This is a genomic window from Streptomyces sp. NPDC021096 (assembly GCF_040641275.1).
Taxonomy (GTDB): domain Bacteria; phylum Actinomycetota; class Actinomycetes; order Streptomycetales; family Streptomycetaceae; genus Streptomyces.
In genome coordinates, this window is sequence record NZ_JBFADG010000006.1 from 1 (window position 1) to 115,343 (window position 115,343).

Annotated in this window: 67 protein-coding genes and 3 pseudogenes (1 of these 70 running past the window's edge); 24 read left to right on the plus strand and 46 right to left on the minus strand. The window is 72.3% G+C overall.

Translation table 11 applies throughout. From position 1 onward, the window contains the following. On the minus strand, nt 1–1,148 hold a 1,148-nt coding region (locus AB0G59_RS11765; RefSeq protein WP_360910505.1), incomplete at its 3' end, for a hypothetical protein. Between the two features lie 214 nt (nt 1,149–1,362). Between AB0G59_RS11765 and AB0G59_RS11770 the strand changes: the two genes are divergently transcribed. The 4 genes and pseudogenes from AB0G59_RS11770 to AB0G59_RS11785 all read left to right on the plus strand — a co-directional run bounded on the left by AB0G59_RS11770 (nt 1,363) and on the right by AB0G59_RS11785 (nt 6,472). After that, a complete protein-coding gene (locus tag AB0G59_RS11770; protein WP_360910507.1) occupies nt 1,363–3,588 on the plus strand; it encodes a HAMP domain-containing protein in 2,226 nt (741 codons plus the stop codon). 5 nt (nt 3,589–3,593) lie between these two features. Continuing rightward, nucleotides 3,594–4,775, plus strand: a pseudogene (gene pgsB / locus AB0G59_RS11775) (poly-gamma-glutamate synthase PgsB); the annotation flags it as partial. 74 nt (nt 4,776–4,849) lie between these two features. Beyond that, on the plus strand, nt 4,850–5,332 hold the full coding sequence (locus tag AB0G59_RS11780) for a poly-gamma-glutamate biosynthesis protein PgsC/CapC (protein ID WP_071963471.1): 483 nt from the start codon (nt 4,850–4,852) through the stop codon (nt 5,330–5,332). Nucleotides 5,333–5,362: 30 nt separating this feature from the next. Further along, nucleotides 5,363–6,472, plus strand: a complete 1,110-nt coding sequence (locus AB0G59_RS11785; protein ID WP_360910509.1) for an NlpC/P60 family protein — start codon at nt 5,363–5,365, stop codon at nt 6,470–6,472. Between the two features lie 22 nt (nt 6,473–6,494). Here the strand turns inward: AB0G59_RS11785 and AB0G59_RS11790 are convergent, their stop codons facing one another. Beyond that, on the minus strand, nt 6,495–7,586 hold the full coding sequence (locus AB0G59_RS11790; RefSeq protein ID WP_360910511.1) for a hypothetical protein: 1,092 nt from the start codon (nt 7,584–7,586) through the stop codon (nt 6,495–6,497). A gap of 111 nt (nt 7,587–7,697) precedes the next feature. Between AB0G59_RS11790 and AB0G59_RS11795 the strand changes: the two genes are divergently transcribed. Further along, a complete protein-coding gene (locus AB0G59_RS11795; protein ID WP_360910513.1) occupies nt 7,698–8,090 on the plus strand; it encodes an NTP pyrophosphohydrolase in 393 nt (130 codons plus the stop codon). A 70-nt stretch (nt 8,091–8,160) separates the two neighbouring features. On the opposite strand, the gene AB0G59_RS11800 is transcribed toward AB0G59_RS11795, so the two are convergent. The 6 genes and pseudogenes from AB0G59_RS11800 to AB0G59_RS11825 form a co-directional block, all read right to left on the minus strand. Continuing rightward, nucleotides 8,161–9,690: an amino acid permease gene (locus AB0G59_RS11800; protein WP_360910515.1), complete on the minus strand. Its 1,530-nt coding sequence runs from the start codon at nt 9,688–9,690 to the stop codon at nt 8,161–8,163. A 221-nt stretch (nt 9,691–9,911) separates the two neighbouring features. Next, nucleotides 9,912–11,876 (minus strand): 1-deoxy-D-xylulose-5-phosphate synthase, encoded by a 1,965-nt coding sequence (dxs, locus tag AB0G59_RS11805; RefSeq protein ID WP_360910846.1) that lies wholly within the window; start codon nt 11,874–11,876, stop codon nt 9,912–9,914. 217 nt (nt 11,877–12,093) lie between these two features. Next, a complete protein-coding gene (locus tag AB0G59_RS11810) occupies nt 12,094–13,392 on the minus strand; it encodes a sugar ABC transporter permease (protein ID WP_360910517.1) in 1,299 nt (432 codons plus the stop codon). A 74-nt stretch (nt 13,393–13,466) separates the two neighbouring features. Further along, nucleotides 13,467–14,252: pseudogene (locus tag AB0G59_RS11815) on the minus strand (ATP-binding cassette domain-containing protein); the annotation flags it as partial. 37 nt (nt 14,253–14,289) lie between these two features. Further along, complete coding sequence (locus tag AB0G59_RS11820) at nt 14,290–15,399, minus strand: substrate-binding domain-containing protein (RefSeq protein WP_360910519.1); 1,110 nt, start codon at nt 15,397–15,399, stop codon at nt 14,290–14,292. 166 nt (nt 15,400–15,565) lie between these two features. Then, nucleotides 15,566–16,768, minus strand: coding sequence for an ROK family transcriptional regulator (locus tag AB0G59_RS11825; protein WP_360910521.1), 1,203 nt, complete (start codon nt 16,766–16,768; stop codon nt 15,566–15,568). Between the two features lie 485 nt (nt 16,769–17,253). On the opposite strand from AB0G59_RS11825, the gene AB0G59_RS11830 reads away from it, so the two are divergent. Continuing rightward, a complete protein-coding gene (locus AB0G59_RS11830) occupies nt 17,254–17,655 on the plus strand; it encodes an ATP-binding protein (protein WP_360910523.1) in 402 nt (133 codons plus the stop codon). A gap of 22 nt (nt 17,656–17,677) precedes the next feature. Here AB0G59_RS11830 and AB0G59_RS11835 read toward each other — a convergent pair whose 3' ends face one another. Genes AB0G59_RS11835 through ngcE form a run of 3 tightly spaced genes read right to left on the minus strand, consistent with a single transcriptional unit; the run spans nt 17,678 to nt 20,967 of the window. After that, nucleotides 17,678–18,601 carry a carbohydrate ABC transporter permease gene (locus AB0G59_RS11835; protein ID WP_360910525.1) on the minus strand — a complete coding sequence of 308 codons (924 nt, stop codon included), beginning with the start codon at nt 18,599–18,601 and terminating at the stop codon, nt 17,678–17,680. Then, nucleotides 18,601–19,518, minus strand: coding sequence for a sugar ABC transporter permease (locus AB0G59_RS11840; RefSeq protein WP_360910527.1), 918 nt, complete (start codon nt 19,516–19,518; stop codon nt 18,601–18,603). Before AB0G59_RS11840 ends, AB0G59_RS11835 begins: the two co-directional genes overlap by 1 nt. Before the next feature lie 12 nt (nt 19,519–19,530). Next, the gene (gene ngcE, locus AB0G59_RS11845) at nt 19,531–20,967 is read right to left on the minus strand and encodes an N-acetylglucosamine/diacetylchitobiose ABC transporter substrate-binding protein (protein ID WP_360910529.1); all 1,437 of its coding nucleotides are present in this window, start codon (nt 20,965–20,967) and stop codon (nt 19,531–19,533) included. A 576-nt stretch (nt 20,968–21,543) separates the two neighbouring features. Here ngcE and AB0G59_RS11850 point away from each other — a divergent pair. From AB0G59_RS11850 to AB0G59_RS11870, 5 genes are all read left to right on the plus strand, one after another. After that, nucleotides 21,544–25,383, plus strand: coding sequence for a GH92 family glycosyl hydrolase (locus AB0G59_RS11850; RefSeq protein ID WP_360910532.1), 3,840 nt, complete (start codon nt 21,544–21,546; stop codon nt 25,381–25,383). Between the two features lie 18 nt (nt 25,384–25,401). Continuing rightward, nucleotides 25,402–25,734 (plus strand): hypothetical protein, encoded by a 333-nt coding sequence (locus AB0G59_RS11855; protein WP_360910534.1) that lies wholly within the window; start codon nt 25,402–25,404, stop codon nt 25,732–25,734. 57 nt (nt 25,735–25,791) lie between these two features. After that, a complete protein-coding gene (locus AB0G59_RS11860; RefSeq protein ID WP_360910536.1) occupies nt 25,792–26,295 on the plus strand; it encodes a VCBS repeat-containing protein in 504 nt (167 codons plus the stop codon). A gap of 141 nt (nt 26,296–26,436) precedes the next feature. Next, nucleotides 26,437–27,300 (plus strand): VCBS repeat-containing protein, encoded by an 864-nt coding sequence (locus tag AB0G59_RS11865; protein ID WP_360910538.1) that lies wholly within the window; start codon nt 26,437–26,439, stop codon nt 27,298–27,300. A gap of 129 nt (nt 27,301–27,429) precedes the next feature. Next, a complete protein-coding gene (locus AB0G59_RS11870) occupies nt 27,430–28,371 on the plus strand; it encodes a VCBS repeat-containing protein (RefSeq protein ID WP_360910540.1) in 942 nt (313 codons plus the stop codon). Between the two features lie 81 nt (nt 28,372–28,452). Here the strand turns inward: AB0G59_RS11870 and AB0G59_RS11875 are convergent, their stop codons facing one another. The 5 genes from AB0G59_RS11875 to AB0G59_RS11895 form a co-directional block, all read right to left on the minus strand. Continuing rightward, nucleotides 28,453–29,766, minus strand: coding sequence for a hypothetical protein (locus tag AB0G59_RS11875; RefSeq protein WP_360910542.1), 1,314 nt, complete (start codon nt 29,764–29,766; stop codon nt 28,453–28,455). 104 nt (nt 29,767–29,870) lie between these two features. Beyond that, the gene (locus AB0G59_RS11880; protein WP_071963377.1) at nt 29,871–30,209 is read right to left on the minus strand and encodes a hypothetical protein; all 339 of its coding nucleotides are present in this window, start codon (nt 30,207–30,209) and stop codon (nt 29,871–29,873) included. A 28-nt stretch (nt 30,210–30,237) separates the two neighbouring features. Beyond that, nucleotides 30,238–30,519, minus strand: a complete 282-nt coding sequence (locus AB0G59_RS11885; RefSeq protein WP_143170255.1) for a hypothetical protein — start codon at nt 30,517–30,519, stop codon at nt 30,238–30,240. A 286-nt stretch (nt 30,520–30,805) separates the two neighbouring features. Next, nucleotides 30,806–33,520: an aconitate hydratase AcnA gene (gene acnA / locus AB0G59_RS11890; RefSeq protein ID WP_360910544.1), complete on the minus strand. Its 2,715-nt coding sequence runs from the start codon at nt 33,518–33,520 to the stop codon at nt 30,806–30,808. Nucleotides 33,521–33,727: 207 nt separating this feature from the next. Next, on the minus strand, nt 33,728–34,624 hold the full coding sequence (locus AB0G59_RS11895; protein ID WP_360910546.1) for an alpha/beta fold hydrolase: 897 nt from the start codon (nt 34,622–34,624) through the stop codon (nt 33,728–33,730). Nucleotides 34,625–34,824: 200 nt separating this feature from the next. Between AB0G59_RS11895 and AB0G59_RS11900 the strand changes: the two genes are divergently transcribed. After that, nucleotides 34,825–35,379, plus strand: coding sequence for a Uma2 family endonuclease (locus tag AB0G59_RS11900; RefSeq protein ID WP_360910548.1), 555 nt, complete (start codon nt 34,825–34,827; stop codon nt 35,377–35,379). Between the two features lie 14 nt (nt 35,380–35,393). Here the strand turns inward: AB0G59_RS11900 and AB0G59_RS11905 are convergent, their stop codons facing one another. Continuing rightward, nucleotides 35,394–35,756 carry a GntR family transcriptional regulator gene (locus AB0G59_RS11905; protein WP_360910550.1) on the minus strand — a complete coding sequence of 121 codons (363 nt, stop codon included), beginning with the start codon at nt 35,754–35,756 and terminating at the stop codon, nt 35,394–35,396. A 1-nt stretch (nt 35,757) separates the two neighbouring features. Further along, nucleotides 35,758–36,759 (minus strand): DUF1648 domain-containing protein, encoded by a 1,002-nt coding sequence (locus AB0G59_RS11910; RefSeq protein ID WP_360910552.1) that lies wholly within the window; start codon nt 36,757–36,759, stop codon nt 35,758–35,760. A 97-nt stretch (nt 36,760–36,856) separates the two neighbouring features. Between AB0G59_RS11910 and AB0G59_RS11915 the strand changes: the two genes are divergently transcribed. Beyond that, nucleotides 36,857–38,386, plus strand: a complete 1,530-nt coding sequence (locus AB0G59_RS11915) for a UDP-N-acetylglucosamine 1-carboxyvinyltransferase (protein WP_360910554.1) — start codon at nt 36,857–36,859, stop codon at nt 38,384–38,386. Nucleotides 38,387–38,500: 114 nt separating this feature from the next. Here the strand turns inward: AB0G59_RS11915 and AB0G59_RS11920 are convergent, their stop codons facing one another. The 6 genes from AB0G59_RS11920 to AB0G59_RS11945 form a co-directional block, all read right to left on the minus strand. After that, nucleotides 38,501–39,136 (minus strand): hypothetical protein, encoded by a 636-nt coding sequence (locus AB0G59_RS11920; RefSeq protein WP_360910556.1) that lies wholly within the window; start codon nt 39,134–39,136, stop codon nt 38,501–38,503. A 29-nt stretch (nt 39,137–39,165) separates the two neighbouring features. Further along, on the minus strand, nt 39,166–43,503 hold the full coding sequence (locus AB0G59_RS11925) for a polymorphic toxin-type HINT domain-containing protein (RefSeq protein WP_360910558.1): 4,338 nt from the start codon (nt 43,501–43,503) through the stop codon (nt 39,166–39,168). Nucleotides 43,504–43,691: 188 nt separating this feature from the next. Beyond that, nucleotides 43,692–44,795, minus strand: a complete 1,104-nt coding sequence (locus AB0G59_RS11930; protein WP_360910560.1) for an ALF repeat-containing protein — start codon at nt 44,793–44,795, stop codon at nt 43,692–43,694. Between the two features lie 99 nt (nt 44,796–44,894). Then, nucleotides 44,895–45,524 carry an RICIN domain-containing protein gene (locus AB0G59_RS11935; RefSeq protein WP_360910562.1) on the minus strand — a complete coding sequence of 210 codons (630 nt, stop codon included), beginning with the start codon at nt 45,522–45,524 and terminating at the stop codon, nt 44,895–44,897. A 118-nt stretch (nt 45,525–45,642) separates the two neighbouring features. After that, complete coding sequence (locus AB0G59_RS11940; RefSeq protein ID WP_360910564.1) at nt 45,643–46,185, minus strand: RICIN domain-containing protein; 543 nt, start codon at nt 46,183–46,185, stop codon at nt 45,643–45,645. A 46-nt stretch (nt 46,186–46,231) separates the two neighbouring features. Beyond that, a complete protein-coding gene (locus AB0G59_RS11945; protein WP_360910566.1) occupies nt 46,232–47,815 on the minus strand; it encodes an AbfB domain-containing protein in 1,584 nt (527 codons plus the stop codon). 609 nt (nt 47,816–48,424) lie between these two features. On the opposite strand from AB0G59_RS11945, the gene AB0G59_RS11950 reads away from it, so the two are divergent. Next, complete coding sequence (locus AB0G59_RS11950; protein WP_360910568.1) at nt 48,425–49,651, plus strand: FAD-dependent oxidoreductase; 1,227 nt, start codon at nt 48,425–48,427, stop codon at nt 49,649–49,651. 9 nt (nt 49,652–49,660) lie between these two features. Here the strand turns inward: AB0G59_RS11950 and AB0G59_RS11955 are convergent, their stop codons facing one another. From AB0G59_RS11955 to AB0G59_RS11965, 3 genes are all read right to left on the minus strand, one after another. Beyond that, nucleotides 49,661–50,284, minus strand: a complete 624-nt coding sequence (locus AB0G59_RS11955) for a TetR/AcrR family transcriptional regulator (RefSeq protein ID WP_360910570.1) — start codon at nt 50,282–50,284, stop codon at nt 49,661–49,663. Nucleotides 50,285–50,362: 78 nt separating this feature from the next. After that, nucleotides 50,363–50,761 (minus strand): RidA family protein, encoded by a 399-nt coding sequence (locus AB0G59_RS11960; protein ID WP_360910572.1) that lies wholly within the window; start codon nt 50,759–50,761, stop codon nt 50,363–50,365. Beyond that, complete coding sequence (locus AB0G59_RS11965; protein WP_360910574.1) at nt 50,758–51,963, minus strand: acyl-CoA dehydrogenase family protein; 1,206 nt, start codon at nt 51,961–51,963, stop codon at nt 50,758–50,760. The genes AB0G59_RS11960 and AB0G59_RS11965 overlap by 4 nt, the downstream gene beginning before the upstream one ends. A 139-nt stretch (nt 51,964–52,102) precedes the next feature. On the opposite strand from AB0G59_RS11965, the gene AB0G59_RS11970 reads away from it, so the two are divergent. Beyond that, nucleotides 52,103–53,743 (plus strand): AMP-binding protein, encoded by a 1,641-nt coding sequence (locus tag AB0G59_RS11970; protein WP_360910576.1) that lies wholly within the window; start codon nt 52,103–52,105, stop codon nt 53,741–53,743. Continuing rightward, on the plus strand, nt 53,736–54,572 hold the full coding sequence (locus AB0G59_RS11975) for a PaaX family transcriptional regulator C-terminal domain-containing protein (protein WP_071963392.1): 837 nt from the start codon (nt 53,736–53,738) through the stop codon (nt 54,570–54,572). The genes AB0G59_RS11970 and AB0G59_RS11975 overlap by 8 nt, the downstream gene beginning before the upstream one ends. 30 nt (nt 54,573–54,602) lie before the next feature. Here AB0G59_RS11975 and AB0G59_RS11980 read toward each other — a convergent pair whose 3' ends face one another. The 7 genes from AB0G59_RS11980 to mmuM all read right to left on the minus strand — a co-directional run bounded on the left by AB0G59_RS11980 (nt 54,603) and on the right by mmuM (nt 65,261). Further along, nucleotides 54,603–56,855 (minus strand): bifunctional salicylyl-CoA 5-hydroxylase/oxidoreductase, encoded by a 2,253-nt coding sequence (locus tag AB0G59_RS11980; RefSeq protein WP_360910848.1) that lies wholly within the window; start codon nt 56,853–56,855, stop codon nt 54,603–54,605. Beyond that, entirely contained in the window at nt 56,852–57,679 is an 828-nt protein-coding gene (locus AB0G59_RS11985; RefSeq protein WP_360910578.1) for an enoyl-CoA hydratase family protein, read from the minus strand. The genes AB0G59_RS11980 and AB0G59_RS11985 overlap by 4 nt, the downstream gene beginning before the upstream one ends. 151 nt (nt 57,680–57,830) lie before the next feature. Next, complete coding sequence (gene argF / locus AB0G59_RS11990) at nt 57,831–58,832, minus strand: ornithine carbamoyltransferase (protein WP_360910580.1); 1,002 nt, start codon at nt 58,830–58,832, stop codon at nt 57,831–57,833. Between the two features lie 86 nt (nt 58,833–58,918). Continuing rightward, the gene (locus AB0G59_RS11995; RefSeq protein ID WP_360910582.1) at nt 58,919–60,151 is read right to left on the minus strand and encodes an arginine deiminase; all 1,233 of its coding nucleotides are present in this window, start codon (nt 60,149–60,151) and stop codon (nt 58,919–58,921) included. Between the two features lie 91 nt (nt 60,152–60,242). Beyond that, on the minus strand, nt 60,243–62,849 hold the full coding sequence (locus AB0G59_RS12000; protein ID WP_360910584.1) for a polynucleotide kinase-phosphatase: 2,607 nt from the start codon (nt 62,847–62,849) through the stop codon (nt 60,243–60,245). Continuing rightward, nucleotides 62,846–64,312, minus strand: coding sequence for a 3' terminal RNA ribose 2'-O-methyltransferase Hen1 (locus tag AB0G59_RS12005; protein WP_360910586.1), 1,467 nt, complete (start codon nt 64,310–64,312; stop codon nt 62,846–62,848). Before AB0G59_RS12005 ends, AB0G59_RS12000 begins: the two co-directional genes overlap by 4 nt. A 34-nt stretch (nt 64,313–64,346) precedes the next feature. After that, a complete protein-coding gene (gene mmuM / locus AB0G59_RS12010) occupies nt 64,347–65,261 on the minus strand; it encodes a homocysteine S-methyltransferase (protein WP_360910588.1) in 915 nt (304 codons plus the stop codon). A gap of 317 nt (nt 65,262–65,578) precedes the next feature. On the opposite strand from mmuM, the gene AB0G59_RS12015 reads away from it, so the two are divergent. After that, complete coding sequence (locus AB0G59_RS12015; protein WP_360910590.1) at nt 65,579–65,797, plus strand: hypothetical protein; 219 nt, start codon at nt 65,579–65,581, stop codon at nt 65,795–65,797. A gap of 44 nt (nt 65,798–65,841) precedes the next feature. Here AB0G59_RS12015 and AB0G59_RS12020 read toward each other — a convergent pair whose 3' ends face one another. From AB0G59_RS12020 to AB0G59_RS12045, 6 genes are all read right to left on the minus strand, one after another. Continuing rightward, nucleotides 65,842–66,300, minus strand: a complete 459-nt coding sequence (locus AB0G59_RS12020) for a DUF6099 family protein (protein WP_360910592.1) — start codon at nt 66,298–66,300, stop codon at nt 65,842–65,844. A gap of 118 nt (nt 66,301–66,418) precedes the next feature. Beyond that, nucleotides 66,419–66,823, minus strand: a complete 405-nt coding sequence (locus tag AB0G59_RS12025; protein WP_360910594.1) for a nucleotide pyrophosphohydrolase — start codon at nt 66,821–66,823, stop codon at nt 66,419–66,421. Further along, nucleotides 66,820–67,968: an ATP-binding protein gene (locus tag AB0G59_RS12030; RefSeq protein WP_360910596.1), complete on the minus strand. Its 1,149-nt coding sequence runs from the start codon at nt 67,966–67,968 to the stop codon at nt 66,820–66,822. The genes AB0G59_RS12025 and AB0G59_RS12030 overlap by 4 nt, the downstream gene beginning before the upstream one ends. 24 nt (nt 67,969–67,992) lie before the next feature. After that, entirely contained in the window at nt 67,993–68,400 is a 408-nt protein-coding gene (locus AB0G59_RS12035; protein ID WP_360910598.1) for a cell division protein SepF, read from the minus strand. Nucleotides 68,401–68,529: 129 nt separating this feature from the next. Then, on the minus strand, nt 68,530–69,723 hold the full coding sequence (locus AB0G59_RS12040) for a DUF6545 domain-containing protein (RefSeq protein WP_360910850.1): 1,194 nt from the start codon (nt 69,721–69,723) through the stop codon (nt 68,530–68,532). A 1-nt stretch (nt 69,724) separates the two neighbouring features. Beyond that, nucleotides 69,725–70,216 carry a hypothetical protein gene (locus tag AB0G59_RS12045; RefSeq protein WP_360910600.1) on the minus strand — a complete coding sequence of 164 codons (492 nt, stop codon included), beginning with the start codon at nt 70,214–70,216 and terminating at the stop codon, nt 69,725–69,727. A gap of 291 nt (nt 70,217–70,507) precedes the next feature. On the opposite strand from AB0G59_RS12045, the gene AB0G59_RS12050 reads away from it, so the two are divergent. The 4 genes from AB0G59_RS12050 to AB0G59_RS12065 all read left to right on the plus strand — a co-directional run bounded on the left by AB0G59_RS12050 (nt 70,508) and on the right by AB0G59_RS12065 (nt 74,086). Continuing rightward, nucleotides 70,508–71,689, plus strand: a complete 1,182-nt coding sequence (locus AB0G59_RS12050; RefSeq protein ID WP_360910602.1) for an amidohydrolase family protein — start codon at nt 70,508–70,510, stop codon at nt 71,687–71,689. A 175-nt stretch (nt 71,690–71,864) separates the two neighbouring features. After that, on the plus strand, nt 71,865–72,344 hold the full coding sequence (locus AB0G59_RS12055) for a hypothetical protein (RefSeq protein ID WP_071963402.1): 480 nt from the start codon (nt 71,865–71,867) through the stop codon (nt 72,342–72,344). Between the two features lie 81 nt (nt 72,345–72,425). Next, the gene (locus tag AB0G59_RS12060) at nt 72,426–72,959 is read left to right on the plus strand and encodes a hypothetical protein (protein WP_360910604.1); all 534 of its coding nucleotides are present in this window, start codon (nt 72,426–72,428) and stop codon (nt 72,957–72,959) included. Next, nucleotides 72,944–74,086, plus strand: a complete 1,143-nt coding sequence (locus AB0G59_RS12065; RefSeq protein WP_360910606.1) for an MAB_1171c family putative transporter — start codon at nt 72,944–72,946, stop codon at nt 74,084–74,086. Before AB0G59_RS12060 ends, AB0G59_RS12065 begins: the two co-directional genes overlap by 16 nt. Nucleotides 74,087–74,120: 34 nt before the next feature. Here AB0G59_RS12065 and AB0G59_RS12070 read toward each other — a convergent pair whose 3' ends face one another. The 3 genes from AB0G59_RS12070 to lspA all read right to left on the minus strand — a co-directional run bounded on the left by AB0G59_RS12070 (nt 74,121) and on the right by lspA (nt 76,380). After that, complete coding sequence (locus AB0G59_RS12070) at nt 74,121–74,492, minus strand: nuclear transport factor 2 family protein (RefSeq protein ID WP_360910608.1); 372 nt, start codon at nt 74,490–74,492, stop codon at nt 74,121–74,123. Between the two features lie 48 nt (nt 74,493–74,540). Next, nucleotides 74,541–75,767 (minus strand): PLP-dependent aminotransferase family protein, encoded by a 1,227-nt coding sequence (locus tag AB0G59_RS12075; RefSeq protein WP_360910610.1) that lies wholly within the window; start codon nt 75,765–75,767, stop codon nt 74,541–74,543. 73 nt (nt 75,768–75,840) lie between these two features. Next, nucleotides 75,841–76,380: a signal peptidase II gene (lspA, locus tag AB0G59_RS12080; RefSeq protein ID WP_360910612.1), complete on the minus strand. Its 540-nt coding sequence runs from the start codon at nt 76,378–76,380 to the stop codon at nt 75,841–75,843. Between the two features lie 755 nt (nt 76,381–77,135). Here lspA and AB0G59_RS12085 point away from each other — a divergent pair. Together AB0G59_RS12085 and AB0G59_RS12090 are read left to right on the plus strand one after the other, a co-directional pair. Beyond that, nucleotides 77,136–86,801: an SDR family NAD(P)-dependent oxidoreductase gene (locus AB0G59_RS12085; RefSeq protein WP_360910614.1), complete on the plus strand. Its 9,666-nt coding sequence runs from the start codon at nt 77,136–77,138 to the stop codon at nt 86,799–86,801. Nucleotides 86,802–86,819: 18 nt separating this feature from the next. After that, nucleotides 86,820–110,240: a non-ribosomal peptide synthase/polyketide synthase gene (locus tag AB0G59_RS12090; RefSeq protein ID WP_360910616.1), complete on the plus strand. Its 23,421-nt coding sequence runs from the start codon at nt 86,820–86,822 to the stop codon at nt 110,238–110,240. A gap of 84 nt (nt 110,241–110,324) precedes the next feature. On the opposite strand, the gene AB0G59_RS12095 is transcribed toward AB0G59_RS12090, so the two are convergent. From AB0G59_RS12095 to AB0G59_RS12105, 3 genes are read right to left on the minus strand one after another with little or no spacing between them, the layout of a single operon-like run. After that, nucleotides 110,325–113,219, minus strand: coding sequence for an amino acid adenylation domain-containing protein (locus AB0G59_RS12095; protein ID WP_360910618.1), 2,895 nt, complete (start codon nt 113,217–113,219; stop codon nt 110,325–110,327). 60 nt (nt 113,220–113,279) lie between these two features. Then, a complete protein-coding gene (locus AB0G59_RS12100) occupies nt 113,280–114,104 on the minus strand; it encodes an SDR family oxidoreductase (RefSeq protein ID WP_360910620.1) in 825 nt (274 codons plus the stop codon). Nucleotides 114,105–114,113: 9 nt separating this feature from the next. After that, on the minus strand, nt 114,114–114,836 hold the full coding sequence (locus AB0G59_RS12105) for an alpha/beta fold hydrolase (RefSeq protein WP_360910622.1): 723 nt from the start codon (nt 114,834–114,836) through the stop codon (nt 114,114–114,116). Nucleotides 114,837–115,216: 380 nt separating this feature from the next. Between AB0G59_RS12105 and AB0G59_RS12110 the strand changes: the two are divergent. After that, nucleotides 115,217–115,343: pseudogene (locus tag AB0G59_RS12110) on the plus strand (DNA helicase UvrD) (its annotated part continues 177 nt past the right edge of the window); the annotation flags it as partial.

A 115,343-nucleotide genomic window follows, 5' to 3' on the forward strand; every position in this document is an offset into this window, starting at 1 on the left:
GAGCATGTCGCAGCCGATCTCCTGGACGTCGACGGGGAACTGGCCGACCGACTGCGTGGCGTCCAGCAGGAACGGCACCCCCGCCCGGCGGGTGTTCCAGCCCGTCCGGCGTTTGTGCTCCACCCCCGGGCCACCTCCACCAGCGCCCGCACCGCCTTCACGACGAGCCCGTCGTCGAGCCGCACCCGCCGACTGTGCTCCACATGCAAGAACGGCACCCCCACCGCATCCGCATGGTCCCCCTCCACATTCGTGCGGCCCTCCAGCCGGCCGCAGTACCGCTGCCACACCTCGCACACCCGCAGCCCCTCCTTGCGCAGCCCGCCCGCCAGGCGCCGTGCGGAGGGCAGCCCCGCGTCGCCCTTGCCGGGTGAGACGACCACGTCCTGGTCGGGGAGGCTGCTGTCGGCGAAGCCGTGCACCTGAACCGCCGGGAGCCGGCGGTCGGCGAGGGAGTCGGCGACCGCGGCGAAGACCGAGTCCGACCGGTGGGCGACATCGGCCGCGGCGTCACCCTCCGAGCCGACACCGGCGCCGCCACCGTCGGCGTCGCCGTCACTGAGCGTGCGGTAGGCGCCCGCCAGGATCAGCACCCCGCCCGGGACCCCGCGCAGCAGCCCGAGTCCGAGCTGCTCGGTGCGCAGGTCGGCCGTGGGGTGCGGCACCTGGACCGTCCACCGGGCGGGGCCGCGCAGGTCGACGTAGACCCGTCCCCAGCCCCGGGTGGCGTCCCCGTCCGCGGTGGCGTCGGCGATCTCCGCGTACCGCCGTCCGCCGTCGGCCCGGTCGACGAGGGTGCGTACGGTGTAGCCCGCCGTGTCCAGGGCCTGCTCGGCGGCCGCGCGGTCGCCGTCCAGCAGCAGGCGGACGCCGTCGGCGACGGCCTTGCGGTCGTGGACGGCGGGGACGCGGTACCGCCCGTTCTGGTCGATGCGGTCGGTGAAGGCCGTGATCCGCCGGCCGAGGTCGACGGGCGTGCCCTCCTCCCCCGGCCCGCCCTGCCGGCCGTCGGCCGCCCCGCCCTGAGGGCCCGTGTGCGGCCGGGCGGTCGGCTGCGCGCAGCCGACGAGGCCGCCGAGCAGCGCCAGTGTCACCGCGCCGAGCAGCGCGGGCCTGACGATGGCCGCCAGGGCCGGCTTGAGCTTCATGCCGGCAAAAATACCGGCACAGTAATTGATCTTGGTATAGGCATGGCAAAGCAAGGAGTGCGATCAAGACCGATCGGACTCTTTTGGTGATTCGTTCGAATTTCCCTAGACTTCGAGCGCTTTACCTTACGCATACGCATACGCAGTGCGGCAGACAGTTCAGGCACCCCGTGGTCCCGGCATGCCCCGCGTGCCGCGACCGAGAGGAAGACTGTTGCCCGCTTCGCGCGGCCCCCGCCGGCGCAAGGCCCGCCGCCGCGCCGACATGCCTCTGCTGGGCGGCGCCCGACCCCCGATAGCCGCCCTGCTGGCGCTGCTGCTGGCGGTCGCGGGCACGACGGCGATGGTGCTCGGGGACCGGGACCGCTCCGCGATCGACACGGCCGTCCTCACCTCGCAGCAGCACGTCGCCGAGGACGGCGCCCTGTCGCTGCGGGCCTCCCTCGACGAGAGCATCACCGACCTCGAGCGCGCCGCGGCCCAGTTCGGCGGCGCCACGGCGCCCGACACCGTGCTGGACACCCTCGGCAAGGTCTACAACAAGTGGCGCGGCACCGCCGTCGTCGACCCGGCGGGCGGCACCCTGCTCGCCGCGCGCGGCGAGAACATCCCGCTCGCGACCGTCCTGAAAGGCCGGCCCGGCGATGGCGACAAGGGCGGCAAGGACCTCGACGACGTCCTCGGCCCGCGGCTGGTGAAACTGCCCTCCGGCGAGACCCGGATGCTCGTCGTGGCCGCCCTGCGCGGCGACGCCGGGACCCGGCTGCTGGTCGCCTCCGGCACCCTCAACGTCCCGGGCATCTCCTCCGGCGAGAACCGCTCCCTGCTGGTCGTGGACTCCGCCGGCACCGTCCTGGCCAGCGACGGCCCGTCCGTGACCCGCAAGTCCTGGGCGAAGAAGGCCCGCAAGACGGCCGCCGCCGACTCCGCGAAGACCCCCGAGCCCGGCGGCCACCCCGGCGCCAGCGGCCACCTCATGGGCGACGTGCGCGGCGACGTCCGTACGGCCGTGGGCTACGCCGCCGCGGGCCGCGCGCCCGGCGAGAAGAGCTCGGCCGGCACCCTGGGCCTGTCGGTGATCACCTCGGTCAAGGTCACCGACGACTCCCGGACCGTGCGCACCCAGGCCTTCGGACTCGTCGCCGCCGGCATCCTGCTCGTCCTGGCCCTGCTGGTGGGCTGGATCCTGCTGCGTACGGTCCAGCGGCCGCTGCTGCGCCTGTACCTGGAGAGCCGCAGGCTGGCCCGGGGCGAACTGGACCGCCCCCTGCCGCGTTTCCGGGGCCGGGAGGCGGCCCGTGTCGGCGCCGCCCTGGAGAGCCTGCGCGGCCAGCTGCTGGGCGGCCGCCCCACCCGTACGGGCCGGGCGCGCGGCGGCTTCGGCACCCGCTCCACGGTCGTGGTGTGCGCGCTCGTCCTGCTCGCCTGGGCGGCTCCGCTGCTGCTGCTCGTCAACCGCGCCGGCAGCGGCGTGGCCGTGCCCCAGCAGCTCGTCGACGACCAGCGCCGGCGCACCGACACCGCCTCCGACCGCGTCCGCCGGGCGCTCAACGAGGGCTGGGCCGACGTGGCCGCCGTGGCGCGGACCGTCTCGGCCGGCGCCGGCAAGGACGACTCCGGCAAGGACTCCGGGAGCGCCGACAAGGCCGTCCTGGAGCGGACGCTGCGCGAGCACGGCCGCTACCGCGCGGTCTATGTGATCGACGGCGAGGGCAAGGTCCTCTCCCGGGCCGGGGACTCCCCGCGCCACCCGGACGGCAAGCCGCCCCGCGCGGACGGCGTCGCCCAGCTCAACACCTCCGGCAAGGAACCCGTCATCGCCGCCTACGCGGCCGTGCCCGGTGCCAAGGGCCGCGCGGTGGTCGGCGAGTACGACCCGCAGTTCCTGATCTCGCTGGTCACCCGGCCGGGCCTCGGCCGGGTCTGGCTCGTCGACAAGGGCCACCGCGTGATCGCCGCCGACCGGGGCCACGGCTTCCGGGCCTTCTCCGAGCTGCCGTCCAGCCATCTCGGCGTCCTCGCGGACGCCGCCGGGGAGAAGCGCGGAAAGGGCAACGGCACCGCCTTCCTGCACCGCTCCGGCGGCTCCTCCGACATCGCGGCGGCCTCGCCCTTCACCGGCGGCGGCGCCGTCCGGGACCTGGACTGGCAGGTCATCAGCTCCCAGCCGACCGCCTGGCTCGAGCTGCCCGAGCACACCGCCCAGCGGCGCACCATGCTCGCCGGGCTGCTGGGCGTGAGCGCCGCCGTGGCCTGCCTGGGCTGGCTGCACATCATCGTCGTCCGCCCGCTGCGCGCCCTCGCCGACCGGGCCGAGGCCCTGGCCGGCGGCGACCGCAAGACGGTGCTCTTCCCCCAGCACCACGACGAGGTCGGCGCGGTCGTGCGGAATCTGGAGCTGATCCGGCAGCGCCTGGCACGACCCTCCGGAAGGACCTGACCACCGTGCTCTTCCTCTACACCGTGCTCGTGATCTGCTGCGTCGTCCTCCTGGTCGCCGGCATCGTCGAGCAGCGCCGCCACTTCGTGAACCTGGACCTCATCCCCACCCGGGTGCTCATCAACGGCATCCGCGGCAAGAGCTCCATCACCCGCCTGTGCGCGGGGGCGCTGCGCGGCGGCGGGCTCGTCACAGTCGCCAAGACCACCGGCACCGCGGCCCGCTTCATCCACCCGGACGCCACCGAGGAGCCCGTCTACCGCAAGTTCGGGATCGCCAACGTCGTCGAGCAGATCGGCATCGTGCGGCGCGCCGCCGCGTACCGCCCGCACGCCCTGGTGATCGAGTGCATGGCCGTCATGCCGGCCCTGCAGGAGGTCAACCAGACCAAGCTGATCCGCTCCACCATCGGCGTGCTGTGCAACGTCCGCGAGGACCACCTGGCCGAGATGGGCCCGACCCTGGACGACGTGGCGCGCTCCCTGAGCCGGTCCATGCCGCACGGCGGGATCTGTGTGACGGCCGAGCGCGACCGGCTGCACATCCTGCGGGAGGAGGCCGACAAGCGCGACTGCCGGCTCATCGCCGTGGACCCGGAGACGGTCAGCGACGCGGAGCTGCGCGGCTTCAGCTGGTTCACGTTCAAGGAGAACGTCGCCATCGCGCTGGCCGTCGCCGAGCTCCTGGGCGTCGACCGGGCCACCGCGCTGCGGGGGATGTACGACGCGCCGCCGGACCCGGGCGTGCTGTCCGTGGAGCGCTACCGCACCCCCGAGGGCATGCCGTTCCGCTTCGCCAACATCTTCGCGGCCAACGACCCCGAGTCGACGCTGATGAACGTCGAGCAGCTGCTGAGCCTGGGCGCCATCGAGCGGCCGCTGCACGTCCTCATCAACTGCCGTCCCGACCGCGTCGAGCGCAACGGGCAGATGGGCGAGATCGTCCCCCGGCTGGCCCCGGACTCGGTCTTCCTCATCGGCCACCCCACCAAGAGCGCCCACGACGCGATCCCCGCCGAGTGGCGCGACCGCGTCGTCGACCTCGGCGGCGACCGGCGCGACGCGGTCGAGCTGGAGCGGGAGATCCTCGACCGCCTCGGCCCCGGCGCCTCGCTGGTGGCCATCGGCAACATCCACGGCCAGGGCGAGCTGCTGCTGGAGCGGCTGGCCGAACTGCCGGCGGACGAGCCGGCGCAGGAGCCGGAGCCGGAGCAGCCGCCGGTGTATGTCCCGACGTACATAGATCCCTCAGGAGACTTCCGTTGATCCCCGCCGTCCTCACCCCGGAGATCGCCGCCATCGGGATCGCGCTGGGCCTGCTGTTCTCCCTGGTCTGCTATCTGACGACCAACCTCTCCCCCGGTGGCATGATCACCCCCGGCTGGCTGGCCCTGACCCTGGTCGAGGACCTCCAGCGCGCGGCCATGGTCGTCGGCATCACCGTCCTGACCTACCTGGGCACGCTGCTGCTGCAGCGGCACGTCATCCTCTACGGCAAGCGGCTGTTCGCCGCCGTCGTGCTGACCGGCGTGGTGCTGCAGGCGACGCTGCACCTGATCCTCCAGCAGCAGTTCCCGCTGATGTACGCCAACCAGACCCTCGGCTTCATCGTCCCCGGTCTGATCGCCTATCAGCTGGTGCGCCAGCCCCGCGGTGCGACCCTGCTGGCCACCGGCACGGTCTCGCTCGCCAACTACGTCGTCCTGACCGCCGGGATCCTGCTCGGCTTCATGCCCACCGCCTGATCCCCCCGATTCCCGACGGAGCACAGACCCATGTCCCGGAAGTCAACGGAACGCAAGAAGCCGAAGGCCCGGAAGAAGGCCCGGGGCCAGGGCGGCCGCCGCGCGCTGCAGACGCTCGTGGTGCTCGGCCTGCTCGGCACCAGCGCCTATCTGACCGTCGAGCTGCGCGAGCGGCAGCAGGGGACGGCCCCGCCGGTCGAGTCCGTGGGCGCCGGCTCGGGCGGCTCCTCCGGCGGCAAGGCCGTCCCCGCCGGTGAGCGCCGCTACGAGCGGCTGGCGAATCCGGCCCGTACGGTCGTACGCGCCGCCGACGGCAGCGTCCTGGCGACCTTCACCGACAACGCCCGCACCGCCGTACTCACCGGCCCCAGCCGTACCTTCGCCGAGGCGAAGTTCACCTCCGCCAAGGTGGTCACCGACAGCTGGGTGCGGCTGCTGCCGGAGGCCTGGAAGGAGGGGGCGGAGAAGGACTCCTGGTTCAAGGAGTGGTTCGACAGGAGCCTGGGCGCCAAGGACCCGGACATCTTCGCCATCTCCATGGAGTACCTGGACGGCGCTCCCCAGAAGAAGGACGCGCGCGGCATCGTCTACGCCGGCGACGCCCAGTTCGGCCCGCTCAACCCGGGCGGCTCCGAGGCGGGCGACATGCGCCTGGAGCAGTCGGACTTCTACGACTACCTGGGCATCCCCTACACCTTCCGCGACGGCACCGTCGAGCGGCCCGAGGCCCAGCGGCTGCGCGCCATGGACTGCTCGGGCTTCGTCCGCACGGTCTTCGGCTACCGCGCCCGCTACCCCCTGCTGGGCAAGGACGCCAAGGGCGACGGCCTGGCCCGCACCGCCAACGGCATGGCCCGCCTCTCCCCCGGCGTCCCGGTCCTGGAGCTGAGCGGCAGGCGGCCGGAGGCCACCGACAAGCTGCAGCCGGGCGACCTGGTCTTCTTCGACATCGACAAGCGCACCGGCGACCGCCTCGACCACGTCGGGATCTACATGGGCCTCGACACGGACGGCAAGCCGCGCTTCATCTCCAGCCGCGAGGAGGCCAACGGCCCCACGTTCGGCGACAAGGGCGGCACCGCCCGCCTCGACGGCAACGGCTTCTACGCGACGGGGCTGCGCAGCGCCAAGCGGCTGTGAGCCACGGGGCCCGGGCCGGGTGCTAGACCCGTACCCAGTCCCCCAGCGCCAGCCCGCGCGCGTCGGGGCGCTGGCGCGCCACGCGCAGCGTGCCGTCCGCGGCGATGGCGGCGGCCACCACACGGCCGGCGGCGTCGAGGGCCAGGGCGGGGGCGCCCACGCACTCCTCGCCGGTCTCGGACCAGGCGGCGTCGGTGGCGGCCTCGTCCCGCGTGGCGTAGGCGGCGACGGCCGGCAGGCCCGAGGCGGAACGCTGGGCCAGCACCGTGCAGTCCTGGCCGTCGAGGGTGGTGCGCAGGACGGCGACCGGGCCGGTGCCGCCGGTGCCCAGGGAGGTCAGCGCGAGGGGGGCCGGGGTCTCGGCGCTCTCCTCGCCCGCGGGGGCGGGGGCGTGCTGGACGTGCAGGACGGAGTCCGCGTCGGCGCGCCAGAAGTGGCCGATGCGGTCGTCGTCCGCCGGGGCGGAGGTGAACGAGCCGGTCAGGGACTTGGCGGCGGTGTCCTTCACGCGCTTGAGCGGGCCGCCCGGCTCCTCCTGGCGCCAGCGCAGCACGGCGTCCGCGGTGGAGGCGAGCAGCTCGACGCGGCCGTCGGCGCTCACGCAGGCGGACCCCGCGTCGAGGACGCGGCTGCCGTGCAGGTCCAGCCACGGCCCCCAGATGCCGCGGGCGTCCTGGCGGCGCCCGCTCACGCCGCGGCCGGCGTTGCGGAAGTACAGGTGCAGGCCCACGCCGTCCACGACGGCGACGGGGGTGCCGATCTGGTCGGCGCGCTCCCAGTCCTGGCCGTAGGGGGTGCCGATGGTGCGCCAGGGGGTCAGGGCGCGGCCCGACTGGAACTGGGTGGTGTAGACGACGTCGGTCTCGGCGCGGCCGTCCTCGTGGGCGCGGCGGCGCACTCCGGCGAGGAAGACGTAGCCCTGGGCGCTCCGGGTTATGGAGACGTAGGGCTCGAGGCCCGGCATCTCGAACCGCTGGGGCCCGCTCCACTCGGGGCCGCCGGGGCGGGTCTCGGTCCAGCGGACGATGCCGCCCGGGACCGGCGCGTAGGCCGTCAGCCGGCCGTCCTCGCCTCGCAGCAACCAGCCGGTGGTGGTGGCCGTCCGCACTGCCATGACTCGCTGACCAGCCTCTCTTTGACCCTGGACCCCGTTTGCGGGCCCTCGACGATAACACTGTGACCGGCGGCGGAATCCGGTCGCGGGGCGGCATGCGAGGCTGTCGCCATGACAGCTGCTCTTCTTGTCGTGGATGCCGCGAATGTCGTCGGCAGCGTGCCCGACGGCTGGTGGCGCGACCGGCTGGGCGCGGCCGGAAGGCTGCGTGACCGCCTGGTGGAGTACGCGGCGCACGGGCTGCCGGAGGGGGCGGTGAACCCCGCGCTGCCGGGCCCGCTCGAGGTGGTGCTGGTGGTGGAGGGCGCGGCGCGCGCCCTGGCCGGCGTGCCGGGGGTGCGGGTGGAGGCGGCCGACGGCAGCGGGGACGACCGGATCGTGGCGGTGGTGGCCGACCGCGAGCCCGGCCGGCGCTGTGTGGTGGTCACCGCCGACCGCGAGCTGCGGGAGCGGGTCCGGGCGCTGGGGGCCGGGGTGGCCGGTCCGCGCACGGTACGGCCGTAAGGACGTCCCCCGGGGCCGTCCGCGCCCCGGGCGGGACGCGGACGGCGGTACGGACGGGACGGGGACGGGGTCAGACGGTGGGCCGCTGGACCCGCTCGTAATCGCTGACCCGGCTCTTGCGGCGCCCGTAGATGAAGTAGACGACGACGCCGAGGACCATCCACACGGCGAACCGCAGCCAGGTCTCGGCCGGGAGGTTCAGCATCAGCCACAGCGAACCCAGGATGGAGAGCACGGGGACGACGGGCACGAACGGGGTGCGGAAGGCGCGCGGCAGGTCGGGGCGGGTGCGGCGCAGGATGATGACGCCGAGCGCGACCACGACGAAGGCGAACAGCGTGCCGATGTTGACCAGTTCGGCCAGCACGTCGATCGAGGTGAAGCCCGCGACCACGGCGACGACGACGCCCAGGAGGATCGTCGAGCGGTAGGGCGTGCCGTAGCGGGGGTGGACGGTGGAGAAGAAGCGCGGCAGCAGCCCGTCGCGGCTCATGGCGAAGAAGACGCGGCTCTGGCCGAGCAGCAGGATCATGCAGACGGAGGTGAGGCCGACGGCCGCGCCGAAGCTGATCAGCCCGGCCCAGAAGGGGTGGCCGACGGCCTTGAAGGCGTCGGCGAGCGGCGCCTTGGTGGAGAGCGTGTCGTACTTCTGCATGCCGGTGACGACGATGGACACGACCACGTAGAGCACCGTGCAGATGGCGAGCGAGCCGAGGATGCCGCGCGGGAGGTCCCGCTGGGGGTTGCGGGTCTCCTCGGCGGCGGTGGCGACGATGTCGAAGCCGATGAAGGCGAAGAAGACCACGGCGGCCGCGGCGAAGATGCCCATGACGCCGAAGTTGGACGGGGTGAAGCCGAACATCACCTGGATCAGCGGGGCGGTGAGTCCGCTGCCCCCCTCGGCGGTCTTGGAGGGCGGGACGAACGGCTCGTAGTTGGCGCCGCTGATGAAGAAGGCGCCGACGACGATGACGATGAGGACGACGGTGAGCTTCACGCCGACGACGACCGCCGTCACCCGTGAGGACAGCTTCATGCCGGCGACCAGGATGCCGGTCAGGGCCAGGACCAGGAGGGCGGCGAGGATGTCGAAGCCGAAACTGCCCTCGTGCACCCCGGCCAGCGCCGTGGGCAGGTGCCAGCCGGCGTTGTCCATCAGCGACTGGATGTAGCCGGACCAGCCGACGGCCACCACCGCGCAGCCCAGCGCCAGCTCCAGGACGAGGTCCCAGCCGATGATCCAGGCGGGCAGTTCGCCGAGCGAGGCGTACGAGAAGGTGTACGCGGACCCGGCCACCGGGACGGTGGAGGCGAACTCGGCGTAGCAGAGCGCCGCGAGGCCGCACGCCACGCCGGCCACGACGAAGGCCAGCGCCACGGAGGGCCCGGCGTTCTCCTTGGCCACCTTTCCGGTGAGGACGAAGATGCCGGTGCCGATGACGACGCCGACACCGAAGACGGTGAGATCGAGGGCGGAGAGGTCTTTCCGTAGCGCGTGCTCCGGTTCCTCGGTGTCCTGGATGGACTGCTCCACGCTCTTGGTCCGGAACATTCCGCTCCGGCCGCGGCCGCTGCCTCGGACGGGTTGCTCTGTGCTCATCGGCTCACCTCCATTGCTCGGCGTCACTCGTCCTTGCTGAACCGATCGAGTGTCCGCGATGTTCGGGGCCGTACGGGTGCGGCCACAGCCGCCCCGTCCAGGATTCACCCGATGGAGGACAGACGCATCCATGCCGAAGGGCCGACCGGACCACCCGCACAGGGGGTGACCGGCCGGCCCTGGGGCACGGCGGAGGGTGCGACGACGGGGGTGAGCCGCCGTCAGTCGCGTACGGCCTCGACGGCCTCGGAGGCACCGGAGGTCCCGGCCGCATCGGCGGCCTCGACTGCCTCGTCTTCGAATCGGCCGTCGAGCTTGGCGACCAGCCCGGTGACCTGGCGGGCGATGTCGGGGGCGGTGAGCCCGATCTCCGCCATGATCTCCTTGCGGGAGGCGTGGTCGAGGAAGCGCGGCGGGATGCCGAAGTCGCGCAGCGGCAGGTCGACGCCCGCGTCGCGCAGCGCCTGCGCGATCGCCGCGCCGACACCGCCCACGCGGCCGTTGTCCTCGACGGTGACGACGACGCGGTGCTTCTCGGCCAGGCCCGGCAGGGCCTCGTCGACGGGCTTGACCCAGCGCGGGTCGACGACGGTGCAGGAGATGCCCTGCTTGTCGAGCAGGTCGGCGATCTCCAGGCACATCGGGGCGAGCGCGCCGACGGAGACGAGGAGGACGTCCGGCTTGACCGTGCCCTCGGCGGGCCGGCGCAGCACGTCCATGCCGCCGACGCGGCCGACGGCCTCGACGGCCGGGCCGACGGTGCCCTTGGAGTAGCGCACGACGGTCGGCGCGTCCTTGACCTGGACGGCCTCGCGCAGCTGGGCGCGGACCTGGTCGGCGTCGCGCGGTGCGGCGATGCGCAGGCCCGGGACGACCTGGAGGATCGACATGTCCCACATGCCGTTGTGCGAGGCGCCGTCGTCGCCGGTGACGCCCGCCCGGTCCAGGACGAAGGTCACGCCGCACTTGTGCAGGGCCACGTCCATGAGGACCTGGTCGAAGGCGCGGTTGAGGAAGGTGGCGTAGACGGCGAAGACCGGGTGCAGACCGCCCGTGGCCAGACCCGCGGCCGAGGTCGCGGCGTGCTGCTCGGCGATGCCGACGTCGTAGACCCGCTCGGGGAACTCCTTGGCGAACTTGCCGAGGCCCACCGGCTGCATCATGGCGGCCGTGATGGCCACGATGTCCTCGCGCTCGCGGCCGAGCTTCACCATCTCGTCGGCGAAGACGGAGGTCCAGCTGGCGCCGCCGGAGGCGACGGGCAGGCCGGTGTCGGGGTGGATGGCGCCGATGCCGTGGAAGCGGTCGGCCTCGTTCTGCTCGGCGTGCTTGTAGCCGCGGCCCTTCTGGGTGAGGCAGTGCACGAGGACGGGGCCGCCGAAGCGCTTGGCGCGCTGCAGGGCGGACTCCAGGGCCTCGATGTCGTGGCCGTCGATGGGGCCGACGTACTTCAGGCCCAGGTCCTCGAACATGCCCTGCGGGGCGATGAAGTCCTTCAGGCCCTTCTTGGCGCCGTGCAGCGTCTCGTAGAGGGGCTTGCCGAGGACGGGGGTGCGCTCGAGGAGGTCCTTGCCGCGGGCCAGGAAGCGCTCGTAGCCGTCGGTGGTGCGCAGGGTCGCCAGGTGGTTGGCGAGGCCGCCGATGGTCGGCTCGTAGGAGCGCTCGTTGTCGTTGACGACGATCACGAGCGGACGGTCCTTGGCGACGGCGATGTTGTTCAGCGCCTCCCAGGCCATGCCGCCGGTCAGGGCGCCGTCACCGATGACGGCGACGACATGGTCGTCCTTGCCCAGGACCTGGTTGGCCTTGGCGAGGCCGTCGGCCCAGCCCAGCACCGTGGAGGCGTGGCTGTTCTCGATGACGTCGTGCTCGGACTCCTCGCGCGAGGGGTAGCCGGACAGGCCGCCCTTGGCACGCAGCTTCGAGAAGTCCTGGCGGCCGGTGAGGACCTTGTGGACGTAGGCCTGGTGGCCGGTGTCGAAGAGGATCTTGTCCTTGGGCGAGTCGAAGACCCGGTGCAGCGCGATGGTCAGCTCGACCACGCCGAGGTTGGGTCCGAGGTGCCCGCCCGTCTTGGAGACGGCGTCGACGAGGAAGGTGCGGATCTCCGCGGCCAGCCGGTCGAGCTGCTCCGGGGTCAGCCGGTCCAGATCGCGCGGTTCCCTGATGCGGGTCAGCAGGGCCACCCGTGCCTCCTTCATCGAGCTGTCGGCTTGTAGAAGCTTGCAGAAGCTCATAGAAGCTTCTAGATCCGTCGAGTCTAATGTTCCGCCTGCAGTGGCGATGAACGGGTGATGCTACCTATGTCACGCGATCGGCTCAGCGGGCATCTAAACCCGCCGAAAGTCACACGGAAGGCCCGGACCGCCGCCGGTCCGGGCCACCCGTTCGTCCGTACGGGCGCTACGCCCGTCCGGCCGTCTTCTGGGTCTTGCGGGAGACCGAGTCGATCACCACGGCGGCCAGCAGCACCGCGCCGGTGATCATGTACTGGACGGCCGAGGCGATGCCCAGCAGGGCCATGCCGGAGGCGATGGACTGGATCACCAGCACGCCCAGCAGCGCCGACCAGGTCTTGCCGCGGCCGCCGAAGAGGCTGGTGCCGCCGATGACGGCCGCCGCGATGGCGTTCATCAGCAGGCTGCCGGCGCCCGAGGACTGGTTCGCGGCGTTGATCTGCGAGGCCAGGAACATGCCGCCGAGCGCCGCCATCGTCCCCGAGAGGGCGAAGACGGAGATCCGGATCATGGCGACGTCGATGCCGGCCCGGCGGGCCGCCTCGACGCTGCCGCCCAGGGCGAAGACCTTCCGCCCGTAGGAGGTGCGGCGCAGCACGAAGTCGAGCGCGACCACGACCCCGAGGAAGATCACCACGGCCAGCGGCAGGCCCTTGTACTGGTTGAACAGCCACGCCACCAGATAGGCGGGCACCGCCAGGGCGGCCGTGCGCAGGGCGACCTCGCTCAGCGGGCGGCTGGGGACGCCGGCCGCCTCGCGCCGCCTGCTGTCGCGCAGGGAGACCAGGAAGAACGCCACGACGCTCAGGGTGGCCAGTCCGTAGGCGGCGGCCACGTCGGCGAAGTAGTGGTTGGTCAGCCCCGCGACCAGCCCGGAGTCGTCGAGGTTGATGGTGCCGTTGGAGCCGAGCACCTGCAGCATCAGGCCGTTCCAGCCGAGCAGGCCGGCCAGGGTGACCACGAAGGCGGGCACGCCGATGCGGGCGAAGAAGAACCCGTGCAGCGCGCCGACCAGGGTGCCCGAGAGGATGGCCAGGACGAAGGCCAGCCACTCCGCCATGCCGTGGCTGACGTTGAGGACGGCGAAGATGGCGGCGGCCAGGCCGCTGACCGAGCCGACGGACAGGTCGATCTCGCCGAGGATCAGCACGAAGACGATGCCGACCGCGATCAGGCCGGTGCCGGCGGCGGTGACGAAGAGGTTGGAGAGGTTCTCGGCGCCCAGGAAGGCGGAGTCCTGCATCTGGAAGACCAGGCCGATGACGAGGAGCCCCACGACCACGGGCAGCGAGCCCAGCTCACCGCTGCGCAGCTTGCGCCGGAACTCGCTCCAGTAGCCGGCGAAGCCTTCCTCGCGGACCAGCAGGCGCGGGTCGACGGCGGGGACGGCCTCGTGGGCGGGGGCCTGGCCGTTGCCGTTGGCTGCGGCCGGCTCGGGGGACGACGTGGGCAGCTCGGTGCTCATGCGCCCGCCTCCTTCTCGGGCTCTTCGGCCTGGCCGGCCTGGGTGCTCTTGTCCGCCTCGCCTGCCGTGTCGGCCTCTGCGGCCTCCGCGGAGCGGGCGCGGCGGCGGGTGACGGCGTTGTCCGTGGCGCCCGTGATGGCGGAGATGATCTCTTCCTGGGAGGTCGTCCGGACATCGAAGGTGCCGTTGTTGCGGCCGAGGCGCAGCACCGCGACCCGGTCGGCGACGGCCTTCACGTCGGCCATGTTGTGGCTGATGAGGATGACGCCCAGGCCCCGCTCGCGCAGCCGCTCGACCAGGTCGAGGACCTGCGCGGTCTGCTCGACGCCGAGGGCCGCGGTGGGCTCGTCGAGGATGACGACCTTGGGCTCGCCGAGCAGCGAGCGGGCGATGGCGACGGTCTGCCGCTGCCCGCCGGAGAGCGAGGCGATCGGGATCCGGACGCTGGGGATGCGGATGGAGAGGGTGGACAGCAGCTCGCGGGAGCGGCGTTCCATCTCGACCTCGTCCAGCACCCCGGCGCGGACGATCTCGCGGCCGAGGAAGAGGTTGCCGACGACGTCGAGGTTGTCGCACAGCGCGAGGTCCTGGTAGACGGTCGCGATGCCCAGTTCCTGGGCGGCGTGCGGCCGGTCGACGGTGACGGGCCGGCCCTCCCACTCGATGACGCCGTCGTCGGCGGGGCCCACTCCGGCGATGGTCTTGACGAGGGTGGACTTGCCGGCGCCGTTGTCGCCGACCAGGGCGACCACCTCGCCGGGGTGGATCTCCAGCTCTACGTCGGTGAGCGCCTGGACGGCACCGAACCGCTTGGAGATTCCGCGCAACGCCAGCACGGGCGTAGCGGACACGTGAATCATCTCCTTCACCGCCCCGAGGGGGCGGCAGCCTGGGGGCCTACTTCAGTCCGGCCTGGTCGCACTGCGCCTTGTACTTCTCGGTGCAGATCTCGTTCAGGGTGAAGAAGCCCTCCTTGCCGACGTACTGGCCGATGTCCGCCTTGGTCAGCGCGAAGGGGGTGACGATGATGGCGGGGATCTTCTTCTGGGTGCCGCTGTCGACGGTGGTCTTGGCGACCGCGTCGGTGCCCTTGCCCTTGGCCAGGGCGACGGCCAGCTCGGCGGCAGCGTCGGCCTCGGGCTTGTACGGCTTGTAGACGCTCATGAACTGCTCGTCGGAGAGGATCCGCTGCACGGCGGAGAGCTCGGCGTCCTGGCCGGTGACGGGCGGGAGCTTGTCGAAGCCGGCGCTCTTGAGGGCGGTGATGATGCCGCCGGCCATGCCGTCGTTGGCGGAGTAGACGCCGACGATGTTGTCCTTGCCCAGCGAGGAGATGGCGCCCTTCATGTTCTCGTTGGCGTTCTCCGGCTTCCACTCCTTGGTGTCGTACTCCTTGCCGACCTCGACCTTGCCGTCGAGCACGGAGTGGGCGCCGTCCTTGTACATCTTGGCGTTGGGGTCGGTGACCGCGCCGTTCATCATCACGATCTTGCCCTTGGAGGCGTTGTCGCCGAGCTCCTTGAGCAGGGACTCGCCCTGGATCTTGCCGACGCGCTCGTTGTCGACGGAGGTGTAGGCCTTGACCGGGCCCTCGGCCAGGCGGTCGTAGGCGACGACGGGAATGCCCTTGTCGTTGGCCTTCTTGACCGAGCTGGCGATCGACTTCGCGTCCACCGCGTCGACGATCAGCGCGTCGACCTTCTTGGTGATCATGGTGTCGACCTGCTGCTGCTGGACGGAGGCGTCCTGCTTGGCGTTCTCGTAGAGGACGACGGCGTCCGCCCCCGCCAATTCCTTGATCTTCTTCTCGATCAGCGGCTTGTCGAACCGCTCGTACCGCGCGGTCTGGTTCTCGGGGAGCAGAAGGCCGATGGTCAGCGGGCCCTTCTTGTCCTTTTTCTGCTCCCCGTTGTCGCCGGCTTCCTTGGCGCTGCCACAGGCGGCGAGAGCGGTGGCCATGGAAACGGCGGCCATGGCCACACCGGCACGACGCAGATGCGAATTCATGATGCAGATACCTCCCTGACGAGGCCGCGTCGTTGCGGCCGAGGTGGCTGGAAGTCAACTCGGCCGCCAAGGAAGCGTCAAGAAGTAAATTCTTAACGAGATGGCAACGATGCCATTCGTTATCTGCGTGAACTCAAGAGCGCCACACGGGAAACGGGCGAATGCCCTATCGGTTCACCGTCGGGGCAGGTGCGGGCAGTGTCTCGTCCAGCAATGACGAATCGCCCATTTCGCTGAGGACGAGCGCCAGGGCGCCCAGCACCTCGGCCCGGCCGCCCAGCGCTCCGGGGACGACCTCCAACTGGCGGGCGGCGCTCGGGATCGCGTACCGCGAGACGGACTCGCGGATGGGCGCGAGCACCAGCTCGCCGGAGTCGGCGAGGTCGCCGCCGAGCACGACGCGGCTGGGGTTCAGCAGGTTGCACAGGTTGGCCACGCCGCTGCCGATGTACCGGCCGACGTCCGAGATGACCCGCCGGCAGCCCGGGTCCCCCTCCCGCGCGAGCCGCACCATCCGCGCCACGGTCAGGTCGGTGCCGTGGGCCGAGTGGAGCAGCGGCAGGACGTAGCGGGCCGCGGTGAAGGTCTCCAGGCAGCCGCGGTTGCCGCACCGGCAGACGGGGCCGGACTCGTCCAGGGTGATGTGGCCGATCTCGCCGGCGGTGCCGCCGGGGCCGCGGTAGATCTGCCCGTTGATCACCAGGCCGGCGCCCACGCCGCTGGCGACCTTGATGTACGCCAGGTCCCTGGCCCCCCGGCCGGCGCCCCAGACCAGCTCGCCGAGGGCGCCGAGGTTGGCGTCGTTGTCGACGTGGACCGGCACGTTCAAGCGGCCGGCGAGCTCGTCGCGGGGGTTGGTGCCCGCCCAGCCCGGCAGGATCGCGGTGGAGCCGAGCACCCCGGACTCCACGTCGATCGGGCCCGGGACGCCCAGCCCCACTCCGACGATCTTGTCCGGGCTGATCCCCGTCGCCTTGACCAGGCTGGTGACCAGGTGTTCCGCGCGCGCCAGGCCCTGGGTGGCGGAGGCGTCCACGTCCAGCGGCTCGGCCTCCTCGGCCAGCACCCGGTGGGCGAGGTTGCCGATGGCGACCCGCAGGTGGGTGTGGCCGAAGTCCACCCCCACGACGATGCCCGCGTCGCCGGAGAGCGAGACGCTGCGCGCCCGCCGGCCGCCGGAGGAGGTGGGGGTGACCTCGACCGTTCCGCCGTCCTTGAGCTCCCGGACGATATTGGAGACCGTGGCGGCCGACAGCCCGGTGGTCCGGGCGATCTCGGCCTGGGTGAGCGACCCCGCCATGCGCACCGCGCGCACGACCCGCTCCAGGTTGGCCCGGTGCAGCGACGACTGCGACCCCGGAGTCTCCACGCCCATCCACTCCCGCCTCACCGGGACGGCACGACGGCCGCCCCGAGGGCCGGGCTGCAGCTCTGGAGCCCGGCCATCCATACAACATGTGAACTCTTAAGCTCGCCTCACGGCTTGCACCACGTCAAGGGCTTGACGCCGATCCCGGCCACGGCACCGTTGCCTCAGCGAGACCTTCCGGGCCCCTCCAGGGGCTCCCGGCGACCTTGCGCCGACCCCATATCGTACGGAGCGGACCATTGCCCCGTACGCCGAGGGTGGGCGCGCACCGGCCGGGCGCGGTAGCTCGAACGGGCGAATCCGACCCCCGCCGCTCCACCGCCCGACGGATCTGGTCATGTCCGCACTCAAGCCGTTGTGCGGCATGTTCATCCGACATAACCACCGGCGGCGCCGGCCGCCCGGCCCCCGGCCGGCGCGCCGCGCCCCGGCGCACTGCCCGATAGTTGGGGGCTTCCGCGGCAAGAACGAACGGAGAGCGGAGCATGTGCGAGGACCCTCAACTGGCCACCGCCGACTGGTGGTACACACTCCGGATCCCGGCGCAGCCCTGGATGATCGGCATCGTCCGCAACGCGCTGCGCCTCGCGCTGGGCCGGCACGGCCGCCACGACCTGGCCGACACCGCCTGCCTGCTCGCCACGGAGCTGGTCACCAACGGCGTGGTGCACGCCAAGTCCCCGGTGACGGTCCACCTCAGCTGCCGCTCCCGGACCCTGCACGTGGCCGTCCACGACACGGGCTCGAAGGCCCCGGCCCGGCGCAGCGCGGGCGCGGGCGACGAGTCGGGGCGGGGGCTGGCCCTGATCGACAGCTGCGCCACGGCCTGGGGGGTGGCCCCCGCCGCGCACGGCGGGGGCAAGGCGGTCTGGTTCACCCTGGCCTGAGCGGGCCCGGCCGGGCCCGGGACTACTTGAGCGCGCCGGCCGTCAGCCCCGCCTGGACCTGCCGCTGGAAGACGATGTACGCGGCGAGGACCGGCAGCATGGCCATGACCAGGCCCGCGAAGAGCCCGGACCAGTCGCCCTTGTACCCCTGGCTGACCGCGAGCGCGACCAGTCCCTGCGGCAGCAGCTTCTTGTCCTCGTCGCCGACGTTGAGGACCGTGGGCAGGAGGTACTGGTTCCACTGGCCGAGGAAGTTGAAGATCCCGACGCTGATCAGGCCCGGCTTGGCCATGGGCAGCATCACCTGGAAGAAGGTGCGGGTGTGCGAGGCCCCGTCGATCAGGGCCGCCTCGGCGACGGAGGTGGGCAGCGTCCGGAAGAAGCCGCTGAGGAAGAAGATCGTGAACGGTAGCGAGTAGGCGATGTAGACCAGGATCAGCCCGTGGTAGGTGTCGAGCAGCTGCATGTTCTTCATCACGAAGAACAGCGGTACGAGCGCCAGGATGACGGGGAAGCTCATCCCGCCGACGAAGAGGAAGTAGACGAAGCGGTTGCCGGGGAAGTCGAAGCGGGCCAGTACGTAGGCGGCCATCGAGCCCAGCAGCATGGTGCCGGCGAGCGAGCCGGCCACCACGACGACGGAGTTGAGGAAGTACTCGCCCATGTGGGCCTGCGACCAGGCCCGGCTCCAAGCGCCGAAGTGCAGGCCGGACGGCAGCGCCCAGGGCGAGGTGAAGATCTCCCTGTCCGTCTTGAAGGCGCTCATCACCGCCCACAGCAGCGGCAGGGTGACCATCAGGGCCCACAGCACGAGGACGCCGTGCGAGAAGACGTTGAGGACCGTCCCCTCGCTGCCCATGCGCCCGCGGGTCGCCCCGGCGGCGGTCCTGTCGGCGGGCGGGGTCGCGGTGCCGTTCCCCTCCGTGGGGTCCGTGGTGACTGCCATCAGTACTCCAGCCGCTCGCGCCGGCCGAGTTTCATGACGAGGCCCGCGAAGATCAGGGTGACGATGAGCAGGGCGACGCCCAGGGTCGTCGCGTATCCGGCCTGCCCGTCCCGGAACGCCTTGGTGTAGAGGTAGAAGGACAGGACCTCGGTGGAGTAGTCCGGTCCGCCCGGCCCCACGGTCATGATCTGGACGACGGCGAACGAGTCGAGCGCCATGATGCCCATGTAGACCCAGCCGGTCTGGACGGTGTCCCACAGCAGCGGCAGCGTGATCCGGAAGAAGGTCTGGATGCGGTTGGCGCCGTCCAGCAGGGCGGCCTCGTAGAAGTCCTTCGGAATGGAGCTCATGCCGGCCGAGAACAGCACGACGTAGAAGCCGACGTTGCTCCAGACCATCACCGCCATGACGCACCACAGCGCGAGGGAGGGGTCGCCCAGCCATTCGGGCCGCACCGAGTCCAGGCCGATCGCGCTCAGGAAGGAGTTCAGGGCGCCGCTGTTGGGGTTGTAGGCGAACTGGAAGAGCAGGGCGACGATGGCGATCGAGAGCACCTGCGGGAAGAAGTAGACGATTTTGTAGAAGCTCGAGCCGCGGACCCCGGCCACCGCCGCGTTCTTCCTGCGGCGGCCGCCGAGATTGAGCATGAAGGCGAAGAACAGCCCGAGCCCGAGCGTCACCAGCGGCAATATCAGCAACAGCAGGACGTTGTGGCCCACGGATTTCCAGAACACGTCGTCGTTCCAGAGCCGTTGGTAGTTCTCGAATCCCGTCACCTTGAAGTCGGGGCTCAGTCCGGTCCAGTCGGTGAAGGAGTAGTAGACGGCCTGGACGAACGGCGAGATGACGAAGATGCCGTAGATCGTCAGGGGCAGGATCAAGAACCCCGCGATGAAGCGGTACTTACCGTGCTGCATGGCCGCCACCGCTCACTTGTGCTTGTACTTCTTGACGGCGCTGTCCTTGGCGGTCTCGTCGGCATATCGCTGGATCTTGCTGATCGCCTCGTCGGGCGTCAGCCGTCCGGCCATCATCTCGCCGAGCGCCCCGACGCCGATCTTCTCCTTCTGCAGCGCGACGTACCAGTCCTGGATCCGGGGGTTGACGACGTTCTTGCCGGCCTTGGTGAGCGCCTCCTGGGAGGAGGCGAGGCCCGGCGGGAGGGAGAGGCCTTCGGTGCCGCCGTTGAGCGAGGTGAGCGAGGAGACGGACTTGATGAAGTTCTGCGAGGACTTCCTTCCCAGCATGGTGCGCAGCAACTCCATGCCGCCCTGGGGGTTCTTGGCGTTCTTCGGCACGATGAAGGGCTCGCCGCCGGAGGCCCAGAGGGTGCCGAAGGGCAGCTTGTCGCCGCTCTTGTCGAGGCTGGAGGGGGCCGCGACCGCCATCTGGAAGTCCTTGGGGGTGGTCTTCTTCGACTCGTTCTCCACCCAGGAGCCGTTGGGGATGAACAGGGCCTTGCCCTCGTTCCAGGCGGTCTGCGACTCGATGTGGGTCAGGCCCGGGGTGCCCTGGAGGATGTAGCCCTTCTTGTAGAGCTCGTAGTACGCCTCGAAGGCCGACTTCACGGCCGGGTCCTTCCAGGCGTTGGGCTCCAGGTTGTCGATCCTGGTCAGCACCTCCACGCCGCCGATCTTGGCGATGAAGGGGTAGAGGCTGAACGGCAGGTAGTACGGGTGCTTGCCCGCGTACGTCCAGCCGGCGATGCCCTTCTTCTTCGCGGCCTCGCAGACCTTGAGCATCTCGTCCCAGGTCTCGGGGTACTGCGCGTCGAGCTTCTGCAGGTTCGTCCTCGAGTACCAGACGCCGTAGACGGTGTAGGCGTAGTACAGGATCCAGGTCTCGCTGCCGTCGAACTGGCCCATCTCCACCACGCCCGGGCGCAGGGTCTCGCGTACCTTCCGGGACGGGTCGTCGTAGGAGGGCGCGTCCAGCAGGGCGTTGAGATCGGTCAGCTGCTTCTTGCCGACCAGGGTGCCCATGTCCATCTGCTTGGCGCCGGAGTTGTCGATGAGGTCGGGCGGGGTGCCGCCGTTGAAGCGGGGCTGGAGCTGGGTCTGGATCTCCTGGGTGGCGGAGTGCTTGACCGTGGACTTCGGGAAGGCCTTCTGGTACTCGGCCTCGGCGTCCTTGGCGTACTGCTGGCCGAAGCCGCCGTCGAAGATGACGACGTCGAGCGGTGCGCTCTCGTTGACCGCGAGCGGGTTCTTCTCGCTCTTCTTGCCCTTGTCGACCTGCTTGCCGCCGTCGCCGCTGTCGCCGCTCGCACAGGCGCTCAGCGCGCTCATCGTCGGCACCGCGATCAGGCCGATGGCCGCCGCCCGCTTGATCAGGTCGCGCCGGCTGAATTCCGGGGTGGATCCCATGCTCAAGTCCTCGCCTTCTCCAGGACTCAGGCGGTGTGGCGGTCTCCCCTAGCGAACTCGCCGACGGCGAAGGGCCCGACACCGCGGGTCAGTTGAAGCGTGGTGCTGGGTGTGCGCCGGGGCGAGGTCCCCCGCGACGATGCCGGCCGCCGCGCTCCCCCGGGTCCGCGGGGCGCATGACGAGCGCCCCGGACGCCGACAGGTATAGTCCACTCCGATCAACTGGGCAAGATCGAAGCGGCTTTGACCCTCAGTCTTTCCCGAGTTGAGACCTCGCGCCGGCCCCGGCGGGCGGCTGTGGCGCCATGGCGTCCGGCAGGTGCGCCGCGCCCGGCCCGCGCGGCCGACCGGACGCGGGCGCGCCGCGCGACACCAGCCCCGAGACCCTTGACACCACTGGTGTCTCACGCCCTACTTAACACTGCGCGACTCGGGTGACAACGTTGTCGGATTCGGTGGGCTTCGAGGCTTCGTGGAGGCAGCTTCGTGGAGAGGCAAGGGATGCGACTCAGGCTCGGAAACCGCCGCCGAGGGCGCCGATGGGCCCGCCCCGCGGCCCTCCTCCTGGCCACCGTAATGGTGACGACGGCTCAGGTCACGCAGGGCGGAGCCGTGTCGGCGGGCCCTCCGGGGCCCGGAGCTGCGGCGAGCGAGCGCTTCGCCTCGTCCTTCGAGGCGGGCGAGCCGCAGCCCGATTGGCGCAACGCCGTCGAGACCGGCCCCGACGGACGCAGACGCTCCGCGGGGGTCGACGGCGACGACACCAGCGGCATCCCCGGCAATGTCACCGACCGGGTCACCGCCGTCCGCGCCAGCGGCGAGCACGCCGAGGCGGGGGAGGTGAAGGAGAACCTGATCGACGGGGAGAGCGCGACCAAATGGCTCGACTTCGAGCGGGCCGCCTGGCTGGAATTCGAGCTGGCCCAGCCGGTCAAGGCCGTGCGCTACGCCCTGACCTCCGCGAACGACGCCCCCGGCCGGGACCCCCGGGACTGGACGCTCAAGGGCTCCGACGACGGAAAGAACTGGACGACCCTCGACTCCCGCCGGGACCAGAGCTTCGAAAGGCGCCTGCAGACCCGGGAGTTCTCCTTCGAGGGCACCACCGCCTACCGGCAGTACCGCCTGGAGATAACCCGTAACAGCGGCGAGCCCGTCCTGCAGCTCGCCGAGGTGCAGCTGGCCACGGGCGGCAACGGCACTCCCCCGCCCCCCGACATGCGCAGCCACGTCGACCGGGGCCCGACCGGCTCCCCCACCGCCAAGGCCCGCGTGGGCTTCACCGGCACCCACGCGCTGCGCTACGGGGGCGTGCACCAGGCCACCGGGCGCGGCTACTCGTACAACAAGGTCTTCGGCGTACGCACCAAGGTCACGCCGAGGACCCTGCTGTCGTACAAGGTCTTCCCCTCCATGCCCGAGCGGGACGCCCGCTACCCGGCCACCCATGTCTCGATCGACCTCGCCTTCACCGACGGCACCTACCTCAGCGACCTGGGCGCCGTCGATCAGCACGGCGCGCGGCTGACCCCGCAGGGCCAGGCCGCCTCCCGGACGCTCTACGTCAATCAGTGGAACAACAAGGAGTCGCACATCGGGGCCGTCGCCGCCGGCAAGACCGTCGAGCGCGTCCTGATCGCCTACGACTCCCCGGTCGGCCCCGCGAAGTTCCGGGGCTGGGTGGACGACATCTCGCTCGCCCCGGCCCCCCGCGAGAAGGCCCCGGCCCACCCGGCGGACTGGGCCCTCACCACGCGCGGCACCCACTCCAGCTCGAACTTCTCGCGCGGCAACACCTTCCCGGCCACCGCCGTCCCGCACGGCTTCACCTTCTGGACCCCCCTCACCAACGCGGGCTCCATGGACTGGCTCTACCAGTACGCGGCCACCAACAACCCCGACAACCTCCCCACCGTCCAGGCCTTCGGCGCGAGCCATCAGCCGAGCCCCTGGATGGGCGACCGGCAGACCTTCCAGGTCATGCCCTCGGTGGCCCCGGACATCCCCTCCGCCTCACGCTCCGCACGCGCCCTCCCCTTCCGGCACTCCCGCGAAATCGCCCGGCCGCACTACTACGGCGTCACCTTCGAGAACGGCCTGAAGGCCGAGATCGTCCCCAGCGACCACGCCGCGATGATGCGTTTCACCTTTCCGGGCGACAATGCCAGCGTCATCCTTGACAACGTCAAGAACAAGGGCGGTCTGACCCTCGACCCGGCCGGCAGGTCCTTCACCGCCTATTCCGACGTCCGGAGCGGACTGTCCAAGGGCGCCGGCCGCCTCTTCGTCTACGGCGTCTTCGACTCGCCCGTCACCGCGGGCGGCAAGGTCAAGGGGGACGCCGGGGGCGACGCCGCCGACGGCGTGACCGGCTATCTGCGCTTCGCGCCGGCCCGGGCCCGTACCGTCACCCTGCGCATCGCGACCTCCCTCATCGGCGTCGACCAGGCGAAGGCCAACCTGGAGCAGGAGATCCCGGCGAGCACCTCCTTCGGCAGCGTCCACGACCGCGCCCGCGCCGCGTGGGACGCCATCCTCGGCCGCGTCGAGGTCGAGGGCGCGAGCCGCGACCAGCTCACCACCCTCTACTCCAGCCTCTACCGCCTGTACCTGTATCCCAACTCCGGCCACGAGAACACCGGCACGGCGCGGCGCCCACGCCTGCGTTACGCCAGCCCCTTCTCACCGCCGGCGGGCGAGGACACCCCGACGACGACCGGCGCGAGGATCATCGACGGGCAGGTGTACGTCAACAACGGCTTCTGGGACACCTACCGCACCGCCTGGCCCGCCTACTCCCTCCTCACCCCCAAGCTGGCCGGCAAGCTGGTCGACGGGTTCGTCCAGCAGTACAAGGACGGCGGCTGGATCTCCCGCTGGTCCTCCCCCGGCTACGCCGACCTGATGACGGGCACCAGCTCGGACGTCGCCTTCGCCGACGCCCACGTCAAGGGCGTCGCCTTCGACGCCGAGGCGGCGTACGAGGCCGCGCTGAAGAACGCGACCGTCGCCCCCGACGACCCCGGCACCGGCCGCAAGGGCATGGAGACCTCCGTCTTCCTCGGCTACACGAGCACCAGGATCCGCGAGGGCACGTCCTGGGCGCTGGAGGGCTACCTCAACGACTTCGGCCTGGCGAGGATGGGCCAGGCCCTCTACCAACGGACGCACAAGCCCCGCTACCGCGAGGAGTCCGCCTACTTCCTCAACCGCGCCCGCGGCTACGTCAAGCACTTCGACTCCCGGATCGGCTTCTTCCAGGGCAAGGACGAGAGCGGCGCCTGGCGGCTCGGACCGGACTCCTACGACCCCCGCGTCTGGGGCCACGACTACACCGAGGCCAACGGCTGGAACTTCGCCTTCACCGCCCCCCAGGACACCCGCGGCCTCGCCAACCTCTACGGCGGCCGTACGGGCCTGGCGAAGAAGCTCGACGCCTACTTCTCCACGCCCGAGACGGGCGACCCGGAGTTCGCGGGCTCCTACGGCGGCGTCATCCATGAGATGACGGAGGCCCGGGACGTCCGCATGGGCATGTACGGCCACAGCAATCAGCCCTCCCACCACGTCGCCTACCTCTACGACGCCGCCGGGCAGCCGTGGAAGACCCAGGAGAAGGTCCGCGAGGTCCTCTCCCGGCTCTACCTCGGCAGCGAGATCGGCCAGGGCTACCCGGGCGACGAGGACAACGGCGAGATGTCGGCCTGGTACGTCTTCGGCGCGCTCGGCTTCTACCCGCTGGTGATGGGCCAGGGCGAGTACGCGGTCGGCGCCCCCTTGTTCACCAAGGCCACCGTCCACCTGGACAACGGCCGCGACCTGGTGGTCAAGGCCCCCCGCAACAGCGCCCGCAACCTCTACGTCCAGTCCCTCCGCGTCAACGGCCGCTCCTGGGACTCCACCGCCCTCCCCCACTCCCTCCTGGCCAAGGGCGCCACCCTGGAGTTCGCCATGGGCCCGAGGCCGTCGTCCTGGGGCACGACCGAAAGGGCCGCCCCCACCTCGATCACCCAGGACGACAAGGTCCCCTCCCCCCTGTCGGACGTCACCCTCCCCGGCGACTCGGCCCTGACGGACGACCACTCCCGCACGGACGCCCCCCTCACGACGACCGACCTCCCCCTGACATCACCCTCATCCCGGGTGACGACCTACACCCTCACCTCCTCGGACCGCACGAAGGCCCCGACCGCCTGGGTCCTGCGCGGCTCCACGGACGGCACCCACTGGACCGACCTCGACCACCGCACGGGCGAATCCTTCACCTGGAACCGCCAGACCCGCCCCTTCGAGGTCCGGGCACCGGGGGCGTACCGGCACTACCGGCTGGAGGCGCTGGGGAGTTCGGGGGGCTCGGGGGGATCGGGGAGCGAGGCGAGGCTGGCGGAGGTGGAGCTGTTGGGGACGCCGGGTTGAGCCGGGGGGGGGCATTACATGGGGATTCTCTTCGGCCGTAAGCGCGGGCGGGCGCTGTCGGGCGTCGTCAGCGCCACCGCGATAGCCGCCGCCCTGGCCGGCCTCACCGCCGGAACGGCGGCCGCCGACAGCCCGGCAGGCGGACAGATCACTCCGAAGCCCGTGGCGGCGTCGGCCAACGCTCCCCAATTCCCGCTGTTCGCGGTCAACCGCGACGGAGACGTCTACAACTACCAGCCGAACGGCCGGGGCGGTTTCGAGGACCGCGAGACCTACGGCTTCTTCGGTTCGCCGCGCGTCTCGGACACCGCCACCGTCGACCACGACCGCAACGGTGAGATGGATGGCTAGTACCACCAGGGCAGTGACAACAGCCTGCTGGACTACCGCGGTGCCCTCGGCAACAAGGTGATCGGCCCCGGCTGGGACGTCTACAACCGTGTCCTCTGCCCCGGCGACCTCGGCGCCTCGATCCAGTCCGACCTCCTGGCCCGTGACAAGTCGGGCGTGCTGTGGCTCTACCCGGCCCGTCCGGACGCCACCCTGGAGGACCCCTACCGCGTCGGCCCCGGTTGGGACCAGTACACCGACATCACCGGCAAGGGTGACCTCAATGGCGACGGCAAGGCCGACATCGTCGCCAAGGACCGCGACGGCGGCCTCTGGCTCTACAAGGGCACTGGCAACTCCACGTCTCCATTCACCGACCGCGTCAAGGTCGGCGGCGGCTGGAACCAGTACGACAAGCTCGTGAGCACGGGCGACGTCGACAAGGACGGCCGCAGCGACCTACTCGCCCGCGACAAGTCCGGCGTCCTGTGGCTCTACAAGGGCAACGGCAACGCCACCGACCCCTTCGGCAACCGCACGAAGATCGGTGGCGGCTGGGACCAGTACCGCATGATGTGCTGATCCCACAGCGCCCCCGAGCACGTGGGACACGCTTTTCCGCCACCTTCCTGAAGTGGCGGAAAAGCGCTGTGTAATGATCCGGGGAATCCAGCGGCGCCCGTCGAGGGCGCCGCTTCTCGTCCCTCCCTTTTGGAGAACTACGTGGCCCTTTCCTCCGGCCGCAAGCGCGGGCGCGCCCTGTCGCGTCTCGCCACCGCGGCGATAGCCGCCGCACTGGTCGGTACCACCGCCGGTACCGCATCCGCCGCCCCCACCGCCGCGGTGCCCAGCTTCCCGCTGATGGCGGCCAAGTCGTCCGGCGAGCTCTACGAGTACCAGCCCAACGGTCTGGGCGGCTTCGGCGACCGCAAGCTGGTCGACAACGAGTGGACCGATGTCACCGCGACCATGCAGACCGACCAGGACCAGAACGGCAGCGCGGACCACGCGTACCTCCGGCTGTCCGACGGCTCCCTGGGCTTCGCCGACACCACGGACCAAGCCGGCGAGTCGGACGCCGTCTACGTCGGCGGCGGCTGGAACATCTACGACCGCCTCCTCTCCCCGGGCAACCTCGGCGGCACCAAGGAGCCCGACGTCCTCGCCCGCGACAAGTCCGGCGTGCTCTGGATCTACCAGGGGCGCCCGGACGGCACCCTGAGCGACCGCTACCGCGTCGGCCCCGGCTGGGACATGTTCACCGACATGGCCGGCCGCGGCGACCTCAACGGCGACGGCAAGACCGACATCGTCGCCAAGGACAAGGCGGGCGTCCTCTGGTTCTACAAGGGCACCGGCAACTACCAGAGCCCGTTCGAAGGCCGCGTCAAGGTCGGCAGCGGCTGGAACATCTTCAACACCCTCGTCTCCAGCGGTGACGTGAACGGCGACGGCCGCAGCGACATGCTCGCCCGCGACACCGCCGGCGTCCTGTGGCTCTACAAGGGCAACGGCAACGCCACCGACCCCTTCGAGAGCCGCGTCCGCATCGGCGGCGGCTGGGGCCAGTACAACAACTTCTTCTAAACCGGACGGGCCGCACCCTCGAGGGGTGCGGCCCGCCTTCTTGTGAAGATCCTGTGCAATGATCCAGGAATCTCGCGGCGTCCCCGACCAGGGGCGCCGCGATCTTTCACATCGGCATAGGAGAACTACGTGGGGAATCTTCCGGGCCGCAAGCGCGGACGCGCTCTGTCCCGCCTCGCCACCGCGGCGATAGCCGCCGCACTGCTCGGCACGACCGCCGGCACGGCTGTCGCTGACACCCCGGCACCCGCCACCCCGTCGACGCAGAAGGCCGCCGAGGCCGGCGTCCGGACGCAGGCCGCCCCGCAGGCAGCCGTCTCACAGCCGCGGGCCGACGCCCCTGTCTTCCCGCTGACGGTCGCCGACCGGTCCGGCGACGTCTACATGTACAAGGCCGACGGTCAGGGCGCACTCGGCGACCGCAGCCCGCGCGTCATCACCGGCTGGCAGATCATGGCCGGGGCCACGCGCGTCGACCACAACCAGGACGGCTTCCCCGACGGCCTCTACAGCCAGGCCAAGACTGGCACGCTGTACTACAACAACGGCGTCAGCCCACAGACCGTGACCATCGGCGGCGGCTGGGACATCTACGACCGCATCATGTCCCCGGGCAACCTCGGTGGCGCCGGCGAGTCCGACATCCTCGCCCGCGACAAGTCGGGCGTGCTGTGGATCTACCTCGCCCACCCGGACGGCACCCTCAGCGACCGATACCGCGTCGGCCCCGGCTGGGACATCTACACCGACATCGCCGGCCGCGGCGACCTCAACGGCGACGGCAAGGCCGACATGGTCGCCAAGGACAAGTCCGGCGTCCTGTGGTTCTACAAGGGCACCGGCGACTACAAGGACCCCTTCGCCAGCCGCGTCAAGGTCGGCCCCGGCTGGGACATCTACGACACCCTCGTGTCCATCGGCGACATGAACTCCGACGGCCGCAGCGACATGCTCGCCCGCGACAAGACCGGCGTCCTGTGGCTCTACAAGGGCAACGGCAACGCCACCGACCCCTTCGAGAACCGCACGAAGATCGGCGGCGGCTGGGACCAGTACAGCACGATGTTCTGATCCGGGTTCTGATCCGGCCGCATGACGTCACGGCGAAGGGCCGCACCCCCGGGTGCGGCCCTTCCGCTTGCCCGGCGGCCCCTACCGCCGCATCGTTCTCCAGGCGAGGCGCACCAACCCCCGCACCACCGGCACCAGCGCCAACGCCAACCCCGCAATCGGCAGGACGAGCAGCAGGCTCTGCAGGCAAGCCGAGGTCACGCCAAGAACGGGGTTACCCGTAGCCGTGGCGGTCTCCATCAGGAAATTGATCTTCTGCCAGTCCGCCCGGAGCAGTTGGGGCAGATGGACGAGCACCATGCCCAACTGGAGGAGGAGCACCGGGATCAGGAACATGACCCAGACGGCGACGACGATCTGCGGCCGCCGTTTGAGGGCCCGGAGCCGTTCGTCCTGTGGGCGGCGGAGCAGGAACCTCTGGAGGATGGGGCCGATGTATTTGAAGAGGTCGGGGATGCCGATCAGGTCCGCGACGATGTAGTAGCCGTCGAACCGCAGCGTGGGGAGAAGCTGCTGGATCATCTCGAGGTGGACGCAGAAGATGGCCACCAGGAGGGGCTGGAAGCCGGTCGCCCCGTAGGCGGCGATCAGGGCCAGGGCGAAGAGCGCGTTGAAGTAGACGCCGCCCAGGTCGGTCCGGATGCGGCCCGCGCGGCCCAGCCGGTAGGAGTTGGTGATGTCGGTGTAGAAGGCGGGCCACACGAGGTAGATGCCGCATCCCATGGCGCCGGGACGCACCCCTCCGTAGCGGCACGCCGCACCGTGGCCCATTTCGTGGAACGCGCAGGAGGCGATGGCCAGGAAGACGACGAGCAGCACGTTGGCCGGGGAGAAGAGCACTGATCGCAGCGCGGCACCGGTGTCCTGGGTCGCCCACAGCCATGCCTCGCAGCCCACGAACGCACCGAGAGCGCCGGCCGCCACCAGGGGGCGGAACAGCCAGGCGAAAAGGCCGGAGAGGAACCAGGTCACCTGCTCCGGCACCACCGCCAGCCGGAACCGGAAGGCAAGGAACGGGTCGCTTCTCACGATGGGCGGAGGCGGCGAGCCGTCGCTGTGGGTGGTGACGCCGAGAGGGGCGAGCTTTTTGTCGACGAGGAACGCGACGTGTTCCTCGGTGAATTGGCGGCCGCTCTCGCGGGAGAGTTCGGCGGCCACGCGCACCATGACCGGTTCCCGCTCGCAGTCCTGGTGGTGCCGGTCGTCCAGCGCCCGTACGACCTGGTAGAGCAGGGGCGGGAGCCGGACGATCTGGCCGTCCGGGCGGCAGACCAGGTGGGGCGGCTCACGGTAGCCGGAGTCCTCGAACTCGCCGACCAATTCGATGCCGGCCACCAGCGCGGGCTCCCCCACCCGCCCGGCTTCGTCGGTGCGCGAGGCGGATGGCAGTGACATGGGCGCTCTCCGTGGGATGGCTGGCGGACGGCCCGCGCGGTGGCGGGGAAGGACCGGAGGGATCCCGGCCCTTCCCCGGGCGCGTACGGCGAGCCGCTAGGCGATCAGTGGCTGGAGACGGCCGCCGGGACGCAGTGCAGGCCGGTGGCGGGGTTCTGGGAGTGCAGGCTGAGCGAGCTCAGCAGGCCGGCGGGCTGCTGCCGGTCCACGGACTGGCAGGCCGACAGCATCGTGGTGCCGTGGTCGGACGCCGGCGGGGCGTACACGCCGCCGCCCGAGGCCGCCGCGGAGCTGCTGGCTCCGGCACCGGCGCCCGCGCCGCCGGCGGGATCACCCGGCCCGGCGAGGCCGAGCGGAGTGGCGATGATGCCCATGACGGTCCGCTCGGGCAGCACCTCGCCCGCGATGGTGTCGAGTTCCTCGAAGCTGATGGCGTTTTCCATGTCCGTACCCCTTCTAGAAAAGCGGCGGTCAGCGGCTGGAGATGGCCGCAGGAATACACGTGGTGCTGTAACCGGGGTTGCTGGAAGCGAGTCCCAGCGCAATGAGCAGGGGAGAGTTGCCCGCGTTCTGCCGGTATTGACAGGCGTAGGCCACCGTCGTTCCGTGGTCCGTTTTCACGAGCGTCGGATACACGGGTTGCTCGGTGCCCGTGGTGCCTGCCGCCGACAGCACACTCGACAGCGCGATCCGCGGGGGAAGCTCCTCACCGCACAGCCGGCCGAGTTCGCCGAAGGTCACGGCGGTTCCCATCGCTCACCCCTCCCTCTGGGACGACACCTCGCGTCGTCCCGGGCGGGAGCCTAACCAGGAGCGGAATACGCAACACCTCTCCAACCCCCTGATCACCCGGTCGTGTTGGGGGGTGGCACAAGAAGGTGCAAGGGGAACGCACGCCCGCCCGCGCGGCCGGAACGGTTCCTCTGAAGCAGGGAGCAGGGAGCAGGGAGCAGGGAGCAGGGCCCTGCACGCGGAAGGGCCGCACCCCGTACGAGACGGGGTGCGGCCCTCAACCGCTCGGCTGTGCCGCCGGAACCGCTTACTTGCGGATCAGCGAGCGCAGCACGTACTGCATGATGCCGCCGTTGCGGTAGTAGTCCGCCTCACCCGGGGTGTCGATGCGGACGACCGCGTCGAACTCCACGCCGGTGTCGGTGGTGACCTTGACCGTGCGGGGCGTGCGGCCCTCGTTGAGCTCGGTCACACCGGTGAAGGCGAAGGTCTCCTCGCCGGTCAGGCCCAGGGACTCGGCCGAGGCGCCCTCGGGGAACTGCAGGGGCAGGACGCCCATGCCGATGAGGTTCGAGCGGTGGATGCGCTCGTAGGACTCGGCGATGACGGCCTTGACGCCGAGCAGCGCGGTGCCCTTGGCGGCCCAGTCGCGGGACGAGCCGGAGCCGTACTCCTTGCCGGCCAGGACGACCAGCGGGATGCCCTGCTCGATGTAGTTGCGCGAGGCGTCGTAGATGAACGACACCGGCGCGTCCGCCTGGGTGAAGTCGCGGGTGAAGCCGCCCTCGGTGCCCGGCGCGATCTGGTTGCGCAGGCGGATGTTGGCGAACGTACCGCGGATCATGACCTCGTGGTTGCCACGGCGCGAGCCGTAGCTGTTGAAGTCACGACGCTCGACACTGTGCTCGGTGAGGTACTTGCCGGCCGGGGTGTCGGCCTTGATGGCACCGGCCGGGGAGATGTGGTCGGTGGTGACCGAGTCGCCCAGCTTCGCCAGCACGCGGGCACCGGTGATGTCGGTGACCGGGGTGGTGTCCATCGTCATGCCCTCGAAGTACGGGGGCTTGCGGACGTAGGTGGACTCGGTGTCCCACTCGAAGGTGTTGCCGGTGGGGATCGGCAGCGCCTGCCACTGGGCGTCGCCCGCGAAGACGTCCTGGTAGGACTTGTTGAACATGTCCTCGCCGATGGCGTTGGCCACGACGTCGTTGACCTCGGCCTCGGAGGGCCAGATGTCCTTGAGGAAGACCGGGTTGCCGTCGGTGTCGATACCGAGGGCGTCCTTGGTGATGTCCACCTTCATGGAGCCGGCGAGGGCGTAGGCGACGACCAGCGGCGGGGACGCCAGGTAGTTCATCTTGACGTCGGGGTTGATCCGGCCCTCGAAGTTGCGGTTGCCGGAGAGCACCGAGGTGACGGCCAGGTCGTGGTCGTTGACGGCCTTGGAGACCTCCTCCGGCAGCGGGCCGGAGTTGCCGATGCAGGTGGTGCAGCCGTAGCCGACGAGGTTGAAGCCGACCTTGTCGAGGTAGGGGGTCAGGCCCGCCTTGTCGAAGTAGTCGGTGACGACCTTGGAGCCCGGGGCGAGGGTGGTCTTGACCCACGGCTTGCGGGTCAGGCCCTTCTCGACCGCCTTCTTGGCCACGAGCGCGGCGGCGACCATGACGTAGGGGTTCGAGGTGTTGGTGCAGGAGGTGATCGCGGCGACGGTGACGGCGCCGTGGTCGATCTCGTACGTCGAGCCGTCGGGGGCGGTGACGGTGACCGGGTTGGTCGGCACGCCGTTGGCCGCGGCCGGGGAGTCGGAGGCCGGGAAGGACTCCTCGCCCGCCTCGTCGGCGGTGGAGACGTAGTTGAGGACGTCACGCTCGAACTGCGCGGCGGCGTCGGCGAGGACGATGCGGTCCTGCGGGCGCTTGGGGCCGGCGATGGAGGGGACGACCGTGGAGAGGTCGAGCTCGAGCTTCTCGGAGAAGTCGGGCTCGGCGGCCGGGTCGAGCCAGAGGCCCTGCTCCTTGGCGTACGCCTCGACGAGCGCGACCTGCTGCTCGGAGCGGCCGGTGAGCTTGAGGTACTTCAGCGTCTCGCCGTCGATCGGGAACATCGCGGCGGTGGAGCCGAACTCCGGCGACATGTTGCCGATGGTGGCGCGGTTGGCCAGCGAGGTGGCGGCGACGCCCTCGCCGTAGAACTCGACGAACTTGCCGACGACGCCGTGCTTGCGCAGCATCTCGGTGATCGTGAGGACGAGGTCGGTGGCGGTGGTGCCGGCCGGGAGCTCACCGGTCAGCTTGAAGCCGACGACGCGCGGGATGAGCATGGAGACCGGCTGGCCGAGCATCGCGGCCTCGGCCTCGATGCCGCCGACGCCCCAGCCGAGCACGCCGAGGCCGTTGACCATGGTGGTGTGCGAGTCGGTGCCGACGAGCGTGTCGGGGTAGGCCTGGCCGTTGCGGACCATGACCGTACGGGCCAGGTGCTCGATGTTCACCTGGTGGACGATGCCGGTGCCCGGGGGGACGACCTTGAAGTCGTCGAAGGCGGTCTGGCCCCAGCGCAGGAACTGGTAGCGCTCCTTGTTGCGGCCGTACTCCAGCTCGACGTTCTGGCCGAAGGCGTCCTTCGTGCCGAACTTGTCGGCGATGACGGAGTGGTCGATGACCAGCTCGGCCGGGGAGAGCGGGTTGACCTTCGCCGGGTCGCCGCCGAGCTCCTTGACGGCCTCACGCATGGTGGCGAGGTCGACGACGCAGGGGACGCCGGTGAAGTCCTGCATGATCACGCGGGCCGGCGTGAACTGGATCTCCTGGCTGGGCTGGGCCTGCGAGTCCCAGTTGCCCAGCGCGCGGATGTGGTCGGCGGTGATGTTCGCGCCGTCCTCCGTGCGGAGCAGGTTCTCCAGCAGCACCTTCAGGCTGTAGGGCAGGCGGGCGGAGCCCTCGACCTTGTCCAGCTTGAAGATCTCGTACGACTCGTCGCCCACCTGCAGCGTGCTGCGGGCGTCGAAGCTGTTCGCCGACACGACAGTCTCCTTCATGCATGAATTCGCGTACTGCGGCAATCCTGCCGCCCCGACACCGCGCGGATCCGCTAAGGTGTGCCTAAGTTAGGTACGCCTTACTGGCGCGACAGCGGTACGCCTCTCGGCAGATATCTCGATGTCGAGATAACTCTAGTACATCGCTGCGAAACGGTCATGCCCAGATGGGCCGAGCGTGCGCCGAAGCCGTCAGTCCTGCCCTGCGAGGCCCTGCTCCACCTCGCGCACGAACGCGGGCACCCGGCTGTTCAGCAGCTCCACCGGAATGCCGTGTCCGGCCCCCGGCACGATCTCGGTCCGTACGTCCGGCATGAGGGCGCTCGCCCGGGCCTCGGCACGGCGGGCGTCGTGGACCGCGCTCTCCGCGCCGAGCATGATCAGGGCCGGTGTCTTGAGGGAGCGCAGTTCCTCGTCGCTCATGGACGGCGGCGGCAGCAGCCGCACGCGGTGGCCGCGTATCGCCTCCAGGGTCAGCTCCGTCTGGTCCTCCTCGACCTCCGGGGCCGCGCCGGTCCCGCCGACGAGCCGGGTGATCCACCGGCGCTGGAAGTTCTCCCCGCCGGGCAGAAGGCCGGCGATGGCCCCCAGGACGAAGCCCGCCCGCAGCGGCGCGAGGGCGCGCGGCGGGTCGTAGGCGCTCACGGAGACGACGCGGCCGGGGAACCGTACGGCCTGGTTGAGCGCCACCCAGCCGCCGTACGAGTGGCCCACGAGGTGCGCCCGCTCCAGACCGAGCCCGGCGAGGACCTCCTCCAGCCAGGCCGCCGTGTCGTCCTGCGTGGTGATCGGCGCGGTCTGGGTGCTGTACCCCGGCTCCCCCACCCGGTCGACGGCCAGCACGGTCCGCCCTTCGGCGAGCGCGGCCACGTGCGGCGCCCACTCGGCCGGCGTCGCGCTCTGCCCGTGCAGCAGGACGACGGGAATGCCGTCGCCGGTGCCGTAGGAGTACACGCGCGTGGCCCCGAAGCGGGTCTCGACGTCACGTTCCCCGCGCGGCTGCGGCCAGTGCGCCATGGCCCGGTCGTAGGCGGCCAGTACGCGCGTGCGCGCCGCGTCATCGGCGAAGGAACTGATCTTGTCGGCCATAACCCTGCCTCCCCGTTCAGACGACCGCCCGCGCGGCCACCGCTGGGCCGATCTTCGCAGGGTGCCTGTTGTGCGCTTCGGTCGGGGGTGGTTCACCTGTACGAGTGGCGGGGGGGCTCAAAAGCCGGATCTTCAGGGCTGTTTGCGTTAGACCCGAGGCAGTCGTCATGCTGCAACCACGATGTCCGCGGGAGGACCGAATGAGCGCACAACCTCACTCCTACGCAGCCGACGACCCCGAAACCGCGCTGAAGTACGCGATCCAGCACATCGAGGGAGATCGAGTGCAGATCGTCGAGGGGGTAATCGCATTGATGTCGCCGAGCTGGAGCCACGAATCCGCAGCCGATTCGATCCGCAGGCAGATCGAACCCGCAGTGCGGAGACTGGACTGCATCTCGGGCTCCGGTGACCTGGATCTCCCCGGTACCCCCAACTGGTACATCCCGGATGTGGCTGTCGTCCCGAGCGACTTGGCCAAGGATGCCGGTGCTCTGGTCCCTGACCAGACCCTGCTCATCGTCGAAGTCACCTCCGAATCGAACGGCGACACTGACCGGATCGTCAAGCGCCGCCGCTACGCCGAGTACGGCGCCCCGCTGTACCTCCTCGTGGACCGGCAAGAACGCGCGTGCACCCTCTTCAGCGAACCGGGAGAGCTCGGCTACACACAGACAGAAGGCCCCTTGCCGTTCGGCGAGCCCATCCATCTCCCCGAGCCCTTCGGCGTCAAGCTGGACACCTCCCAGTTCTGACGGAAGGGCGCCGTTCAGCCCACTGTCAGCCCCCTGCGTACCAGCTCCACCACCTCGTCGTCCGACATGCCCAGCGCCCGCGCGTCCGCGATCAGGTCGCGCAGGCCCTCGACCAGCCGGGCCCGTACGGGGGGAGCGGGGCCCGTGGCCACCACCGCGCCGCGGCCGCGGCGCAGTTCGATCAGGCCCTCCTCGCGCAGGCGCTGGTAGCCGCGCAGGACGGTGTGGACGTTGACGCCGAGGGAGTCGGCCAGGGCGCGGGCGGCGGGGAGGCGTTCGCCGGGGTGGACGGAGCCGTCGGCGATGGCGCCGCGGACGGCGGCGGCGATCTGGTCGCCGAGTGGGAGCGGGGAGCCGGGGTCGAGGCGGATGAGCACGTCAGGCCCCGTGGTCGGCGTGGTCGGCGTGGTCGCGGGCCCGGGCGGCCAGGGCGTCGAGCAGTGCGGCGGCGGTGGCCGCGTCGTCGACGGTGACGACGAATTCGCTGCCGGTGGTCAGGCGGGCCACCAGGGCGTCGCCGGAGCGCAGGACGAGTCCGCTGCGGCCGGGTACGACGCGGTAGCCCCAGCCCCCGAGGTCGGCGAGGGCGTCGATGTGCCGGCTGGTCACGCTCTCGATACGGGCGAGGGGGACGCGTAGCCTCGGGCGGGGCAGCCAGGGGAGGTGCGCGGTCAGGCCATGCCGGTCGACGGTGACGCGGGCGGCGGAGAAGGCGAAGGTCACCAGTCCGCCGATGAACAGGCCGACGCCGGCGCCCCAGCCGGCGAGGAGGCCGAGGCCCGCGCCCGGCAGAGCCAGCGCCAGGCCTGCCACGCGCAGGGAGCGGGAGCCGATGGACCGGGTCCAGGTCACGGCCTCGCCCTCGCGGAGCTCGAGGCGGGGCGCGGCGGAGCCGGAGGCCTCCGGCTCCCGGGCGGGCGGTGCGTCCCGGCCCGCGAGCAGCCATCCGAGGCCGCCGGCCGCCGCGCCGACGGCCACGGCGGCGCCCAGTCGCCACAGTTCGAGCCGGACCTCGTCCCCGGCTCCCCCGGCGCCTGCCCGCGCGTTGTCGAGGACGAGCGCGCAGAGGAGGTAGCCGAGCAGCCCGGCGAGGCCGTAGCCGAAAGCGACCAGGGCTCTCGTGCGCCCCTGCCCGATGCCGTAGGCGAGCCCCGCGAACACGGCGGCCGGTACGAGCAGCAGTGCGAGAGCGACATACGGGAACGAGTCCAGGGCGGTGTAGCCGTCGGCGTGACCGGCTCCGGAGAAGTGGGTGGCCATGGGGTCGGGAAGGCGGTCACGACGTGGCAGAAAGGCCGCCAGAAAGGCGGCGGTGGCGAGGAGATAGGCGGCGGCGACGAGCGGCGCGGGGCGCCGGACCTTCGCAAGTCGTAGGGACACGTTCATGACACCTCCAAGTTGTTCGCATAGTAGTAGAAGAAGTGGGGATGCATGGCGCGAGGGGCGTTAATCTCATATCTGAGATACCGTCTGTCCCATGACAGACGCCTACCTCGGCCGCATCGGCAAGCTCATCCGTGACGCCCGGCAGCACCGCGGCTGGACTCAGTCCCAGCTCGCGGACGCGCTCGGCACGAGTCAGAGCGCGGTCAACCGCATCGAGCGGGGAAATCAGAACATCAGTCTTGATATGATCGCCCGCATCGGCGAGGCGCTCGACAGCGAGATCGTCTCCCTCGGCTACGCCGGTCCGATGCATCTGCGCGTCGTCGGCGGCCGCCGCCTCTCGGGCTCCATCGACGTCAAGACCAGCAAGAACGCGTGTGTGGCGCTGCTGTGCGCCACGCTGCTCAACGCCGGCCGCACGACGCTGCGTCGCGTCGCGCGGATCGAGGAGGTCTACCGCATCCTCGAGGTCCTCGCCAGCATCGGCGTCCGGCACCGCTGGATCAACGACGGCAACGACCTGGAGATCGTCCCGCCCGCCGAGCTCGACCTGGCCGCGATGGACACCGAGGCCGCCCGCCGCACCCGCAGCGTCATCATGTTCCTGGGCCCGCTGCTGCACCGCATGGACCACTTCAAGATCCCGTACGCCGGCGGCTGCGACCTCGGCACCCGTACGGTCCAGCCGCACATGACGGCCCTGCGCCACTTCGGCCTGGAGATCACGGCCACCGACGGCACGTACCACGCCCAGGTCAACCGTTCGGTCGCACCCACCCGGGCGATCGTGCTGACCGAGCGCGGCGACACGGTCACCGAGAACGCCCTGCTGGCCGCCGCCCGCCACGCCGGCGTGACCGTCATCCGCAACGCCAGCTCCAACTACATGGTCCAGGACCTCTGCTTCTTCCTGGAAGAGCTCGGCGTACGGGTCGAGGGCGTCGGCACCACCACGCTGACCGTGCACGGCGTGGCCACCATCGACCGGGACGTGGACTACGCGCCGTCCGAGGACCCGGTGGAGGCCATGAGCCTGCTGGCCGCCGCGGTGGTGACGGAGTCGGAGCTGACGATCCGCCGGGTGCCGGTGGAGTTCATGGAGATCGAGCTCGCCGTCCTGGAGGAGATGGGCCTCGACCACGAGCGCAGCGCCGAGTACCGCGCGGACAACGGCCGCACCCGGCTGCTCGACCTGACGGTGCGCCCCTCGAAGCTGCGGGCGCCGATCGACAAGATCCACCCGATGCCGTTCCCGGGCCTGAACATCGACAACGTCCCGTTCTTCGCGGCGATCGCGGCCTTCGCCCAGGGCCAGACCCTCATCCACGACTGGGTCTACGACAACCGCGCCATCTACCTCACCGACCTCAACCGCCTCGGCGCCGACGTCAAGCTCCTCGACCCGCACCGCGTCCTGGTCGAGGGCCCGACCCGCTGGCGCTCGGCCGAGATGATGTGCCCGCCGGCACTGCGACCGGCGGTGGTCGTACTGCTGGCGATGATGGCGGCGGAGGGCACGTCGGTGCTGCGCAACGTGTACGTCATCAACCGGGGGTACGAGGACCTGGCGGAGCGGCTGAACTCGGTGGGGGCGCAGATCGAGACGTTCCGGGATATCTGAGGGCGCCACAGGGACGCCCTGACCATCTATGGGCCGTCGCCTCGTGGACATGGCGCCGAAACGTCGCGATGCCCCGCCGGAGATATCCGGCGGGGCATCGGCTGCTCCTAGGAGTTAGTTTTCCCGGTAGCCCTCGATCATTTCGAGTATGAACTTTCCGTACCCGAACGACTGGTTGAGTTCTTCGAAAGAAGACCAGGCTTCAGACGATACAGGGCTGTTGTAGGCCACGTAAGCGCACAAGAGGAATCGGAAGGCGAGTGCGGCACTCGCTTCCCTTGCACAGCGTTCCACTGCCGCGGCCACGTCCCGAGCAGACGAGGGCTCCAGAGGGAACTCGGCCCTCGGTGTCAGGCGCTCGGCGAGAGCTACGAGCACAGCCAGAGTGGACTCGTTCGCTGTTGCCACTCCAGAGGGCTCGTACGCGAACCCCTGAAGGTGCGGCTGCAGCTCGCGGTCGATCTCCGCCAGCCATGCACGACCCCGTGGGGCAGCTTCCCCCTCCACCGGAGATTCCGGATAGAAGTTCGCCGCCGCCATCCACAATGCATGGATCTCGTCATCCGAGAGCGGTGACGCGAGGAGCAGTTGCACATCCTCGCGCAGGAGCCGCAACTCCTCCAGGCCGTATTCGTTTTCCCCGAGCGGATCGGCCCAGCGACGCACCAATTCCTCAGGAGTTTCGGCGCTGAGCCACCAGTCCATATGGAATATTCTACCCAGCTCTGTCAGCCCGAAGTCGAATTCCACTGAATCTCCCTTACCGTCTCGGCCTCTCCCTAGCCTACCGGGTAGGCCGTGTAGACGTAGAAGCCACCTGGAACCTTCTTACCCGCCGGATCATATTTGGCAGTCATAATGATCACCCTGACCATGTTTCCGGCGTTCCCCGTCTTCTCGTCCTTTGTGACATAAGTTCCCAGCGAGCCGTCACCGAACTTCATGTCGGGAAGCGTGATCTGCTTCCCACCGTTGCGATGCGTTTGCCCTGCTTTTCTGACCTCATCATTAATGCGTCCTGCGTACTTCTCAAGAACTTTATCGACCGCCTCCTGTGCAGTCTTCGCGTCAACCCATTTCGTGGCTTTGCCGGCCTTGTTTCTGGGATCCCTCGCCTTTTTCAGCATGTCCTCCGGGCTGATGTTTACGTGGTCCTTGAGTGTGTGCGCAAAGTCAGCCCCGAAGCGACGCTGTGCGGCTTCCAGGTCGCCGCAGTTGTGGACGAGAGCGTCCGCCGTTCCCACACCGACGTAGTAGGTGTGGAAGTCACCGACCGTGAGGTCATGAGTGCGCTGGCGCTTGTGGTAGTTGACGACCGCGGTCACAGCGAGGCCCGAGCCCGCCGGAGTGCGCAGTACGTTGCCCGCCCGCAGTTCACCTGCGTCGACCCACTGCTTGCGGTCCGTTGCCCAGAACGGGTGGTTGGCGGTCGCCGTGATGGTGGCGGGCCCCTGGGAGGTGGCGACGGTGACTCGGGTGAAGTCCTTGTCGTCCTCGGTGGTGAAGAGGTTCGTCACCGGCCGTGCGTCGGTCTGCCCACGCTCCGGGTCGGTGGCGACCACTCGGTCCCCGATACGGATGTCCTCGATAGGCCGGCGCGTTCCATCGGCGAGCAGAACCGGAGTGCCGGGCAGGAAGCTGTGCTTCCTGGGGCAGTCCATGGCCTTCCAGAGCCTCGCCAAGGTTTCCTGAGCCTTTTTGACCTTCGCCTTGGCCTCGGAAACCTTGTCGAGGAACTTGTCGATGCCCCGAATGGCCTTCCAGATCGCCGGGAGCTTATCGGCGAGCTTGAGCGCCTTCCCCGGGCCCAGGTTCTGGACTACCGCCCAGATGCAGGTCGGGATGTCGAGAGTGTCGACGCACTTCTTGATGTCTTCAAAGGCGAGTTCGATAAGGAGCTCGAGGCCGTTTTCCTTCAGGTAGTCGAGGATGTCCTTGTCTGCGAACTTCTGAGCCTCTGCAAGCTCATCAGGCGTCATCTCGCCGTCCTGGGCGAGTGCCTCCTTCTCCTCATCGGTCAGCTCCGGGCCACCGTCCTTACCGGACTTGGCAGCCTCCTGCCGGGCCTTGGCCTCCTGGTCGCGCTGGTACTTCTCGGCCCTCGCGGCCGCCGCGTCGGCCTCCTTGGCGTAGTCCATGGCCTTCTCGGCCGCCTTCTCCGCCGACTTGGCGTGTGATTCGGCGGATTCGGCCAGGCTCTTGGCCGCGGTGGCGTCCTTCTCCGCCTGGGCTGCGGCGCCCTGGGCGACGCTGGCCTCGCTCTCGGCGAGGTCGGCGGCGCTGCTGGCGGCGGCCGCGTGGCCCTCCGCCTCCGAGGCGGCGCCGCGGGCGCGGGCTGCTTCGGCTTCGGCCTGGTTGGCGGCCTGGCGGGCTGCTGCCGCGTCCGCGTAGGCCTGGTTGGCGGCCTGGCGGGCGAGCTTGGCGTCGGCCTGGGCCTGGGCGTCGGCCTCGTTGGCGCGGGCTGCCGCGGCCCGGGCCTTGGCGCCGTCCGCTGCGGCTTCGGCTGCGGACTTCATGGCTGCGGCGGTCGAGCGTGCGGCGTTCGCGGAGGAACGTGCCGCGTCGGCGGCGGCCTTGAAGGCCGGGGCGACCTGGGCGTTGGCGCGCTTGGCGGCCTCCTCGGCGGCGTCGGCGGCCTTGACCGCCTCGTTCGCCTTGGCCTCGGCGGAGGCGACCTGCTCCTCGCCCATCTCCTGTGCGGCGGTGGCCACCGCCGCGGCGAAGTCCGCGTCGACGTCCTTGCCCGAGAAGGGGGCGGTCATGTCGATGGCGGTGTTGGCGGGGTCGGCGATGCCGGCCGCAGTGTTACGGGCCGCCGCGGACGCCTGGACCGCGATGCCGGCCTGCAGCCTGGCCATGGCGGCTTCCCGGACCGCGCCTTCGGCCTCTTCCTTGGTGCGGTTGGCCGCCTGCACGGCCTGGTTGGCCTCGGCTGCGGCCAGTCCGGCCAGACGCGCGGCCTCGTGGGCGGCGATGCCCGCGCGCGCTTCCTGAGCCGTGGCCTCAGCGGCCTTGGCGTTGGCGCGCAGGGCTGCGGCGTGGGTGGCCGCGGCCTCGGCTTCGGCCTTGTTCGCAGCGGCGTTGGCGGCGGCAGCCGCAGCCTCCGCCTTGTTGGCGGCGGCATTCGCACGTGCGGCATGCGCGGTGGCCTCGGCCGCCGCTGCCCGTGCACGAGCGGCCGCGCCCGCGGCCTCGGTGGCCGCGGAACGCGCACCTACCGCAGCGCCACTGGCGGTGTCGGCGGCACTACGGGCCTCGCCGGCTGCCGTGCCGGCGGTGTTGGCGTCCGCCCGCGCCGAAATCGCCGCAGCCTTGGCCGCGGCAGCGTACGCGGAACCGTCGACCGCGGCGGCGAACGCCTCGGTGGCCTTGGCCCGCGCCAGCTCGTCCTGGTAGTGCTTCTCAGCCTCGAGCGACTGGTTCCTGGCGGTGCGGGCCTTGCTCTCCTCACCGCGAGCGTGCTCGTCCGCCTTGGCCGCGCGGCCTTCCTTCTCCGCGGCACTCTCGCGCGCCGCAGCCGCCGTAGCCGCAGCCGCCAGCGCCTCCGCACGCGCCGCCGACGCCGTGCGGGCCTCGGCCTCCGCACGCGCACGCGCCGCCGCGGCGATGTCGCGCTCGCGCTCGGCCCGGGCACGGGCCGCCGCGGCGAGGTCGCGCTCGCGCTCGGCGATCTTGCGCTGCTCCGCGGCTATCGCCGCCTGGCGCTGGGCCTCGATGCGGGCCTCGCGGGTCTTGCGGGCGTGCTCCCAGGCCTCCTTCTCCGCCTGCTCGGCCGCGACGCGCGCCGCCTTGGCTCGGCCGGCCGCGTCCGCGGCGATCTTGGCCTGCTTGTCGGCGGCCTCGGCCAGCTTCGCGGCGGCCTTGGCGTGCTCTTCGGCGTTGGCGCGCCACTGCTTGGCCTGCTGCTCGTGCAGCTCGGCCTGGTTCTTGGCGTTCAGACCCTTGGCGTCGGCCTCGGTGGCGTCGACCGCGTGCTGCGCGGTCTCGCCGGCCTTGACCGCCGCCTCCGCCGCCGCGGCGATGCCGGAGGCGACCTCGGACCACTGGGTGCCGTAGGTCAGGCCGGTCTCGACCAGCACATCGGCCTGGACCTTGGCCTGGGCCGCCGCGACCTTGGCCTGCCTGGCCGCGACCGTGGCGTTCTCGACCTGGCGGGCGACCTCGGCCTTGACGTTGCCGTAGTCGGACAGGCCCTTGCCTGCCCGGTCGGCCGCGAGCATCCGGTCGGCCTCGCGGGAGGAGGCCGCAGCGGACGTCATCGCGTTGGCGGCGTTCTTGAGCGCCTTGACCGCGTCGCCGTGCGCGGCGATCAGCTTCGTACGGGCTTCGGCGGCGCGGGCGGCCTTCTCGGCCAGCTGCCGCAGCTTCTCCGCGGCCTCCTGCGCTTCCTTCTGGGCCTTCTCGTGGGCGGCCCGGGCGTCGGCGTCCTTCTGCGCGGCGACCTGGTAGCCCTTTTCGAGGAATTCCTCGATCTTGGCGTTGTCGTTGGTGTCCAGCGCCGCCTGAGCGGCCTTCTTCACCTCGGGGCCGCCGGAAGCCGCCAGCATCTCCACGCGCTTGCGGAGCTCCGCGGCGCGCTTCTCGGCGTTTTCCTTGTCCTTGTTGTCCCGCTGCTTGGCGATCTCGGCACCGAAGGCGAGGAAGTCGGCCCGGTCCTTGGCCGTGCCCTTCAGGACACGCTCGACCTCGGCGTTGAAGAACGCACCGCCCTTGCCGCGCATCGCCTCGATCTGCTGGCGATTCTTGACGTCGGTGCCGTCCCGCTTCTCAGCGGCACGCTTGCGGGCCTCGGCCTCGCCCTTCTCCAGGAAGTCCCGGATCGCGTTCGGGTCGCTGCTCTCCAGGGCCTTCTTGGCGGCCTCGCGGACTTCCTCCTCGTCGTCGAACTCCGCGTAGTCCTGTACGAGTTGCCGGTCGCGCTCCGCGCTGATCTTGTCCAGCTCGGTCCGCGGAGCGGCCGCCGGCGCGGCGGGGGCCGGCTTCGGCAGCGAGGCGGCCAGACGGTCCAGCGCGGCCAGCGCCTGCGCCTTCGACGCCGCCTCGGCGCGCGTCGCGGTCGCGGCGGTGGCCTCCCCGGTCGAACCACCCAGGATCGCCACGGCCACCGCCGTGGACACGACCGTTCTCATTACTCCGGCTACGTCACCACGTAGCCGTCCGGCCCTCGGCCGGAATCTACCCATCACGGGAAGAACCCCCATTGAAATCGAACAGAAAAATGCCCCTGCCCCCTGTTGACCGGGCAGGGTGCTCGCAATCGGCCGGCCCGCAGGTCAGGCGGGCCGGCCGAAACGTACGAGGTCGATCAGCCCTTGACGCGGCTCTCGCCGTTTTGGGCCTGGTCGAACATGGCCTTCCAGTACTCCGCCGACTTGAGCGACTCGGCCTGCTCCTGGGCCCAGGTGTCCTGGTTGGCCTCGGCCGGCTGGGCGATGTTCTTCCACAGCTCGTCCGAGGACTCCTTGGCGGCCTTGGCGATGTTCTGCCAGTTCTCCATCTGGGCAGTGGTGGCGGCCTGTTCGGCCTCCCACGCCTTCTGCGCGGCGGCGGAGTGCTCGGACACCGCCTTCCAGGCACGCTCGGCCTCGGCCCGGGCCTTCGCGGCGTCGGCCGCGCCCTTCACGGCCTCCTCGGCCGCCACGGCCTGCTTGATCAGGAGGGACAGGGTGTGGTGCCGCAGCGTCTCCGCGTCCGCGACGCGCATGCGGTAGCTCTCCAGGTCCAGCGTTCCGCCGGTCACCCAGCCGTAGCCGTAGAACTCCACGACGTCCGCGTCGACGGCACCTGGGCGCAACGCCCACTGCGCCGCCACCCGTACCTGCTCGCCCGGGTCGTGCTCCGCGATCGCACGCACGAAGTCCCGGTCCTTGGCGGCGACTTCCCGCTTGTGCTGCGCGTCGGCCTCACGGACGACCCGGTCGCGCTTCTGCGCCTCGGCGTACCCGGTCTTCACGAACGCCGCACGATCGGCGTCCGTACCCTTCAGCGCGCGCTCGGCCGCGGCCCGCACCTCGGGAGAGAACTCCTTGGTGTGCGTGGCCACCGTGCGCTCGCAGAAGGCCCTGTTCCGGGTCCGGACGTCGCGGGTCCGCTGCTTGGCGGCGTCATAGCCGCCACCGGGTGCCATCCACTCGGCGATCGCCTCGTCCCCGCGGGAACTGCGCAGGGCGTTCCACGCCGAGGTGCGCACCTCGGCAGGCAGCCGCGACTTCGCCATCTTGAGCACCCAGTTACGGGCTTCCTCGGCCGCCGCGGCCTTCGCGAGCGCGGCCTGATCGGCCGGCTGGTCGGCCGAGACGGCTGCCGGAGCCGGAGCGTCGGCGAAGGCCGGGGCCCCCGCCACGAGCGCGCCTCCACCGGCCAGCATGCTGACCGTCAACGCCTGCGCGACCCACCACTGACGATTCACTTCAGGCCCCCTCAAAAAATCTAGAACTTCACTGCAGTGGTCCCACTCGCAGAAGGACAGCGCCGTGCTTCACGGCGCTGTCCTTCGACGACGTTCAGGTCACTTGACCGGCTGGATCTGCCACAGCTGGGCGTCGCTCTGGTTGCAGTACCACTGCTGCGCCTTCGTGCCGTTGTTGTCCTTGGCGTCGGCGATGTCCAGGCAGCGGTCCTCGGTGTGCGTGGGACGCAGCTGGTGGAGCTTCTTGACGGGATCGACGAGGACGATCTGCCAGCGCATGTTCTTGGCGTTGACGCACGACCACTGCTGGACGGAGGCACCGGCCTTGATGCCGCTGTTCTCGACCTCGAGGCACTTGCCGCTGGCCACGTTCCGCAGCTCGAAGGAGGAATCCGCGACGGGGACCGCACGCCACTTCTGGGCGTCGCTGCCGTTGCAGTTCCACTGCTGGGCGCGCACGGCGTTGTCGGCCTTGCCGCCGTCGATGTCCAGGCACTTGCCGCTGTGCGCGGCCTGGAGCGTGACGACCGTTTCCGGCATCTTGGTGCGGGCGTTGGCCTCGAGGGCGGCGGCGCGGGCCTTGGCGGCGGCATCGGCGGCGTCGGCTGCGGCGCGGGCAGCGGAGTCGGCGGAGGAGCCGTCACCGTCCGCGTACGCGGCGGTCGCGCCGCCCGCCAGTACGGCGAGGCTGGCCCCGATGGCCAGTGTGGCTCGGACGATCCGAGACATCGTGTGATCCGTTTCTTCTCGAAAGTCAGGGGTGCCCGGTGAAGCGGGCACGGTTTTCGCGCATGCGGGCGCCGAGCCGGTCGCTACGCGGCGATCGGCTCAGCGGCGTCCGGGAGCGTCAGGCGGCCTTGGTCGGCAGGATGCGCCAGCGCTGGGCGGTGGTGCCGTTGCAGTACCACTGCTGGGCGGTCGCGCCGTCCTTGGCGCTGGAGTCGCTGATGTCCAGGCAGCGCTCGGGGGTGTGCGTGGGACGGATCTCGTACAGCTCCTTGGCGACGTCGACCATCACCAGCTTCCAGCGCTGCTGGGGCTTGCCGACGCACCACCACTGCTGGGCGTTCGCCCCGGCCTTGGTGTCGGCGTTGTCCACTTCGAGGCACTTGCCGCTGTGCTTGGCCTGCAGCTCGAAGGTGGCCGAGCCGGCGGAGGCCAGCTCGAAGAGCTGGTTGTCCGTGTCATCGGCGCACTTCGACTGCACGGCGCCGGCGCCGTTGCGGAGGCTGCCGTTCGCGATGGTGAGGCACTGGCCGCTGTGCTCGACCTGCAGCTGCACGGCGGACGTCCGGGGCGTGCTCTCGTCCGCGTGGGCGGTGGTGACGCTGCCTGCCAGCGCGGCGACACTGGCGCCGACGGCCAGCGTGGCTCGGATGATCCGAGACATCGGGGTGTTCCGTTCTTCTTGAGGTGTGGGGCTCGGCGGCGGGCGGTCAGCGCGCGAGGGGGACGTCGAGCTTCCAGGTGGCGTCCTGGGCGAAGTTCTCGGCGGTGTCCTGGCGGGTCTTGCCGCTCTTGTCGGCCGCGTAGAGGTCGCCCCAGAAGTGGCGCAGCCAGCGACCGGGCTGGCCCGCCGACTCGAAGGACGTCCCGGAACCGGTCAGGCCCTTGCGGGCGCACCAGGTGGCGTCCTTGGCGAACTGCGCACTGGCGTCATTCGCGGACATCCGCACCCGGAGGTCCTTCTGCGTCAGGTAGTAGCCGGGCTTGCGGACCGACTCGAAGGAGTAGCAGCCGGGCTGCTGCTTGGTCAGCGAGTCCACGACGACCCAGGTGGCGTCCTCACGGTCGGCCGGCTTGCTCTTGGCGGTGACGGGGGCGACGAAGGCCTCCCCGCCGTCCACGCTGGACTGGCGGATGTACCAGCCGGCCTGCTTGCCGCCGCTGGGCGTGAGGGACTGACGCTTCGCGCGGTACTGACTCTCGTCCTTGAGGAAGTTCACGACGTCCTCGTCGCTGCCGGCCAGCGCCTTCTTCGCCGTGGCCACCAGGTAGGGGTTCATCCCCGTCTTCTCGGCCGCGGCCTGGATCTCCTGGGCGTGACGCCGGTTGGCATCCGCGATCTTCCTGCGGCGGGCCTCGTCGTCGCGCTTGTAGGCCTGCTCGGCGCCGGTGTGGATGAACTGCTTCCACTGCGCCGCGTCCGAGCTGAGCACCGCCTTCTGGCCCGCGGCGTAGAGCTCGGTGTTCTGGGCGTCACCGGTGGTGGCGCGCAGCAGCTCGCGGATGAAGTTGTCGTCGCTGAGGGCGAGGGTGGCCTCGGAGGGCGAGATGCCGAACAGCGCCGCGGCGTTCTTGCGGGCGGCCAGCTCCTTGCGGCGCTCGGCCTCCTCGCGGTTCTTCTTCTCCAGCTCGATGAGGTCGTTCGCCACGTCCCGATTGTGGGCCTCGCGGGCCCCGTTGGTGATGAACTCCCGCCAGGCGGCGGCGTCCCCGGCCAGCGCGCGTGCGGCGGCGTCCTTGACCTCCCGGCCGGAAGCCTCGTGCTTCATGACGGCACGGACGAAGTTGTCGTCACTGAGGCCCAGCAGGTCCGGGCTGCTCGGGATCCCCACCGCGATCAGCGCCTGGGACTTGGCGAGGCGGGCGGCTCGCTCGGCGTCGGCCCGGTCCTTCTCCCGCTGCTTGTCGAGCTCGTACGCCTGGTGGATGCCGGTGGCGATGAACCGGACGTGGTCGTCGGCGGAGCCGCTGACCATGGCCTCCTCGGCGGCCAGGCGCACCGACTCCAGGGTCGGGCCCGCGTCCCGGGCCTTCTGCCACAGCGCGTGGAGGAAGTCGCGATCGCTGAGGAGGAGCACCTCCGGGCTCGGGTCGAGCCGGACCACGGCCGCCGCGTCGACACGCTGCGTGTCACTGGTCCCGATGCCGGCTGCCGCGGCGACCGCGTCCGACGGCTTGGCGACGGCGGTGCCCGGTGCGGCGACGCCGGCGACCGCGGCCAGCGCGGTGGTGGCCACGATTCCGCGCGTGATGACTCTCCGCATGCGCACGGAGTTGGCCTGACTCTTCTTCATTCTGTTTTCGGTTACCCCTCTTGCGTCCCCGCACGCAGTTCCCGATGTGTGCGGGGTGGTCGAAGGCGAAGTCTTGAAGATTCACCGGATAGGAGTCAAACCGGACGAGTGAGATATGATCTACATTCAGCTCGTCTTTTCACCCGAGCACCGGTTTGCTACCGGCTTTCACGGCGTCGGCCGCACCGTCCGACCCCCACCTACGCAGGCAGAACGAGCCCGGACGGGCCGTCACACCGCGCCACTCCGCACCGATTACGAGAACCCGGTTCGGCGGCACTTCCACCGCACTGGAAATGGCCGGCATTCAATCAGATCCGCCACAACCTGGCCGCACTCCTGACGTCAGACCCGAACACCGGGGCAATCTCCGGCACATGCTCCTCGGAACGCAGAACTGCCGGGCGGTGGACTGCGCTTGCCGTCTATACCGAGAGTAACCAGCACGAGCCGAGCCTGACGCTCCATCACTCCCTATGTTCGCGCGAGCCGTTCACCCACCCCAACCCACCCATTGCCGCAGCCCGACCCCATGCCTACACTGCGACTGACCGAGCGGTCAGACAACTCACCGCACGGTCAGCCAACCGACCGAGGGGAGCGGAAGCGGTGGAACGTACGACGTGCTGTGTGGTGGGTGGTGGCCCGGCGGGGATGATGCTGGGGCTGTTGCTCGCCAGGGCCGGCATCGAGGTGACCGTGCTGGAGAAGCACAAGGACTTCCTGCGGGACTTCCGCGGGGACACCGTGCATCCCTCGACGCTGCGGCTGCTCGACGAACTCGGGCTCGGGGAACGCTTCGCACGGCTGCCGGTCCGTCGGCTGGACCGGATGCGGATGTACATCGGCGACGTGGTCGTGCCCCTGTCCGACCTGCGCCGCATCCCCGGCCGGCACAAGTACATCGCCATGGTCCCGCAGTGGGACTTCCTCGACCTCCTGGCGACCGCCGCCGCGGAGGAGCCCTCCTTCACCCTGCGCATGCGCACCGCGGTCACCGGGCTGCGGACCGAAGGGGGCAGGGTGACCGGTGTGCGGTACGTGGCCGAGGACGGTACGGCGGGTGAGATCGCCGCGGACCTCACGGTCGCGTGCGACGGCCGCGACTCGCTGGTCCGCGAGGCGGCGGGATTGACGCCCGACTCCTTCGACGTCCCGATGGACGTGTGGAACGTCCGGGTGCCGACCCCGCCCGGCGACGCCTCCAAGGACGGCCGCGTCTTCATGCGCGCCCTGGGGCGGCAGCTCGCGGTCACCCTGGACAGGGGCACGTACTACCAGGTCTCCTACCTGATCAGGAAGGGGGCGGACGCGGAGCTGCGGGCGAAGGGCATCGGGTGGTTCCGCGACCGGATCGGTGAACTCTTCGACTGGGGGCCCGAGGTGACGGAAGCGATCGGTTCCTGGGACGACGTGAAGCTGCTGGAGGTGACGATGGGCAGGCTGCCGCGCTGGTACCGCCAAGGGCTGCTGTGCATAGGGGACTCGGCCCACACCATGTCGCCGACCGGTGGCGTCGGGGTCAACCTCGCGGTGCAGGACGCCGTGGCGGCGGCCCGCGTCCTCGCCGCGCCGTTGCAGCGCGGCACGGTCCGCACTCGCGACCTCGCGCGGGTGCAGAAGCGGCGGGAACTGCCGACGGCGTTCATCCAGGCGTCGCAACGCGGCGAGCACGACGCCCTGTTGCGCCCCGCCCTCGCGGGTACCCTCGATCCCGGCCGGCTTCCGCTGCCCTTCCGGCTGCTGCGGACGGTGCCGCTGCTGCCCACGCTGACCGGATACCTCGGCGGGGTCGGGATACGCCCCGAGCGGGCGCCCGCCTTCGCCCGGGCATGAGAGGTGACGTCAGTCCCGGCGTTCGATCGCGTTCAGGGTGAAGGTCACCAGCTCCTCAGCCGCGGCGTCGAGGTCGAAGTCGGGGTGGACGAGCCAGTAGGAGATGACGTTGTCGATCGCGCCGCCGATGGCCAGCGCCGTGGTCCGCGTGTCGAACGCGCGCAGCCGGCCCGTCTCCTGGCCCGCGGCCAGCAGCCGGGCCAGGGCCTGCCAGCGGTCGTGGGTGTCGTGGGAGCCCGGCGTCTTGAGCCGGGTGCCGCCCTTGTCGTCGAGCAGCATCTCCGTGATCACCCGGACGTGGCGGCGGTTGGCCTGCTGGTAGGAGATCATCGCGCGGACGTAGGCGACGACGGCGGCACCCGGCTCCGTCTCCCGCTCGACCCGCTCGGTCACGTACGCGAGGAACTGGTCCAGCACATGGGTCAGCGTCGTGCGGTCCAGGTTGTCCTTCGACGTGAAGTGGTAGAGGACGGCCGCCTTGGATATCCCGGCCGCCTCGGCGATGGCCGCCAACGAGGTCGACGGGTAGCCCCTGTCGGCGATGAGGTCGATGGCGCACTCGACGATCTGCTGCCGCCGGGCGCGCTCGGTGAAGGTGAGCGTGCCGGGATCGGCACTCCGACGAGAAGCCATCGAAACGCCACCCTTTGCCTGTACGCGAACACCGATATGCCGTCGAAACCGTACACCGGGCCGGCCCGGCGCGTCCCGTCACGGCAGCACGGCCACCCCGTCCAGCTCCACCAGGGCCTCCTCGTCCCAGAGCCGGGTCGTGCCGACGACGGCCATGGCCGGGTAGTCGCGGCCCGCCAGGCGTCGCCAGATCCGGCCCAGTTCGGGGGCGTACGAGCGGTACGCGCCGACGTCGGTGGCGTAGACGGTCACGCGGGCGAGGTCGCGGGGTTCGCCCCCGGCGGCGCGCAGGGCGGCCAGGAGGTTGCCCAGGGCCCGTTCGAACTGTTCCGGGAGGGGGCCGGGCACGATCCTGCCGCCGGCGTCGAGCGCGGTCTGGCCGGCGAGGAAGACCAGGCGGCCGCCGGTGACGGTGACGGCGTGGCTGAAGCCGGTGGGCGGGCAGAGCCCGGCGGGGTTGACGCGTTCGAGGGTCATGGGCGCGGGCTCCTCGTCGCGGAGGGGTCGGTGGGTGGCTCGCCGGTGCGCGCCGCGCCGCTCGCCCGGTAGAGCTCCTTCGCGATGATCGTGCGCTGGACCTCGGTGGCGCCCTCGTAGATCCGCGGTGCGCGGACCTCGCGGTAGAGGTGTTCGAGGAGGTGGCCGTGGCGAAGGGCGCGGGCGCCGTGGATCTGGACGGCGGCGTCGACGACGTACTGCGCGGTCTCGGTGGCGAAGAGCTTGGCCATCGCCGAGCGGCGGGCGATGCCCGGCTCCCCCGCGTCGTACGCCGCGGCCGCCGCGTACACGAGCAGGGCGGCGGCCTCGGTGCGGGTGGCCATCTCGGCGAGCTGGTGGGAGACGGCCTGCAGGTTCTTCAAGGGACCGCCGAAGGCGTGGCGTTCCCCCGCGTGGGCCAGGGCCGCGCCGAGGGCCGCCCGGGCCATGCCGACGGCGAAGGCGCCGACGCTCGGCCGGAAGAGGTCGAGCGTGCTCATGGCGACGCGGAAGCCGCCGCCCACCTCGCCGATGACGTCGTCCGGGCCGGCCGGGACGGCGTCGAAGGTGAGGGCGCCCACGGGGTGCGGGGCGAGCATCTCCAGCGGATGCCCGCCGAGGCCGGGGCGGTCGGCGGGCAGCAGGAAGGCGGTGACGCCGGCGGCGCCGGGGGCCGGTCCCGTACGGGCGAAGACGGTGTAGAGGTCGGCGTCGGGGGCGTTGGAGATCCAGCACTTCTCGCCGGTCAGGCGCCAGCCGTCGGCCGTGCGCTCGGCGCGCAGCTCCAGCGCCGCCGCGTCGGAGCCCGCGCCCGGCTCGCTGAGCGCGAAGGCGGCGACCGCCCGGCCCGCGACGACCTCCGGCAGCCACCGTGCGCGCTGCGGCCCGGTGCCGTACCGCAGCACCGGGTACGCGCCCAGGCCCTGGAGGGCCAGGGCCGTCTCCGCCTCCGTGCACTCCTGGGCGAGCGCTTCGCGCAGCAGACACAGGTCCATGGCACGTGCGGAGCCGCCGCCTTCGGGGCCCCCGTAGGGCAGGACCCGGGCCGTCAGGCCCAGCTCGCCCAGCGCCATGACCAGCGGCCGGTTGACGCGGCCGGGGGCTCCCTTGCCGGCCAGGGGGCGCAACTCGCGCGCGGCGAGCGCGCGCAGCTCCGCACACCACTTGCGCTGCTCCCCGTCCAGTGTGAACGGTGTGGTCACCTGGCCCGCCTTCCCGCGCCCCTGCTATCGCGCTCTGTTGACTGCCGTCACCAACTCGCTACGCTGACAGTGGATCCATGTCGCTGGCAAGACCCCCGTTCACCTCCCCATTCCTCCCCGGCGAGGGGGCACATCCGCGATGGAGCTCAACCGCTCGGCGCACGTCGACACCTTCTCGCGTGACCATCTCCCGGCCCCCGGGCAGTGGCCGGATCTCCGCTTCGACCTCCCGGGCTCCCCCGGGCTGCACTACCCGGACCGGCTCAACTGCGGCGCCGAGCTGCTGGACGCGACGATCGGGCGGCTGGGCCCCGCCCGGCCCGCGGTGCGCGACGGCGCCGGGCACGTGTGGTCGTACGGCGAGCTCAAGGCCAACGTCGACCGGATCGCGCACACGCTCACCACCGACCTGGGTGTCGTGCCCGGCGACCGGGTGCTGCTGCGCGGGCCCACCACGCCCTGGCTCGCGGCCTGTTGGCTCGCGGTGATGAAGGCCGGCGCCGTGGCCGTGACCGTGCTGGCCGCGCAGCGTCCCGGCGAACTGGCCGCCGTCTGCGCGATCGCCCGGGTCCGGCACGCCCTGTGCGACACCCGATCGGCCGACGACTTGATCAAGGCGGCGGTGCCACACTTACGGATTACGCTGTTCGGCGGCGACGCTCCCGACGACCTTCTGCGGCGTTCGGCGAAAAAACCCACATCCTATGTGGCGTTGGACACCTCCGCCGACGACGTCGCGCTCATCGCCTTCACCTCCGGCACCACCGGACGCCCCAAGGGCTGCCTCCATTTCCACCGCGACGTCCTCGCCATCGCCGACACCTTCTCGGCGTGCGTCCTGCGGCCGCACCCGGACGACCTCTTCGCCGGCAGCCCCCCGCTCGGCTTCACCTTCGGGCTCGGCGGCCTCCTGGTCTTCCCCCTGCGCGTGGGCGCCTCGACCCTGCTGGCCGACTGGGGCGGCCCCGCACGGCTTCTGTCCGACGTCCAACGCCACCGCGTCAGCGTGCTGTTCACCGCGCCGACCGCCTACCGCGCCATGCTCGGCGAGCTCGGCGCGTACGACACCTCCTCGCTCCGCAGATGCGTCTCGGCGGGCGAGCACCTGCCCGCGGCCCTGTGGCACGACTGGCGGCGCGCGACGGGGCTGCGCGTCATCAACGGCATAGGCGCCACCGAGATGCTGCACATCTTCATCGCCGCAGCGGACGACGCCATCCGCCCCGGCACGACCGGCGTGCCGGTCCCCGGCTACGAGGCGCGCGTCCTGGGCCCGGACGGCCTGGCCGTGCCCGACGGCGAGCCCGGGCTGCTGGCCGTGCGCGGCCCCACCGGCTGCCGCTACCTCGCCGACCAGCGACAGGCCGCGTACGTACGCGACGGCTGGAACCTCACCGGCGACACCTACGTCCGCGAACCCGACGGCCACTTCCGCTACGTGGCCCGCGCAGACGACATGATCGTCTCGGCCGGCTGCAACGTCGCCGGGCCCGAGGTCGAGGAGGCCCTGCTGCGCCACCCGGACGTCCTGGAGGCGGCCGTGGTCGGCCGCCCCGACGAGCGGCGCGGGGAGATCGTCGTCGCCCACGTGGTGCTGCGGGCCGGGGTGCCGCGCACCGGGGAAACGGTGCGGCGGCTGCGGGAGTTCACCAAAAAGGAGATCGTTCCCTACAAGTGCCCTCGCGAGATCGTGTTCCACGACGGCCTGCCCCGCACGCCCACCGGCAAACTGCAGCGATTCCGGCTGCGCGACGGCGCTTTACAGTTTCCCCGTGACTGACCAGCAACCGCTCCACACCCCCGGGTCCCTCATCGTCACCTTCTACGGCGCGTACGGACGCGGTAGCGTCGACGCGCCCGCCGGCCCGGTGCCGATCGCGGCCCTGATCCGGCTGTTGGGCGCGGTGGGCGTGGACTCGCCCTCGGTGCGGTCCGCCGTCTCCCGGCTCAAGCGGCGCGGCCTGCTCGTCGCGGACCGCACGGCCGACGGCGCCGCGGGGTACGGACTGTCGGACGCCGCCCGGCAGCTGCTGGACGACGGCGACCGCCGCATCTACGGCCGCCCCTCGGCACGCCCGGGCCACGGCTGGCTGCTGGCCGTCTTCTCGGTCCCCGAACAGGAGCGGCACAAGCGCCACCTGCTGCGCTCCCGCCTGGCCCGGCTGGGCTTCGGCACGGCCGCGCCCGGCGTGTGGATCGCCCCGGCCCATGTGCACGAGGAGACGCGCCACACCCTGCAGCGGCTCGGACTGGCCGACTACGTCGACCTGTTCCGGGGCAGCCACCTGGGCTTCGAGCCCACGGCCGAGGCGGTGGCCCGGTGGTGGGACCTGCAGGCGCTGGCCCGGCAGCACCGGGCGTTCCTGGACACCCACGAGCCGGTGCTGCGCCGCTGGGCGCGCCGTAAGCCGGTGCCGCCGGAGGCGGCTTACCGCGACTACCTGCTGGCGCTGGACTCCTGGCGGCGGCTGCCGTACGCCGACCCGGGCCTGCCGGCGGCGCTGCTGCCGGAGGAGTGGCCGGGCGGACGCGCGGCCCGGGTCTTCGCGGCACTGCACTCGCGGTTGCGGGACGCGGGGGCGCAGTTCGCGGCGGTCGGGCCGGCGTAGGGCGCGCGGGTGGGCAGGGGCGCGAGGCCCTCACGCGCTCCGCCCCGTCGGCGGCTTGCGGCTGCCTGCCCGGTACTGGACGGGCCAGGGCGCGCCCGGCCCCTCGTAGCCCTGGTCGGCCGCCGCGTGGAGGGTCCAGTTCGGGTCGTACAGGTGCGGGCGTCCCAGGGCGCACAGGTCGGTACGGCCCGCCAGGATCAGGGAGTTGACGTCGTCCCACGACGAGATGGCGCCCACAGCGATCACCGGGACGCCCGCCTCGTGCCGGATGCGGTCCGCGAAGGGCGTCTGGTACGAGCGTCCGCGATCGGGCCGCTCGTCGTGGACGACCTGGCCGGTGGAGACGTCGACGGCGTCGGCGCCGTGCTCGGCGAAGGCGCGGGCCACGGCGACGGCGTCCTCGGCGGTGGTGCCGCCCGGCGCCCAGTCGGTGGCGGAGATCCTCACCGTCATCGGCCGCTCGGCGGGCCACACGGCCCGCACGGCGTCGAAGACTTCCAGGGGGTAGGCGAGCCGGGCGGCGAGGTCGCCGCCGTAGGCGTCGTCGCGGTGGTTGGTGAGCGGGGAGAGGAAGCTGGAGAGCAGATAGCCGTGGGCGCAGTGCAGTTCGAGGAGGTCGAACCCGGCGCGCGCGGCGGCTTCCGCGGAGCTGACGAACTGTTCCCGGATGGCGGCGAGTTCCGGGATGGTCAGGGCGTGCGGGGTCTGGCTGACGCCCGGCCGGTAGGGAAGCGGTGAGGGGGCCACGAGGGGCCAGTTGCCCTCGGGGAGCGGCTCGTCGATGCCGTCCCACATCAGACGGGTGGAGCCCTTGCGTCCGCAGTGGCCGAGCTGGACGCCGATGGCGGTGCCGGGGGCCCGTTCGTGGACGAAGCCGGTGATCCGGCGCCAGGCGCTCTCGTGCGCCGGCGTGTACAGGCCCGCGCAGCCGGGCGTGATGCGGCCCGGCGCGCTGACGCAGACCATTTCCGTCATGACCAGGCCCGCGCCGCCGAGGGCGCGGGCGCCGAGGTGGACGAGGTGGAAGTCGCCGGGTGTGCCGTCGACGGCTGTGTACATGTCCATCGGGGAGACGACGACGCGGTTGCGCAGGGTCAGGCCGCGCAGCCGGAAGGGGGTGAACATCGGCGGTGTGCCGGGCGGGATGCCGGCCTCGGCCTCGACGGCGGCGACGAAGCCCGGATCGCGCAGGCGGAGGTTGTCGTGGGTGACGCGGCGGCTGCGGGTGAGGAGGTCGAAGGCGAAGCGGCGCGGTGGCCCCCCGACGTGGAGCGCGAGGTTCTCGAACCACTCGAGGCTGGCGCGGGCGGCGCGCTGGGTGGACTCGACGACCGGCCTGCGCTCGGCCTCGTACGCCGTGAGGGCCCCCGCCACCGTGGGGGCGTCCTGGAGGTGGCCGGCGAGGGCGAGGGCGTCCTCGACGGCGAGTTTGGTGCCGGAGCCTATGGAGAAGTGGGCGGTGTGGGCGGCGTCGCCGAGCAGGACCGTACGGCCGTGGGACCAGCGCTCGTTGACGACGGTGCGGAAGGCCGTCCAGGCGGAGCGGTTGGAGCGCAGCGGGCGGCCGCCGAGGAGGTCGGCGAAGTACGCGCCGCAGCGGTCCGCCGTGGCGTTGTCGTCGTCGCGGTCGAAGCCGGCGCGGCGCCAGACCTCCTCGCGCATTTCGACGATGACGGTGCTGGCCCGCGGGCCGAAGGGGTAGGCGTGGAGCTGCATGAGACCGTGCTCGGTGTCGGCGATCTCGAAGCGGAAGGCGTCGAGGGCGAAGTCGGCGGCGAGCCAGATGTAGCGGCAGCGGTGGTGGGTGAGGGTGGGGCGGAAGAGGTCCCGGTGGCTGTCGCGGGTGCGGCTGTTGACGCCGTCGGCGGCGATGACGAGGTCGTGGGAGCGGGCCAGTGCGGCGGCGGGCGGCGCCTCGGTGCCGAATCTCAGGGTGACGCCGAGCGCGCGGCAGCGCTCCTGGAGGATCGCCAGGAGCCGGTGGCGGCCGAGGGCGGCGAAGCCGTGGCCGCCGGAGCGCAGCACGGTCCCCCGGTGGACGACGTCGATGTCGTCCCAGTGCACGAACTCGCGGCTGAGCGCCGCGTACACGGCCGGGTCGGCGCTCCGGATGCCGCCGAGGGTCTCCGCGGAGAGGACGACGCCGAAGCCGAAGGTGTCGTCGGGGGCGTTGCGTTCCCAGAGGGTGACCTCGCGCCGGGGGGCGAGGCGTTTGAGGAGGGCGGCGGCGTAGAGGCCGCCGGGCCCGCCGCCGATGACCGCGACCCGTGCGGCGGCCGTCATCGCCCCTGCCACTTGGGGGGCCGCTTCTCGGTGAAGGCGGCGTGGAACTCGGCGTAGTCGGCGCTGTTCATGAGCAGGGCCTGGGTGGCGGCGTCCAGCTCGACGGCGGCGGCGAGCGGCATGTCGAGTTCGGCGGTGAGCAGGGCCTTGGTCTGGGCGAGGGCGAGGGCGGGGCCCTCGGCGAGGCGACGGGCGAGGGCCTGTGCGGCGGTGTGGGCCCCGCCCTCGTCGGCCAGCTGGCTGATGAGTCCGATGCGTTCGGCCTCGGGGGCGCGGACGGGCTCGCCGAGCATCAGCAGCCGGGTGGCGTGGCCGAGGCCGACGACGCGGGGCAGGAGGTAGGCGGCGCCCATGTCGCCGCCGGAGAGGCCGACCTTGGTGAAGAGGAAGGCGAAGCGGGCGGTCGGGTCGGCGACACGGAAGTCGGCGGCGAGCGCGAGCACGGCGCCGGCTCCGGCCGCGACCCCGTGCACGGCGGCGACCACGGGGAAGGGGCACTCCCGCAGGGCCCGTACGGTCTGGCCGGTCATGCGGTTGAAGTCCAGGAGGCGGCCGGTGTCCATGGCGAGGGTCGCGCCGATGATCTCGTCGACGTCGCCGCCGGAGCAGAAGCCGCGTCCTTCGCCGCCGAGCACGAGGGCGCGCACCGAGCCGTCGCGGGCGAGTTCGGGGAGGAGGTCGCGCAGGTCGGCGTAGGCGCCGAAGGTGAGGGCGTTGAGCTTGTCGGGGCGGGCGAGGGTGACGGTGGCGACGCCGGAGTCGAGGGTCAGGCGCAGGTGCCGCCATTCCTCGGTGCGGGACGCGGAGCCGGTGAACGGACTCATGGAGCACGGCCTCCTTCAGCCGGGGGGCTGGTGCCTGCCCGGTGAAGTTATCACCGCTACGTGACCGTCGTCACGAGTGCGCGATAGGGGTCAGCCCCTGTCGCGCACTCGTGGGGCGGGGCCGGCACGGGTCCGTGCGGCGGCCGTCGGCTCAGTCGGCCAGGGTGGCCACCAGGATCGCCTTGATGGTGTGCATCCGGTTCTCGGCCTCGTCGAAGACGACGGAGTGCACCGACTCGAAGACCTCGTCGGTGACCTCCAGCGAGGTCAGCCCGTGGCGCTCGTAGATCTCGCGACCGACCGTGGTGCCCAGGTCGTGGAAGGCGGGCAGGCAGTGCAGGAACTTCACGGCCGGGTTCCCGGTGGCGCGCAGCACGTCCATGGTGACGGTGTACGGGGCGAGCAGGGCGATGCGGGCGTCCCAGACCTCCTTGGGCTCGCCCATCGACACCCAGACGTCGGTGGCGACGAAGTCCGCGCCGCGCACGCCCTCGGCGACGTCCTCGGTGAGCGTGATCCGGGCGCCGCTCGTCTCGGCCAGCCGGTGGGCGCGGGCCACGATCTCGGGGGCCGGCCAGAGCTCCTGGGGGCCCACGATGCGGACGTCCATGCCCAGGAGGGCGCCGGTGACGAGGTAGGAGTTGCCCATGTTGTAGCGGGCGTCGCCGAGGTAGGCGTAGGCGACGTGGTCGAGCGACTTGGCGGTGTGCTCGCTCATGGTGAGCACGTCGGCGAGCATCTGGGTGGGGTGCCACTCGTCGGTGAGGCCGTTGTAGACGGGCACGTCGGCGTAGGCGGCGAGCTCCTCGACGATGTACTGGCCGTGACCGCGGTACTGAATGGCGTCGTACATCCGGCCGAGCACCCGCGCGGTGTCCCGGACCGACTCCTTGTGGCCGACCTGGGAGCCGGCCGGGTCGAGGTAGGTCGTATAGGCCCCCTGGTCCGAGGCGGCGACCTCGAAGGCGCAGCGGGTGCGGGTGGAGGTCTTCTCGAAGACGAGCGCGATGTTGCGACCCTGGAGTCGGCGCTCCTCGGTGCCCGCGCGCTTGGCGGCCTTGAGCTCGGCGGCCAGCTCGATCAGGCCGTGGAACTCCTCGGCGGTGAGGTCCGTCTCCTTGAGGAAGTGACGGCCCTTGAGGTTTGTCGCCATGGGATGGGCTCCTAGGTCATCAACAGTGCGGCAAAAATGGAAGTCTATACGACTACCCGCATCAGTATGCAGATGGGTCTCGTGGGTCAGGCACCGGGTACCGGATCCCGCTCGACCGGACAGCTCATGCAGCGCGGACCGCCCCGGCCCCGGCCCAGCTCGCTGCCGGGGATGGTGATGACCTCGATGCCGTGCTTGCGCAGGAAGGTGTTGGTCGTCGCGTTCCGTTCGTAGGCAACCACCACACCCGGCTCTATGGCCAGCACATTGCATCCGTCGTCCCACTGCTCCCGCTCCGCGGCGTGGACGTCCTGCCGGGCGGTCAGCACCCGGATGGAGTCCAGGCCCAGGGCGGCGGCTATCGCGCGGTGCATGTGCTCCGGCGGGTGGTCGGTGACCTTCAGCTCGCGCTCGCCGACGCCGGGCTCGATGGTGTACGAGCGGAGCATGCCCAGGCCCGCGTACTGGGTGAACGTATCGCCGTCGACCATGGTCATCACGGTGTCCAGGTGCATGAACGCCCGTCCCTTGGGCATGTCCAGCGCCACGATCGTACGGGCCGACCCGGCCGCGAACAGCCCGCGGGCCAGCATCTCCACCGCCTGCGGCGTGGTGCGCTCGCTCATCCCGATCAGCACCGCGCCCTCGCCGATGACCAGGACGTCGCCGCCCTCGATCGTCGACGGGTAGGCCGCCTGGCCCTCGCACCAGATGTGGAAGCCGCCCTGGGCGAAGAGCGGGTGATGGCGGTAGACGGCCTCGTAGTGCACGGTCTCGTGCCAACGGGCGGGCCAGCGCATGGCGTTGATGGACACCCCGTCGTAGATCCAGGCGGAGGTGTCCCGGGTGAAGAGGTGATTGGGCAGCGGGTTGAGCAGGAAGTCGTCCTGCTCCATCACATGGAAGCGGACGGAGACCGGCTCGGCGTGCCGTGCGAGGAACTCGCGCTTGGTCATGCCCCCGACGAGCCAGGAGGTCAGCTCCGGCACGGGCATCCCGTCGAAGGCGGCCCGCAGGTGGTCGGTGGCCAGCGGGCCGTACTCCTTCTCGTCGAAGACCCGGTCCAGGACGATCGCCCGGGCGAGGGGGTCGCGCAGGCTCTCCTCCAGCAGGTCCTGGAAGAGGTGCACCTCCACGCCGCGCTCGCGCAGCACGTCGGCGAAGCCGTCGTGCTCGGCGCGGGCGCGGCGCACCCAGAGCACGTCGTCGAAGAGGAGGGCGTCCTTGTTGGACGGTGTGAGCCGCTTCAGCTCCAGGTCGGGGCGGTGCAGGATGACGCGGCGCAGCCGCCCGGCCTCGGAATCGACATGGAATCCCATCTTCCCATCCTGACCTGAACGTGCCGTGATCACTCGGCACGCGGGGCACGGAGTGCCGCCGCGTGCCGGGTGCCCGCGCCGGGCGGGCCCGCTACAGGCGTGGGTCCACCGGCTCGGACTCCAGGGCGAGCACCGCGAAGACCGCCTCGTGGACCCGCCACAGCGGCTCCCCGGCCGCCAGCCGGTCCAGCGCCTCCAGCCCGAGCGCGTACTCGCGCAGGGCCAGGGAGCGCTTGTGGCCGAGGTGGCGTATGCGCAGCCGGGCGAGGTTCTCCGGGCGGGTGTACTCGGGGCCGTAGACGATGCGCAGGTACTCCCGGCCGCGGCATTTGACGCCGGGCTGCACGAGCCTGCCGTCGGTCCCGCGGACGTACGCCGCGAGCGGCTTGACGACCATGCCCTCGCCGCCCTGCCCGGTCAGCTCCAGCCACCACCGGGTGCCCGCGGCGAGCGAGTCCTCGTCCTCGGTGTCGACGACCAGACGGCGGGTGGGGGCGATCAGGCCGGCGGACCCGTCCTCGGGGCAGTCGGCCTCCACGAGCCGGTCGATCAGCGCCAGCTGCTCGTCGTGCGGGAGCGCGGCGAGGCTGCGGCCCTGGGCGGCCAGGACCTGGAACGGAGCCAGCCGGATGCCCTCGGTTCCTTCCCCGGCGCCGCCGCCCACCGGCCAGCAGTAGCGCCCGTAGGCCCGGGTGAAGGCGGCGGCGTCCTCGGCGCGCTCGCGCTGGCGGCCGAGCAGGCCGGAGACGTCCACGCCGCGTGCGACGGCCGCCTCCAGGGCCGCGAGGACCTCGGGGAAGGCCGTACGGGAGGCGGCGCCCACGGCCGCGTACTGGTGGCGCAGCAGCCCGGCCGCCTTGAGCGACCAGGGCATCAGCTCGGCGTCCAGCAGCAGCCAGTCGGTGTCGAGGTCCTCCCACAGGCCGGCGCCCGTGACGGCTTCGCCCAGCCGGGTCAGCACGCGCCCGGCCGGGCCTGCGTCGTCGAAGAACGGCCGGCCCGTGCGGGTGTACACCGCGCCCGGCAGGCCCTCGCCGGTGCGGAAGCGCTCGCGCGCCACCTCCGCGTCCCGGCACAGGAGGACCACCGCGCGCGAGCCCATGTGCTTCTCCTGGCAGATCACCTGGCGCACCCCGTCCGCGCGGTACGCGGCGAAGGCCTCCGCCGGGTGCTCCAGATAGCCCTCCTCCTTCGAGGTGGCGCACGGGGCCATGGTCGGCGGGAGGTAGACGAGCTGGTGGGGGTCGACGGCGAAGCGGCTCATGACCTCCAGGGCCGCCGCGGCGTTCTCCTCCTTGACCGCCACCCGGCCCAGGTGCCGGGTCTCCACGACGCGGCGCCCGGTGACGTCGGCGAGGTCGAGCGGGCGGCCGTCGGCCCCACCGGGCGCCTCGGCCGCCAGCGGCTTGACGGGCTCGTACCAGACCCGCTCGGCGGGTACGTCCACGAGCTCGCGCTCGGGCCAGCGCAGGGCGGTCAGCCTGCCGCCGAAGACCGCGCCGGTGTCCAGGCAGATGGTGTTGTTGAGCCAGGTCGCGGTCGTGGTGGGGGTGTGGCCGTAGACCACGGCGGCGCGGCCCCGGTAGTCCTCCGCCCAGGGGTAGCGCACGGGCAGGCCGAACTCGTCGGTCTCGCCGGTCGTGTCGCCGTACAGCGCGTGCGAGCGGACCCGGCCGGAGGTGCGGCCGTGGTACTTCTCCGGCAGCCCCGCGTGGCAGACGACCAGGGAGCCGCCGTCGAGGACGTAATGGCTGACGAGGGACGCGATGAACTGCCGCGCCCGCTCGCGGAACTCCGGGTCCCGCTCCGCCTCCCGCTCCAGCTGCCCGACGGTCTCGGCGAGGCCGTGCGCGACGTTGACCTGCCGGCCTTCCAGGAAGCGGCCCAGTTTGTTCTCGTGGTTGCCGGGGACGCACAGGGCGTGCCCGGCGGCGACCATGCCCATGACCAGGCGCAGCACGCCGGGGCTGTCGGGGCCGCGGTCGACGAGGTCACCGACGAAGACGGCGGTGCGCCCCTCGGGGTGCGCCGCGTCCACCGGGCGGCCCGTCTCGTCGCGGACGAGGGCGTAGCCCAGGGCGGTGAGCAGGCTCTCCAGCTCGGAGCGGCAGCCGTGGATGTCACCGATGATGTCGAAGGGGCCGGTGAGGTGCCGCAGGTCGTTGAAGCGCCGCTCCCGGACCACCTCGGCCGCCGCCACCTGCTCGGCGCCGCGCAGGACGTGCACCCTGCGGAAGCCCTCGCGCTCCAGCTGGCGCAGGGAGCGGCGCAGTTCGCGCTGGTGGCGCTGGATGACGCGGCGGGCGAGCCCGGCCCGCTCGGGACGGGCGGCGTTGCGCGCGGCGCAGACGTCCTCCGGGACGTCGAGGACGATGGCCACGGGCAGCACATCGTGCTCGCGGGCCAGCCGCACGAGCTGTTTCCTGGGCTCGGACTGCACATTGGTGGCGTCGACGACGGTCAGCCGTCCGGCCGCGAGCCGCTTGCCGACGATGTAGTGCAGGACGTCGAAGGCGTCCTTGCTCGCGCTCTGGTCGTTCTCGTCGTCGCTGACCAGGCCGCGGCAGAAGTCGCTGGAGACGGTCTCCGTGAGCTTGAAGTGGCGCGCGGCGAAAGTGGACTTGCCGGAGCCGGTGGCGCCGACGAGGACCACGAGGGACAGATCGGGTACGGCGAGGGGGATGCTCGTCGTGGTCATACGGCCTCCGCCTCCTTCGGGGTCTCGTGCTTGCGGAAGACGGACATCTGGGTCGGCGGCCCCACCTCGGGGTCGTCCGGGCCCACGGGGGCGAACTCCACGTCGTAACCGTGCCGCTCGGCCACCTTCCCCGCCCAGGCGCGGAACTCCTCGCGGGTCCACTCGAAGCGGTGGTCCGCGTGGCGCACCTGCCCGGCGGGCAGGGACTCCCAGCGGACGTTGTACTCCACGTTGGGGGTGGTCACCACGACCGTCGCCGGGCGGGCCGCGCCGAAGACGGCGTGCTCGAGCGCGGGCAGCCGGTCCGGGTCGACGTGCTCGACGACCTCGCTGAGCACGGCCGCGTCGTACCCGGCGAGCCGCCGGTCGGTGTAGGCGAGCGAGCCCTGCGTCAGCGTCACCCGGGCGGCCTGCCGCTCCGCCATCCGGTCCAGGCCCAGCCGCCGCGAGGCCTCCTTCAGGGCGCGGACCGACACGTCCACGCCCACGATCTCCGTGAAGCGCACGTCCTTGAGCAGCTCCCCCACCAGCCGGCCCTGACCGCACCCCAGGTCGAGCACGCGCGCCGCTCCGGCCCGCCGCAGCACCCCGAGGACCGCCTCGCACCGCTGGACGGCCAGCGGTACGGACGGCGCGTCCTGCCCCTCTTCGCACGCCGGGGCCTCGGTGTCGAGCTCCTCCGCCTCGGTGTCGTCGGCCTCGGCGAGGCGGGCGAGGGCGAGCCGGTCGAGCGCGTCATCGGTCAGGGACCGGCGGCGGGCCAGATAGCGATGGGTGATCAGGCGCTGTTCGGGGTGGTTCTCCAGCCACCCCTCACCGGAGCGCAGCAGCTTCTCGACCTCGTCCGGCGCCACCCAGTAGTGCTTGCCGTCGTCGAGCACGGGCAGCAGCACATACAGCTGGCGCAGGGCGTCGGCCAGCCGCAGCTCGCCCTCCAGCACCAGCGAGACATAGTGCGAGGCGCCCCACTCGGGGAAGCGCTCGTCGAGCTCCACCGGCCGGGCCGTGACCGTCCAGCCCAGCGGCGCGAAGAGCCGCTCCACCAGAGCCGCGCCGCCCCGCGCCGGCAGGACGGGCACCTCGATGCGCAACGGCAGGCTCTGCCCGGGCAGTTCGGGCCGGGCCGTGCACTGTCCCTTCATCGCGCTGGAGAAGACGCTGCCGATGGCCACGGCCAGCAGCGAGGACGCCGTGTAGGGGCGGTCGTTGACGTACTGCGCCAGCGCGGAGTCGGGTGCACCACCGCGCCCCTTGTCCTTGCCGCGCCGGACCAGCGCCACCGCGTCGACCTCGAGCAGCAGCGCCACCGTGCAGCGCTCCGCGCTCGCCTCGGGGTAGAGGACGTGCGCGGTGCCATGGGAGGTGGAGAACCGCTGCGCCTTGTCCGGATGCTTGTGCAGCAGGAATCCGAGGTCGGTCGCGGGGCGCCCGGGAGCGCCGGAGGTGCTGATCGTCAGGAACACCCGGCCGATTATCCCGGCGCGACCGGCCCGTTTCCTATGGGTTTTCCAGCAGCTCGGCCAGTTCGGCGATCCGCTCCGGCCCGACGCGACAGCAGCCGCCGATGAGCCGGGCCCCCGCGGCCCGCCAGACGCCGACCCGTGCGGGGTCGAACGTGGGCCGCCCCTGCCAGTCCCGTGCCCGCGCATCCCATCCCTCCCCGCTGTTCGGATAGACCACCACTGGCTTGCCCGTCACTTCGGCCGCGATCCGCACGGCCCCGTCCGCGTCGGCCGGCTCGCAGCAGTTGACGCCGACGGCGACGACCTGGTCGTTCCCGGCGGCCACCGCGAAGGCCTCCTCGAGCGGCTGTCCCGCCCGGGTGCTGCCGCCCGCCACGCTGTAGGACAGCCAGACCGGCACCCCGCAGCCGCGCACCGCCGCGAGCAGCGCCCGCGCCTCGTCCACGTCCGGGACCGTCTCCAGCGCGAGCACGTCCGGCCCGGCGGCGGCCAGCGTCTCGATCCGCGGCCGGTGGAACCGCTCCAGCTCCGCCACGCTCAGCCCGTACCGCCCCCGGTACTCGCTGCCGTCCGCGAGCATCGCCCCGTACGGCCCGACGGACGCGGCCACCCAAACCTCCCGCGCCACCCGCCCGGCCGCCCTCCGCGCCAGCTCCACGCTCCGCCCCAGCAGCGCCGCCGCCTCCCGGCGCCCGATCCCCCGCCGGGCGAAGCCCTCGAACGTGGCCTGGTAGCTGGAGGTGATGAGCACACGCGCCCCGGCCCGTACATAGGCCGTGTGCGCCGCCTCGATCTGCTCGGGCGCGTCGGCGAGCAGCCGGGCCGACCACAGCTCGTCGGAGAGGTCACAGCCCTGTGCCACGAGTTGATTGGACAGCCCCCCGTCCAGGACGAGCGGCCCGCGCGCGAGCGCCTCGGCGAGGGGTGTGGTGGAGGGTGTGGTGGCCATCGGGGGATCCTCCGCGGTGTCCTGGTGCGGGCCGGCGGTCGCCTCGGCGGCCGTCGGGCCCCATCCTGCCCCCTCCCTCCCGCCTTTTCGAACACCCGTCAACCGACGGCACCGGCACCGTCCGGCTCACTCCTGCCGGGTGAAATTCCCCGGCGCCCACGGGCCGGCGCGGCATCCGCCAGTGTCCGGACGCGCCCGGTGGTCGTTGGCTCGGGCGGAGCCGGACCGCCCGGCCCGCGCACCGGTGTCCGCTGCCGGAGGCGACGATCGCAACGCCGCCCTCCCCCACCGGGAGGGCGAGGGCCGAGGAGGCCACCATGACCCAGGAAGCCGTGCCCGACGAGGCAGTGCCCACCCAGGCCGCTTCCCAGCAGCAGAGCGCACCCAAGGGCCTGCTGCAGCAGATGGAGGAGCTGATGGCGGCGCTCAACGCCGATCTGACGCAGCTCGACGCCGACCTTCAGTCGTCGGACCGGCCGTCCACGACCGGCCCCGCCGAGCAGACCCCGCACCAGGGCGGCGCCGGCACGGACTGACGTACACCCCGCGGGCATCCACGCACCCGCGCTCCGCGCCTTCCTCATGCGGCACCTCCCCGCTCACGCAGGGCGAGCCGTCTGAGCAGTCCGCCTATCCGGTCCGTCGTCTCGTCGGCGGCGTCGATCCCTTCGATGCACTGCCAGTAGACGGCATCCTCCTCGCAGGCGCAGGCCACGCCCACCAGGGCTATGCCCACCTCACCCAGGAGCTCGGCGAGGCGCGTCAGCACCGTCCAGGCGTCGCGCACTTCGGTGAGCTGTGCCGCCCGTAAGCCTCCGGCGCGCGACGCCGTCCGGCAGAGCCCGCCGGAGGCCCGGCAGCCCGCCTCGCTCAGACCCCGGGCCGCCGCGCGCGCCTCGAAGGGCCCCTGGACCGCGAGATGACTGCCGACGGCTTCCGCCAGCGCCTGCGCCTGCCAGGCCTCGACGACGATGTCCTGAACCGTCCTGGCCTGCGCCAGGGCGTGCCTCGTGGCTTCGATCAGCCGCGCTGCCTCCATGACCGTCCCCCATACTTCCCGTCCGCCCGCTCTCACTACCCAGAGTGATGACTAACCGCCGGAAAAGCCAGGGGAATTCAGAAATCTGTGGATACCAGATGCGGTGTGGATATCCCCATCACTCCGGAGAGTGACCATCACCATGATCCGCTCCCCCGCCGCCCGGCTGCCCCGGTGCCGGAAATCGCCGCTCATTTCGGTCGATCTTCGCCGACAGCGCCGCCAGAGCGTCGATCCCCAGCACATCGCAGAACTGCAGCAGGTACGCCAGGACGTCCGCGACCTCGTCCTCCACCCGGTGCGCCGTCGCGGGCGTCTCCATCACGCGCGCCGACTGTTCGGGCGTCAGCCACTGGAAGATCTCCACCAGTTCGGACGCCTCGACGCTCAGCGCCGAGGCAAGGTTCTTGGGCGTGTGGAAGGGCTGCCAGTCGCGCGCGGCCGCGAACGCGGCCAGCCGGCGCTGCAGCGCCGGGAGGTCGAGGGGCTGCTCGGGAAGACGGTGCTGAGGGTGTTCGGTCACGCCCCCAGGTCTACCATCGACACCCCTGGCACCTCTTCCACCGCTTCCCCCGTCGAACCTCGCACCGTCCCCACCAGTCTGATGTGCCCCCGCTCGCACATCCGCGCCGCCAGCCCCAGCAGTTCCCGTGACTGCCGTGGATCGAGGCACCGGTCGAGGCCGTCCGCCAGGACGGTCAGCACCTGCCGCGCCGGCAGCACCTCGGCGGCCTGGTCCATCGCCAGCACCCCGGGCCCCGTCAGCAGCACCAGACACAGCGCCAGATAGCGCAGCTCCCCGTCACCGAGCCGCTCCAGGGGCGTCGCCGCACCGGACTGCCGCGCCAGCACCGCCCGTACGAAGCCGCCGTCCAGGCCCTGCACCGCCACCCCCTCGACCGCTCCCCGGCACCCGGCGCCGGCCGCCGTGACCAGGGCCGCGTGCCGGGTGACGCATTCGTGGCGCGTACGGCCCAGCACCGCGGCAACGTTGTCGCACGCGCCGCGCAGCAGCCCGTCGCGTGCGGCGACCGGGGCGCGCATCAGCTCGGGCCGCGGGTCGCAGGGGAAGACCGAACGCAGGGCGAGCACCACCTGCTCGGCCGCGTCGAGGACCATCCGCTGCCCGGCGGTCTTGCCCGCGACCCGCAGCGGCAGCAGTGCCGTGCCCAGCCGGTCGTCGGGCAGCGGGGCCCGGGTGACGGGCACCGAGCCCGCCGTGTGCCAGGCCGCCTCCACCCTCGGCAGCCCCGGGTCGCGCAGGGCGGTGGACAGCAGCGTCCGCCCGGAACCGGTCAGCCGTTCACCGACGACCCGCAGTTCGGGCTCCGCCTGCACGGCCACGTCCAGCCGGACCGGCCCCGCCGGCCCCTCCACCGTGCAGCCGATGCGGAAGCCGCGCCGCCCCTGCTCGTCGGGCCGGGCGCCCTGCGGTACGCACGCACCGGCGCCGCCGGCCACGGGGGCGAGCGCCTCGTCGAGGGTGTCGCCTCCCGCGAGCCGCGCGAGGGCCTCGTAGGCCTGGAGGGCGCTGGACTTGCCGCTGCCGCTCGCCCCCCGGAACAGGGTCAGCGGGCCGAGCGGATAGACGGCGTTGCGGTGCGATTTGAAGGCGGAAAGCCGCAGTTCGGTGACGGCCGGGCGCTGAAGCTGGGTGGCTGCGTCCATGCCGGGACCGTATGCGGCGGCGACTCAGCCAAACCGTTTCAGCTGATCATTCTTCCTACGATCGGGGTACCCCGAGGCCACCTCCGTCCCTTCGGGCGCGAGCAGAAAGACATTCGTGTCGACCCGGTGCATACCGCTGCCCAGCCCGAAGACGACACCGCTGGAGAAGTCCAGGATCCGCCTGGCGACGTCGGAGTCGGCGCTCGTGAGATCCAGCAGCACCGGGATCCGGGCGATCAGGTACTCGGCGACCTCGCGCGCGTCCGCGAAGACCTGCACGCGGAGCACGACGAGCCGCCGCTGGTTCTGCTCGGGCTCCTCCTCGGGCAGCGCCCGGTGGTCGGGCCAGGACGGCCATGTCTGATGTCCGCGCAACGGGACGACCTCGGCCAGTCCCTGCCACTGCTCGTCGGTGGCCTCGGACCTGTTCACCGGATCACACCCTTCCGGGGAACGTGCTGGCTATGTACATCCCGCGATTTTAGGGGGAAACACCCCCGTTAGGCCCAATGACACGCGCCGCTCCCCGACGGGGGACACCCTCGAAGGAGAGAGCGAACCTCACGACGTCGCGGCGGCCGGGGGCCGGTGCTGGACGGTGTCGGCGAAGGCGTGCACGGCACGGGTCCGCAGGGCCCGGTGCAGTCGCAGCAGGTGCCGGATCTCGCGGTGCACGGTGGACTCGCTGGCGTGCACCTCCGGCAGCAGGTCCTTGTCGAGCTCGTGGTGGAGCTTGGTCGCACCGGCCAGCGCGTCGCGCCGGGTGGCCTCGATCCAGCACGCCGCGGCCAGCAGCCGTTCGCGTTCGCGGTGGCCGGCTTCGGCGGCCTTGCTCGACGCTTCCTCCAGGAGCCGCGGCGAGGCCCAGCCGTCGTGCAGGAACGTGATGCTGTCGCGAATGTCGATGACGCGCTGGTGGAGCTGCTCCCAGGCGTTGCTGAACGTCAGCACGTCCGCGGTCCGCGACCGCGGGGTCATCACCACCAGCTCGGGGGTCGCCTCGCGCAGCAGCATCCACAGTCCGTACAGGCGCTGCCTGCGGTACCAGTACAGGGCCGCCTTGCGCAGTGGCTCGAGCGCGGCCAGCGAGCATCCGAGGGCGACGAGGACGAAGCGGGTGAAGGAGCACCAGAAGCCGACCAGGGCGAGCGTGGGCGGCGCCTCGGTGAACCACCGCACGGCACGGATGACCAGGTAGGGCAGCTCGGCGGTGGTGCCGACGGCGAGCGCCAGCATGCTCAGGCGCAGTACGGGGCTGCGCATGGTGATGCCGTGGCGCCAGAAGAGGGCGCCCGCCCCCACCGCCGTGACCAGTCCGAAGGTGATCCAGGCGACGGCGTAGCCGGCCCACCAGCCGTGGGCCTGGGCCCCGAAGCGGTCGGCGGCGGGCGTGACGACGAAGAAGGCCAGGGCGAGGGCGGCCATGGTGGCCGCGCTCACCGCGGGGGCGCGGCGCAGCCAGAGGGGGGTGGCATGGCCCGCCCGGTGCAGGGCGACCGCGAACCACCAGACCGCGGCGAAGTCGGTGAGCGCGACCAGGGCGACGGCGAGTTCGCCCGCCTTGGCCACGCCGGTGGTGCTGTCGAACCAGCGCCCCACCGGGGCCTGGATCATCAGTGAACCGGTCGCCAGGACCAACAGCACGACCCAGACGGGTCGTTGGGGTGCGCGCCAGAGAGCGGAGATCCGCAGGACCAGAACGGTCCATACGATGAAGAGGATGACCCCGCGCAGGGTCTCGACCCAGGACGGCACATTATGCAAAGCCGGCTCCGAGCAGCTGTTCGGCGCGGCGCTCCACGGCGCTGACGCTCTTCGGCCGCAGCTGGCCCGCCTTCTTCAGGACCATGGTGGAGAACGTCTCGGCGAGCTCCTCCTCGGCGTTGCTGCACGGCTTGCCGCTCGCGGGCTGCTCGCCCCCGTCAGCCGGAGCCGCAGCCTGGGACTCACCCACCAGTTCCTCGGGCGGCTTCCCGTGGCCGGCCAGCATGTGGCATATCTCGTGCAGGACGATGTGGTCGCGGTAGTAACCGGTGGCGGACGAGCGGTAGATGATGCGATCGCCGGACCCGTCGTCGAACCACAGCCCGAAGGGCATGGCCGGCAGGTCCATCGGGTGCAGCGTCAGTGGACGGCCCCGCGACTGCGCCAGGGAGCGGCACAAGACTTCGACGTCCCACGGGCGGGGAAGGTCGGGGAGTCTCATGACGAGCTCTTCGGCTTCGGCCCGCACATGCTTACCAGTCATGGGCTTACCTCTTCCTTGCGTAGGCGGGCATCGCCGACTCATCACTCTCCGATGGGGTAGTACGACCTGTTCCGGCTCTCGCGGAATCATCTCCCGACGCGCCGTACCCCACCGTGGTGACTCCCCCAAGTCCCCCGCCTGTCCGATCAGCTGTTCAACTGTACATCGCAGTGGACACATGGGGAACGATCTGATAGCCGTGGGCCGATTCCTGCTGGTTTCATGCCTGTACGCCGCGCGCGGTGCACCGCCGGGCCTGCCGACACCTCGACGACACTTGGAGCTACGTCCGTGGACGATTCCCGCTCGGCCATACGCGCCGCCCGCTTATTCGACGGAGTCACCGCGCACGACGGCCCGGTCATGGTCCTGGTCGACGGCGGGCGGATCACCGACGTCGACCTCACCGGCGCCAACCCGCCGGAGGGCGTGGCCGTGACGGACCTGGGGGACGTCACACTGCTGCCGGGGCTGGTGGACGCGCACAGCCATCTTGTCTTCGATCCGAGCGGGCCCACCGAGCAGCAGATGGTCCACGACGACGACGCCACCGTGCTGGCCCGGATGCGGGAGCACGCCGCGCGCGCCCTGCGGGCCGGGATCACCACCGTGCGCGACCTCGGCGACCGCGGGTACCTCGCGCTGCGGCTGCGCGAGGAGTACGCGGACGGGGCGCTGGGGCCGCAGATCCTCGCGGCCGGGCCGCCCATCACGCGCGGCGGCGGGCACTGCTGGTACCTCGGCGGTGAGGCCGACGGCACCGAGCAGGCGGTGGCGGCGGTCGAAGCCCGCGCCCGCAGGGGGACGGACCTCGTCAAAATCATGGCGACCGGGGGGATGTCCACCAGGGGGTCGGATCCGGGAGGGGCGCAGTACAGCCTGGCGGAACTGCGGGCGGTCACGCGGACCGCGCACGGACTGGGCCTGCCGGTCACCGCGCACGCGCACGCGGCCTCGGGCATAGCCGATGCCGTGGCGGCCGGTGTCGACGGCATCGAGCACTGCACGTTCATGACGCCGTCGGGGGTGCGGATGGATCCCGCGACGGTCGACGCCATGGCCGCGGCGGGCACGTTCGTCGGCTGCACGGTCGTCAAACCCCGCGCGGGCATGCCCGACGAGGTGCTGCGGACCATCGAGCCGTACTGGGAGAACCAGGCCTCCATGCACCGCCGCGGCGTGCGCGTCGTCTGTTGCACCGACGCCGGCATCAACCCGCACAAGCCGCACGACGTGCTCCCCGGCGACCTGGTCTATTTCGCCTCGCAGGTCGCCACCAACACCGAGGCGCTGGTCTCGGTCACCTCCCTGGCCGCCGAGTCCTGCGGCCTGGCCGGCCGCAAGGGGCGCGTCGCCGCCGGGTACGACGCCGATCTGCTGGCCGTGGCCGGCGATCCCGTCCGTGACATCGGCGCGATCCGTGCGGTCCGGGCGGTCCACCGCGCCGGGCTGCCGGCGTTCCGGGAGCCATGACGGCCGGCTGATGCGGGGCGGCGAAACCTTCCCGCGTCAGCCAGGATGAACAGGCCAATACCCATCGAACGAGTTTCAGTTGCGCCCGATATCTGGCAAAGTGTGGGTGGCCCCACAGTCGTCGGAGGTCAACCGGCGCATTCACTGGTGCCATGCAAAAGGGGGGCAGCAGCCCATGAACGGCGAGAGGGACGGACAGGCCCGGCGCAAGCTGACGGTGGCGGAGAAGCTCGACCACCTGATCACATTGCGCGCCGAGTTGAGCGAGGACGGCAAACCGTCCTACAAAGCGCTCGCTGCGGCTATCGCGGCCCAGTCGGGGGAGACGTTCTCCGGCCCGTATCTGTGGCAGCTGCACCGCGGTGAACGCACGAATCCCACCTTGCGCCATCTGGTGGCGATGGCACGGTATTTCGAGGTGCCCGTCTCCTATTTCACCGACGACGACGTCGCGCGGAGAATGATCGACGAGGAACTCCTGGCCAGTCGTGAGCTGGACCGGTCCATGGCCGAGGCGGGGGTGAGCGCGCTGTTTCTCCGCGGCAATCTCGCGGCCCTGTCCCCGGAAGGCAAGCGCATGGCCGCGGACATGATCCGGCAGCTGCGTGACCTGGAGCAGTGCGCGAAGGAGTCTCCGTCCCCTCCACCCACCTGAGCCCGGGGCGGTGGCATGATGCGACACGGGTACGAGGTGGTGTGCCCTCCTGTCCGGACGAGCCACGGGGAGCGGGCCGAGATGCACTGGAGGCGTCTGCGTCGGCAATGCCGCAAGGTGATCAGCGGCATCCCCCTGCCGGAACCTTTCTCCGCCCAGGAGCTCTGCGCCCGCCTGTCGGCCGAACGGGCCCGTCCCCTGCATCTGTTGCCGCTGCCGACGCCGACGGTCCCGGGCACGCCGTCGGGCATGTGGCTGGTCACCGAACGCGGCGACTATGTCTTCTACGACGCGCAGACCAGCCCCCTGCACCAGGAGCACATCATCATGCACGAGATCGGCCACATGGTGTGCGACCACCGCTCGCAGGGTGACGAGCAACGGCTGTTCCGGCACCTCGACATCACCGACCCGCAGTCGATCCGGCAGGTGCTGCCCCGGCTGCGCTACTCCGACGAGCAGGAACAGGAAGCGGAGATGATCGCCACCCTCATCCTGGAGGCGGCCGGCCGGCTGCCCGCACCGAGCCGGCTCTCGGGGATGCTGGGCGGACTGGAGTCCGCCATGGGGCTGCGCGGCCTGCGCACCACGGGAGCGTCATGCTCGCGTGGTTAGAGACCACGGGCATCGCCGCCCTGTGGGTCGTGGCGACCGCCCGTGCTCCGCAGGGCCTGCGCGACCGGTCCCAACGGCCCCTGTGGCTGGCCATCGTCATGATCGCGCTCGCGATGTCGATCCACCTGGAACCGGTCACCGCCGCACTGGGACACCTGGTGCCGGACGAGCACTGGATCGACCTGACCAAACATTTGTTCAGCATCATCGACGCGGCCGCCGTGCTGTGGTTCATCTTCGGCGCCGCGGACCGCCACCGCCATACGGCCCTGGTGTTCTGCACCGCCGCCACCGTCATGTCCGCCCTGGTGCTCCTGGACCTGGGGGCGCCCGGGCACGCCCGCAACCAGATCGCCGGATCGGCGGCGACGCCGGGCGTGCCCCTCGCCTACTGGTGGCTCTTCTTCCTCTTCCATCTGATGGCGGACACCACCTGCGGAGTGGTGTGCTGGCGCTACGGCCGGCAGGACACCCCGCGGCTCCTGCGCCTGGGGCTGCGGCTGTTCGGCACCGGCACCCTGCTGGCGTCCCTGCTGTGGGTGCTCAAGCTCGTCTATCTGCACACGCGGTCGACGGCCGTCTGCCTCTGGTTCTCCCCCGTCACCGGCGTGGAGGCCTGGTTCATGGCGATCGGCGCCGCGCTGCCGGTGGTCATCCAGCTGCGCGCCCACCGCCGCTACCGGCGCACCTACCGGCGGCTCGCCCCCTTGTGGCACGACCTGACCGCCGCCAGCCCCGATGTCGTCCTCACCCCGGACAACCGCCTGTGGGAGGCGGCGATGCCCCTCCAACTGCGGTTGTACCGGCGCGTGATCGAGATCAGGGACGCGATGATCGTGCTGCGCAACTACGTCACCCCGGCCGCGCTCGAGGCCGTGCACCGGCACGTCGCCGAGCAGGCCGTCCCCGAGCATCTGGTCAACGCCCACGTCACGGCCTGCTGGCTCACCGCGGCCCTGGACGCCCGGTGCAACGGACGGCCCCCGCACTCCCAGACGGTCAACCTCGCCGGACCGGCGGCGAACGACCTCACGGACGAGATCGGCCATCTGCTGCGGGTCGCCGACGCCTACCGGTCGCCGTCCCTGCGGGCGTACAAGGCGGCGCTGTCCGCCGCGGCCTCCTAGCGGCGACGCCCGGGGCGGCCGCGGCGCGCGGTGCTCAGATGGCCGGCCGGAAGAAGAACGTCTTACGGCGCAGGATCTTGCCGTCCCGGAGCACATAGGTGTCGGCGAACGCCTCGTCGAGGGCGACGCCGTCCCTGCTGCTGCCCAGGAAGCGGCCCCAGCAGGCCACCGCCCCGGTGCCGCCCGCCACATGGTCCACGTGGTGGCGTCCGGCGGCGATGATGCGCTCGTGCTCGTAGAACCGGCGGATGCGCTCCAGGCCCTCCAACGGCTCGTACCCGGGACGCTCGTAGACGGCGTCCTGGTCGAACACCGAGGCGAGGTCGTCCCAGTGGCGGTTGTCGATGACGTGGAAGAGGTCGCCGACCAGGACGTCGGCTGAGCGCTCGGCGGGCGGTGTGGTCATGATGTCCCCCTGGTGTTCTTCTGGTGTGCTGCGGATGCGGCGGCGACGTCAGCCGACGTCGGCCAGGACCTTCTCGAAGGCGACGGACAGCCGGTCCACGGCTTCCCGTCGTTGCGCGTCGTCGAGCGAGGCGTAGGACAGCCGCAGCAGGTGCGACCCGTCCCGCTCGACGCAGAAGTGGGCGCCGGGGACGAACGTCACGCGCTCGGCCAGCGCCTTGGCGTACAGCGCCTCCGCGGTGACGCGGTCGTCGTCCACCGTGCACCACAGGAACAGGCCGCCGCGCGGCTCGCCGAAGGAGAGCCGGGGCAGGCGCTCGCGCAGCAGGGCCGCCAGCGCCTGGGCCTTGTCGCGGTACAGACCGCGCAGCCGCTCGGTGTGCCGGGGCAGGAAGTCCGCGTCGGCCAGCAGGTCGGCGAGCACGTACTGGCCGAGGGTGTTGGTCTGCAGGTCGCCGCACTGCTTGGCGGCGACCAGCTCGGGGATCAGCGCGGCGGGGGCGACGAGCCCGGCCACGCGCAGGCCCGGGCAGAGCGTCTTGGACAGGCTCATCAGCCGGATCACACGGTCGCTGTGCACGTCCACGGAGGGCAGGCGCTCGCCGGTGAACGTCAGGGCGGCGTACGGGTCGTCCTCCACGATCAGGAAGCCGTAGCGGTCGGCGAGTGCGGCCAGGTGCACGCGGCGCTCCGCGCTGAGGACCGCGCCGGTGGGGTTGTGGAAGTTCGGCACGACGTAGACGAGCTTGCACCGGGCGCCGGCCGCGAGCCGCTCCTCCAGGAGGTCGGTCCGTATCCCGTCGCTGTCGCCGGGAACGGCCAGCAGGTGGGCTCCGGCGCGCTGGAAGACCTGGACGGCGCCCAGGTAACTGGGGTCGTCCAGCGCCACCGTGTCGCCCTCGTCCAGCAGCGCCTGGGCCACCAGGTCCAGCCCCTGCTGGCTGCCGCTGGTGACCATGACCCGGGACGCGGGCACGGTGGCGCCCGTGGCGCTCGCCTGGTGGGCCAGCGCCTCGCGCATCGCCGGCAGGCCCTCGGTCGGCCCGTACTGCAGGGCGCCGGTTCCGGAACGGGCCATGACCTGGCCCATGACATCGGTGATCCGGTCCACCGGGAAGCTCTCGGCCGCCGGAATGCCTCCGGCCAGGGACAGCATGCCCGGCATGGCCGCCGCGGCCAGGATGTCGCGGAGGGCGTCGGAGCGGACCCGGTGGGTGCGCCGGGCCAGCAGCGGCCCGAGCTCCTCCCCACCGAACGGAATACGGGTGTGCGTCACGAGGACTCCTCGGTAGTCGAATGCGCTGCACGCGCGGCGCGGAATGCCGAAGTCGTCTGCGGAGCGGGGACGTTCAGTCCTTGCGGGCGGACTCCGCCGGCTCGTCGGACTCGATCGTTCCGTCCATGTTGATGCCGCGGAAGGACGCCCACACCACGAGGGCGCCGCCGCAGACGACGGCCATGTCGGCGACGTTGAAGACGGGCCAGTTCGGCAGCTGGATCCAGTCCACGACGCGGCCCTCCAGCGGGGCCGGGGCACGGAAGACGCGGTCCACCAGGTTCCCGGCCGCGCCGCCCATTATCAGGCCGAAGGTGACCGCCCAGATGCGGGAGCGGATCCGCAGCGAGAACCAGAGCATGCCGCAGATCACACCGAACTTGACCAGACTGAACAGCCACGTCGAGCCCTCGCCGATGGAGAAGGCCGCGCCCCCATTGGTCACCAGGCTGAACCGGAGCAGACCGCCGAGGACCCGCACCGGTTCGTCGGCGGAGAAGTGCGCCAGCGCGATCTGCTTGGTGACGAAATCCAGCACCAGCGGCACCAGCGCGACGATGACGACGAGGCCCGTCCGCCGCGGCAGGGCATCGGTGGATTCGCTCGTCGTCATGGGGTTCTCCGTGGTCTGTGCGCTGGTCAATGACGTTCCTCGTGCTGTGTGGTGGCACACCGTCCGCCGGCTCGCCGAGCACCCTGGCGGCGCACGAGCAGTGTAGGCCAGCCCCAAGCGGCACAACCGTTCGTATCCGATCCCGCCTTCGGGCGTTGACCTGGCGTTTTTCCTTCCGTCGACCTCCCTCGAGGCTCGATCAACTGAGGGCGTCGTGATCGATATTTCGCCAAGGCGGAGGCGGAGGAGGCCCGGCCGACCGGCCGGGACGCGACCGTCTCACCCGCCCCTTTCCGGACACCCGGGCCACTGTCGCCGAGTGGAACGTTCCTTCATGGGGCATTTTTCCCCGTACCGTCACCGGACTCCCGGTGGCTCGATCTCGACGGTTACTTTGGATCAACCCTTGCCCAAGACATGCCCCCTCATGACAGTGTCTGAATCGCGCGGTTCGGCGGCGCGACGCCACGGGGGGCGGACGACTTGGTGACGGCACCCCTGTACGACGTCCTCTCGCGACTGAAGCCGCCAGGCGTTACTGACAGGGGGAGTCGGGGGACTCGCGGACGCGACAGGGGTCCCGTTTCACGTGTATTCGAGCCGCGCGCGCCACAGAGCCGCGTGCGCTGATATTCCAATTCGGACTTGGGCTGTTACCAGTTGACGCCCGCGCATCGCCATGGTGAATGAGGGGCGCAGTGACCGACCTGCACGACGTGTTTTCCGACTCTGCCTCGGAACGGAACACCTCGGGAATGAACACCTCGGAAGAGAACCTGACGCAGGAAGATCACATCGCGGTGGTCGGCCTCTCCTGCCGGCTTCCGCGAGCGGCCGGTCCCGCGGAGTTCTGGCGCCTGCTGAGCCGTGGCGAGAGCGCCATCGGTGAGGTTCCCCCGGGGCGTTGGCCCGAGGACGCGCTGTCGGCCGCGGACCTTCCCGACGAGCTGAGGGACCGTACGCGCCGGGGCGGATTCCTGGACGACGTCGATCAATTCGATGCGGGGTTCTTCGGCATTTCGCCCCGCGAGGCCGCCGTCATGGACCCGCAGCAGCGGCTCGTCCTGGAATTGAGCTGGGAGGCGCTGGAGGACGCCGGGATCGTCTCCGGCCAGTGGCGCGGCGGCCCCACCGGCATCTTCATCGGCGCGGCGTCGAACGACTACGCCACCCTCCTCGACCGCAGCGGCACCGCGACCCGGAGCCCGCACGCGGTCGCCGGCGCCCAGCGGGGCATCATCGCCAACCGCGTGTCCTACGCCCTGGGCCTGCGCGGCCCGAGCCTGACCGTCGACGCCGGCCAGGCGTCGTCGCTGGCCGCGGTGCACATGGCGTGCGAGAGCCTGCGGCGCGGCGAGTCGCACCTGGCACTGGCCGGCGGTGTGCACCTCAACCTGCTGCCCGACGCCGCGATCGGCATGGCCCGGCTCGGCGCGCTCTCCCCCGACGGCCGCTGCCACACCTTCGACGCCCGGGCGAATGGCTACGTGCGCGGCGAGGGCGGCGCGGTCGTGGTGCTCAAGCCCCTCTCCCGCGCCCTGGCCGACGGCGACTCCGTCTACTGCGTGATACGCGGCAGCGCGGTGAACAACGACGGCGGCGGCGACGGCCTGACGGTCCCGAACCGCTCGGCGCAGGAGGACGTGCTGCGGCTCGCCTACGAGCGGGCGGGCATCGGCCCGGACCAGGTGCGGTACGTCGAACTGCACGGCACCGGCACCAAGGTCGGCGACCCCGTCGAGGCCGCCGCGCTGGGCGCCGTGCTCGGCGCCCCGCGCACCGACGCGTCGCCGCTGCTCGTCGGCTCGGCCAAGACGAACGTGGGTCATCTCGAGGCGGCCGCCGGCGTGGTCGGCCTGGTGAAGACGGCCCTGTGCATCAAGCACCGGAACCTGGCCCCCAGCCTCAACTTCACGACGCCGCACCCGGACATCCCGCTCGCCGAGTGGAAGCTCCGCGTGGTGACGGACGCGAGGGCGGACGACGCCGTATGGGGTGGCGAGGCGGGTTCCTTCGTCGCCGGTGTGAGTTCGTTCGGCATCGGCGGCACCAACTGCCACGTGGTCGTGTCCGAGCCCCCGGCGGGCGGGGAGCGGGAGTCCCGCGGCACGGGCGGGGACGGCGTCGTGCCGTGGGTGGTCTCCGGCCGCACCCCCCTGGCGCTGCGCGCCCAGGCCGGGCATCTGCGGGAGTTCCTCGCGGACGCCCCCGGGCTCCGCCCGGCCGACGTGGCGCTGTCCCTGGCCACCACGCGCGGCGCCTGGGAGCACCGCGCCGTCGTGATCGCCTCCGAGCAGGAGGAGTTCACGCGGGCGCTGGACGCCGTGGCGGCGGACGGCACCGACGCCGCGCTGGTGCGGGGCACCGCCGGCGCCCCGGGCAAGACGGTGTTCGTCTACCCCGGGCAGGGCTCGCAGTGGGCCGGCATGGCCCGTGAGCTGCTCGCCGGATCCCCCGTCTTCCGGGACCGCATCGCCGCCTGCGACCAGGCGCTGCGACCGTACGTGGACTGGTCGTTGACCGACGTGCTGAACGAGGCACCGGGCGCTCCGGCGCTCGAGCGCGTCGACGTCGTCCAGCCCACCCTGTGGGCCGTGATGATCGCGCTGACCGACGTCTGGCGCTCCTTCGGCGTGCACCCGGACGCCGTGGTCGGGCACTCCCAGGGAGAGATCGCGGCCGCGTACGTGGCCGGGGCGCTGTCCCTGGAGGACTCGGCGAGGATCGTGGCCCTGCGCAGCCTGGCCCTGGCCCGCCTCGCGGGCACCGGCGCGATGGCCACCCTCTCGGTGCCGGTGGAGCAGGTCCGCGACAAGCTGCGGACGGCGGAGGGCCGGCTGGAGGTCGCGGCCGTCAACGGGCCCTTCTCCACCGTGGTCTCGGGCAGCGCACAGGCCGTCGAGCACCTCGTGGCCGAGTGCGAGGCCGAGGGCTCCTGGGCCCGTGTGATCCCCGTCGACTACGCCTCCCACTCGGCCGACGTCGAGGTCCTGCGCGAGGAACTGCTGGAAGCCCTGGCCGGCATCGCTCCCCGGTCGGGCGAGGTCGCCTTCTACTCGACCGTGAGCGGCGAGGCCCTGGACACCGCGGAGCTGACCGCCGACTACTGGTACGGCAATCTGCGCCGGCCCGTACGGTTCGAGGACGCCACCCGCACCCTGCTGGAGCACGGCCACCGGACGTTCGTCGAGGTCAGCGCCCACCCCGTGCTCACGACGGCGCTCCAGCCGACCGTGGACGGGCAGGCCACCGGCGACGGCCGGACGCATCCGGCGACGGTCGTCGGAACGCTGCGGCGCGACGAGGGCGGCCTGCGCCGTCTGCTGACGTCCGTGGCACAGCTGTACGTACGCGGCGTGGACGTCGACTGGCGCGCCGGCCTGGGCGACGGTCCGGCACGCCGGGTCGCGCTGCCCACCTACCGCTTCCAGCGGCAGCGCCACTGGCTGGAGGGCACGGCCCGGGTCGGTGCCGCCGAGGCCCCCTTCTGGCAGGCGGTGGAGCGCGCGGACGCGGTGGCGCTGGCCGACGCGCTCGGCATGGACGAGGAGCGGCGCACAGCGCTGCGGGAGGTCCTGCCCGCACTGGCGGACTGGCGGCGCACCCACCTGGTCACGCCGCCCGCTTCCCCCGAGGAGGCCGCCGCCGAGCCCGGTGATCGTGTGCGGGCGCTCGGCCGGGAGGAGCTCGCGGACCTCGTGCGCTCCACCGCGGCCGCCGTCCTGGGCCACGCCGGGCCCGAAGCGGTGGACCCCACGCGGACGTTCAAGGACCTGGGCTTCGACTCGGTGGGCGTGGTTGAGTTCCTGGAGCGGCTCACCGCCGCGACCGGGCTGCCCCTCTCCCCCACCCTGATCTTCAACTTCCCCACGCCCGGCCTGCTGGCCGACCGGCTGCGCGCGGAGGCGACGGGCGAGCACCGCGATGCCGCCGTGGCACGGCGCGGTCCCGTCGACGACCAGGAGCCGATCGCGATCATCGGCATGGCCTGCCGGTACCCGGGCGGCGTGAACTCGCCCGAGGACCTGTGGCACTTGGTGTCCGAGGGCACCGACGCGATCTCCGGCTTCCCCACCGAGCGCGGCTGGGACCTGGACGCGCTCTACGACCCGGACCCCGACCCCTACGCGTCGGGGAAGTTCTACGCGACCGGCGGCGGGTTCCTGCACGAGGCGGGGCGTTTCGACGCGGCGTTCTTCGGCATCAGCCCGGTCGAGGCGGCGGCGATGGACCCCCAGCAGCGCCTGCTGCTGGAGAACGCCTGGGAGGCCATGGAGCGGGCCGGGATCGACCCGGGCACGCTGCGCGGCAGTGACACGGGCGTGTTCGCCGGTGTGATGCGCAACAACTACGAGCCGCCCGTGGTTCCCGTCGAGTACGAGGGGCACCTGCTCACCGGCAACGAGAACAGCGTCGCTTCGGGCCGTATCGCCTACACCTTCGGGCTGGAGGGGCCGGCGATCACCGTCGACACCGCCTGCTCCTCCTCGCTGGTCGCCACCCACCTCGCCGTCCAGGCCCTGCGCCGCGGCGAGTGCGGCATGGCCCTGGCCGGCGGCGCCACGGTCATGGCGACGCCGCGGACCATGGTGGAGTTCAGTCGCCGTCGGGGTCTGTCGGCTGACGGGCGCTGCCGCGCCTTCGCCTCCACCGCCAACGGCACCGGCTTCGCCGAGGGCAGCGCCATGCTGCTGCTCGAACCTCTCTCCCAGGCCCGCGCCAACAACCACCCGGTCCTCGCCGTCATCCGCGGCACCGCCGTCAACCAGGACGGCGCCAGCAACGGACTCACCGCACCCCACGGACCGTCGCAGGAGCGCGTCATCCGCGCCGCCCTGACCGACGCCAGCCTCGCACCGGCCGACGTCGACGCCATCGAGGCCCACGGCACCGGCACCACCCTCGGCGACCCCATCGAAGCCCACGCACTCCTCAACACCTACGGCCAGCACCGCACCACCGGCGCACCCGCCTACCTCGGCTCCATCAAGTCCAACATCGGCCACACCCAGGCCGCCGCGGGCGCCGCCGGCATCATCAAGATGGTCATGGCGCTTCACCACGCGAAGCTGCCCAGGACCCTGCACGTCGACGAGCCCACCGCGAAGGTCGACTGGGAAGCCGGCGCCATCGAGCTGCTGACCGACGACCACGCGTGGCCGAGGACGGACCACCCGCGGCGCGCGGCCGTCTCCTCCTTCGGCATCAGCGGCACCAACGCCCACCTGATCCTCGAAGAGGCCGAAGAGGCCGCGGACGGCGCGGAAGCCGCTCAGGCACCCGTACCCGCGCCTCGTACCGCCGTCACCCCCTGGCTCCTCACCGCCAAGTCGCCCCAGGCCCTCCAGGACCAGGCGGCACGCCTCCAGCACCACCTCCAGGCCAACCCCCACCACTCCCCCGCGGACATCGGCCACTCCCTCGCCACCACCCGCACCCACTTCCCCCACCGCGCCGTCATCACCACCGACCACACCGCCGCACTCGACGCACTCCGACACGGCACCCCCCACGCGGGAATCGTGCGGTCCGAGGCCCCGCAGGGCGGCCGGGAGGCCAAGCTGGCGTTCCTGTTCACCGGCCAGGGCGCGCAGCGGCTCGGCATGGGCAAGGAGCTGTACGAGGCGTCGCCGGTGTTCGCCGCGGCCTTCGACGCCGTGTGCGCCGAACTGGACAAGCAACTGCCGCGCCCGCTGGGCGAGGTGGTGTTCGGCGAGGACGCGGAGCTGCTGAACCGGACCGTGTTCGCACAGGCCTCGCTGTTCGCCGTGGAGACCGCGCTGTTCCGGCTCATGGAGCACTACGGTCTGCGGCCGGACTATCTGCTGGGGCACTCCATCGGCGAGGTGACGGCCGCCCACGTGGCCGGGGTCCTCTCGCTGCGGGACGCCGCCGTGCTGGTGGCGGCCCGGGGCCGGCTGATGCAGGCGGCCCGGAGCGACGGTGCCATGGTCGCCGTCCAGGCGTCCGAGGAAGAGGTCCTGGCCGCGCTGGAGGGCTACGGCGACCGGGTCGCGGTGGCCGCGGTCAACGGTCCCCGGTCGGTGGTGGTCTCCGGTGACGCCGGGGCCGCCGACGAGGTCGCCGAGCGGTTCGACCGCGCCGGCCGCAAGACCAAGCGGCTGCGGGTCAGCCACGCCTTCCACTCCGCGCACATGGACAGCGCGCTGGAGGAGTTCGGCGCCGTCCTGGACGGGCTGCGGTTCGACGAGCCGGCCGTCCCCGTCGTCTCCAACGTGACGGGCCGGCTCGCCACCGTCGAGCAGCTGCGGTCGCCCGCGTACTGGGTGTCCCACATCCGGCAGCCGGTCCGCTTCCTCGACGGCGTCGCCTGCCTCGCCGGGCACGGCGTGAGCACGCTCGTCGAGCTGGGTCCCGACGGGGTGCTGACCGGCATGGCCCACGACTGCCTGGGCGAAGCCGCCGAGGGCACCGAGGCCGGCGTCGTCGCCGTGCCGAGCCTGCGCGCGGGGCGTGACGAGATCGCCGCGGTGGCCGCCGTGCTGGGCCACGCCCTCGCGCGCGGCGCCGGCCTGGACTGGCGGGCCGTCTTCCCCGGCGCGTCCCCGGTGGCCCTGCCCACCTACGCCTTCCAGCACGAGACGTACTGGATGGAGTCGGCGCCCGCCACCGACGTCACGGCCGCCGGGCTGGCCGCGGCCGGTCATCCGCTGCTGGGCGCGGCCCTCTCCCGTCCCGACGGGCAGGGCGGGCTGCTGACCGGCCGGATCTCGCTGCGCACCCACCCCTGGCTGGCCGACCACGCGATCGCCGGAGCGGTGCTGCTGCCCGGGACCGCGTTCGTGGACCTGGCCGTCGCCGCCGGTGACCTCGTCGGCTCCGGCGTGGTCGAGGAACTCACCCTCGAGGCGCCGCTCGTGCTCACCGAGCAGTCGGCCGTGGATCTGCAGGTGGCGATGGACGCCGCCGAGCCCGGCCGCTGGTCGGTGACGATCCACTCCCGGCCCGCCGAGGGCGCGGGCGGACCGGACACCACCGCTGACGAGGCGGAGTGGACCCGGCACGCCTCCGGCGTCCTCGCCGACGGCGGCGCGGCCGAACCAGCCGGCCTGGGCGGCGCCTGGCCGCCGCCGGAGGCCACCCCCGTCGACGTGGCCGGCCTCTACACGGACCTGGCGGCGGGCGGCTACGCCTACGGCCCCGCCTTCCAGGGAGTGCGGGCCGCCTGGCGGCTCGGCCGGGACGTCTACGCCGAGGTGCACCTCGCCGACGGCACGGACCCCGCCGGCTACGGCGTGCACCCCGCGCTGCTGGACGCCGCCCTGCACATGCTGGTCCTGGACTCCACGGACGGGGTGCGGCTGCCCTTCGCCTGGTCCGGTGCGGCCGTCCACGCCACCGGCGCCACCGCGCTGCGCGTACGGCTGAGCCCCACCGGCACGGACGCGGTGTCCATCACGCTGGCCGACGCCACGGGAGCGCCGATCGCCACGGTCGAGTCGCTGGCGCTGCGCGCCATGGCGCCCGGCCGGCCGGGCGCCTCCGGCGGCGGCAACAAGTCGCTGTTCCGGATCGACTGGACCGAGGTCGCGCTGCCCGGGGACGCCCGTCTGCCGGAGGCGGCCCCGGCCGTCCTCGGTGCCGGCGCGCCGGGCCCGTGGCCGGCCGCCTCGCCGGTGTACGCCGACGTGGCCGCCCTCGCCCGGGCCGTCGACGAGGGCGCTCCCGTGCCCGACGTCGTCCTCCTCCCCTGCCTGGGGGACGCGGGCGCCGACGTGGTGACCGACGCGCACGCCGCGGCGCGGCGCGTGCTGGCCGTGGTGCAGGACTGGGTGGCGGCGGAGCGGTTCGACGCCGCGCGCCTGGTGGTGCTCACCCGCGGTGCGGTCGCCGCCGGTCCCGACGAGGCGGTCGCCGACGTCGCGAAGGCGGCGGTGTGGGGCCTGCTGCGCTCCACGCAGACCGAGCACCCCGACCGGTTCGTCCTGGTCGACCTCGACGCCCGTGAGCAGCCGGACGCCGGGTGGTCGTCGCTGCGTACGGCGGTGGCCCTGGCGTCGGCCTGCGACGAGCCGCAGCTCGCCCTGCGCGGCGGCACGGTCCTCGCCGCCCGTCTGGCCCGGCACTCCGGCAAGGGGCTGCTGCAGGCCCCCGAGGGCGAGGCCGCCTGGCGCATGGAGGTGGCGGCCAACGGCTCGCTGGACGCCCTGTCGCTGCGGGCGCACGCCGAGTCCCTGGCGCCCCTGGAGCCGGGGCAGGTACGGATCGACGTACGCGCCGCCGGGCTGAACTTCCGCGACGCGCTCAACGCGCTGGGGCTCTACCCCGGCGAGGCCGGCCCGCCCGGAATCGAGGGCGCGGGCGTGGTCACCGAGGTCGGTCCCGGCGTGGCCTCCCTGGCCCCGGGCGACCGGGTGATGGGCCTGCTGACCGGCGCGTTCGGGCCGGTCGCGGTCGCCGACCACCGGCTGCTCGTGCGCATCCCCGCCGGCTGGACCTTCGCCCGCGCGGCGTCGGTGCCGGCCGTGTTCCTGACGGCCTATCACGCCCTGGTGGAGCTGGGCTCCCTGCGCCGGGGCGAGCGGCTGCTGGTGCACGCGGCGGCCGGCGGTGTCGGCATGGCCGCCGTGCAGCTGGCCCGCCACCTGGGCGCCGAGGTCTTCGGCACCGCGAGCGCGGGCAAGTGGGACACGCTGCGCTCGCTGGGCCTGGACGACCGGCACATCGCCTCCTCCCGCGACCTCGAATTCGAGGAGAGCTTCGGCCGGGAGCTGCGGGCGGCGGACGCCGACGGCGTCGACGTGGTCCTCAACTCGCTGGCCGGCGAGTTCGTGGACGCCTCGCTGCGGCTGCTGCGGCCGGGCGGGCGGTTCCTGGAGATGGGCAAGACGGACATCCGCGAGCCCGAGTCGATTCCCGACGCGGCGTACCAGGCGTTCGACCTGATGTGGCTCGAGCCGGACCGCATCCAGCGGATGCTGCTCGCGCTCGTCGAGCTGTTCGAGGCGGGTGCGCTCGAGACCCTGCCCGTCACGGTGTGGGACATCCGGCGGGCGCCGGAGGCGTTCCGGTACATCAGCCAGGCCCGGCACATCGGCAAGATCGTGCTCACGGTGCCGAGCGCTCCCGCTGCCGGGGGCACGGTCCTGGTCACCGGCGGTACGGGCACGCTCGGTTCCCTGGTCGCACGACACCTGGTCGCGCAGCACGGGGTGCGGCACCTGCTGCTCACCAGCCGCCGCGGCCCGCAGGCCGAGGGCGCGGACGCGCTGCGCGACGAACTCGCCGCGCTCGGCGCCCAGGTGACCATCGCCGCGTGCGACACGTCCGACCGCGACGCGCTGGCCGCGCTGCTGGCCACCGTGCCCGCCGCGCACCCGCTGACCGCCGTCGTCCACACCGCCGGCGTGGCCAGTGACGGGATCGTCTCCTCGCTGCGGCCCGAGCAGGTCTCCTCCGTGCTGCGTCCGAAGGTGGACGCCGCCTGGAACCTGCACGAGCTGACCCGCGACATGGACCTGTCGGCGTTCGTCCTGTATTCCTCCATCGCCGGGCTCATCGGCAACGCCGGCCAGGCCAACTACGCGGCGGCGAACACCTTCCTGGACGCCCTCGCCCAGCACCGCCGCGCCCAAGGGCTGCCCGCCACGTCCCTGGCGTGGGGCCTGTGGGAGGAGACCAGCGCCATCTCCGGGAACATGGGGGAGAACGACCGCAACCGGCTGGAGCGGTCCGGCTTCAAGGCCATCTCCTCCGCCCAGGGCACCGCGCTGTTCGACGCGGCCTGGCAGGCCACCGAGTCCCTCCTGGCCCCGCTGCCGCTCGATGTGACCCGCTTGCGCGAGGACACGACGGCGACCGGCGTATCCGCCCTCCTGCGGGAGCTGGTCCGGGTCCCGGCCGCCCGGCGCACGGTGGCCGCGGCCTCCGGTGCGGGCGCCGCCTCCTGGCCCGAGCGGCTCGCGCCGCTGTCCGAGCAGGACCGGCGCGAAACGCTCAAGGACGTGGTCCGTACGGAGATCGCGGCGGTGCTCGGCCACCCGAAGCCCGAAACGGTCGCCACCGACCAGGAGTTCAAGCAGCTCGGCTTCGACTCGCTCACGTCCGTGGAGCTGCGCAACCGGCTCAACACCGCCACCGGGCTCAAGCTGCCCGCCATGCTGATCTTCGACTACCCCACGCCCGACGCCATCGTCGATCTCCTGCTGGCCACCTTCGTCCCCGAAGAGGCCGACCCGGAGGTCCGCATCCTCGCGGACGCCGACCACATGGACGCGGCGATGTCCGCCTTCTCCGGCGACGGCAAGGCCCACGCGAAGATCACAGCCCGCCTGGAGGCGCTCCTGCGCAAGTGGAACGCCCTGCAGGACTCCCCCACCGCCAACGGTTCCGCCGACGATCTCGACGAGATCTCCGACGACGACCTTTTCGATGCTCTCGACAACGAGCTGTCGCGCTAAGAGGTAAAGGCACCAACCATGTCCAATGAAGCCAAGCTCCGTGACTATCTCAAGCGGGCCACGACAGATCTGCGTCAGGCCCGGCAGCGACTGCGCGAGGTCGAGGAAAAGGCCCAGGAACCGATCGCGATCATCGGCATGGCCTGCCGGTACCCGGGCGGTGTGAACTCGCCGGAGGACCTGTGGCACTTGGTGTCCGAGGGCACCGACGCGATCTCGGGCTTCCCCACCGAACGCGGCTGGGACCTGGAGGCCCTCTACGACCCGGACCCGGAGTCCGCGGTTCCGGGGACCTGTTACGCGACGGGCGGCGGGTTCCTGCACGAGGCGGGGCGTTTCGACGCGGCGTTCTTCGGCATCAGCCCGGTCGAGGCGGCGGCGATGGACCCCCAGCAGCGCCTGCTGCTGGAGAACGCCTGGGAGGCCATCGAGCGGGCGGGCATCGACCCGACCACGCTGCGCGGCAGCGACACGGGCGTGTTCGCCGGTGTGATGGTGCAGGAGTACGTCTCCCGGCTGGCGAGCACGCCGGGGGAGATCGAGGGCTACGTGGGCACCGGCAACACGGCCAGTGTCGCCTCGGGCCGTATCGCCTACACCTTCGGGCTGGAGGGGCCGGCGATCACCGTCGACACCGCCTGCTCCTCCTCGCTGGTGGCCACCCACCTCGCCGTGCAGGCCCTGCGCCGCGGCGAGTGCGGCATGGCCCTGGCCGGCGGCGCCACGGTCATGGCGACGCCGACGACGCTCGTCGAACTGGGCCGGCAGCGGGGGCTGTCGGCCGACGGGCGGTGCCGTGCCTTCTCCGGCACCGCCAACGGCACCGGCTTCGCCGAGGGCAGCGCCATGCTGCTGCTCGAACCTCTCTCCCAGGCCCGCGCCAACAACCACCCGGTCCTCGCCGTCATCCGCGGCACCGCCGTCAACCAGGACGGCGCCAGCAACGGACTCACCGCACCGCACGGGCCTTCGCAGGAGCGCGTCATCCGCGCCGCGCTGACGGACGCCAACCTCGCGTCCACGGACGTCGACGCCATCGAGGCCCACGGCACCGGCACCACCCTCGGCGACCCCATCGAGGCCCAGGCGCTCCTCAACACCTACGGCCAGCACCGCACCACCGGCGCACCCGCCTACCTCGGCTCCATCAAGTCCAACATCGGCCACACCCAGGCCGCCGCGGGCGCCGCGGGCATCATCAAGATGGTCATGGCCATGCGCCATGAGGTCCTTCCCCGGACCCTGCACGTCGACGAGCCCACGCCCAAGGTCGACTGGGAGGCCGGAGCCGTCCGTCTCCTCGACCGTGAGCAGGCCTGGCCCGGCGGCGACCACCCGCGCCGTGCGGCCGTCTCCTCCTTCGGTATCAGCGGCACCAACGCCCACCTGATCATCGAGGAGCCCGTAGCGGCCGTGGAGGCCGACGAGCCGGCACCGGTCGTCGAGCCCGCACCGCGCACGGGCGCCACGCCCTGGCTCCTCACCGCCAAGACCCCTCAGGCCCTGCAGGAGCAGGCGGCACGCCTCCAGCACCACCTCCAGGCCAACCCCCACCACTCCCCCGCCGACATCGGCCACTCCCTCGCCACCACCCGCACCCACTTCCCCCACCGCGCCGTCATCACCGGCAGCCACACCGCCGCACTCGAGGCGCTCCAGCACGACGCGCCCCACTCCGACCTCGTGCGTACGGCCGGCGAGCCGGCGGCGGGCCTCGGCAGGACGGTGTTCGTCTTCCCCGGGCAGGGCTCGCAGTGGGCGGACATGGCACGGGAGTTGCTGGAGACCTCTCCGGTGTTCGCCGAGCGCGTCGAGGCGTGCGCGGAGGCACTCGCCCCGCACGTCGACTGGTCGCTGCTGGAGGTGCTGAAGGGCGTCGAGGGAGCCCCCTCCCTGGACCGTGTCGACGTCGTCCAGCCGGTGCTGTGGGCCGTGATGATCGGGCTCGCCGCGCAGTGGCAGGCCGCCGGCGTACGGCCCGACGCGGTCGTCGGCCACTCCCAGGGTGAGATCGCCGCGGCCTGCGTCGCCGGGGCGCTGTCCCTCGAGGACTCGGCGAAGATCGTGGCGCTGCGCAGCCAGGCCCTCGCGAGCCTCGCGGGCACGGGTGCCATGGGTTCGGTCGGCGCACCCGTGGAGCAGGTCCGCGCGCGCCTGGCCGGGCACGAGGGGCGCATCGAGATCGCGGCGGTCAACGGCCCGTCCTCCACCGTGGTCTCGGGCGACCCGGAGGCGGTGGACGCGCTGCTGGCCCGCTGCCAGGAGGAGGACATCGCGGCACGGCGGATCGCCGTGGACTACGCCTCGCACTCCGCGAGCGTGGAGCCCCTGCGCGAGCGGCTCGCGGACGCCCTGGCCGGCATCACGCCGGCCGCCTGCGACATCGCGTTCTACTCCAGCGTGACCGGCTCTCCGATCGACACGAGGGAACTCGACGCCGCGTACTGGTACCGCAACCTGCGCCGTCCGGTGGAGTTCGAGCGGGCGATCCGCTCGGCCGCCGCCGACGGGTACGGCGTCTTCGTCGAGTCCAGCCCGCACCCGGTGCTGACCATGGGCGTCGAGGAGGCTCTCGCCGACGCGGACTCCCCCACCGTCGTGGTGGGTTCGCTGCGCCGCGACCACGCCGCGGCCCGGCAGTTCCTGGCCAACGCCGCGCGCCTGTACGTCCAGGGCGTGCCGGTGGACTTCTCCCCGTGGCTGCCGGCCGGCGCCCGCGTCGACCTGCCCACGTACGCCTTCCAGCACGAGACCTTCTGGCTGCGGGACGCCGCCGGCGCGGCGCACGGCGACGCGGCCGGGTTCGGTCTCGGCGCCGGCGGCCATCCGCTGCTGGGCGCGGCGGTGACCCGCCCCGACGGGCGGGGCCGGGTGCTGACCGGCCGGATCTCCCTGCGCACCCACCCCTGGCTGGCCGACCACACCCTCGCCGGGGCGGTCCTGCTGCCCGCGTCGGCGCTCGTCGACCTCGCGGTCGCCGCGGGCGACCGCGTCGGGTGCGACCAGGTGGAGGAGCTCGCGTTCGAGACCCCGCTCGCGCTTCCCGCGCGCGCGGCCGTGGACCTGCGGGTGACCCTGGACCCCGACGGCCGGGGCCGCTGGTCGATGACGGTCCACTCCCGGCCCGCCGACGGCGCGGACGCCACCGGTGACGAGGCGGGCTGGACCCGGCACGCCACCGGCGTCCTCGCCGTGGGCAGCGCGGACGGCGACACCGCCGAGCTGGCCGTCTGGCCCCCGCACGGTGCCACCGCCGTGGCCACGGACACGCTCTACGACGACCTGGCCGCGGCCGGCTACGCCTACGGGCCCGCCTTCCGGGCCCTCACGGCGGCCTGGCGGCACGGCGACGACGTCTACGCCGAGGTGTGCCTCGCCGACGACGCCGACGCCACCGGCTACGGCGTGCACCCCGCACTCCTGGACGCCGCCTGGCACCTGCCGGCGTCCCACGCCCTGCCCGCCGTGCGCATGCCGGCCGCGGTCACGGGCGTGGAGCTGTACGCGACCGGGGCCCGTACTGCCCGCGTGCGGATCCGTCCCGTGGGGCGGGACGGCGTCGAGGTGCTGCTCGCCGACGCCATGGGCCTGCCCGTGCTGCGCATCGCCTCGCTGACCCTGCGCCCGGTGCCCTCGCAGCGTCCGGTCCCGGAGCCCTCCGGGGCCGGGGACTCCTTGTTCCGGCTGGAGTGGCCCGCCCTCGGCGGTTCGCTCAACTCGTCCGGTGGCGGCTCCGGTTGGGCCGTGCTCGGCTCCGAGGACCTCGGGCAGGCCGGTGCGGCCGCCCACCCGGGCCTGGCCTCGCTGGTGCGGGCCGTCGAGGAAGGCGCCGCCGTCCCCGCGGCCGTCCTCGTGCCCGTACCGCACATCGTCGGCGGCGGTCTGCCGCACGAGGGTGCCGGTGCCGTGACCGGTGCCCACACCGTCACCGCGGGCGTGCTCGCGCTCGTACAGGAGTGGCTCGCCCAGGACCGGCTGGCCGGCTCCCGCCTCGTCCTGATCACCCGTGGCGCGGTGGCCACCGCGCCGGACGAGGACGTCACCGACCTCGCCGGCGCGGCGGTGTGGGGTCTGCTGCGCTCCGCGCAGGCCGAGCACCCCGGCCGCTTCACCCTGCTCGACCTCGGCGCCGGCCCCGCCGACGCCGTCGCCGTGCACGGCGCCGTCGCCACCGCCCTGACGCACGACGAGCCCCAACTGGCCCTGCGCGAGGGCCGCGCCGTGGTCCCGCGCATGGCCCGGGTCGCCCCGGACGCCCTGACCGGGGGCACCGCCCCCGCCGCCGCGGGCACCGTGCTGATCACCGGCGGTACGGGCACCCTCGGCTCCCTTCTCGCACGCCACCTGGTCACGCGGCACGGGGTGCGGCACCTGCTGCTCACCAGCCGCCGTGGCCCGGACGCCGCCGGCGCGGACGCGCTGCGCGACGAACTCACCGCGCTCGGCGCCCACGTGACCATCGCCGCGTGCGACACCGCCGACCGCGACGCCCTCGCCGCGCTGATGGCCACCGTGCCCGCCGCGCACCCGCTGACCGCCGTCGTCCACACCGCCGGCGTCACCGACGACGCGGCGTTCGAGGCGCTGACCGCCGGCCGTCTGGGCGCCGTGCTGCGCCCGAAGGTCGACGCCGCCTGGCACCTGCACGAGCTGACCCGCGACATGGACCTGTCGGCGTTCGTGCTCTTCTCGTCCTTCGCCGGCACCGTCGGCAGCCCCGGCCAGGCCAACTACGCGGCCGCCAACACCTTCCTGGACGCCCTCGCCCAGCACCGCCGCGCCCAAGGGCTGCCCGCCACGTCCCTGGCCTGGGGCCTGTGGGAGCAGGCCAGCGGCATCACCGCCGCCCTGGACGACGCGGAGCTGGCGCGCATCGCGGCTTCCGGCGTCGCCGCGCTGCCCAGCGCGCGGGCACTGGCCCTGTTCGACCTGTCGCTGCGCGGACGGCTGCCGGTCCTGGCGCCCGTCGGCATCGACACCGACGCGCTGCGCGCCTCCTCCCAGCCGCTGCCCCCGGTCCTGCGCGGCCTGGTGCGCCGCCCCCGCCGTACCGCCGCCGGCTCCGCCGGGGCGGCCGCGGCCGACGGGCCGGCCGGCACCGGCGACGCCCACCGCGGGCGCGAACTGCTCGACCTCGTCCGTACGGAGCTCACCCGGCACCCCGCCGTCGCCCACGCCGTCGTGGTCGCCCGGGCGGAAGGCCGGGCCGCGGCCTACGTCCTGCCCGCCGAAAGCGGCGTCACCGGCGCCCGGCTGCTCGGCGAACTGGCCGGCCACCTGCCCGCGTCGCTGCTGCCCGCGGAGATCCTGACGGTCGACGAGATCCGCTCGCTGTCCTCGCGCACGGCGCGCGAGGAGCTGCTGTGCGGGCTCATCGCCGAGGTGCTGGGCCTGGCCCACGTCGGTGTCCACGACGGGTTCTTCGACCTCGGCGGGCACTCCCTGCTCGCCACCCGTCTCATCAGCCGCGTCCGCACCGTCCTGGGCGCCGAACTGTCCATCCAGGCGCTGTTCGAGGCGCCGAGCGCGGCCGCGCTGGCCGCCCTCCTGGACGACGACGGCGGCCGGCGGCGGGCCGCGCTCGTCCCGGCGGCCCGGCCCGAGGTGCTGCCCCTGTCCTTCGCCCAGCAGCGGCTGTGGTTCCTGCACAAGCTGGAGGGCCCCTCGGCGACGTACAACGTGCCGCTGGCCCTGTGGATGCGCGGCGGCCTCGACCGGGACGCCCTCGAAGCGGCCCTGGGCGACCTGCTCGTACGGCACGAGTCGCTGCGCACGGTCTTCCCCGAGCACGACGGCCTGCCCCACCAGCAGATCCTGGACGCCGGCCTGGCCCGCATGGAGCTGCACACCCGGCAGGTCGCCCCGCAGGAACTGGCGCAGGCGCTGACGGACGCCTCCCGGTACGAGTTCGACCTGTCGGCCGAGGTGCCGATCCGGGCCTGGCTGCTGGGCACCGGCCCCGAGGAGCACGTCCTGGTGGTGGTGCTCCACCACATCGCCGGTGACGGCTGGTCGATCGTGCCCCTGGCCCGCGACCTGGCCGCCGCCTACACCGCCCGTGGCGCCGGGCAGGCGCCCGACTGGCGGCCGCTGCCGGTGCAGTACGCGGACTACACGCTGTGGCAGCGCGAGCTGCTCGGCGACGCCTCCGACCCCGAGAGCCTGTTCGCCCGGCACGTCGCGTACTGGCGCGAGCAGCTGGCGGACCTGCCCGAGGTGGTGACCGCGCCCGCCGACCGGCCCCGCCCGGCCGTCGCCTCCTACACCGGCGAGGTCACCCGCTTCACCCTGGACCCCGATCTGCACCGGGCCCTGAGCGAGGTGGCCCGTGAGAACGACGCCACCGTGTTCATGGTGCTGCACGCCGCCATGGCGGCGCTGCTCACCCGCCTCGGCGCCGGCACCGACATTCCGCTGGGCAGTGGTGTGGCCGGCCGCATGGACGAGGCCCTCGACGACCTCGTGGGCTTCTTCGTCAACATGCTGGTGCTGCGCACCGACACCTCCGGAGACCCCACCTTCACCGAGCTCATCGCCCGGGTAAGGGAGACGAGCCTGGCCGCGTACGCCCACCAGGACGTACCGTTCGAGCACCTGGTGGAGGAGCTCAACCCGCAGCGCTCCACCGCCCACCACCCGCTGTTCCAGGTGGCGCTGACCCTGCAGAACAACGAGCAGGCGCGGTTCGACATGCCGGGCCTCGAGGTGCGCCCGGAGCTCGCGGGCACCGGCACCTCGCGCTTCGACCTGTTCTTCAGCCTCACCGAGAACCACGGCGAGGACGGCAAGCCCGCAGGCGTCGACGCGTACGTGGAGTACGCCACCGACCTCTTCGACGCCGCCACCGTCGACACGCTGATCTCCCGCTGGACCCGGCTGATGCGGACGGTGGTGGCCGAGCCCGGCCTGGCCATCGGGCAGGCCGACGTGGTCACCGCCCAGGAGCGCGAGGAGATCACCGGGGCGTGGCACGACCTCGCCGCGCTCCCGGCCGCAGAGACCCTGGCGGAGACCTTCCAGGGGCACGCGGCCCGCACCCCGCAGGCCGTCGCGGTCGTCGCGGACGGCGAAGCCGTCACCTACGAGGAGCTCAACGCGCGGGCCAACCGGATCGCGCACTGGCTGATCGCCCGGGGCATCGGCCCCGAGCGGCGCGTGGCCCTCATGTTCGAGCGCTCGTCCGAGCTGATCGCCGCGATGCTCGGCGTCCTCAAGGCGGGCGGGGCCTACCTGCCGATCGACCCGGACTACCCGGGCGACCGCGTCACCCACATGGTCGCCGACGCCGCCCCGGCCCTGGTCCTGACCACCGGCGCGCTGGCCGGGCTGCTGCCCGCCACCGTGTCCGCCGAGGCCGTCGCCGTCGACGCGCCCGCCGTCGCCCAGGCGCTGCGGGCCTGCCCGGACACCGACCCGGCCGACGCCGACCGGATCGCCGCGCTGCGCCCGTCCCACCCCGCCTACGTCATCTACACCTCCGGCTCCACGGGCACGCCCAAGGGCGTGGTCGTCGCGCACCAGGGCATCGCGAGCCTGGCCTCGACGCTGCGCCGCGCGTGCGTCGTCGACGGCGACTCCCGGGTGCTGCAGCTGTCCTCGCCGAGCTTCGACGCGGCCGTGCTGGAGATGGTCATGGCCTTCTCCTCGGGTGCCGCGCTGGTCGTCGGCGCCCGGGACCGGCTCATCGGCGAGGAGCTGGCGCAGGTCCTCGCCGACCGGCGGATCACGCACGCGCTCATCCCGCCGTCGGTGCTCGCCACGCTGCCCGCCGGCTCCGCCGAGCGGCTCACCGACTTCGCGACGCTGATCGTCGGCGCCGAGGCGTGTGCGCCCGACCTCGTCGAGCAGTGGTCGGCCGGTCGCCGGATGGTCAACGCCTACGGCCCCACCGAGTCCACCGTCTGCGCCGCCATCAGCGGCCCGCTGTCCGGCCGTCAGGCGCCGATCGGCCACCCGGTCGACGACGCGCGCGCCTACGTCCTGGACGAGCGGCTGCGGCTGGTGCCCCCGGGCGTCGCGGGAGAGCTCTACCTCGCGGGCGCCGGCCTGGCCCGCGGCTACCTCGGCCGGCCCGGCCTGAGCGCCGAGCGCTTCGTCGCCGACCCCTACGGCCCCGCGGGCTCCCGGATGTACCGCACCGGCGACATCGCCCGCTGGGGCACCGACGGCCTGCTGCAGTACGTCGGCCGCGCCGACCAGCAGGTCAAGATCCGCGGCTTCCGCATCGAGCCCGGCGAGATCGAGGCCGCGCTGCGCGCCCAGCACGGCGTGGCCCAGGCCGTGGTGGTCGTCCGTGAGGACACCCCCGGCGACCAGCGGCTCGTGGCCTACGTCGTGCCCGACGGCGAGGACGCCGGCGACGCCGCGGAGGCCGCCCCGGACGGCGTCGCGGACGCCGCCGGGGACGTCATCGCCGAGCAGGTGAGCGAGTGGCGTGAGATCTACGACTCCGTGTACACCGGCAAGGACGCCGAACGCGCGGGTCTGGGCGAGGACTTCCTCGGCTGGAACAGCTCCTACAGCGGCGAGCCCATCCCGCTCGAGGAGATGCGTGACTGGCGGGACGCCGCCGTCGCCCGGATCATGGAGTCGGCGCCGCGCCGGATCCTCGAGATCGGCGTCGGCTCCGGCCTGCTGCTGGGCCCGCTGGCCCCGCAGGTGGAGTCCTACTGGGCCACCGACTTCTCCGCGCCGACGATCCAGCGTCTGACCGAGCAGGTCGAGGCGGCCGGCTGGAGCGAGAAGGTCAAGCCGCGCTGCCAGTCCGCCGACGTCACCGACGGGCTGCCCACCGGCTTCTTCGACACCGTGGTGCTGAACTCGATCATCCAGTACTTCCCCGACGCCGACTACTTCGCCCGGGTCCTCGACGGTGCGCTGGGCCTGCTGGTCCCCGGCGGCCGCATCATCGTGGGCGACGTGCGCAGCCGCGGTTCGCTGCGGGCGTTCCACACCGCCATCCACGCGGGCCGCGCCGAGGAGGGCGGCGAGCTGAACGACGCCGCGCGGATGCGCGCCGCCGTCGAGCACGCCATGGTCGTGGAGAAGGAACTGGTCATCGAGCCGGACTTCTTCACCACCTGGGCCGCGGGCCACGCCGACCTCGGCGGGGTCGACATCCGCCTCAAGCGGGGCGCGTACCACAACGAGCTGACCCGCCACCGCTACGAAGTCGTCCTGCACAAGGCGCCGTCGGCCGCGGGCTCCGTGCCGCTCGCCGACGCCCCCGCCCTGCTGTGGGGCCGTGACCTCGACGGTCTCGAGGCGCTGCCCGGGCTGCTGGCCGGCCACGCCGGTCCGGTGCGGGTGACGGACATCGTCAACAGCCGCCTGGCCGCCGAGGTCGCCGCCTCGCGGGCCCTGTCCGAGGGTGCCTCGCCGGAGCGGATCCGCCGGATCCTGGAGCCGGCGGACGGCGGCCACGCGGGGCTGGACCCCGAGGCCCTGCACGAGTGGGGCGCCCGCCACGGCTACCGGGTCCTCGCGACCTGGTCGCCGCGCGCGGTGGACGCCTTCGACGCGGTGTTCCTGCCCGAGGGCACGGAGGGCGCCGGGGACGGCGGCACGGTCTACACCGGTGTCTACCGCCCGGCGGCCGGCACCGCCTCGCTGCGGGCGCTGACCAACAACCCGCTGGGGTCGCGGACGACCGGACAGCTGCTGGCCGGGCTCCGGGACGGGCTGCGCGAGCGGCTGCCGGAGTACATGGTGCCGTCCGCCGTCGTGGCGATCGACGCGGTGCCGCTGACGCCCAGCGGCAAGCTCGACCGGCGGGCCCTGCCCGCCCCCGACTACACCCCCACCGACGGCCGCGCCCCGCGCACCCCGCGCGAGGAGGCGCTGTGCGCCCTGTTCGCCGAGGTGCTGGGCCTGGCGCAGGTGGGTGTGGACGACGGGTTCTTCGACCTGGGCGGGCACTCCCTGCTCGCCACCCGTCTCATCAGTCGCATCCGCACCGTGCTCGGCGTGGAGCTGCCGTTGCGGGTGCTGTTCGAGTCCCCCACGGCCGCCGGCCTGGCCGAGCACCTCGACGGCGGTACGGGCCCGGGCGGCCCGGCGCGGGCGGAGCTGGTGCCCGCGGTGCGCCCGGACGTGCTGCCCCTGTCGTACGCGCAGCAGCGCCTGTGGTTCCTCCACAAGCTGGAGGGCCCCTCGGCCACCTACAACATGCCGCTGACCCTGACGCTGACCGGTGACCTCGACCGCGAGGCGCTTCAGGCCGCGCTGGACGACGTCGTGGCACGCCACGAGTCGCTGCGCACGATCCTCGCGGAGGGCGAGGACGGGCCGCGTCAGCTGATCCTGGACGCGAGCCGGGCGCGGGTGGAGCTGCACGCCGCCGACGTCACGCGGGAGGAGCTCGCACCGGCCCTGCGGGAGGCCGCGCGCCACGCGTTCGACCTGAGCACCGACATCCCCGTCCGCGCCTGGCTGTTCAGTACCGGCCCGACGGACCACGTGCTGCTGATCCTGCTGCACCACATCGCGGGTGACGGCTGGTCCATGGCGCCGCTCGCCGCCGACCTGGTCGCCGCCTACACCGCGCGCTGCCAGGGCGAGGAGTCGAGCCGGGAGCCGCTGCCGGTGCAGTACGCCGACTACACGCTGTGGCAGCGCGAGCTGCTCGGCGACGCCTCCGACCCCGACAGCCTGCTCAGCGGCCAGGTCGCGTACTGGCGCGAGCAGTTGGCCGGTCTCCCGGAGCAGGTCACCCTGCCCACCGACCGGCCGCGCCCCGCGCACGCCAGCTACACCGGCGACGTGGTGTGCTTCGCGCTCGACGCGGCGCTGCACCAGCGGCTCGTCGACCTGGCCCGTGCCCATGACGCCACGGTGTTCATGGTTCTCCAGGCTGCTCTGGCGACCCTGCTGACGCGTCTGGGCGCCGGCACGGACATTCCGCTCGGCTCGCCGATCGCCGGCCGTACCGACCAGGCGCTCGACGACCTGATCGGCGTCTTCGTCAACACCCTCGTCCTGCGCACCGACACCTCCGGCGACCCCACCTTCAGCGAACTCATCGCCCGGGTGCGGGAGACGAGCCTCGCCGCGTACGCCCACCAGGACGTACCGTTCGAGCACCTCGTCGAGGAACTCAACCCGCAGCGCTCCACCTCCCACCACCCGCTGTTCCAGGTCATGCTGGCCTGGCAGAACAACGCGGAGGCGGACTTCTCGCTGCCCGGTCTGCAGGTACGGACCGAGCCCACCGCCACCGGTGTCTCCCGCGTCGACCTGACCCTCAGCCTCGCCGAGAAGCAGGACGCCCACGGCCGGCCCGCCGGCATCGACGCCTTCGCCGAGTACGCCACGGACCTCTTCGACGCCGGGACCGTCACCACCCTCACCACCCGGCTGACCGGCCTCCTCGACACGCTCGCCGCCCACCCCGACCGGCCCGTCACCGACGCCGACGTCCTCACCACCGGGGAGCACGACCGGATCCGGGCCGACTGGGACGCCGCGCGGCGGCCCGTCCCGGCGAGGACCCTCGTCGAGGCGTTCGAGGAGCGGGTCGGGCTGGACCCGCACGCCGTCGCCGTCGTCGCGGGCGCGGCCTCGCTCACGTACGCGCAGCTCGACGCGCGGGCGAACCGGCTCGCCCGGGACCTGGTCGACCGGGGCGTCGGCACGGAGCACGTCGTGGCGATCGCCATGCCGCGTTCCGTCGGCTTCGTCGTCGCCGTCCTGGCCGTGGTGAAGGCGGGCGGCACGTACGTCTCGCTGGACGAGCGGTACCCCGAGAGCCAGGTCCGCCTGATGTGGGCCGACAACGACGTCTCGCTGCTGCTGACCGACTCGCCGTCGCGCGTGCCGCAGTTCGTGCCCGGGGAGCAGGTGCTGCTGCTGGGCGACGACGCCGGGGACGCCGACGTCCCCGCCGCCGCGGCCCGCGACTTCGCGACTCCCGTCTCGCCCGATCAGCTGGCGTGTGTCGTCTACACGTCCGGCTCGACCGGCAAGCCGAAGGGCATCGCGCTCACGCACGCCGCCATCGCGGCGCTGAGCGACGACCCGGACGTGGGCCGGCACGCCGGGCGCGTCCTGCTCCACTCGCCGACCGCCTGGGACGCCCTGCCCTTCGAACTGTGGGTCCCGCTGCTGCTCGGCGGTCAGGTCGTGATCGCGCCGGACGTACGGCTCGACGCCGCGGGCCTGCGCGACGTCATCGTCGAGCACCGCATCACCTCGATGTGGATCACCGCCGGTCTGTTCAAGGTGATGGCCGAGGAGTGCCCGGAGGCCTTCCGCCACATGGGCCAGGTCTTCACCGGCGGTGAAGTGGTGCCGCCCGCCGCGGTCCGGCGGGTGATGGACGCCTGCCCGGACGTCGTGGTCGTCAACGGCTACGGCCCCGGCGAGACCACCACCTTCGCCTCGCTGCACGTCATGGAGGAGCGCCACGCCCTCGAGCCGGTGCTGCCCATCGGCCGCCCGATCGCGAACAAGCGCGTCTACGTCCTGGACGACCGGCTGCGGCTGGTCCCGCCCGGGGTCGCGGGTGAGCTGTACGTCTCCGGCGCCGGCATGGCGCGCGGCTACATCCACCAGCCCGCGCTCAGCTCCCAGCGCTTCGTCGCCGACCCGTACGGTCCGGCGGGGGCGCGGATGTACCGCACGGGCGACCTGGCGCGCTGGAACCGCGACGGCCGGCTGGAGTTCGTCGGCCGGGCCGACCACCAGGTCAAGGTCCGGGGCTTCCGGATCGAGCCCGGCGAGGTCGAGTCGGCGCTGCGCGAGCTGCCCGGGGTGACCCAGGCCGCCGTGCTCGTCCACGAGGTCCAGGAGGGCGACCGCCGTCTGGTGGCCTACGTCGTCACGGCGGACGGCGCGGAACTGCCGCCGTCCGCCGCACGGGACGCGCTGCGGCAGCGGCTGCCGGAGTACATGGTGCCGTCGGCGGTCGTGACCCTGTCCGCGCTGCCCCTGACGCTCAACGGCAAGCTGGACCGCAAGGCCCTGCCCGCGCCCGACTTCTCCGGCCTCGTCACCGGGCGCGCCCCGCGCACCCCGCGCGAGGAGGCGCTGTGCGCCCTGTTCGCCGAGGTGCTCGGCCTGGACCGGGTCGGCGCGGACGACGGGTTCTTCGACCTGGGCGGGCACTCGCTGCTCGCCACGCGCCTGGTCAGCCGCATCCGTACCGTGCTCGGCGTCGAGGTGCCGCTGCGGGACCTGTTCGAGTCCCCCACGGTCGCCGGCCTGGCCGAGCGGCTCGACGGGGCCGGCGGGCCCCGGCGCGCGGAGCTGGTGCCCGCGGTGCGCCCGGACGTGCTGCCCCTGTCGTACGCCCAGCAGCGCCTGTGGTTCCTCCACAAGCTGGAAGGGCCGTCGGCCACCTACAACATGCCGCTGGCGCTGCGCCTGACCGGCGACCTTGACCGCGCCGCCCTGCAGGCCGCGCTCGGCGACGTCGTGGCACGCCACGAGTCGCTGCGCACGGTCTTCGGCCACACCGGCGGCGAGCCCCGGCAGACGGTCCTCGCCGCCGCGGACGCCCGCATCGGCTGGGAGGTCCAGGAGGTCGACGAGCGGGAGCTCGACGAGCGGATGTCGCGGGCCGCGCGCCACGCGTTCGACCTGAGCACCGACATCCCCGTCCGCGCCTGGCTGTTCGGCACCGGTCCGACGGACCACGTGCTGCTGATCCTGCTGCACCACATCGCGGGTGACGGCTGGTCGGTCGCGCCGCTGGCCGAGGACCTGGTCGCCGCGTACACCGCGCGCTGCCAGGGCGGGGAGCCCGGCTGGGAGCCCCTGCCGGTGCAGTACGCGGACTACACCCTGTGGCAGCGCGAGCTGCTCGGCGACGCCACCGACCCCGAGAGCCTGCTCAGCGGCCAGGTCGCGTACTGGCGCGAGCAGCTGGCGGACCTCCCGGAGCAGGTCACCCTGCCCACGGACCGGCCGCGCCCCGCGCACGCCAGCTACACCGGCGACGTCCTGCACTTCGAGCTGGACGCCGACCTGCACCGGGCCCTGAACGACCTGGCCCGCGCCCACGACGCCACGGTGTTCATGGTTCTCCAGGCTGCTCTGGCGACCCTGTTCACGCGTCTGGGCGCCGGCACGGACATTCCGCTCGGCTCGCCGATCGCCGGCCGTACCGACCAGGCGCTCGACGACCTCGTCGGCGTCTTCGTCAACACCCTCGTCCTGCGCACCGACACCTCCGGCGACCCGACGTTCACCGAGCTCATCGCCCGGGTACGGGAGACGAGCCTCGCCGCATACGCCCACCAGGACGTACCGTTCGAGCACCTCGTGGAAGAGCTCAACCCGCAGCGCTCCACGGCGCACCATCCGCTGTTCCAGGTCATGCTCTCCTGGCAGAACAACGCCCAGGCCGACTTCGCGCTGCCCGGCCTCACGGCCCGGCCCGTGCACTCGGCGACCGGCGTCTCCCGCCTCGACCTGACCCTCAGCCTCGCCGAGAGCCGCGACGCCGAGGGCGGGCCCGCCGGGATCACGGCGATGGCCGAGTACGCGACGGACCTCTTCGACGCCGCGACCGTCCGCACGCTCGTCGAGCGCTGGACCCGTCTCCTGCACACCCTCGCGGCCCACCCCGACGAGCCCGTCGGCACGGCCGGCATCCTCACCTCCGACGAGTACGACCAGGTCGTCACCGAGTGGAACACCACCGCTCAGGACGTCCCGGCCACGACGCTGCCGGAGCTGTTCGCCGCCCAGGCCGCGCGTACGCCGCAGGCCACCGCGCTCGTCTTCGGGGACGCCGAGCTGACCTACGCGCAGCTCGACGCCCGCGCGAACCGGCTGGCGCACCTGCTGGTCGAGCGCGGGGTCCGCCCCGGCGGCACCGTCGGGGTGGCGCTGCCCCGCTCGGTCGAGCTGGTCGTCGCCCTGCTCGCCGTGCACAAGGCGGGTGCGGCCTATCTGCCGCTGGATCTGGACTACCCGGCCGAGCGCCTCGCCTTCATGCGCGCCGACGCCCGTCCGGCCTTCGTCCTCGACGATCCCGCTCTCGTCGCCGAGGTGACGCGGGGCGCGGACGGCGCGGACGGCGGTCCGGCCGTGGCGTTCTCCCCGGAGCTCCCGGCGTACGTGATCTACACCTCGGGTTCCACCGGCACCCCCAAGGGCGTCGTCGTCCCGCAGCGGGGCATCGTCAACCGCCTCCTGTGGATGCAGCACGCGTACGGCCTCGGGGCCGACGACCGCGTGCTGCAGAAGACGCCGTCGAGCTTCGACGTGTCCGTGTGGGAGTTCTTCTGGCCGCTGATCACCGGCGCGACGCTGGTGGTGGCCGCCCCCGAGGGGCACAAGGACCCCGCCTACCTGGCGGGCCTGATCCAGGAGCGGGGCGTCACGACGGCCCACTTCGTGCCGTCCATGCTGGACGTCTTCCTCACCGAGCCCGCCGCCGCGCGCTGCACCGGTCTGCGCCGGGTGATGTGCAGCGGTGAGGCACTGCCGGCCGAGCTGGCGGACCGGTTCCACGCGACCGTCGACGCCGAGCTGCACAACCTCTACGGCCCCACCGAGGCCTCGGTGGACGTCACCTTCTGGCAGACCGCCCCGTCCACGGACGCGGGTGCCGGAGTGGTGCCGATCGGCCGGCCCGTGTGGAACACGCGGACGTACGTGCTCGACGCGGCGCTGCGGCCGGTCCCGCCGGGCGTGGCGGGCGAGCTGTACCTCGCCGGCACCCAGCTGGCCCACGGCTACCTGGGCCGCCCCGGGCTGACGGCCGAGCGGTTCACGGCCGATCCGTTCGGCGCGCCGGGCGAGCGCATGTACCGCACCGGCGACCTCGCCCGCTGGACGCGGGCCGGGGTGCTGGAGTTCCTCGGCCGCCTGGACGACCAGGTCAAGATCCGTGGCTTCCGCATCGAGCTCGGCGAGATCGAGGCGGCGCTCGCCCGGCACCCGTCGGTCGCCCGCGCGGTCGTCGTGGCACGGCAGAACCGGCTGGTCGCCTACGTGGTGCCCGCCGCCGGCGACGGGGAGCGGGACGGGCTCGACACGGACGGGATCCGTGCGGCCCTGCACGCCTCGCTGCCCGAGTACATGGTCCCCGCGGCCTTCGTCACGCTGCCCGAGCTGCCGCTCACCGCGAACGGCAAGCTCGACCGCAAGGCCCTGCCCGAACCCGACTTCACGCGTGCGGTGTCCGGCCGGGCACCGCGTACGGACCGGGAGCGGGCGCTGTGCGCGGCGTTCGCCGAGGTGCTCGGCCTGGACGAGGTCGGCGCCGACGACGACTTCTTCGCGCTGGGCGGCCATTCGCTGATGGTGATGCGCCTGGTCAGCCGGGTCCGCGACGGCCTGGGCGCCGAGGTCTCCGTCCGTACCGTGTTCGAGGCCCCGACGCCGGCCCGGCTGGCGGAGCGGCTCGGCGACGGCGGGCCGGTGCGGCCGGCCCTGACGGCGGGCGGACGTCCCGAGGTGCTGCCGCTGTCGTTCGCGCAGCAGCGCCTGTGGTTCCTGCACGAGCTGGAGGGCCCCTCGGCGACGTACAACATGCCGATGGCCCTGCGCCTGACCGGCGACCTCGACCGCGCCGCCCTGGAGGCCGCCCTCGGCGACGTCGTGGCACGCCACGAGTCGCTGCGCACGGTCTTCACCAAGACCGACGGTGCGGCCCGGCAGACGGTCCTCGCCACCGGGGACGCGCGCGTCGACTGGGAACTTCTGCACACCACCGAGGAGGAGCTCCCCGCGGCCCTCGAGGCCGCCGCCCGCGACACCTTCGACCTCGCGGTCGATCTGCCCGTCCGGGCCCGGCTGTTCGCCACCGGACCGGCCGAGCACGTGCTGCTGATCCTGCTGCACCACATCGCGGGTGACGGCTGGTCCCTGGCGCCGCTGGCCCGTGACCTGGTCGCGGCCTACACCGCGCGCTGCCGGGGCGAGGAGCCCGGCTGGCAGCCGCTGCCGGTGCAGTACGCGGACTACACGCTGTGGCAGCGCGAGCTGCTCGGCGACGCCACCGACCCGGACAGCGTCCTCAGCGGCCAGGTCGCCTACTGGCGCGAGCAGTTGGCCGGTCTCCCGGAGCAGGTCACCCTGCCCACCGACCGGCCGCGCCCCGCACAGTCCAGCTACACCGGTGACATCGCGCAGTTCGCGATCGGCGCCGAGCTGCACAGGGGTCTCACGGATCTCGCGCGGGCCCATGACGCCACGGTGTTCATGGTGCTGCAGGCCGCTCTGGCGGCCTTGATGACGCGCCTGGGCGTGGGCACGGACATTCCGCTGGGCTCGCCCATCGCGGGCCGCACGGACCAGGCGCTCGACGACCTGATCGGTGACTTCGTCAACACCCTCGTGCTGCGCACGGACACCTCCGGCGATCCGACGTTCGCCGAGCTCATCGCCCGCGTGCGGGAGACGAGCCTGGCCGCGTACGCCCACCAGGACGTACCGTTCGAGCACCTCGTCGAGGAACTCAACCCGCAGCGCTCGACGGCCCATCACCCGCTGTTCCAGGTGATGCTGGCCTGGCAGAACAACGAGCAGGCGGACTTCGCCCTGCCGGGTCTGACGGTCCGGCCCGAGGCCGCCACCACGGGCGTCTCGCGCCTCGACCTGACGCTCAGCCTCGTCGAGCGTCACGACGGCGAGGGCCGGCCGGACGGCATCGACGCCTTCGCCGAGTACTCCACCGATCTCTTCGACCTCGACACCGTCACGGGCCTCACCGCACGCTGGACGGCCCTTCTGCACGCCTTCGTCGCTCAGCCCGAGCGGCCTGTCGGTGACGCCGACATCCTCACCGCCGAGGAGCACGGGCGCTTCCTCGCGGAAGCGGCCGGGGCGAAGACGTCCGGCGACCTTCCTGCCGGCGCGCCGACCCTGCTCGAGTCGTTCCTGGCTCAGGTGGCCGGTACGCCGGACGCGGTCGCGCTGGAGGGCGGCGGCGTGGAGCTGTCGTACGCGGAGCTCGACGCGCGGGCCAACCGGATGGCGCACTGGCTGACCGGCCAGGGCACCGGACCCGACCGGACCGTCGCCGTCCTCCTCGAACGCACCCCGGACCTGATCGTCACCCTCCTGGGCATCCTCAAGACCGGCGCGGCCTACCTGCCGCTCGACCCCGGATACCCGGCGGCATACGTGAGCCGTCTGCTCACCGACGCCGCGCCGGACCTGGTCGTCACCGCCGGTCCGCTCGCGGACCTGGCGGGCGGCGCGGCCGCCGACGTCGTCCTTCTCGACGACCCGGAGACGGCCGCCGCCCTCGCCGCGCAGCCGGACACCGAGCCGGGGCAGTCGCTCCGGCCGGAGCTGCCCGCCTGTGTGCTGACCGTCTCGGGTTCCGAGCGCGTCGTGGTCCCGCACGAGGGCATCGCGGCTCTGGCCGCGTCGCTCAAGCGCGAAGGCGTCGCGAACGCCGACGCCCGTGTGCTGGCGCTGGCTTCGCCGGCGTCGGGGGCGGCCGTGCTCGAACTCGTCACGGCCCTCGCCTCGGGTGCCACCCTGGTGTTCGCCGGCCGGGAGCGTCCCGCCGGCGAGGAGCTGGCCCGGGAGCTGGCCGACCGCCGGATCACCCACGCGCTCGTCGCGCCCTCGGCGCTGGCGGCGCTGCCCGGCGGCTCCGCCGAGCGGCTGACGGACCTCACCACGCTGATCGTCGGCGCCGAGCCGTACCCGACCGGCCTGATCGAGCAGTGGTCTGCCGGTCGCCGGGTAGTGGAGACGTTCGGCGCCGCCGGACTCCCGCTCGTCGCGCCCCGGTCGTACGTCCTGGACGAGCGGCTGCGCTTCGTGCCCGCGGGCGTGCCCGGTGAGCTCTACGTCGCCGGCCCCGCCGCGACGGCCGGTGCCACCGGCGTCGCCGACCCCCACGGTCCGGCGGGGACGCGGATGTTCCGCACCGGGGACGTGGCGCGGCGGGACGGCGCCGGCCGGGTGCGGCTGGTCGGCCGTACCGACGGCCGGGTCACCGTCCACGGCGTCCTCGTCGACCCCGCCGAGGTCGAGGCCGCGCTGCGCGGCCGGCCCGGCGTGGCGCAGGCGGCGGTGACGGTCCGCGAGGAGACGCCCGGCGACCGGCGACTGGTGGCCTACGTGGTGCCGGTCGTCGCGACCGAGTTCTCCGCGGCCCGCGTCCGCGAGGATCTCAGGTACCAGTTGCCCGCGCCCATGGTGCCGTCGGCGGTCGTGGCGGTCCCCGTGCTGCCGCTCACGCCCGACGGCGCCCTGGACCGGGCGGCCCTGCCGGAGCCGGACTACGCCCCCGTCGTGGACCGCGGTCCGCGCACCCCGCGCGAAGAGCTGCTGTGCGGCCTGTTCGCCGAGGTCCTGGAGCTGGACCGGGTCGGCGTGGACGACGGCTTCTTCGGCCTGGGCGGGCACTCGCTGCTCGCCACGCGCCTGGTCGGCCGCATCCGCAGGGCGCTCGGCGTCGAGCTGCCGCTGCGGGCCCTGTTCGAAACCCCGACCGTGGCCGGCCTGGCCAAGCGGCTCGACAAGGCCAGCGGGCCCCGGCGGGCGGAGCTGGTGCCCGCGGCGCGTCCCGAGGTGCTGCCGCTGTCGTTCGCGCAGCAGCGCCTGTGGTTCCTGCACGAGCTGGAGGGCCCCTCGGCGACGTACAACATGCCGATGGCCCTGCGCCTGACCGGCGACCTCGACCGCCAGGCCCTGGAGGCCGCACTCGGCGACGTCGTGGCACGCCACGAGTCGCTGCGGACCCTGTTCACCCAGGTGGACGGCGAGCCCCGGCAGACGGTCCTCGCCGCTGCGGACACCCGCATCGACTGGGAGGTCCAGGACGTCGACGAGCGGGAGCTCGACGAGCGGATGGCCCAGGCCGCGCGCCACGCGTTCGACCTGAGCACCGACATCCCGGTGCGTGCCTGGCTGTTCGGCACCGGACCGGCCGAGCACGTGCTGCTGATCCTGCTGCACCACATCGCGGGTGACGGCTGGTCCCTGGCGCCGCTGGCGCGTGACCTCGCGGGTGCCTACGCCGCGCGGAGCCGTGGCGAGGAGCCGGGCTGGGAGCCGCTGCCGGTGCAGTACGCGGACTACACGCTGTGGCAGCGCGAGCTGCTCGGCGACGCCTCCGACGCGGAGAGCGTCCTCAGTGGCCAGGTCGCGTACTGGCGCGAGCAGTTGGCCGGTCTCCCGGAGCAGGTCACCCTGCCCACCGACCGGCCGCGCCCCGCGCACGCCAGCTACATGGGCGACGTCCTGCACTTCGAGCTGGACGCCGGGTTGCACCGGGCCCTGAACGACCTGGCCCGTGCCCACGACGCCACGGTCTTCATGGTGCTGCAGGCATCCCTGGCCACCCTGCTCACGCGGCTCGGCGCGGGCACGGACATTCCGCTCGGCTCGCCCATCGCGGGCCGCACGGACCAGGCGCTCGACGATCTGATCGGTGACTTCGTCAACACGCTGGTGCTGCGCACGGACACGTCGGGCGACCCGACGTTCGCCGAGCTCATCGCCCGCGTGCGGGAGACGAGCCTGGCCGCGTACGCCCACCAGGACGTACCGTTCGAGCACCTCGTCGAAGAGCTCAACCCGCAGCGCTCGACGGCCCACCACCCGCTGTTCCAGATCATGCTGGCCTGGCAGAACAACGCCCGGGCAGACTTCGCCCTGCCGGGTCTGACGGCCCGGCCCGAGCCCGCCGCCACCGGCGTCTCCCGTGTCGACCTGACCCTCAGCCTCGCCGAGAAGCAGGACGCGCACGGCCGTGCCGCCGGCATCGACGGGTACGCGGAGTACGCCACCGACCTCTTCGACCCCGGCACCGTCTCCGCCCTCACCGGACGCTGGACGGACCTTCTCCACGCCCTCGTCGCCCACCCGGACCGTCCCATCGCCCGGGCCGAGGTCCTCACCGACCGCGAACGGGCGCTGGTCCACACCGAGTGGAACGACACCGTCCGGGAGGTCCCGGACGCGACGGTCGCGGAGTTGTTCGCCGCGCAGGCCGCCCGTACGCCGCGGGCCACCGCGCTCGTCGTCGACGGCGTGGAGCTGACGTACGCGGAGCTCGACGCGCGGGCCAACCGGATGGCGCACTGGCTGACCGGCCGCGGCGCCGGACCCGACCGGACCGTCGCCGTCCTCCTCGAACGCACCCCGGACCTGATCGTCACCCTGCTCGGCGTCCTCAAGACCGGCGCGGCCTACCTGCCGGTCGACCCCGAGTACCCGGCGGACCGGGTGGCCCACGTGGTCACGGACGCGGCTCCGGCCCTGGTCGTCACCACCGGTGCGCTCGCGGGGCTGCTGCCCGAGCCGGAGGCGGCCGGCGTCGTCGCCCTCGACGGCCCGGAGACGGCCGCGGCTCTCGCCGCGCAGCCGGACACCGACCCCGGGCGGCGGCCGCGGCCGTCCCACCCGGCCTACGTGATCTACACCTCGGGCTCCACCGGCACCCCCAAGGGCGTCGTCGTGCCGCACGGCGCGCTGGTGAACTTCCTCGCGGACATGGCCGAGCGCTTCCCGCTGGACGCCGGTGACCGCTGGGTCGGAGTGACGACCGTCGGGTTCGACATCTCCGCGCTGGAGATCTATCTGCCGCTGATCAGCGGTGCGGCGCTGGTGCTGGCCGACCGCGACACGGTGCGGACCCCGCAGGCGCTGGCCGACCTCGTCGTCGGCAGCAAGGCGTCCATCGCACAGGCCACGCCGACCCTGTGGCGTGCCCTCGCCGAGGAGCGGCCCGACGCGCTCGACGGGCTGCGGGTCCTCGTCGGCGGCGAGGCCCTGCCGTCCGACCTCGCGCGGACGCTGACCGCGCACGCGGCGGAGGTGACGAACCTCTACGGGCCGACGGAGACCACCATCTGGTCCACCGCCGCTCCCGTACGGGCCGGAGCCGCCCCCGTCATCGGCGCGCCGATCGCCAACACCCGCACGTACGTGCTGGACGAGCGGCTGGGTCTGGTGCCGCCGGGCGTGCCCGGAGAGCTGTACATCGCCGGATCCGGTCTGGCCCTCGGCTACCTGGGCCGGCCCGGGCTGAGCGCCGAGCGCTTCGTGGCCGACCCCTACGGTCCGGCCGGCGCGCGGATGTACCGTACCGGCGACCTGGTCAGCTGGGACCGGGACGGCAGCCTCCGGTACATCGGCCGGGCGGACCAGCAGGTCAAGGTCCGCGGGTTCCGCATCGAGCCCGGCGAGATCGAGGCCGCGCTGTGCGAGCAGCCCGGCGTGTCGCAGGCCGTCGTGGTGGTCCGCGAGGACACGCCGGGAGACCGGCGGCTGGTGGCCTACGTCGTGCCGGGTGACGGCACGACGCCCGACGCGCCGCAGTCGCGTGACCTGCTGCGCCGGCGCCTGCCGGAGTACATGGTGCCGTCGGCGGTCCTGACCGTCCCCGCGCTGCCGCTCACGCCCAACGGCAAGCTGGACCGGCGGGCGCTGCCCGCCCCGGACTACGCCTCCACCGGCGGGCGCGCACCGCGCACCCCGCGCGAGGAGGTGCTCGGCGCCCTGTTCCGCGAGGTGCTGGGCGTCGACCGGGTCGGCGTCGACGAGGGCTTCTTCGACCTGGGCGGGCACTCGCTGCTCGGCGCCCGGCTGATCAGCCGCATCCGTGCGGTGCTGGGGGTCGAACTGCCGCTGCGGGCCTTGTTCGAGACGCCGACGGTGGCCGGACTGGCACGCCGGATCGACGGCGGCGAGAGCGGGAGCGACGCGTTCGACGTGGTCCTGCCGCTGCGTCCGCAGGGCCGGCACGCGCCGCTGTTCTGCATCCACCCCGGCGGCGGCCTGAGCTGGTCGTACGCCGGTCTGCTCCCGCACCTGGACCCGGACTTCCCGGTCTACGGCATCCAGGCGCGCGGACTGTCCGAGCGGGACCATCTGCCGCGGTCCGTCGAGGAAGTGGCCGAGGACTACATCGGCGAGATCACCCGGATCCAGCCGGAGGGGCCGTACTACCTGCTGGGCTGGTCCTTCGGCGGCGTCGTGGCCCACGCCATGGCCGCGAAGCTGCGCGAGCGCGGCCGGGAGGTGCCGCTGGTCGTCATCCTGGACGCCCAGCCCGCCCGGCCCAGGACGGAGGAGGAGCTGGCGGAGGAGGCGACGCTGGACGCGTCCATGGTCTACCTGACGCTGCTCAAGGCGCTCGGCGTGGACACGGACGCCCTGCCGGGCCAGGTGGCGGGCGAGCCGGTCACGTACGAACGGTTCGTCGAGATCGCCCGGGAGCGGAACTCGGTCTTCGCGGACTTCGAGGAGGAGCAGATCACCGCGATCCTCAACGTGATGATCAATGACATCCGCATCAGCCCCGAGTACCGGCACGGGCGCGTGACGGCCGACGCCCTGGTCTTCGCCGCCACGGACAAGCCGAAGGACGTGCTCACGCCGGGCGTGTGGGACCCGTACTTCGACGGGGCGGTCGACTTCCACGAGGTGGACTGCGAGCACGCCGCGATGGCGACGCCCGAATCGCTGCGGGTCATCGGTCCGGTCCTGGCGGAGAAGCTGAGCAAGCTCGTGCGGTAGGCGGGAACGGCACACGAAGCGGGGCCCGGTCCGAAAGGACCGGGCCCCGCTTCGTCGTCCTGCAGGTGTTCAGCCTGCGGGTGTTCAGCCGAGTCCGCCGACGAGGTCGATGAACTTGGAGGCGGTGGAGTTGCTGTAGAACTGCCGCATCGTCACCTTGGGCAGGCCCCTGGACTTCATCTCCGAGAGCAGGCGGACGACGAGCAGTGAATTGCCGCCCAGCTCGAAGAAGTTGTCCTCGGGGCGCACGTCGACGCCCAGGAGGCCGGACCACAGCTCGAGGAGCTGGGGGCCGAGCGCACCGCCGTCTCCGCCCTCAGCTGCCTCAACGGCCTCCGGGACGGTGTCGGCCGGTGACGGCTGTGCGACGGCCTGGCGGGCGCCGGGTTCGGGCAGCCGGGCGGTGTCGACCTTGCCGTTGATGGTCAGCGGTATCGCGGGGATCGCGGTGAAGGTGGCCGGCATCATGTAGTCCGGCAGCACCCGGCGCGCCGCCTCGTACGCGTCCTTCTCCGTGCCGCCGTCGGTGAGCACCACGTATGCGTGGATCCGGGTGCTGGCCGAGTCCCCCGGCGTGTCCTGGCGCAGGACCACGGCGGCCCCGCCGACCGTCGGTTCGGCGAGCAGCACGGAGCGGATCTCGTCGAGCTCGATGCGGTGGCCGCGGACCTTGACCTGGTTGTCGAGACGGCCCAGGTGATCGAGGCGGCCGTCCGGCGCGAGCCGGCCGCGGTCGCCGCTGCGGTAGACCCGCTCGCCGGTGAGCGCGTCGACGACGAAGCGCTCGGCGGTGAGTTCCGGGCGGCCCAGGTAGCGGTCGGCCACCCCGGCCCCGCCGACGTAGATCTCGCCGGACGCGCCGGGCGGCAGGACGCGCCCGCGCTGGTCGCGCACGGACACCGACCAGCCGGGCAGCGCCCGGCCCACGGACCGGGAGCGGGCGATCACGTCGGCGGGGGTGACGGTCTGCGCGGTGACGTGGACGGTGGTCTCGGTGATGCCGAACATGTTCACCAGGCGACACCGGGTGTGGGAGTGCCGGGTGAGCCACTGGGCGAGCATCGTCACGTCGAGCGGCTCGCCGCCGAAGACGACCAGCCGGAGTGCGCCGAGCGCGGCGGGTGCGGCAAGTCCGGCGGATCCGGCCGCCGCGGCGGACTGGCGGTCGGCCTCGACGAGTTGGGCGAAGGCCGACGGGGTCTGGCTGAGGACCGTGACCCGCTGCTCGGCCAGCAGCTCGTGGAACTCGTCGGGGGCGCGCGTCACCCAGTACGGGACGACGACGAGCCGGCCGCCCGTGAGCAGGGCGCCCCAGATCTCCCATACGGAGAAGTCGAAGGCGGTGGAGTGGAAGAGGGTCCACACGTCGTCGGGGCCGAGCCCGAAGTCCGGTGCGGTGGCCTCGACGAGGGCGGTGACGTTGCGGTGCGGCACCACGACGCCCTTGGGGCGGCCGGTGGAGCCGGAGGTGTAGATGACGTAGGCGGCGAGGCTGTCGTCGGCACTCTCCTCCCGCTCCTCCGGCGCGCCGGATTCCATGAGTTCGGCGGGGGTGACGACGCGTACGCCGTCGATGCGCGGGAACTGCCCGGGGTCGCCGATCACCACGCCGACGCCGGCGTCGGTGGTGGTGTTGCGGAGCCGTTCGTCGGGGTAGCGGCTGTCCATGGGGACGTAGGCGCAGCCCGCCTTCAGCACGGCGAGCAGGGTGACGACGAGCGTGGCGTCACGCTCCAGGCACACCCCCACCCGACCGCTCCCGGCCTCCACGCCGAGCGCCGTCAGCCCGGCGGCCATCCGCTCGGCCCGCTCGTCGAGCTGCCGGTAGGTCAGCTCCTGCTGCCCGTCGGTGACCGCGACGGCGTCGGGCCGGCTGCGGGCCGTCTCCGTGATCCGGCCGTGGATCGTGCCGGACGAGCCGGATCCGGTTCCGGCTCCGTGGTGCGTGGTGCCGAGGCCGCCGAGGCGGAGGACGTCGAGGGCTTCGCCTGCGTCCAGGAGTCCGACGTCCGCGAGGGGTCCGTCCCCGGGCAGCACGGCCAGCTGCCGGGCGGCGCACTGGACGCGGGCGGCGAACATCTCGCCGATCGCGGGGGCCACGGCGCCCTCGTCGTACCAGCAGGTGCCGGTGTACGAGCCGTCCTGCTGCCGGACGAAGTGGAGGGTGAGGGGCGCGGGGGGCGCCAGGAACGGGCGGTAGTGGGCGCCGGGCCGTGCCGACGTGAGGACCACGGCGACGGCCGGGTCGTCGGCGGAGGCGGTTCCGTGCGGGACGCGGCACCGCTCGAGGTGGGCGGCGACCGTGTCGTCCTCGTCCACGGTGACGGCCAGGGAGCGGAAGCCGTCGCGGCCGCCGTCGCCGTCGGCGGAGTCGGCGTCCTGGACGGCGACCGTCACGTCCGGCTGGGCGCCGTAGCGGGCCAGCGTGAGCGACACGGCGGCGAGGAGAAGGTCGTCGCCGGCGCCTTCCAGGGCGAGCGGTACGGTCCCGAAGCGGCCGGCCCGGGCGGGTGTGCCGAGGCCCCATTCCGGGCCGGGCCGGTCGGTGCGCGGCACGCGCCCGGCGGGCAGTGTCCGGCCGGTGGGTACGGGCGCCGGCTCCCCGGCGCCCTCGGGCCCGTCGAGCACCAGCGCGGCCAGCCGTTCGAGGGCTGCCGGCGGCACCAGGGACCGGGCGGCGACGAGGACGAGGTCGGCGAGCCCGTCGGCGTACTCGATCAGGACGGCACGGGGCGCCCCGTCGTCCGGCCGCACGGGCCGCTCGGCCTCGGCGCGGACCCGGGCACGGCCGGCGGGATCCTGGGAGTCCACCGGCAGGCGCAGGGTCCACAGCCGCAGCGCGGCGGCGTCCTGCAGACGGCGGGCGGCCCGCGCGGCGTCGACCGGGCGGTCCGCGCGTACGGTCAGGCTGTGGCAGGCCCGGCGCAACGCGGCTGCCCGGGGCGTTCGCGTGGAGGGTGGTGGGGTGGCTGTGGCCATGGGTTGGCCTCCTGCGAGAAGAGTTGCGAAGAGTTGCGGTGAGGGAGGTGGGCGGTCCGGTCAGCGGGCGCTGAATCCGCCGTCGACGGTGAGGACCGTCCCGGTGGCCTGGCGGGAGTCGTCCCCGGCGAGCCAGACGGCCGCGCCCGCCACGTCCTCCGGCTCGATGAGCGCGTTCATCGGCTGGTCCCGGACGAATACGTCCTCGTGCTCGCCGACCGGGACGTCGAGCGAGCGGGCGATCTCCGACAGCATGCGGCCCTCTACGGCCAGGTCGTCGCGTACGGATCCGGGGCAGAGCGCGTTCACGCGCACGCCGAAGGGCGCGTAGTCCAGCGCGGCCGCCTTCGTCAGGCCGACGAGGCCGTGCTTGGCGGCGACGTATCCGGCGAAGTGGCGGTAGCCGACGAGCCCGGCGGTCGAGGAGACGTTGACGATGCTGCCGGACTGCTGCTCGATCATGGCCGGTGCGACGGCCTTCATCATGCGCCAGGCGCCCGACAGGTCGATGTCGAGCATCAGGGACCACTCGGCTTCGGTGATCTCGTGGGTGCTCTTGCCGGAGGGCGCGGCGATGCCCGCGTTGTTGAGGAGGATCTCCACGGTCCCGAACCGGTCGAGCGCCTGCTCCACGGCCGCGGCGACGGCCTGCGGGTCGCGCAGGTCGGCCGCGGCGGTGGCGACGGCGACACCGTGCCGCTCGCAGAGCGCCGCGGTGTGCGCGAGCTGGCCGGCCGAACCGAGCGGATAGGGCACGCCGGGCAGGTCCTCGGCGATGTCCAGCAGGAAGAGGTCGGCCCCTTCCCGCGCGAACCGCTCCGCACAGGCCCGGCCGAGCCCGCGGGCGGCGCCGGTGATGACGGCGGTCTTGCCTTGCAACAGCACGCCGCCCCCTCAGCCGGCGTGGGCGGCGGTGCCCAGCTCGTGTGCGACCGCGTCCAGGACGCTCTTCGGGGAGTCGACGAGGTACATGTGCCCGCCCGGCACCTCACGGTAGGCGAAGCGCGCGCTGGTGGCCGCCTGCCACTCCTCGGCCTGCGCCCGGCTGACGAGTTGGTCGTCGGCGCCGCGCAGCGAGGTGACGGGTATCGGCAGCGGTTCGTCCGAGGCGGGCTTGTAGTTCTCGTGCATGGCGACGTCGGCCCGGAGCAGGGGCAGCAGTATCTCGCGCAGATCGGGGTCGTCGAAGGCCTCGTGCCGGTACCCGGCGAACTCCCCGACCCGCTCGATGAACTCCTCGTCCCCGAGCCCGGTGGCCCGCTCGGTACGCCCGCTCCACGGCCCGGGAGAACCGCTCACGAAGAGATGCCGCAGCCCGGGGTGCCCCAGGCGCAGAAGCTCCCGGGCGAGTTCAAAGGCGAGAACGGCACCGAGACTGTGCCCGAACAGCGCGACGGGCGCCTGCTCCCCGACGAGCTCGACGACCCGCGGCGCCAGCTCCCGTGCCGCGTCCGCGGCATCCTCGTACGGATCGTCGAGGAACAGCTCCTCCCGCCCGGGCAGTTGCAGCGGAACGACCTGCCCGCCCTCCAGCCCCAACGCATTCCAGGGCCGGTAGAACCCGGCCCCGCTCCCGGCATAAGGCAGGCACACCAACGAGAACGACGCTGCCGACATTGCTTTCCCAACCTCCTACACGCCGTGCCACGAGCACGCGGGCCGCGCACGGCTTCACGTTCACAGAACATCTCGCACGGGACCGAAGGCGACCGCCGACCGACGACACGGCACGGCGCAGGGGGGATGAATGGCCAAACACCGATCAGCTCGGGCGTTTCCCTACACGCCCAAAAACGACCACTGCGGCCATACCGAACTCCCCCGAACTTTCCCCCGATTCGTCGGCACTGCTGCCATCCGAATATGACCAGCCCCGACCAGTTGTGATCGTACAGGCCGGGGGGTCGGTTTTCCATGGCGGTTGAACGGGTGTGAGGGGGGACGCAGAGGACCTGGGCTGGGCAGATGGGGTGGGAAGAGGAGACTTCACATGCACCGACACCCGTCACCTGTCCCAGGACATCCGAGCCCTCGGCGCCTACCGCACCGCGCTCCGGCTGGACCGCGGCAACTCTCTCCCCACGACCACGTCGTGGTCGACGAAGCACATGACCTGCACCCGCA

Coding starts and splice junctions, on each gene's coding strand:
- AB0G59_RS11785 (WP_360910509.1), top strand. CDS start 5,363: ATGTCCCGGAAGTCAACGGAACGCAAGAAGCCGAAGGCCCGGAAGAAG.
- AB0G59_RS11790 (WP_360910511.1), bottom strand. CDS start 7,586: ATGGCAGTGCGGACGGCCACCACCACCGGCTGGTTGCTGCGAGGCGAG.
- AB0G59_RS11795 (WP_360910513.1), top strand. CDS start 7,698: ATGACAGCTGCTCTTCTTGTCGTGGATGCCGCGAATGTCGTCGGCAGC.
- AB0G59_RS11800 (WP_360910515.1), bottom strand. CDS start 9,690: ATGAGCACAGAGCAACCCGTCCGAGGCAGCGGCCGCGGCCGGAGCGGA.
- AB0G59_RS11810 (WP_360910517.1), bottom strand. CDS start 13,392: ATGAGCACCGAGCTGCCCACGTCGTCCCCCGAGCCGGCCGCAGCCAAC.
- AB0G59_RS11820 (WP_360910519.1), bottom strand. CDS start 15,399: ATGAATTCGCATCTGCGTCGTGCCGGTGTGGCCATGGCCGCCGTTTCC.
- AB0G59_RS11830 (WP_360910523.1), top strand. CDS start 17,254: ATGTGCGAGGACCCTCAACTGGCCACCGCCGACTGGTGGTACACACTC.
- AB0G59_RS11835 (WP_360910525.1), bottom strand. CDS start 18,601: ATGGCAGTCACCACGGACCCCACGGAGGGGAACGGCACCGCGACCCCG.
- AB0G59_RS11840 (WP_360910527.1), bottom strand. CDS start 19,518: ATGCAGCACGGTAAGTACCGCTTCATCGCGGGGTTCTTGATCCTGCCC.
- ngcE (WP_360910529.1), bottom strand. CDS start 20,967: ATGGGATCCACCCCGGAATTCAGCCGGCGCGACCTGATCAAGCGGGCG.
- AB0G59_RS11850 (WP_360910532.1), top strand. CDS start 21,544: ATGGTGACGACGGCTCAGGTCACGCAGGGCGGAGCCGTGTCGGCGGGC.
- AB0G59_RS11855 (WP_360910534.1), top strand. CDS start 25,402: ATGGGGATTCTCTTCGGCCGTAAGCGCGGGCGGGCGCTGTCGGGCGTC.
- AB0G59_RS11875 (WP_360910542.1), bottom strand. CDS start 29,766: ATGTCACTGCCATCCGCCTCGCGCACCGACGAAGCCGGGCGGGTGGGG.
- AB0G59_RS11880 (WP_071963377.1), bottom strand. CDS start 30,209: ATGGAAAACGCCATCAGCTTCGAGGAACTCGACACCATCGCGGGCGAG.
- AB0G59_RS11885 (WP_143170255.1), bottom strand. CDS start 30,519: ATGGGAACCGCCGTGACCTTCGGCGAACTCGGCCGGCTGTGCGGTGAG.
- AB0G59_RS11895 (WP_360910546.1), bottom strand. CDS start 34,624: ATGGCCGACAAGATCAGTTCCTTCGCCGATGACGCGGCGCGCACGCGC.
- AB0G59_RS11900 (WP_360910548.1), top strand. CDS start 34,825: ATGAGCGCACAACCTCACTCCTACGCAGCCGACGACCCCGAAACCGCG.
- AB0G59_RS11915 (WP_360910554.1), top strand. CDS start 36,857: ATGACAGACGCCTACCTCGGCCGCATCGGCAAGCTCATCCGTGACGCC.
- AB0G59_RS11935 (WP_360910562.1), bottom strand. CDS start 45,524: ATGTCTCGGATCGTCCGAGCCACACTGGCCATCGGGGCCAGCCTCGCC.
- AB0G59_RS11940 (WP_360910564.1), bottom strand. CDS start 46,185: ATGTCTCGGATCATCCGAGCCACGCTGGCCGTCGGCGCCAGTGTCGCC.
- AB0G59_RS11945 (WP_360910566.1), bottom strand. CDS start 47,815: ATGAAGAAGAGTCAGGCCAACTCCGTGCGCATGCGGAGAGTCATCACG.
- AB0G59_RS11955 (WP_360910570.1), bottom strand. CDS start 50,284: ATGGCTTCTCGTCGGAGTGCCGATCCCGGCACGCTCACCTTCACCGAG.
- AB0G59_RS11960 (WP_360910572.1), bottom strand. CDS start 50,761: ATGACCCTCGAACGCGTCAACCCCGCCGGGCTCTGCCCGCCCACCGGC.
- AB0G59_RS11970 (WP_360910576.1), top strand. CDS start 52,103: ATGGAGCTCAACCGCTCGGCGCACGTCGACACCTTCTCGCGTGACCAT.
- AB0G59_RS11980 (WP_360910848.1), bottom strand. CDS start 56,855: ATGACGGCCGCCGCACGGGTCGCGGTCATCGGCGGCGGGCCCGGCGGC.
- AB0G59_RS11985 (WP_360910578.1), bottom strand. CDS start 57,679: ATGAGTCCGTTCACCGGCTCCGCGTCCCGCACCGAGGAATGGCGGCAC.
- argF (WP_360910580.1), bottom strand. CDS start 58,832: ATGGCGACAAACCTCAAGGGCCGTCACTTCCTCAAGGAGACGGACCTC.
- AB0G59_RS11995 (WP_360910582.1), bottom strand. CDS start 60,151: ATGGGATTCCATGTCGATTCCGAGGCCGGGCGGCTGCGCCGCGTCATC.
- AB0G59_RS12000 (WP_360910584.1), bottom strand. CDS start 62,849: ATGACCACGACGAGCATCCCCCTCGCCGTACCCGATCTGTCCCTCGTG.
- mmuM (WP_360910588.1), bottom strand. CDS start 65,261: ATGGCCACCACACCCTCCACCACACCCCTCGCCGAGGCGCTCGCGCGC.
- AB0G59_RS12015 (WP_360910590.1), top strand. CDS start 65,579: ATGACCCAGGAAGCCGTGCCCGACGAGGCAGTGCCCACCCAGGCCGCT.
- AB0G59_RS12020 (WP_360910592.1), bottom strand. CDS start 66,300: ATGGAGGCAGCGCGGCTGATCGAAGCCACGAGGCACGCCCTGGCGCAG.
- AB0G59_RS12030 (WP_360910596.1), bottom strand. CDS start 67,968: ATGGACGCAGCCACCCAGCTTCAGCGCCCGGCCGTCACCGAACTGCGG.
- AB0G59_RS12045 (WP_360910600.1), bottom strand. CDS start 70,216: ATGACTGGTAAGCATGTGCGGGCCGAAGCCGAAGAGCTCGTCATGAGA.
- AB0G59_RS12055 (WP_071963402.1), top strand. CDS start 71,865: ATGAACGGCGAGAGGGACGGACAGGCCCGGCGCAAGCTGACGGTGGCG.
- AB0G59_RS12060 (WP_360910604.1), top strand. CDS start 72,426: ATGCACTGGAGGCGTCTGCGTCGGCAATGCCGCAAGGTGATCAGCGGC.
- AB0G59_RS12065 (WP_360910606.1), top strand. CDS start 72,944: ATGCTCGCGTGGTTAGAGACCACGGGCATCGCCGCCCTGTGGGTCGTG.
- AB0G59_RS12070 (WP_360910608.1), bottom strand. CDS start 74,492: ATGACCACACCGCCCGCCGAGCGCTCAGCCGACGTCCTGGTCGGCGAC.
- lspA (WP_360910612.1), bottom strand. CDS start 76,380: ATGACGACGAGCGAATCCACCGATGCCCTGCCGCGGCGGACGGGCCTC.
- AB0G59_RS12085 (WP_360910614.1), top strand. CDS start 77,136: ATGAACACCTCGGAAGAGAACCTGACGCAGGAAGATCACATCGCGGTG.
- AB0G59_RS12090 (WP_360910616.1), top strand. CDS start 86,820: ATGTCCAATGAAGCCAAGCTCCGTGACTATCTCAAGCGGGCCACGACA.
- AB0G59_RS12095 (WP_360910618.1), bottom strand. CDS start 113,219: ATGGCCACAGCCACCCCACCACCCTCCACGCGAACGCCCCGGGCAGCC.
- AB0G59_RS12105 (WP_360910622.1), bottom strand. CDS start 114,836: ATGTCGGCAGCGTCGTTCTCGTTGGTGTGCCTGCCTTATGCCGGGAGC.